The organism is Gardnerella swidsinskii (assembly GCF_003397705.1).
Classification (GTDB): Bacteria; Actinomycetota; Actinomycetes; order Actinomycetales; family Bifidobacteriaceae; genus Bifidobacterium; species Bifidobacterium swidsinskii.
In genome coordinates this window covers 1-97,683 of record NZ_QJVB01000005.1, presented here as the reverse complement: position 1 = coordinate 97,683, position 97,683 = coordinate 1, and the positions used below count along the sequence as shown (strand labels likewise).

Genomic DNA, 97,683 nt, shown 5'->3' with positions numbered 1-97,683 from the left:
TCACCACCATTTAACCATCTCTCAGGCACCCTGCAATCTGCAAGGCAGGCAATGAACTGGCAATAATTAACTAATAAGTAGTACAGACACGCTCTTGAGTTCTCAAACCACCACCACACCAGCCGGCTCATCAACCTCAACCGAGGAGAACCAGCCGCGCTGAGCAGCAAGAGATAAACTTACACCAACCCACGCTAAAACGCAAACCCACCAAAAACAAACACCCCAAAACCATTGAAAACAAGCCAAAACACCGGCGTGTCGAAAACCACGAAAAAACACCAAAAAAGCATGCTATCTGATATTGAATCTATAAAAACTTTTTAAAAAATAATAGATTTCTTAAAAAATACACAAAAATAGGATAAAAATACGCAAAAAATCAATAACGCTCACGCATCAACACGCATATTAAAGATTTCTGCCAGACCTGCAATATCTGGCTCACCATATTTCGCAACCAATTGCATCCAACGATTAGCATTGTCTTCACCAAATCGCGCAGCCTTGCGACGATAAGAATCGACTGTCAAAAAACGAGGAGGTATCGATTTGCTGTTATATTTATCCGCAACCATAACAATTTCTTGCTCAACTGTTTGCGGAATATAGTCTTCAGCAGGAAGAGACAAATTTTGCGCAATAACTTGCTCTCGAGTTAAGCCAACTCCAGTATGATTGCGCGCAAATTGCGCAGCATCCTCACTAAAACCATTATCAATTAAATATTTATATCCACGCAAACCATGCAAAATATAATTCGGTCCATCAAAGCGTAATATGCCACCAGCGTTGCTACTGCCATCACTTTCAAGCACAAAATACGTGCCAATATCGTGCAACAATCCACCTATTAAAGCTGCGTATTCATCAATATACTGTTTTGGAGCTAAGCCACCACTAAGCGCAGGTAATATTGCATAACTATCTCCGACAAGCTCCTGAAGGCAATTTTTTGCTATTTCAGCACGCTTACGCAAAGTTTCACTCATTTGAGCAGCACGATTTTCAGCGGACAAAAGCATATTGCAATGATGAGCAATTTGCCAAGCAATTGTTGAGATTACAACACAATGACCGTGAATAAGCTCATAAGCAGCAGAAGATGGTGCAGTTGCACTATGCAATTTCTCTACTTCACCAAAATCAGGTAAATCAGCGAGTTTTATCGAGTTGCAATTAAGTATACTTTCTGCACCATTTTCCATTTTAAGGCTCTTCCTTAAGATTCTTACTTAAGATTATTTTTTGCACTCTTTTCAGTTGCTGCACTCTTTTCAGATTTCACACTATTCGCATCATTGGCACGAGCAGCATCCTCCACAGCCTGCACAACAGCATGCGTTACATTCGCTGCATCGATATTTGCTCCATCTTTATTAGGCTTCTTCACGCTAACTTTTTTTGTCTCTTTAATTGGAACTGGGCTAATTTTCCCAGTATTGGCAAGTTTTTCGTTAGCAAACATCACATTAGCAGCAGCAATATCTCGTGCGTTCATAACAGCAGTCTGCTCCGCATCAGTAGGTCTGATATCTTTCACAACGTGAATATTAGTTTCAAGCGCTGAGGCACCTTGCAAAGATTGAACTGCTCGCTGAGAACAGTCTTCACGCTTCAAACGCGGAGGTCTGCGAGTAGAAATAAACAACGGCTGCACTTCAACAACTGGATTGTAAGGAGCCAAACCAAACCATTTAACAGGCGTACCAGCAACATGTCTAATTGCATATTTCATCTTTAAAGATAACGCTCCACGCACAGAAATATTAGATTCCGGCATCAACGCTTTGTGCAACAGAACATATCGAATTGGTCCAATATCTGGATCTGCATCAACCTTCGGATACACGGATTTTTGCTGAGGAAGTTCGCCCGTGTGCGACAAGTCATGCATAATTTGGTGAAGATACGCTGGTATAGAAGGCGACACTTTAAATCCGAGTTTAATTTTTACGCGGAATAAGTAGTCCGTACCGAAATTCTCTACACAATACTCACGAGTAAACGGAGCGTCATCTGTTTCTACAGAAACAGCCCACCAAGCTCTAGCACGCTTTGGATGGTCGGCAAAAATAGAGAAGAAGATTCCAGTATCGAGACGCTTCATTTCACAATCGGAAGTCAAATACACAATATTGTCAGCGAAATACGGAATACGGAAATCTCCGTGCAACTTATCTAGCACAGGTAGGAAATCTTTCGGTTTCATGTGCAAACGTTGCGAACGCTCAATTTTAGTTCCATCTTTCCAAGTGACCATAATGATCAAAATTGAAACACCGAGCAGCATAGTAAACCAGCCACCGTGCATGAATTTCGCCATGGAAGCCACAAAGAACATCATCTCAATCATGAGGAATACGATTGCAAATATGAAGGCACCAAATCGCTTCTTCTGATACCACATGTGCACTGTAAGCAAAATAGTCGTAGCAAGCATAGTTAGAGTTAAAGCTAAACCGTATGCGCCAGAGATATGTTCAGAATCGCGGAATACTGCAAGAACCGTAATAGTGGCAACACACAGCACAACATTCACAACTGGAATATACAGCTGTCCACGAGTTCTAGCAGGATATCGCACTTGCAAATGTGGCATCCAATTTAGGCTTGTTGCCTCAGAAACCATTGTGTATGCGCCTGTAATCAGTGCTTGAGAAGCAATAATGCCAGCAGTAACCGAAAGAATAACGGCAACATATCGCACATTCGGTTCAAGCATTTGGAAGAACGGGTTCAAACCTTCTATTGACCATAATGCTTTATCGTTTTGATTTTTCAACATCCAAGCGCCTTGCCCAAAGTAATTCAGCAGCAAAGCAATTTTAATAAACGGCCAGGTTGCGTACACATTGCCTCTACCAACATGACCCATATCAGAATATAACGCTTCAGCACCGGTAGTAGAAAGGAAGATCACACCCATAACCGCTAATCCCTGCACATTATGCGTGCTAAACAGGAATTTTATGCCATAAATCGGGTTAAGTGCTTCAAAAATAGTCCAATCTTGGCCAATGTTCATGACACCAACCAGCGCAAGGAAAGCAAACCAAAGCATCACAACAATGCCAAATACTTTGCCAATTCGCTCGGTTCCGCGTTGCTGTACAGAGAAAAGTATGACGATTATAATAACCGTAATCATCATCGACAAATTCTCATTTTCTAAGAATATTGGCTTAAACACTGCAATAGTGCGCAAACCTTCAACTGCTGAAGAGATGGAAACTGCAGGAGTCAGCACAGAATCTGCCAAAAACGCGGCTCCACCAATCATTGCCGGTATTGCAAGCCACGCGCCTTTTTTACGTAGAAGCGAATATAAAGCAAAAATGCCACCTTCGCCTTTGTTGTCTGTTCTCATTGCAACAAATACGTATTTTACGGTTGTAATTAATGTGATTGACCAGAACAGTAGCGAAAGCATTCCGTAGATAGTCGCGCGATTTATGTTTTGCAAGCCGCCTTGACCTGCTAAAAATGTTTGCGCAGTATAAAGCGGAGAAGTACCAATATCGCCATAAACAACGCCAAGAGCAACAATTGCCATTCCCAATGTAAAACGATCGGAACTGGTTTGCAATTTTGCCCACCATCTACCTAACGGACCTCGTACTGCACTAGCAACAAGCTTTTCTGCTTCTTTTACCTCTTGCGCTTGCTGCTGAGCTATTACTTTGCGCTCTTCGCGTGTTGTCGTTTTTTTTGACACCTGAGGAGCCTTAGTAAACGAGGCAGCTCGCAATATAGCATCCTTAGTACCTTTTAAGGATTTAGTGCTTTTCTCGGAATCTTTCGCGCCGTTGCGAGGATCCTTTGTACTATCGTTTGATGGTACAGCAGTGCGTGACTTAGTCATGCTTAATTGTTCCTCCATATATGAGGTTTCTTCTTGATGCCAACAAGAAGTCGCATAAACCTCACACCTCACAGTTTTATTTCCGTACTTGGATATTGTATACAACAATAGTGCATCGCGCAAAAAATATTAAAAAATCCTTGAAAATTAAGGATTTTATATTCCTAAAATTCGTAAATTTTTCGCGTATTTTCGCGTGTAACTTTCGCTGCTTGCAATAACGATATATTTAGAACTTCAGAAAGTGTTTCTAGCGTATAAGGAACCATATAAGGCGCGTTTGGCCGTCCACGATACGGCATTGGCGTTAAATAAGGCGCATCCGTTTCAACAGTTATATGGTCTTCGCCAATAATTCGCGCAGATTCGCGTAATTCATCATTGCCTTTGTAACTTATCGTTCCAGAAAAACTTGCGTACCAACCGTGCTCTTTCAATATTTCGGCTAAATCCACACCACCAGCATAACTGTGAAATACTGTTCGCTCAGGAGCGCCATCTTTTAGTAAGACTTTTACTACGTCTTCATGCGCATCACGATCGTGAATTTGTAAAGGTAAATTCAGCTCTTTTGCGAGCGCAATATGGTCGCGGAAAGCTTCTATTTGCGTAAGTCGCGCAGGCTCTCCCGTACGAAAGTAGTCTAAGCCAGTTTCGCCTATTGCCACTACTTCTTTTGGATGAGCAATTACTAGCGAGCGCAAATGTTGCATAGCTTCGTCAAATGGAATATCGTGATACGGCTTGTAAACTATCGGCAGTCCGTCAGGGCCTTTAGCTCCTTTGTGACCATGTAATACTGCTTCGTTTGGGTGTATTGCTATTGCTGCGCGAACTGAATTTTCATGCGTTTGAGCAAACTTAATCGTCGGCTCCCAATCTGGATATTCACATCCGACTTCTAGCATGTGCGAAACGCCTGATGATTTTGCTTGAACAACTAAATCGTCTGCAGTAGGTTCCGCTATTACATCGCGGCCTTTTTCTGCTAATTCTTGATTCAAATTATGTGCAAAATCCACAACGCTAATCATGTGCGTGTGATCGTCTGCAATTGTTATGCCTTCTTGTAGCAGATTTTCCCATACTGCAGATTGCGTTGCTAAAGCCGGCGCCCAATTATGTTCGCGATGATGTTTACTCATATTTTTAAGTCTACTCGCAAACTCAACTGTCAATTTTTATTGAATGATAAGTATTTATAAAACTGCTTTGCGAATTGCATCATATTGCGATTTTACAAGACGATAATACGCTCCTCTTGCCTCCATAAGCTCGTTATGAGTGCCTTTTTCAACAATTTCTCCATGATCGATTACACAAATCAAATCCGCATTCTCAATCGTCGAAAGCCTATGCGCTATTACAAAAGATGTGCGATTTTTAAGTAATTGAGCTAATCCTGCTTGTAATGCTTCTTCTGTACGAGTATCAATATTACTTGTTGCCTCATCTAGAATAAGAATTCGCGGATTCGCAAGCAATACTCGCGCAAACGATATAAGCTGACGCTGACCTGCAGAAAGAGTGGCTCCGCGCTCTTCAATTTCAGTATCGTATCCGTTCGGTAATCCTTCAATAAATTCGTGAGCATGAACTGCGCGCGCTGCATTCTCAATTTCTTCATCAGTGGCATTGAGCTTCCCATAACGGATGTTCTCGCGTACGGTTCCACTGAAAATAAAGCTATCTTGCAACATTACGCCCATTTGTTTTCTAAGAGATGTGAGCGTTACTGAACGTACATCGTACCCGTCTATAGTAATCGAGCCTTCTGAAACGTCGTAGAATCTAGAAAGAAGACTTACAAGAGTTGTTTTTCCTGCACCAGTAGGTCCCACAAGAGCTACAGTAGTGCCAGGATTAACATGCAAATCAACCAAGTTTAATATTGGCCTTCCATCTTCTTCGTAACGGAAAACAACGTCGTTTACGTCTACTTTTCCTTCGATTTGAGGCAATTGAATAGCATCTGGCTTATCTACAATATTTGGCTTAATTCGTAGAGTTTCAAAAATTCGTTCCAAATAAACTGAGCACGTTACAAGTTGCGTATAGAAGTTTCCAATATTTACTACTGGATCCCAGAAAGTAGTCGAATACCAAACAAATGCTATAAGTGTTCCCGTGCTCACGTTCATTGCACCTAAGTTTGCTATGCCAGCGTAATACAAAAGCGCTATTGCTGCAGTCTCAATAATTGAAGCACCAGGCCAAAGTAACATTTGCACTCTAACGTTTCGCATCCAAGCACTTCTTACTTCTGCTTGTTGCTCTTGGAAAGTAGCGTATGCTGTAGCTTCTCGCGCAAAAGTTTGCGTTGTTTTTACTCCTGCGATTGATTCGTGCAAATACGCATTTAAATTACTTTGTTTATTTGATAACTTTTTAGACGCTTTTCTTTGCAAAATTTGTAAAGTTCGCGTCCAAATTATAAATATTGGGAATAGCACCAAGCTCCACAAAGCCATTCGCCAATCTATAATAAACATTGTTATTAATGTAATAATAAGCACAAAAACGTCAGAAAATACGTTAATTAAACCGGATGAAAGCGTGTCAGAAAGCGTATTGATGTAGTTTACGATGCGAATCAGAATTTTCCCATGCGGACGCGAATCAAAATAGTCAAAAGATAATGATTGCACGTGCGTAAAGATATCGCGGCGCATGTCTTTGATTATCATCTGGCCGATGCGTGTAATTGCTAAAGTTCTGTACGCTAAACCAAGCTCATACAATATAATGAGCAGTGCGAATACGGCAATAATTGTATATAAATAATTGACATTTTTCTGAGGTAATACAACGTCGATTAGCGTTTTCGTAATCATTGGCATCGCTGTCATAATTATGCTGCCGCTAATAACTACCATAATTACGAATAGAAGTTTAGTAGCATACGGCTTCATATATTTTCTAACGCGCATAAGTTCGTGCACGTTTATGTGTTCTTCTTGACCTTCGTCTTCACGATAAGTATTACGTTGTGCCATTTCTACTCCCCCTTCGTTTCGAATCCTGCAGACCTGCCAGTTTTAAAGCCAAGTTGCTTTCTATAGATCTCCCAATACCTCCCGTGCGCTGCAACAAGCTGAGCATGCGTGCCGCGTTCAATAATTTTCCCGTGATCTAGCACAACAATCATGTCTGCATCTTTAACGGATGAGATTCTGTGCGCAATAGTGATTATTGTGCGCGTGCCATCAAGCTTTTTCAGCTCCTGCTGAATATGCTCTTCCGTTTCCATATCTACAGCAGAAGTTGTATCGTCCATAATCAAGATTGCAGGATTATTTGCCAACGCTCTAGCTAAGCTCAAACGCTGCTTTTGCCCACCAGAAAGACCTACCCCACGCTCGCCTACTACTGTTTCATAGCCTTCTGGCATATCCATAATAAAATCGTCTGCTGCAGCAATTGTTGCCATCGTGCGAATGGTATTATCTAATTCCTTACAATTTTCTTTAGTTTGAGGTAATCCAAAACTAATATTTCCTGCAATAGTGTCCGAAAATAGGAATGTTTCCTGCGCAACTATGCTAACTTGGTTACGAACAGTTTCTAACGGCCATTCGCGCACGTCTTTTCCGTCAATTAAAACACGACCACGCGTAGGATCATAGAATCTTGCTATAAGACTTACGAGAGTTGATTTGCCGGAACCAGTTTCACCAAGAATACCCAGTTTGCTTCCAGCAGGAACGTCTAAATCAATATCTTTTAAGATTGGAGAGTCTTGATCGTCTGGGAATGAAAAATCAACATGCTCAAAAGTAATTTTACCTCTAATTTTAACGGTTTCGTCCGCTTCTTTTGGATGTCTAATATGCGATTCTTGCGTAAGAAGTTTGCGAATATTCACGCATCCTGCGTTAAAACGCTGCCAATCATTAATAAGCCAGCCCACCATTCGTACAGGCATGTGTAGCATCCAAAGGAAGCTATTAAAAGTGACGAATGCACCTAAAGTCATGTTGCCATTCAAAACAAGCCATCCGCCGAAACCAACTGTTATAAGCTCAAGCACAAAACCCATGCCATCGAGCCAAGGCATGTATTTTTGAGTATTTTTTGCAAGCGTAATATTGCAATTAAAGTAGTCTTCGTTGCACTTATCGAATTTCTTAGTTTCGTAATCCTCACGCACGAAAGCTTTTACTACGCGATTCCCCTCGATATTTTCTTCCACCATTGAATTCATGCGCGCAAAGGATTCACGAATTGCAAGGAATTTCGGTCTAGCTTTTTTGCCCATAATTTTTGCGAGCAGAAACAAAAATGGCGTAATTGACATAAGTGCTAAAGCGAGCTTCCACTGAATTGAAAACATTATAACCAGCGCTAGCACGAACATTACTACACAATCTAACGCCATATACGAAACCCAACTTAAAATATGACGAATCGCGTCAGTATCCGATGTCATACGACTCATAATGTCGCCTGTGCGCGTGTGATTAAAGTACGTAAAATCGAGAGAATGAAGCTTTTCGTACTCGTCGCTCACCAGGCGATACACGGCATTTTGACCAAACTTTTCCATTAAAAGCTGGTAAATATACCTTGAGCCAACGCGAACAATCATCATTGCTACCATCAAAACGCATACGCTTATAAGCAAATTATGCTGTTTGCCAATAATGATTTTGTCTACAATAAAGCCCGAAAGCAACGGCATTGTCATTGCCATCGTGTCATTGATAATAAATAGAAAAATAGCAAGCCAAACTTTCCACATGTCCGGCTTACAGTATTGCAATACCCAGCGCACGTTACTCGCATCTTTGCGTTTATTCGGATTGACGTACATGCGCCAGCTTCTCCTTTGTTTCCGATTTTGCTTTTTGAGACTTAATTTTAAATTTATACTATTTTCTCACATTAGCATACACAAAAAGATGTGGCGTGTAGCCAAAAGACTACACGCCACATGCTATAAGTTAAGCAATCAGCTTAGTAAACTTGCGCGAATTATCGCTACAAATTTACTTACTTCTGCCAGCCCATATCCTCTGGGTAGGTGCTTGCGTAACCAGCAGGGCCGTTGTTAGCAAAGCCCTTCTTGAACACCTGGTAAATAGGAGGAGCAGAAACTGGAAGAGTTCCGTAGAGTGCGAGAGCTGCAGACTCTGCCTTGTTTGCATAATCAGTCTGTTCCTTGTAATCGTAGGTCTTGCCAATCTTGTTGAGCATAGCATCAATCTTCTTATTGCCAACGAGACCGAGGTTGGAATCGCTATCAGACTTGTAAACCTGGCTTGCTGCAGACAAGAAGCTCAATGGAGATGTGGACTGCCATGCCAATGGAAGCACCTGGTACTCGTGCGAAGCAACAACCTCGGAGAACTTAGCAACAGCATGGTTCACAGTCTTGCACTTAATTCCAGCCTTCTTCATCATGGCCTGGAATGCGTTAGCAAGAGCTGCCTGAGTAGAATCATCGCCGAAGAAGGTGAAGGAAATCTCAAGAGTCTTGCCATTCTTGGCGTAGTAGCCATCCTTGCCCATCTTGTAACCAGCAGCTTCAAGGGTCTTCTTAGCGTTTTCGGTGTTGTACTTGCCGTCAGCAGGAAGATTGTTCTTGTAGCCAGCCTGGAACATGGAGAGAAGCTCAGAACCTGGCTGCTCGCTCTTCCAGTTCATGCCCTGGAACTGAATCTTGTTGTAGGTAGCAACGTCGAATGCCTGAACAACAGCCTTACGAACTGCAAGCTCGTTAAGTGGCTTGGACTTAGCGTTGAAGTTAAGCACGCGAACCTTGGTGCTGTAGCCGTAACGCAGCTGAGCACCCTTAACGCTACGAGCAGACTTGATTGCGTCCTTAGAAGAAATGGTATCGGTTACAGCATCGATTTCACCGTTCTGGAAAGCGTTCAAAGCTGCAGTATCTTCCATACGCTTTACAACGACCTTATCGAGCTTTGCCTTCTTACCCCACCACTTTGGATTGCGGGTGAAAACAACCTGATTTTCGGTTGCGGATTCAATCTGGAATGGACCTGCACCCCACTCGTTGTGAGGATTGTTTACCCAACCCTGGTTGAAGGTCTTAACGTCACCGGCCTTTGGATGAACCAGTGGAGCGAAAAGCATTTCCCATGTTGCGCATGGCTTCTCATAAGTCACTATAACCTGCTTTGGAGTGGAACCTTGTTCAACACTCTTGATGCAGTCATAGCCTTCAGTACTTGGGACGGAGTAATCCTTGTTCTTTCCGTTCAAAGCCTGCCAAGTAGCCTTAAATGCGGTGTAATCAATATCAGTGCCGTCATTCCACTTGGCCTTTGGGTTCAAGTTGTACTGAACAACGAGTGGCTTATCGCTAACCTTCTTGACGGAAGTGATGTAGTCAGGGTTGTACTTAAGCTTTTCACCCTTAACGGTGTCATAAGCCATAAGATCTGGCTGGTAGAAGCCCCACAAAGTATTCATGTAACCAGTGTTACCGTCGTTAGAAGCGTAATTCCAGTTTGGACCGAGAACAGGAAGAGCAACGGTGTAAGTGCCGCCGTCCTTAACGTTGTCACGTGACTGTGGATTATCGTAACGCTTGTTGACATCTGGCATTGGAAGTTCGCCAGTGTAAGAAGTGTCAACACCAGCAGCTGGCTCTTCAGTCATACCTGCTTTACCAGCATTGTTAGTAGCACCGCCGCAAGCGCCGAGCAGCATTGCAACAGAAAGTGCAGCTGCGGCAAATACAGTCAGTTTACCTGCATTTGTATTTTTCATGATTCCTCTCATTCCCCGGATGATGTCCGTCTTCCGGTATGTTGTATGAGTATATACAACTCTATGACATTCGACAAATCGTTTTCACAAAATATTGATTTTTTTCTTTTCAACTTTATGAAAATTAGGCAAAAAAGAATAATTTATTATCTATAATGAGCAAAACAGAAAATTTTTTAGTTTATTTTGGCTAAAAAACAAAATATATTACGTTTTTTAAATTTATGTTACACAATAAAAAATCGCGCATGTTGTAATAAACATGCGCGACTAAGTAATTTATTCAGATTGATGAAGATTAACTAAAATCAACAAGTCATGAATTACCTAACATCGTCAAAATTATCTTCTTCAGAAAGAATAATACGCCTACGGTTCTTCTCAATTGTAGGATCCGGAATTGGCACAGCGCTAATCAAAGCCTGAGTGTAAGGGTGCTTTGGATTATCAAACACCTCATCCGTTTCACCAGATTCAACAATTCGACCGTGATACATAACAGCAATACGGCTAGAAATGTGACGAACCACAGCCATGTTGTGAGCCACGAACAAGTAAGCAACACCCAACTTGTCTTGCAAATCTTCAAGCAAGTTAATAATTCCAGCCTGAATAGAAACATCCAAAGCCGAAACTGGCTCATCAAGAAGCAAAAGCTTAGGATTCACAGCCAAAGCGCGAGCAATAGCGATACGCTGACGCTGACCGCCGGAGAACTGCGTTGGGAAGCGATCAACTTGATCAGGATTCAACTCAACCAATTGCATAAGCTCAGCAATACGCTGGCGAATTTCTTCCTTCGACTTCTTTTGCACGAGCAAAGGCTCGGCCAAAATATCGTAAACAAGCATACGAGGATCAAGCGAGCTCATTGGGTCCTGGAACACGTACTGAATCTTAGAACGAAGTTCGCGACGCTGCTCACGAGTCAACTTATCGTTCAACTCAGTACCAAAAACTGTAATAGAACCAGACTCAGGCTTCTTCAAGCCCATAATCTCCATCAAAGTCGTGGACTTACCAGAACCAGACTCGCCAACCAAAGCCACAGTTTCGCCTTCACGAACCTCAATACTCACACCATCAACCGCGCGAACTTCGCCAACCTTGCGTCGCAAGAAGCCACCGCTAGTAATTGGGAATGTTTTAACCAAGTTCTTAACATCCAAAACAACTTTTCGTTGTTCACGAGGAATGCCTTCAAACATTGGCTTAATTGGCTTTTCGGTTTCCGCATGAAGCAACGAGCGAACAGTTTCGCTTTCAGCTTCAAGACCCATCATTGTGCTGTCGTCGCCGCTTTCTTCTTCAGCCATAAGCATATCCATAGTCGGCTTAGAAATTGGAGTCAAACGACGAGTGCGCTTTTGATCAACGCGAGGAACAGCACCCAACAAGCCAATAGTGTACGGCTGAGTTGGGTGAGCAAAAATCTCTTCAACGCTATTATGCTCAACCAAATGACCCGCATACATAACAATAACTTCGTCTGCAACGCCAGCAATTACGCCCAAATCGTGAGTAATAAAAATCATTGCAGCGCCGGTTTCGCGCTGAGCTTTCTTCAAAACTTCCAAAACCTGAGCCTGAATAGTCACATCCAAAGCGGTAGTAGGCTCGTCGGCAATAATAATGTCAGGATTATTGGCAATAGCCATAGCAATCATCACGCGCTGGCGCATACCACCAGAAAACTCGTGAGGGAAAGCCTTCAAACGCTCAGCCGGCTTAGTAATACCAACCAAATCAAGCAATTCAATAGAACGCTCGCGAATCTGCTCTTCAGTCATGTCAGGATTATGAATAACCAAAGCTTCCTTAAGCTGATCACCAATAGAGAAAACAGGGGTTAAAGCAGAAAGAGGATCCTGGAACACCATAGCAATATTCTTGCCACGAATCTTACTCATTTCTGCATCAGACTTAGTTAAAAGCTCCTCGCCCTTATACTTTACAGAGCCTTTAACGCTAGCGTTTTTATCCAGCAAGCCCATAACAGCCAAGGACGTAACCGACTTACCAGAACCAGATTCGCCAACGATACCAATAGTCTTTCCGCGGTACAAATCAAAATTCATTCCGCGCACAGCATGCACAGTACCAGCTTCAGAAGCGAAGCTAATTTGCAAGTCGCGTACTGAAAGCAACGGTTCGTTGTTTTGATCTTCCATCGTGGTTTCTTCCTTAATAGCGTTATTTGCAATATCAGTCATGTTTATCACTCCAAACGCTCGTTAGTCGGCCTTACCAACAGACCTAGAATATGGATCAATGGCATCACGCAAACCGTCACCAATAAGCTGCACGGAGAAGGTTAGCAAAACAAGCACTGCAGACGGCACCAAAAGCACCCACGGAGAAGTCTGCACAACGCTTTGGCCAGCATTAAGCAAAGTACCAAGAGAAGTATCCGGAGCCTTAATACCAAGGCCCAAGAAGCTCAAAGCAGTTTCGCCGTTAATCGCACCAATAACACCAAGAACCGTGTTAATAATCAATACAGAACCCAAGTTTGGAACCAAGTGGCGCACAATAATGCGGAACGAAGAAACGCCCTCGAACTTAGCTGCACGAACATACTCACGTTCGCGCAAGCTCAAAGTCAACGTACGAAGAGTACGAGCGTAACCAATCCAACCAAAAGCTGTTAAGCCAAATGCCAACCACAGCCAATCGCTACCACCACTAGAAGCACTAATGATCAAAGCAATCAGCAGGAAGGAAGGAACAATCAGCAGCATGTCCAAAAGCCACATACCAACCTGCTCAAACCATCCTTCGAAGTAAGAAATAGCAGTACCAACCAAAGCAGCAATAACTGTAATGGTAATAGAGCTAACAATACCAATGGAAAGTGAACGACCAAGTCCGCGCACAACCATTGCGTACATGTCTGAACCGCCTGGCGTAGTTCCCAGCCAATGCTCTGCAGAAGGAGGAGTTGCTAGAGAAGAAAAGTCTGGTTCGTCGTAGCTCCACTTTGAAATCTTTGAGCCAAACAAAGCAAAAAGAATCAAAATTACGAACATAACCAAGCCCACAACTGCAGACGGGCGACGGAAGAATCGACGCGTATAAAGCGTCATCTTACCAGTGCGCTTAAAGTTGCCCCAGGCACCAGCAGTAGCTTTTCTATCTGCAGCAGATTCTTGAGGTTTTGAAGATACATCTTTTTTATTCATATCAAATTCACCTACACTGTTCTGCTAGTTCAAACGAATACGTGGGTCGAGCCAAGCAGAGAAGATATCTGCAAGCAGAGCACCAACTAAGGTACATACAGCACCAAACGCTGCAATAGCAACAGAACCGTTAATATCGTTCTGCATAATGGTCTGAACGAAGTAGCTACCAAGGCCGTTAATAGCAAACACGGTTTCAGTAATCACAGCACCCGTAAACACGCCTGCAATAGAGAAGGCGACGTCAACAGCTGTTGGAATCAAAGAAGTACGCAAAGCGTGGCGGCGAATAGCCAAATTCAAAGGTAAGCCCTTAGCGCGAGCCGTACGAACGTAATCAGCATTCATAGTATCGAGAAGATACGTGCGCTGCGTTAAATGATACCCAACCATGCCAGGAATTGTCATAACAATCGTCGGCAAAATCAAATGCTGAAGGAAGTCAAGAAGGAACATGAACGGGTCAGAACCTTGGTAAGAGTGCAAACCAGTAACGTAGAAAAGTCGCACGCCTGTTGCGTGGTTAATGCTAATAGCAGCAAGCACAACCATCAAACCCAAAACTGCTGCAGGAACAACCAACAGGAAGGTTGCGGTGGAATTAAGAACTCTATCTTGCCACTTGTACTGACGGATAGCAGTGTAAACACCAACGCTAACACCGAGAACAATGCCAAGAATTGTAGCGCCAGTAACCAGCTGAACAGATGCGCCAATACGAGACATAATTGCCGGGCCAACTGGAGCCTGATCTGGGCTCAATCCCCAATCCCACTTAGTAAAAATGTTGTAAATCCAACGGCAATAACGAGTAAACACTGGAGTCTGGTCGTTAATATTTGCCAAATCCAAAGAACGGTTGATTGATGCAATAGGTGGATGCGGATGCCTAGACATGTAGTTCGAACGCGGTCTCATAAAAGCACTTGTCAAGAAATATGTCATGGATACGGCGACGAACAACATCACCACATAATTCAGGCATCGTTTAACGATGTATCGTATCATTGTGACTCTTTTCTACGACTAGCCATTTTTTACCTCCATTCGGCATCCATAAATCTTGTGATTTACAGTATTGCCGATCTAACACTCGACCTTGAAAAGGGCGTGTTTGAATCGACCCTTGTCAATCCGGGACACATAATTAGTATATTTTTAGCCAAGCTATGTACAAAGAGACAAACAGAAAATATTTTTACACAACACTTTTCTCAATACCCAAGGGAAAAATTTCGTACATATAAGTTACATTATACATATCTAAACATGCAAAAAAGCGCAAAATATCAATGATTTCTAGCTATATTTTTACACAAAGATATGTATTTTAAAATCAAAAAAGTATTTTTATACATACAAAATACGTTTTATAAGCAAATATAATAAATTCAAAATTTAATTACAAAAACTGAATATTTACCGAAAAAATTGTAGTTTTACTAAAATAATTAATAGTATTCAAGCAAATGCCGAAAATAGGCATAGACAAGAAACACACGCGAGACATTGAGCAGTATACAATATTTTTTATTCGTACTTTCAACTCTAAAAGGAGAATGAATAAGCTCATGGCTGAAAACATCAAAGCCGTAACTCTGGAACATGTAAAAAATTATTCCAAACATTTCAACGAACAGCGCGCAAATCTTCTCGCAGCAAATGCAGCAGTAACAAATGGTGTGCTTAAAGCCGCAACAAGCTACCAAGGCAAGCGTGCTCTTCCTCGCGAATTCTCAATAGAATTAAAACAAGGCAGCATTACCAATCAGAAGCGCTCCGGACGCTGCTGGATGTTCGCCTCACTTAATACTTTGCGATACGAAGTAATGCATAAGTGGAATTTAGACGACTTTGAGTTTTCAGAAAGCTACCTATTCTTCTGGGACAAGATTGAAAAAGCAAACGCTTATTTGGAAAATGTGCTTTCAACACTTGATGAAGATGTTAATAGCCGACTTTTTGAGAGCATTAACTATGGTCCAATCGATGACGGCGGCTGGTGGCAAATGTTCGTCAACTTGGTAAACAAGTACGGACTTGTGCCAAAGAGTGCATATCCAGATTCACAGAACTCAGTCGACTCTGATGCATTCGTACAATACATCAATACCAAGTTGCGCGAGTTTGCATACGAATTGCGTGAAGCTCATAAGAACGGAACTTCTTTGGAAGAATTGCGCGAAATGAAAGTTCGCGATTTGGAAACCGTTTATCGCATGACAACTATTGCCCTGGGTGAACCACCTGCACAGTTTGACTTCTTCGCACGAACTAAAGATGACGATGACGATAAGAAGGACGGCGAAAAAGACGAAACCAAGAAAGATGGCGAGAAAACCGGCAAAGCTGACAAGCCAAAAACCGGCAAAGATGAGCGTCCAATGATTTGTGAATACGGAATTACTCCACTTGAGTTCGCAAAGAAGTACGTTCCAGTTGACGTAAACGACTTCGTAACAATATGCAACGCGCCTATGGAACGCACACCATTCAACAAGCTCTACCAATTTAAGTACAGCACCAACGTAGCTGAAACAAAGGAAATGGAATTTGTTAATGTGCCTCTCGATGTATTCAAAAAAGCAGCTGTAGACCAATTAAAAGATGGTCATCCAATCTGGTTTGCATGCGATTGCACGCAGTTCTCCTTGCGTGACAGTGGCTTCTTCGATCCTGCAGTTGTGCGCGTAGATGAATTGTTTGATGTGAAGTTTACATTCGATAAAGCTCACGGCTTGGAATATATGGATTGCCCAGGAAATCACGCAATGACATTCACTGGCGTGAATCTTAACAAAGATGGCGAGCCAGATCGCTGGAAGATTGAGAACAGCTGGGGCAAGGATGCTGGCGAAGACGGCTATTATGTTGGCTCAGCAGAGTGGTTCGATCGTTATGTGAACGAAATAATCATCAACAAAAAGTACCTTGACAAAGAAACTTTAGCTGTATTGGATCAAGAACCAGTAATGCTTGAACCGTGGGCGCCACTTTCGAAGCGTTGCCGTTAAATCGTTACCATTAAAATTAAGTTTGGTAACTATGTGAGCGCAGATTGCTTTTGCAGTTTGCGCTTTTATTTTTTGTTTTACTTTTTTTCACAAATTAAAAAGAAGCCCGGCGGGAAGAGAAACCCGCCGGGGCAGAGAGAAAGAGAGAAGAAGGTTTCAATTATGGGGTTCGAAAACGAACCTCGCTAATGGCGAACCATTAACATATGTTAGTATAGCTAAACATTCGTCCAAAGAAAAGAGTTTTTCCTTAAAATTTCCTTAAAATATTTTCTTTTAGAGAACCATTTGCTATGTTCTTTAATTTTACAATTTATTTATTGAGAATTTCAACCTATTTCTCACTATTTTCCAAAGATTTTTTTGCTGCAGCAAGTCTTTCCGCTTCGACACGCTGACGCTCGGACAAAGCAGATGCAAAACGCTCAAGCTCCTCCTCAACTGCTTCTTTTGGAATCTTGGCAAAAATAGGACTTGGCTTAGGCACAGGCGTACCTGCTACCAACTCCTCACTCTCCCAAGGATGAACAGTTTCCCCCAAGCGATAATCGCCCGTAATAATCGGATACTTGAAGTCTGGATTATCCAAATCTTCAACTTCTTCAATATGAGGCAAAGGCGAGAATACGCCAGTGCCACCAAGTGCTTCCCAAACTTTTTGAGCTGCATGAGGCAAGAATGGCGCAAGCAGATGATTAGCATCCGAAACAGCCTGAGCTGCAACATGCAACACAGTACCAAGGCGATCCTCATCATCTTTAATTTTCCAAGGCTCAGTTGCAGAAATATATTTATTAATATCCGCAACTACTCGCATTGCTTCAGTAAGAGCATTCTTCTGACGATGACGCTCAATCAAACTACCAACCAAAGCAAAAGCATCAGAAGTTTGATCGAGAAGAGCGCGATCCATTGCAGTCATAGAATCTTCATCAAGAGGAGGAATTGCACCAAAGTTCTTATTAATAAGATTTGCCACACGATTGACAAGATTACCCCAGCTTGCAGCAAGTTCTTCGTTATTGTGACGAGCAAACTCAGCCCAAGTAAAATCAGCATCAGAATTTTCTGGACCCGCAATAGAAATGTAGTAACGCACAGCATCTACAGGGTAACGTGCCAAAATATCCTTCACATAAATCACGATTCCGCGCGAAGAGCTGAACTTCTTGCCTTCCATAGTCATGAACTCAGAAGCAACAACCTGTTCAGGCATGTTCAATGGGCCATAAATGCCAGCCTCACCACCTTTAGAACCAGCACCGTTGTAGGCAAGCATTTCCGAAGGCCAAATCTGAGAATGGAAAGTAATGTTATCTTTGCCCATGAAGTAGTATCCAGGAGACTTAGGATCACACCACCAATCACGCCAAGCCTCTGGCTTGCCTTGTCGACGAGCCCATTCAATAGATGCAGACAAGTAGCCAATAACAGCATCAAACCAAACATATAAACGCTTATTTGGATTATCAATCCATCCTTCAACAGGAACAGGAATGCCCCAATCAATATCGCGCGTAATAGCTCGCGGCTTTACTTCATTAAATAATCCAAGCGAGAAATTAATAACATTCGTGCGCCAACCTTCGCGAGAATGAAGCCAGTTAACATTCGCTTCAGCCAAAGCAGGCAAATCTAGGAAATAATGTTCAGTTTCTTCAAAGCGCGGAGTTTCACCATTAATTTTAGAAACTGGATTAATAAGCTCATCCGGATCAAGCTCGTTTCCACAAGCATCACATTGATCGCCACGAGCACCATCTGCGCCACACAATGGGCATGTGCCTTCAATATAACGATCTGGCAAAGTACGACCAGTGGAAGGAGAAATAGCAACCTTCTGAGTGCCCTTGTAAATATAGCCGTTCTTTAAGCACTGACGGAACATTTCTTGCACAACATGCTCGTGATTTGCAGTGGTAGTACGCGTGAACAAATCGTAGCTCAAACCTAAATCGCACAAATCCTTAGTAATCACACGATTATAACGATTAGCAAGCTCTTGTGCAGAAACACCTTCCTTATCTGCTTCAACCAAAATAGGTGTACCGTGCTCATCCGTGCCAGACACCATTAATACGTCATTACCTTTCATGCGCTCGTAACGCGCATATACGTCTGATGGGACCCCGAAGCCTGCGACGTGACCAATATGACGAGGGCCGTTAGCATACGGCCAAGCAACATTCACCAAAATATGACTCATAGACAATTATTATCTTGTTCAACGCGGACAGTACATAAGAACATTGCAAAAAGAATCCCAAATATACGAGAAAAACACGCTGGATAACAAGCCTCACACGAGTTCATCCACATATCCACAAGTTATAAAACCAGCCTGGAATTGAAGCAAATATAAACATAATCTCAACTTATGCACTACGAAACTAATGCACTAGAAAACATGCACTAAAAAAACAACAATATGCACAATACGAATCGTAAATAATCGCGCTGAAAAATAAATATGCAAAAAGAAAGGATTAAAGAAAATTGAAAAACCAACAAAATATGCGCAATTTATTGGATATTTGCGAAGAAACACAAACGCAATTCCCAGAATTACTTGACGACAACCATTTACCAGGTCCAATGTGCATGAAAAAACTTTCTCAAATTGGTGTATTCAATAGGCTTGATTTAAATGCAGGATATTCAAATAAGGCAGCTATTTCCACTCAAGGAAGAAGCAATATTGTGAGCAATCTTATGCCTACAGAAAGCATAGCCTGTTTATTTACTGCAGCATGGGTTTGGATAGGAGGTCATTTTCCTGAAAATATAGATGTTATTGATTATGGGCACAGAAGAAAAAAGCCGCACGGTCATGCGATTCGCGCATTTCGAAGACACTTAAACAATGAAGAATACGTAATACTTGGAAAAATTAGAATAACAACGCCAGAACGAACAATTTGCGATTTAGCGTACACTCCAAGCGAAAACGAAGAGCACGAACCTTATAGAAAAGATATTGCTCACCTATTGATATCTAAATACAGCATTGACTTGCGAAAATGCAAACGTATTATTGACGGAAACCCATATTTCCCAGGCTCAATACATGCAAGAAATTGGATACGAAACATTGCGAAAGAAGCAAACAAACCATGGAAATGAAGAACTCTTATGCAACTAAAACAAACAGCCCCCCAAAACCACCTATAATACTCACGCCATCTGTTGCTATCGACCCTGCAACAAAAACGGAAGTGCTATGGTACATCGCGCAAAAAATACCGGAACTTCGAAAATGGATTATTGCAAACCCCTCAGCAGACGCGCAAATTTTAGAATATATTTCTCAACAAGGTGGACCTGACGTTCGTTACAGTTTTGAAGTGCTATTTTCTGCGTATAACAGCAATGAATAGAAAGCAAAAAATAGTAGCAAAAGCAGAAATCTTACTTTTGATCAGGTTTATGCTCAAGACAAGACGCATAAACTTGCTTACGATTAGCAAAAGATCCGTCAGCAAACGGATGCTCTTTTACTACTTTTGTAATTGCTTCTTTTATGCGCAAACCTTCGGATTCTGCACATTCAAGCGAAAGCTTTGCAAGAGCATCAATGCTTAAATCTGTGCTTTCAGACTGCACTTCTTCATCACTTGCACCACCGATAACTAAAACTATTTCACCTCGAGGAGGATCCGCTAAAACACCATCGTGAATACTTTGCACAGTTCCACGACGAATTTCCTCAAAATCTTTTGTAAGTTCACGGCATAACGCCATTGGACGATTAGAACCAAGTACTGCCAATATGTCTTCCATTGCTTCTGCAATACGATGTGGAGTCTCATAAAATACTATTGTTCGTCGCTCGGCTTTAAGTGAGCGCAAATGCTGTTGACGCTCACCAGATTTACGAGGCAAAAAGCCTTCATAACAGAAGCGATCGGTTGGCAATCCAGAAAGAGCAAGCGCATCTAAAACTGCACTAGGACCAGGCGCACAAGTAACAGGCAAATCTCGCTCTATTGCACGTCGAACAACAGCAAGACCCGGGTCGTTAATGGTAGGCATACCTGCGTCTGAAACAACAAGAACAGTGCTACCTTGCTCAACTTTGTCTAGCAAGCCATCTGCCTTATTCCGCTCATTATGATCGTGATATGCGATTACGCTACCAGAAACATGCACACCAAGGCGATTCGCTAAATCATAAAGCCTACGCGTGTCTTCAGCAGCAACAATATCAGCAGTTTCAAGAAGATTAATTAATCGTGCAGAAGCGTCTGCCATATTCCCAATAGGCGTAGCAGCTAAAACAACTTTACCTAAACTATCTTCTTCGTTACACATCTTGAATCTCCTTATAAAACTTCTTAAAACTCTACACGAATTTATAAAAGAACGCACTTACAAAGCGAGGTATTTGATTAGAATTATGCTTAGTGTAATTGCAATATAAGCGAAACGAAAAGAGACACTATGAAGATTATAAATCAGAAAATAAAAAGTATAGATGGAAGCGATGCGCAGCTTATTGGGTATATTTTAGACGATAATTTAGATAGCAAAGGCTTGCAAAACCGTCCTGCAATTCTAATTTTGCCAGGCGGTGGCTTCTTGCGCGTATCGAATCGTGAGGCAGAGCCTGTTGCCATGAAGTTTGCTGCAGAAGGATTCCACACTTTTGTGTTGCGATACTCGCTTACTCCAAGCACATACCCAACTCAGCTTTTAGAAGCAGCAGAAGCGATGAGCTTAATTCGCAAAAACGCAAAAGAATGGCACGTAGATGCGCAAAAAGTTGCAATTATTGGATTCTCCGCTGGAGGGCATGTGGCTGCAAACCTTGCAACTAGCGTTAGCGACGAAGTTGAGGAAGCAAACGGGTATGCTGCTGATGACGTGCGACCAAATGCTCTTATGCTCGCATATCCTGTTATTTCTGCTGGGAAATATGCGCATAAGCCAACGTTCGATCGTCTATTTGGAGAAGTTAGCAACGAAGAGCGAACTGAACTTGTCAATAAACTTTCGCTGGAAAATCACGTGGATCGTAAAACTCCACCTGTATTTGTATGGCAAACCATTACTGATCAAACAGTTCCAGTAGAAAATTCAATAATGTTTGTGAACGCTTGCGTTGAAGCTGGAGTAAGTGTTGAAGCGCACCTGTTCCCTAAAGGACCTCACGGCTTAGCTTTGGCAGTTAAAGAAACAGCAAAACGCGACGAAAACGGAAATGTGCTTACTGAATTTGTGCAGCCAGAAGTTCAGCAGTGGGTTAAGCTTGCTTGCGATTGGTTGCATCGCACTTTTGCGTAATTTAACTTCAACTCTCCCGCGTTTGTTCCCTTTTTAACCCATTTGGTAAACAAAGCAAAAACAAAACGTCGCCCACACACCATGATTGATATGTCGACGACGTTTTGTTACTTGCTATTAATAAGTAATTTTAATTAATCTCAATATTTAAGAGAAAATCACACTATTAATATTTCACACTATTTTTGGCATTGGAGTAGTTAGTGAAGATGTGAGATTTACTTGCACAACTCCAGCTCCAGCGTGAACTTCCACTTTCTTCAATGTCACAGTGCGAGAATCTTCAGGTGCATGATCATCGTCAGTCATAGTTGCTGGCGACTTTACAGCAACAAGCGCGAGGCCATCGAAAACAACTCCAGAATTTGCACACAAATTCTGCGCTTCTTTCAATGAATCAGCAAAACCTGCTTTATCGATCACACGCTCAGTAGGAACACCGTAAGCTTCTGCGCACAGCAAGTTAATTCGCTCCCTAAGCGTCTTTCCACGCCTACTTTCTGGAACTTTCGTTTCAACATCATCAGTTATTGCAGACACAAAATCGTCCAGCTGATTTGCCAAACCATCGCCACCATCGCGGAATAAATTGCCAACAATCGGCTTTCTGAATCCTAAAGACTTAGCTTGTTCCAACAATTCAGGAACTTGATTATCTTCACCTTCCCACAAATTAATCAACGGGAACGTAGGGATATTAAGAGATTCCAAACGAGAAACATGGAATGGGTAACGCCAAGCCAAAGTTTCGTCATCTCGCCAAGTAGTTGCGCGAGTAACTACAACTGCAGCAGCAGGCCACTTTGCACCAAACTCGCGAGCAGCAATATCTAACCACTTTTGAGCACCAGCATCCGTACCATAACCTGCTTCTACAACCACAACATCATGCTCAGCGCAAGCCATTTCAACACTTACAAGGCTTGGAATACCAAGCGAAACGTTCGCAAACGGGCCACAATGAACGTAAATTGGAGAACCATTAATCGTCTCAGTTTTAGCAGGCTTTACAGCGTCGACAAGAATATTGGTGATTCGCCACAAATCCACAAACTCGCCAAACTGAACAGGCTTACCGTCTTTTGTGCCAGCAATCATTGAAGAAACACGATGAGAAATCTCGTCCATACTGCGCGACAACACTACGATTTGCATGAGCTCGCAAGTTGGCGTCAAAACGACGCGCTCAGGAACAGTCCCCTTGCCAAAATCAACAGCAATGCTTCGCAAAGATCGCGAAGGAACTTCGCTAACTCGAGGAACTAAAATAGTATCAAGGGCACCCTCGTCGACTGCTTTTTCCGCAAACGACACAAGCAAATTCTGCGCGCAAGCAATAGCAGCCATTTCACCACACAAACCCCAGTCAATCAACTCAGGGTGAGAAAGCGAAGACTTACCGCCACCACTTGCACCACCTTTAGAACCAGCAGCTGTAATGCCCATGCTTGGCTGACGAAGAACTGCAGCTGCGTCCACACCTCGCTCACGCAAAGCATCAACCAACGCAATAGTTGTAGTCGTTTTACCTTCTCCGCGAGAAGCTTTCAAAGGAGTATCAGCAGTAACAAGCAGAACTTTACCGCGCTTCCTAGGCTCCTCTGGATGTTGCTTTAAATAATCCAAGTACCCAAAGGCATCAATTTTTTTAACCAAACCGAATGTTGTAGTGTATGAATCAAGAATGCTCATGTACCCCTCTTTCATAGGCATATTGGCACAACTATGCATGCGGATAATGTTAATTACATGATTCATACTATACGATTGTTTGTTCGCAGCATAGGCACCACACGCAATATCTATACGCGCTATTAGCAACGTCTATAGCAAAATAACAAAAGATAACAAAAATGCCTTCCACATGAAATAAAAAGTTCATTTCTTAGGAAGGCATCTGAGTTATTAAATTATTTTCGTAAGTTTTTCCATATCAATTACGAGAAAACTTATTTAATTGCATTTCAGTGATCGGAACGATTAAAACCATTCTTCATACGCATGCTAGTGATGTACAGAACTGTGTCAAGCAAAGAATCGGTTTCTTTCTTCAACTTTGCTGCCATGTCGTCATTTGCTTCAGCCAAAGCCTCACGCACTTTGTCGTTACGGAGCTCTGCAATAATAGCTTCAGGATCGCGAACTAAATCATCGTAATCTTCACCTTCATCACCTTCACGCTCTGGCTCGTAATCAGCCAAATCAACGCCAAGAAGATCTGCCACGGCAGCATCCGTAGACTTGACCATTGCGTGACCAAGGGAACCGACAACTTCCTGGTAGCGCTCAATCGAATTTGCAGTATCGTTAAATGCGGCATCCGCAAGAGCAGCAATAATGCGATTCTCCCAATAGAAGTTTTCGCTTGTTACGCGAGTAGTCGTATCTTCCAAATACTTTGGAGTGCGATTTACGTTTGGATAGAACGGAATCAAAGAATTGAAAGGATTAGAACCGTAAGTAATCCACTGAATTGCACGCATTGCTTCCGGCATGTAAGGGCGGATTTGCATTACAGCAAGCTCGCTTTGACGGTTAATGCCGATTGGACGCAACATGTGACGAGTATGCTCATCTCCAAGCTTGCCGTAAGGATCATACTCAGTGCCCTGATAGTGAGAGCTCAAAACGTACTTAACGTCTTCAATTGTTACCTTGCGCTCAGGCTGGCGAGCCCAAGGAATATCGTTGCTGTCCGGACGATGATCAGCGTCTTTACCATCCCACACTTCGTCATACGGATTCAAGAAGCGCTCCATGAACCATGCACGAGGAGTGTTGTAAACGTGGTCGGCATCCGAATGAGAGCCGAAAGCGTCGCGAGGATTGAAAGGAGAAGCGTTTTCAACCGACAAATCCAAGTAATTTTCTTCAATAAACTCAAGCAAATCAGCCGAGCACATATGCTCCTCTTGAGTGTCAAAAGCATCATCTAAATCGAACTCGTCAATTCCAAGCTGGTTTGGCATAACAACATAAGCTTCATCCGGCACACGCTTAGCAATCCAATGATGACCACCGACAGTTTCAAACCACCAAATCTCGTTCACATCCGAAAATGCAACGCCATTCATCTCATAAGTGCCGTACTTTTCAAGCAATGCGCCCAAACGCTCAACACCTTCGCGAGCGCTACGAATATAAGGCAAAACAAGCGTTAAGAAGTCTTCTTCACCAATTCCACCCGGCACTTCCGGCTTATAGTCAGCATCCCCAACTTTGCCTTGCGCTTTTTGAAGCTCAACCATTGGATCTGCGCCTAACACACGCTCGTTGGATGTAAGCGTTTCAGTTGCGCTCATTGCAACGTTTGCTTCGTTAACGCCAGCTTCTCCCCAAATTCCTTCGCGCAAGTCTGCGTTTGGCACGCTTGTGTATTGCATTGGATTATCCGGCAACTCAACTGTTACGTGGCTAAGAACAGACTTATAAACGCGAGGTTGATCTTCCGGCTTTACTACCACTAAGCGCTTTGGATTAAATTCGCCATTTGCGGAGTCTTCGTTACGCGCAATAAGCGTAGATCCGTCGTAGCTTGCTTTTCGACCAACAAGAATTGTTGTGCATGCCATATTTGCATCCTCTGTTTTTAGATTTTATATTTTATTTTTAGATTTATTACTGTTTGATTCTAACGCTTAGGCGTTAACTGCTGACCTAATTGGTTGCCCTCGTGCTTGCGTTTAGGCTTTACCAGTAAGGAACATGCCATCAGCATCTACACCTGAAGTTACGTTTCTTACTTCACGCAACAATTCATTCATATAGAATCCCGGTTTAAGGTTTGGCAAAGGCTTTTCTGTACCAAAAACTTCAAACATGTATTCGTGATCTTTATCAGGAGGCTGCGGGCCGTTGTAACGCATAGTAATTGCTGGATCAGTGCAACCAATAAATCTGCTAGCTTGCGAGTTACGTCCTTGAAGCGCTTCTGGAATCATAGAAGTCATCGTGCGAGAAAAATCTTCCGGTATTTGCAAAGCGTGAGAATCGTTAAAATCAAACATTAACGCTTCAACAGGCACGTTTGCAGCAGTCCAGTGAATCCACTCAAAACCGCATACCGGTATTGCGTCGTCGTCAACAAAACGCCAATGCAAATAATGCACGAAAGATGGCAATTTATCTATATAAAATGGAAACGAAACTACTGGAATTCCATTGATTTTATTCTGCTCCGGCGCAGCTTTAGAATAATCGTCTGGAACAGTAGTGAAATCTGTAGAAATATTCATAATTTAAGTATCTACCATTACACAACACTAATCAACTGCGCGAGTAACAAATAAACGCAAACGTTCACGTAATTTAATTGTTCAAGCAGATTGTGACGCTCAAGCAAAAAACACTACAGAAACAACGCTAACTGCATAATTTGACGGTCAATATAAAACGTGCGCCCAGAAAAATCTAAACTGGGCGCATTAACTAAAATGTAATTTTTTACCGTACTCTATTTATTTTGTAACAGCCTCCTCATGAGTTTCAGCAGCCTTAGCTGCCATAGCTGCTTTCTTAGCAGCACGCTCTTGCTTCTTAATTTCTTCAATGAACTCAGCATGCTTTACTGCAGGAAGCCAGCCAGTGTTAACAACCTTAACCTGCCATACCCAAGCCAAGGCAAACAGAATAACAGCAACAATAATCAAGCTTATAGCACCAACGCCAGCACCGAGGTGAGCGAAGTTACCCACAACAGTACCAATCCAACCAAAGTCAGCATCGCCGAAGGTGGAGTTTGCCAAGCCGAAGGAACCCATAACAGTAAGCAATACTGCTGGAAGGAATGTAATAATTAAACCGTTAATAAAACCACCGAGAATAGCACCACGACGACCACCGGTTGCATTACCAAACACGCCTGCACCACCACCATCGAAGAAGTGAGGCACCATTCCTGGGAGAATTAATGCCAATCCCCAAGCTGGACCCATCCAAATTGCAATAAGTCCGAGAGCTACAAGACCTCCAACGAAGGAAGACAAGAAGCCAATAAGAGAAGCATTAGCACCGTATGGGAATACGATTGGAATATCCAATGCTGGACGAGCGCCTGGAACGACCTTGTTAGCAATACCCTGGAATGCAGGAACCAATTCACCTAAAATAATACGAACGCCGTAGAGGATGACACTAACACCAATTCCAAATTGCAAAGCCTGAGCAAAAGCCGCCATGTAGAAGGCACTATAGTCCGTAGGATGAGACGCGAAAATCTTGAAGAGTTCCTTTACTGGCAACACAACCGAAGCCCACACTGCGAATACCAAATACAGCACAACCATCAACAAAGTCGTGGAGACCATTGAATCACGCAAGAAGCTCAATCCCTTAGGGAAGTTGATATCTTCAGTAGACTTAGACTTCTTACCAACAGCAGCACCAACAGCACCAGAAACAATGTAACTTAAGGAGTTAAAGTGACCAATCGAGAGCTTATCGCTACCAGTAATACGGTTCATAAAAGGCTGCGCAAAAGCTGGCAGAACAACCATAACCGTTGCCATAATGACAGAGCCGACAATAACAATAAGCAACTGGTTGCTTGCGCCAAAACCAACGGAAAGAACTAGAGCCAAAAGCATAGACATGAACACCATGTGGTGACCAGTCAAGAATATGTACTTCAGAGGAGTAAAGCGTGCAGCAAGAAGCATAAGAACGAAGCTGAGCACAATAATGTACGCAGAAGTAGCACCGTACTGACCTGCAGCCTGAGCAGTAATAACCTCATTTGTAGGTACAACACCATGAGCACCAGTAGACTTCAAAACCAAGTCACCAAATGGAGCAAGAGCGCCAACAACAACGCCAGCACCTGCACCCAAAATGAGGTAACCCATAGCAGCTTTTAAGCCACCTGCAATCACCTGTCCTGCACTACGCTTGAGTGCGATAAGACCGATTGCTGCAATAATACCAATCAAATAAGCCGGCACATTCAAAATCTGCTGACTTATGAAATTTAAAACCTGAACTACAATGTTCATCTTATTTCCTTCTTTTTATTTAGAAAAAGCGAATAGCGCATGAAATAACAGTATGACTATGCCAAAGCAGTAAGCACGCAATCAGCATAATCAAACGTTTATTTGTTACACATAATTTATGCGTAACGCTCAAGCACACCCTTCACCTCTTCAACATCCATGAAATTTTCAATTGTTTCTACAGGAGTGGTAGTGCCCTCAAGCTCTGGAGCAAGCTGAGGAGAAGTGAGCACAAGATCATTCATATTGGCAGTACCTTTTGCACTTCCAGCATCGGAAGTAGTAACTGTAACATCAAGACCTAAGTCTGCTGCCGCAGCCTCAACATTGATTTTTAAAAGTACAGACGTGCCAATGCCGTTTCCGCATACACATAGAATATTCATAGATAACCTCTTTCGTTGAGTTGTATTTTTTTAATTTTGCAAAATTAGCTAATTCTTTAGTATTTAACTTTTAAGAATTGCGCGAATTTCTTTAGCGTTTTTTGCTTGCGCAAGTTCTCTAGTCTTCACAGGATTAGACAAAGCTGCAGCAACCGCGGACATAACGCCAATATGCTCATTTTCATCGTGACCTGCAAGACCAATTACTAAAGAGACCGGATCGTTGGCAGTGTTACCAAATTTAACGGGCGTACTTAAACGAATCCAGCTCAAACCACTTTTTAACACTGCTTCCGACGGGCGCGAATGCGCCAAAGCCAAGCCTGGGGCAATAACAATATACGGACCCATTTTTTCAACTGTTTCAATCATCTGATCCGTATATTCATCAGTAGTAAAGCCAGACTCCTTCAAAGCATTGCCCGCAAGACAAATAGCATCACGCCAATCTTTCGCTGCAATATCAAGGTTTACTGCAGAATCCGGGAGAAGCTCATCAATATCAGCACTCATATTTTCTCTTTTCTAAGCATGTTAATTATTCTTGATTATTTCTGATTGGTAATCGAATTTTTAATGTTCTTCGTAACGATCATATTTTGAATTACTCCCTTGGCTTATTCTTGCATGATTGAGTGGTAGAACTTTCCAGCTAAAGCCTCATGAGCTTTAGCTTTAGCTTCATCAAATGTAGTTTGAGCAAGTTCTGCTCGAACATCGTCCAAAGCAACTGGCGTCATAGAAAGCGAGTTAATACCGAGACCTGTAAGAACAATCGCTAAGTCTGGATCTGCTGCAGCTTCTCCACACACTCCGACTGGCATACCATGTGCGTTACCAGCGTCTGCAATCATTTTGATCGCGCGCAACACTGCAGGGTGCCAAGCAGTTTGATAATTAGAAACAGACCCAAGGGTTCTATCTGCTGCAAGAGTGTATTGCGTCAAATCATTCGTTCCGATAGATACAAAATCAGCAACTTGAGCAACCTCCTCGGCAACAAGAGCGATAGAAGGCACCTCTGCCATAATGCCAACCTTTTTAAGACCTTTAGATTTACCAAGTTTTACAAAATATGCTGCTTCATGTTCGTCTGAAACCATTGGAGCCATCACCCATAAGTCAGCATTCGTCACAGCATCAGCACGAGATAATGCCTCCAGCTGACCATCTAGAACATCCATATGCTGTCTTAGAGTACGCAAACCTCGAAGTCCGAGGGCAGGATTTGGTTCATCTTCAGGAGTCAAGAATGGTAACGGTTTATCTGCTCCAGCATCAAGCAATCGAATAACAACTTTCTTGCCTTCAAACTGAGATAGTAACTCTGTATAAGATTCTGTTTGTTCTTCTATACTAGGCGGTTGCTCGTTACCAATAAACAGAAATTCCGTTCGGAATAGACCTACTCCTTCTGCTCCATACTCATGAGCAGTTACGGCATCTGAGGGCTTTCCTACATTTGCCAAAAGAGGAATCAAATGACCATCTTTTGTACTTCCAGGCAATCCACGCAATTCACGAGCGCGGCTTAAACGCTCACGAGACTCTTTAACATGCGCGATCTCTTCTTCACTAGGACTGCTTATAACATGACCATTAACGGCATCTACTACAACAATTTGATGATTCTTCAGCTGAGAGGCATCGTGTGCTCCAACAACAGCAACAATTCCACGAGCACGAGCAAGAATAGCAGTGTGACTTGTAGGACCACCATCAAGAGTGACAATTGCCTGAACCTTGCTTAAATCAAGTGAAGCTGTATCAGCAGGTGAAAGATCCCTAGCAACCAGCACAAAAGGCGAATCACTTTCCGGCACCCCAGGAGCTTCAACACCAATCAAAGATGCAATAACACGCTGGCCAACATCATGCAAATCTCCTGCACGCTCAGCCATGTAACCACCAAGATTACGCAACATGTCTTCAAATTGTGCGAACCCTTCCCAAGTGGCACGTTCCGCTGTTTTCCCCTTATCAATACCAGATTCAATTGCACTTATTAACGCTGGATCCGATGCCATCTGTGCAAGAGCTTGCATAATTGGTGCTGCTTTTCGAGTCCCCTCATCCTTTGCTTCAAGAGCCTCACTTGCACGATGGTTTAGGTCTTTATTTACTTCATCTAAAGCATTTTTAACAGCCTTTTTTGCATCCTCAGCCAACACACTAACAGCACGAGGAGAATCCTCTGGCTCATGCAAAGCAGGTGCCATACACAATACTTCACCATATGCCATCGAGCGCCCAATGCCAACACCAGTGATTACCATACTTAAAACCCTCCTTTAGGTTTAGAAACTTTATTACGGCCGCAACGCCGCATAAGCATTTCTTGTAGGTAAACGTTTCTTACTAATGAAACTATACACCATTAAAAACGTTGTTACAACAAGTGAAAACGTTTTCTGTATTTTTCAATTAATTATGCTACACTTAATGTTGAAAATAGCAAACAAAAAAACCTTAAGAAAAAATATGGTTTGCTTTTATATGAAAAATAAAAATAAAAGCAGAATTTGTTAATTATTATTCAAAGGAGAAAAAATGGCAATTGCAACTCGTACTGTTACTATTGAAGACCCAGTTGGAATACATGCTCGCCCAGCGTCAGAATTTTCTCAAGCCGCGATGTCCTCAAATTGCATTGTAACGATTGCGAAAGGCGAAGGTACCCCTGTAAGTGCGAATAGCATTCTTTCAATTATGGGATTGGGTATTACTAAAGGAGATTCAATCACAATTACCGTTGATGGTGAAGACGCTGAAAATGTAGCTAACAATCTTGTCGATGTAGTCACGAAAGGCGAATAATATAAATAAATAAGTGTACATAAACTGACAAATAAATAATATTCAATTTGCGGTGCTGTTTACCAATAATTACAGCACCGCACTTATTCGGGGGCAAATATGACAAATCAAACTAATCAAAACGCCTCCATAACTCATGTAGCAGCTCTTGCAAAAGTTTCAATTGCAACAGTATCTCGTGTACTTTCTGGTAGACGAGCCAAAGATGACGATATTGCAAAACGCGTAAGAAAAGCTGCAGAGCAGCTTAATTATTCAGTAAATTATGCAGCAAGCGCATTAAGAAGTGACACAACTAATACAATCGGCGTAGTAATAGGCACAAGCAACGTAGATGATTCATTCAGTGTAAATATGCTTTCTGCATTGGATGAAGCAGCTCATGAAATAGATAAAATACTTCTTGTTGGAACTGGAAAAGACGCAGAAGCTCAAGAAGAACGCATAGAAGAGCTTATCGGTCATAATGTTGACAGTCTTATTGTCATGCCATCTAACAATAGTGATTTAACAAAAACACTTGAAAACTACGTTGACAATCTTCCCATTGTGCAAATTGGTGGCACTGCTACTTCATTCCACGTCAATTGGGTTGGCATGGATCAAGAATCAATGATGGAAGCTGCTTTAATACATCTTTCGCATCACGATGCCCATAATATTGCTTATTTAAGTGGAAATGTTGACTCCACACAAAGCGCAAACCTATTTGCCAATTTTCAGACTGCTGCAAGCCGATTAAGTTTACTTTCTGAGCCAGATTGGACAACTTTTGGAGAACTTACTTATCAACGTGGATTCAAGGATACAATGCGGCTTTTTTCTGATTCTACTGCTAAGCAATCTCGCAAACCAGACGCTGTTATTTGCGCAAATGACGCTGTCGCACTTGGAGCACTTCTAGCTTTAGATGAGCTTTCTTTGCAAGTTCCGCAGGATGTTCTCGTAATAGGTTACGGAGATAGCAGACAGGCAGAAATATCTGAACCAAAGCTTTCTTCAATCCGTCCTCCGTACCAGCAAATTGCACGCGAAGCAATCCGCCTAACCGCTGTCAACAAATCAGAGCAACATTGGTTACCTGCACATATGGAGTTTAGACCAGAAATCATGCGACGCGAATCAACAAATTCACCAAGAATAGGCACAAGCGATATGTCACTTCCGTGGAGGATATGATACTTTTGCATTTTATTGACTTTGCAAAAGTGAGCAAAATAGCGCTTCAAAAACAAGAGTTGCGTTACCATTTCTCGAAAGCCGACGACGAGCAGTAGCAATACTGTCAACGCAATCCAAGGCTCTACTTGCTGTCATGCTTTGTGCCAACTGGACAATTCTAGACTTGTATTCCTGATTTATAATTGGCGAAGACTTTTGCGCGTCGTTAATAACAACTAAAACGTCTCTATACACGCTATCGATTGCGTCAAGAGAACGGCATAACACGTCACGGCTTACACGAGTTACTTTACGTTTTACATCATCCTTTTTTCCAATTGCATTGTAGTTTGCGCGCAATTTGGGCGGAATGCGATCCTCATCGCCTAATCCGTTAATTCTGCGAAATTCTTTTTGTTGATCCTCAACATTTCGCTGAACCTCATCTTCTGCTTGTGCCTTTGCATCGTCAATAAGCATTGCAGCAAGCATAATTGCGTCGGCAGCATCATGCATACGAAGCAATCCTGCAACAAGCTCATCTCGCCTACTTAAAGCACGCTCATCGCTTGCGTAAATAAAAGCAGTTGCTATATTTCCTTGAGAAAGCCTGGCTGCACGACTCGCTAGCTTATTATCCGCATCCGTTTTTTTAGTAAGATATTCTGCTATAGACTGCTCGTTTGGAGTAGCTAATTGCACAAGTTGTGTACGCGAACGAATTGTTGGAAGCACATCCATAACACTTGAAGCGCATAAAAGCCAAATCGTATGCTCACTTGGCTCTTCAATCTCTTTAAGAAGAACGTTCGTGCTACGTTCCAACATTCGGTCAACATCTTCAATAATTATGATTCGCCAAGGAGCAGTGCTAGGCATCTGCTCAGAAATCCCAATTGCCTCACGCACATCGTCAATGCTAAGAGTTACGCCTTTTGTTGCAAGCGTATGCACATCAGGATGCGATCCTGCTAAAACTTCTTTGGCAGTTTTACTAAGCTCACCTTCGCCACTAATTCCATCACTGCCTTCTCCATGATCCGGACTTTCGAGAGCTGCAGCGAAAGCGCGCGCAACTTGCGCACTACCGAAGCCAGCAGATCCGCAAATCAGCCAAGATTGCGCTATTTTGCTAGCGTCCGCACAAGCAATGTTTCGCAATCGCGAAACTACCTGTTCTTGCCCAATAACGCTATCCCACACACTCATCGCTTCACCCCCTGCATAGCTTCTCTACTTCTTCACTTTATAAAGTTCGCCATTTTATTTAGTTTCAATTTCTTCAATTAAGTTATGTACGTCTTGCACAATAAGTTCAAATAATGATTTCGCCGAGAACGTTGCGTCTAATACGCGATAACGATCTGCAGACTCCTGCGCTAAATCTAAAAATGCTTCTCTAGTGCGACGAGCGAAATCTATTCCAGCTGATTCCATGCGATCTTGCTCGCGATGCAAACGCTTAAAAGCATCTTCCGGTTGCATATCTAGCAAATAAGTGCGATTAGGCCATAGCGAATCCGTTGCCCACTCACTTAAAGTTCGCACATCATCCATAGTCAATTCGCGACCGCCTGCTTGGTAAGCAAGCGAAGAATCAATATAACGATCCGTTATTACTACTGCACCACGGCTAAGTGCCGGGCGAATCACTTGCGCAACATGCTGTGCACGATCCGCAGCAAAAAGCAAAGCTTCTGTTCTGGCAGATACACTCGTGCCATGCAACAGTATTTCGCGCAAAGTTTTACCCAACTGCGTACCGCCAGGCTCACGCGTCACTACAACTTCTCGCCCCAAAGATTGCAAATAATCCTTAAGAGCCTCAACTTGCGTAGTTTTACCAACGCCATCAATGCCCTCGAAAGAAATAAATAAGCCTTTATTTGCATAAGATTGCTCACTTCTGCAGCCGCAGTTTCCTCCGCAAGCGCAGCCACCAGAAAAATCGTCATTTTTAGATGCCATATTTTTGACTCCATATGCAAGGTTTATTTAATCTTTAGATTTCATTCCTATGCTTTTTTAGCGGTAGATTTCTTTGAAGTAGTCTTCTTTGTAGAAGTTTTCTTTGCGGTAGATTTTTTCGCAGTAGACTTCTTTTCAGAAGATTTTGCAGTGCTCTTAGTCGCGCGCTTTTTGCGTTTTACGGGACCTGCGGCACGCTTTTGCGCCAAAAGTGCAAACGCATCCTGCGGATCAATCGATTCAGGCGTATACTGCTTTGGCAAAGTGCGATTCGTTTCACCATCAGTAATATAAGCTCCGTAGAAACCATCCTTAATCACTACTGGCTTTCCAGTTTCAGGATCTGCGCCAAGCTCACGAAGAGGCGGCTTGGCGGCACCACGAGTACGCTTAACGTACTTTGGTTGCGCAAATAAATCTTTCGCTTCTTGCAAAGTAACAGTAAAAATAGCATCTTCACTAGAAAGGGATCGCGTATCCGGCTTAGATTCCACAGTTTCTCCAGCAGAAGTATCTACAGCAGAATATGTTTTAGTTAAATATGGACCGTAACGACCATTATTTGCTTCGATACGAGCTAGTTTTACAACGCCTTCGGCATCAACTTCTTCATACTCACCAACCAAACGTGGCAAATTCAAGAGTTGCAACGCTTCTTGCAAAGTCAAAGTCGCTGGATCCATGGTTTTAAACAAAGAAGCCATTTTTGGACGAGCTTTAGAAGCCTTAGAAGACTTAGAATCTTCCGCGTTATCCTGCTCTTCTACCAGTGCCACGTACGGACCAAAACGACCATTGCGCACTTCTACGTTCCCACCCGTTTCTGGATCTACTCCAAGCACACGTGGACCTTCAGCATTATTCTCAAGCAATTCTCGAGCAGCATCAACAGTTAACTCATCTGGAGCTAAAGTTTCTGGCAAAGAAGCATGACGAGGGTTGCCTTCAGCATCAAGATTCTTAATGTCTTCCAAGTACGGACCATAGCGTCCAATACGCACATGCAAACCATCGCCAATGTCTATGGTATTTATTTCACGCGCATCAATTTCACCAAGCTCTGCAACCTGCTGTTGCAAACCAATATGAGCTTCATCAGCAGAATTAGCAGCACCCTCACCGGAACCGAAATAGAATCTAGTTAGCCAATCGCGACCGGTTTCTTCACCGTGCGCAATTCTGTCCAAACCATTTTCCATATCAGCAGTAAACGCGTAATCAACATACTTTGGGAAATTCGCTTCCAAAAGTTTAATTACAGCAAAAGCAAGCCAAGAAGGAATTAACGCACGTCCACGCTCATACACGTATCCGCGATCAATAATTGTAGAAATAATCGTTGCGTAAGTAGAAGGGCGTCCTATTTCCTTAGCTTCCAAAGTTTTAACTAAAGAAGCTTCAGTATATCTTGCAGGAGACTGAGTTTCGTGAGAATCCGCACTAACACTTTTAGCTTCAAGAACATCCCCAGCTTGCATTTGAGGAAGTGCCTTATCGCTTTCACCTTCAGTTGCATGAGCATTGCCAAAAACCTTCATAAAACCAGCAAAAGTAATTACTGTTCCAGAAGCTTGGAACAAAGCTTCTCCATATTCTCCAGCAGAAGCATTTAACTTAACAGTTGCTGTAAAACCTGTAGCATCAGCCATTTGTGACGCAAGGGTTCGTTGCCAAATAAGCGTATACAATTTTAGCTGATCCGCAGGTAATTTATCTGCAAGCTCGTCCGGGCTTAAGAAACGCGCTCCAGCAGGGCGAATACATTCATGAGCTTCCTGCGCTCCTGCAGACGTAGTTGCGTACTGCTTAGGAGATTGCGAAACATATTCGTCGCCAAATGCTGCACGAGCAGCACTACGCGCAGCTTCGATAGCTTCTTTGGAAAGCGTTACGGAATCCGTACGCATGTAAGTGATATAGCCGTTTTCGTATAGAGATTGTGCAGCTCGCATAGTTTGGCGAGAGCTCATTGAAAGTCGGTTTCCAGCAGTTTGCTGCAAAGTTGATGTAGTAAAAGGTGGCAAAGGACGACGACGATACGGCTTCGTTTCCATAGAGTCAACTACAAAATCTGAATTCTCAAGAGCTTTAGAAAGCTTAGATGCAAAATCAGCATCAACATGCAAAGCTTTTTGTGATTCATCTTTTGTAGAGACCAACTCACCTTTTGAATTGAAATCTTTAGAACCAGCCAAACGACGACCAGAAAGCTCGCTCATGCGCGCTTCAAAATCAACATTTTCGCCATCTGAGCCTTTAGAACTTAAAACCGCGCTAATATCCCAGTAAGACGCCTTAGTAAACGCCATACGCTCGCGTTCGCGCTCGACAATCAACCTAGTAGCAACAGACTGCACGCGTCCAGCAGAAAGACCAGGACCAACTTTCCTCCACAAAACAGGAGAAAGCTCATATCCATACAAACGGTCTAACACACGACGAGTTTCTTGCGCATCAACCATATTGTCGTCAACATTTCGAGTATTACTAAGCGAGGCTTGAATTGCATCCTTAGTAATCTCATGAAACACCATACGCTTTACTGGCACAGTTGGCTTCAACGCTTCTACCAAGTGCCACGCAATAGCTTCACCTTCGCGATCCTCATCAGTTGCCAGATATAATTCGTCAGCTTTTGCGAGCGCAGACTTTAAATCGGAAACAGTTTTCTTTTTATCTGAGCCAACTACGTAATATGGCGCAAAACCATGATCGACATCTACACCAAACTTGCCAAACGCTGCTTTGCGTGAGGCTGGAACTTGGCTTGGCTGAGCGAGATCGCGAATATGCCCAACTGAAGCCATGACGGTGTAGCCATTTCCTAAATACCCGCCAATTTTTCGCGCTTTCGTGGGAGACTCCACAATGACTAGCTTATTCTGTGCTGCCATATTCGCTCCTTTCCTAACACAATCGAACATATAATTCCGAACTATATGTTTCACGCTAACTGTATCGCAACTTAAGTTATACGTCTATTACATTCCACCTCGGTGGATAAAAGCAGATAGAGTAGACAATATTACTTAGAAGCAGATGGCGGCGTCGGCGGAGCGCCTACTAATCCAAGCCTACTCAACGGCGAAGCTGTAGAGTGACGCATTACCATAATTACGCCAAAAACAAGCAAAGACACGCCTATAATCAGCCAATAAGTTGCTACATAAGATACGCTTGCAGCCCATTGAGCAAAAATATCAACACCAGGAAGAATTTGCCATATTAAATAAAGTGCATACAAACACGCCAACACACCAATCGTAATCATAGAGCTTCCTACAATTTGAACGCTAATTGAGGAACGTCGATAAGCTGGCATATCCATTCCACTACTGCGAGTGCATGCGAGCATAATAAGCGTTACAGCACCAACGATAAGTAATGACATAAGAACGTCAGAAACTCTATGCCAATGCGCTGCAACCAACGAAAGTTCCACAAGAACGCTTATAAAAGCTGCAGCTACCGCTGCCCATGCGCGCCAAACACGCGAAACTGCGCAAATAAGCAACGCACATGATGCAGTAATAAGTAAGGTATGACCTGAAGGTGCTGAATTTGCAGACAAATATTCAATACTTATAAGCATTGGGCGCGGAAGAATTTTTTTCAATGGTTCAGCAGCAGCCGAAAGAATAATAATTCCAGCACATTGACCAAGAAGCCACCAACGTTTACGAATACAAACTACTATGAGTGAAACAAGAGCAATTATTATGCTAGTAACTATAACAACCATAGAAACGCTTATAGGTCGCAAGCAAAATGCAAGCCAAGATGGCGTACCATGAGAACCAAATCCATCAATTACCATTTCTTCATAGCTTTGACCAAGTACTGTTTGCACACTAATAAACCATATGAACGCAGCAGAAGCCAAGAAAACAATTGCAATAGCAACACACCACAATATGGTAGATATTCTAGGACGCTTTATAAGCTGACCAAGCTGATCAATATCATCTGCATCTGATAGAGAATCTTTAGAAGATAACTGATTAGTCGAATACGACAAATCGGACGAGCCAGACAAATCAGACAAATCAGACAAATCAGACAAATCAGATTGACGCTTAGTTTGTTTCACAAACTGTTTTACAGACTGTTTAGAAGATTTTTCTTCATTATTTTCTGGAAATAAAGGCGATATTTTTTCGTCATTATCTTCAGATGAGATTGGAGAAAATGGCGTAATAGTATTAATCGAATCCAAAGGATGCGAATAGTCACCACCTTCACTGTTGCGATTAACATCTTGCGAAGTTCCACCTACCGGCAGCGCATCATTTTTCTCAGCAGAATCATCATGCTGATTGTCAATGCTATTGGATTGAATTCCTGCAAATTCTTCACTCATACTTTAGACTTTACGACAGTATTTACGACCGCGCTAGTTTTACGCATAATAAAACCTCCGCGCACCCACCAGAGGCCACTTACCCTTGCTGCATTTCTGCCCTGGGGGGATTGGGTGACTTAGTGCCACACGGAGGCTCTATCTATATTACACGATTTTCGCTACATGTCGAGTAGTAATAAATTATGCGCGCCACACGCTCTTGCCGTGCTCTTTTGCAAATTCAGTATCTTCATCAAGCTGAGACTCGTTAGCTTCAACATCACCAGCAATATAGCGTTCAACTAATTGACGAGCTTCACTATCTTCATGCTGAACTGCAGGAGACTTCATAAAATATGAACTTGGAGCCAAAACCGGACCAGAAAGCTTGCGATCCAAAGCAATTTTTGCGGCTCGAACAGCATCGATAACAATTCCGGCAGAATTTGGAGAATCCCAAACCTCAAGCTTGTACTCCAAATTCAAAGGAACATCACCAAAAGTAGTACCTTCCAAACGCACGAAAGCAAACTTGCGATCATCCAACCAAGCTACGTAGTCAGAAGGCCCAATATGAACATTATGCTCATCCATTTCATGAGGCACGATTGAAGTTACTGCACGAGTCTTAGAAATCTTTTTAGACTCAAGTCTTGAACGCTGAAGCATGTTCATAAAGTCCATGTTTCCACCAACATTCAGCTGATACGTGCGATCCAAACGCACACCGCGATCCTCAAAAAGTCGAGCCATAACGCGGTGAGTAATAGTTGCACCTACCTGACTTTTAATGTCATCGCCAATAATAGGAACTCCAGCATCACGGAATTTTTGCGCCCACTCAGGATCAGAAGCAATGAAGACTGGCAGGCAGTTTACAAATGCGCATCCAGCTTCCATTGCAGCAGTTGCATAAGCTTTATCGGCTTGCTCAGATCCGACTGGCAAATAAGAAACAAGCACATCAACATGCTTATCTCGCAAAACTTGAGCTACGTCAACAGGCTCAGCCTCGGACTCGTCAATCATCTCGCGATAATAATCACCTAAGCCGTCATAAGTTGGACCACGCAATACTTCTACACCCAAATTTGGTACATCAGCAAAACGAATTGTGTTATTTTGTGAAGCGCCAATTGCTTCACTTAAATCATGCCCAACCTTTAGAGAATCAACATCAAACGCCGTAACAAACTCAATATCGCGCACACGATACTGACCAAATACAGCGTGCATCAACCCTGGAATTTTCTCACCGTCATCAGCGTTTTTGTAATATTCAACGCCCTGAACCAGCGACGAAGCACAATTGCCGACACCGGCAATGGCAACGCGGATGCTCATATAGACTCCTTGCCCTGCAAAATAAGCGACATTACATTATGCCGCACCATACACATTTCATAATACTATTGCTTTAACAAATATGTACTAATATTCAATATTTTTAATCTTTTCTAAACAAAAACATGCTGTTTTGTAGAAAAATTCAACACCGGACGCTACGGTGGAATGTATGGTTGCACGTAAAGATGGAAGACGAGCGTCTACTTCGCATGAGAAAGCTACTCGAAGCGTATCGTCACAATCACAAAAAAATACGAATATGCCTTCATCTGTCCCACCACGCGGACAAGAATCATATCGTCCAAATTCGTATTCTTTTGAATCAAACAAAAGCAGCCGTAATTCAAGATTCGAACGTTCTCGCGCAGCAACACGCAGAAGGCGTCGTAGAACTTGGCGAGGCAGACATCCTATTATTTTTTGGGCGCTTATCGTTATTTTTGTGCCAATTTTGCTAGGCACAATTGTTTTTGCTTATCTGTATGCAACTACAGACATACCGGCACCAGACAAAGTTGCTATGGCAGATAAGACGAAAGTGTATTATTCAGATGGCAAAACTGAATTAGGTTCGTTCGCTGAGCAAAATCGCGAAATTATCAATTGTTCAGTACTACCTAAATATGTTGGTAAAGCAATAGTTGCTTCAGAAAATCGTTCCTTCTACCACGATGGCGGAATAGATTTTAAAGGAATTGGACGCGCACTACTTCATAACATCACAAAGCACGGGCGTTGGGGCGGCTCAACTATTACGCAACAATATGCGGAAAGATATTATCTCGGTGAAACAAAAACTTATTTTGGAAAACTAAAAGAAGCTATTTTAGCTTTGAAAATTGCGCAAACTCAAGATAAAGATACAGTACTTTGCAATTATATGAATACTATTTACTTGGGTAGAGGAGCATACGGAATTCAAGCTGCAGCCAAAGCATATTTCGGCATAGAAGCAAAAGATTTGTCACTTTCGCAAGCTGCACTTTTAGCAGGTATTATTCCAGCACCAAGTAGCTGGGATCCTGCAATTGGTCCAAAAGAAGCAGGCATTCGTTTTAAGCGCGTGTTACGCATTATGAAAGAAGATGGCTACATTACAGCCTCTCAGGCAGCGCAAGCAAAAATGCCTAAAACTATTACTCAGACGACTCAAAACATTTACGCAGGTCAACAAGGTTACTTATTGCATATGGTTCGCGATGAGTTAACTAGGAATGGTGCTTTTACACAGGAAGATCTCGACAGTGGTGGATATCGCATTATTACTACTATCGATAAAGCTAAGCAAGATTTAATGTTCAAAGTTGCAAGTCCTTCTCAAGATGGACGAGGAATTGTGCCAGAAGGACTGCAAGTTGGCGGAATTTCAATAAATGCAAAAGATGGTTCAATCATTTCCGTTTACGCAGGAGACGATTATCTAAAGAAACAGCTTAATAACGCCACACAAGCGCTTTATGAGCCAGGCTCTACTATGAAGCCTTTTGCGCTTATGGGAGCAATTCAGGCTGGCACTAGCTTGGATACGATGTTCAATGGCAATTCTCCACGCAAGTTTGATGGAATCGATAAACCTGTTGGAAACTTTGCAAACATGAGCTATGGCACCATTAACTTATACAATGCAACTGCAAATTCTGTGAACACAGTGTATATGGATTTGCAAAGTAAACTTGGCGCTAAAAAAGTTGCTCATACCGCAGTTATGGCAGGCTTAAATCCTGAACGAGTCAATGGTGAGAATCCGTTTACTGTGCTCGGAAACGATTCTGTACATGTAAGCGAAATTGCGCGCGCATATGCAACATTTGCAAACCAAGGAAGACGCCCAGATTTGCATATTGTTGCCAGCGTAAAAAATCCCGACGGTAAAGAGTTCTACCGTGCACCAACAGCTGGAAAGCAAGTATTCTCACCAGCCGATGCCGCTTTAGCTACAAAAGCAATGATTGGCGTAGTGCAACATGGTACAGCAACTGAAGCTCGCGCTGTAGGTAGAGAAATTGCAGGAAAGTCTGGAACAGCAAACGATGAAACTGCTGGTAGCTTTGTAGGATTTACGCCAAATATTGTTACCGCATTTGCCATATGGAATCCAGACGCAAAAGGTAGCCCACAAGTAATTAAACCGTTCCACGGATATCTTGGCGGAAGCGACTACCCTGTACACTTGTTTACAAGATACATGCGTCAAGCGGTAATAGGAACCCCGAATACTAAATTCCCTGAAGCAAAAGACACAGGCAAAATTGGCGGACCTGATGGAAAATGGGGATTAGGCGAACAACACACATTCACGCACGCAAAAACTGAGAATGAAGATAAGGATAAAAACAAGGACAAAGATAAAGACAAGGACAACGACAACGATTTAGACCTTGATAGCCAGCTGTATGGTCGTGACGATTCATCATCGGGCGGCGTTGGCAGTTACGATAATAATTCTGGCGGTCATGGTTATGACAATAACTATGACACAACTGGAGGAAACTAGTAAATCAACTGTAGCTAATTTACAAACAGATATGCGAATAGCTATCTAAATAAATAACTAAATAGTTTATTAATTAGTTTTGCTTGTTTGTTAATTAGTTTCGACTCAAAACAATGTTCTCAAGCATTTTAGCAGTCACATTTTCATAACCGTTAAGTTCTGCGTGATGCTTGCTTTCAGATATGTTTGCGCGCGAAAAACCTGTTTGTGCAATTACAGTTGCTCCGGAATTAATTGCGGCAGTAAGACCAGATAGAGAATCTTCTATGGCAATGCAATTAGCCATCTGCTTTGCAACTTCCTCGTCCGTACCCTCAATGCCAACCATTTTTCCTGCAGCAAGATATGGCTCAGCACTAGGCTTCGGTTTAAATCCATCATCTCCACACACATACCCAGCGAAAGCGCCTTCTGGAGCGTGATTCACAATATTTTCAACCAAACAACGCGGCGAATTACTCACCAAAATTGAAGGAATGCCAGCATCCGTAAGGCTTTTAAGTACGTCTAAAACTCCTGGAACCCATGGCACGGATTCAGCTTCACGAGCAGCAACGTAATCAACCATACCTTTGCCGATTTCTTCTACAGTAAGTTTTGTACCGCTTGGAATCATTTTATTGGCAACAGTTTCAAGGGATCCGCCGGAACATTCCCAAGCTAAATCTTCATCCCAGTAACCACCGTATTTTTTTACTAAATAAAATTCCGACTCATGCCAATACGGCTCGGAATCTATAAGAGTGCCATCCATGTCCCAAAAAACTGCACGCAACACATGTTTTTCTTCACTAGAGTTAAGAGTACTTACACACACATTCGTCGTCTGTTCAGCCATTCACAATCCTTTATATTGCATATATTTGCTTTAGCTTTTGTAGCGCATTATTTCGCACTAATTTTGTATTACTTTTCGCACTATTAATTCTTCTCGCTAATTTCTCACTTAAGCACAATAAGTAGCCATGCCTACGTTACTATATGCTCCACGCTCTCCACAACACCACAGATTTTTCATCCAAAGACTTTCGATTTTTATAATTACTGTTATAGCTTTCTGAAGAATACGACGAAGGTAACGCTCGTCTCTCTGCAAGAATATCCCGCCTCCAGCGACGCGCATTGCGAGAACGCTGCATTTCCACAATGTCACCATCTGCATTTGCAGCAAAAATATTGCGCTCTGAAGACTCTGCAGAATCAAGCAAATGCCTTACTTGTCTTTTCAGCTGTCGATTTTCTTCTTGCAAATCAAGTATTTGCATGATGCCAGCAAGATTAATGCCTTCATTTTGGCTTAAATGCTGAGTTTGCACAATCCTGTCTATATCTCGCAAAGAATAACGGCGAGCGCCACCTTCAGTTCTATGCGGCATTATTAAATGAAGCCGATCATACTGTCGTAAAGTTTGCGGGTGCGTATTGGTTAGGCGTGCCACATGGCTTACGGTAAATATTGGCAAATCAAGAACGAATCCTACTTCATCTGCCCCGTCAAGCGTTGCAGTACCACGCACTAAAGCAACTGCACACATTTCATACAGTGCTTTAGTTTCACGCGTTATTGGTGTCATAGCACGCCTTCCTTTGCCTTTTTTAGTATGTTTAAAGCACTGTTACAAGCAATTCAACAGTGTTTAACCTACTAAATTATCGTTAACTTAGTTTTGTCTTAATTTTTTAATTTCTTCAGCATAAGTTTCGCCAGCAGTTTTATCAAATTCTTTTGCAACGCGTCTAAGAGACATGCTCGAACGCTTTGGCAAACGAATCTGCACAACGCCAACAAAATCGCCATTTTTCCCCGGCACTCCAGCACCTTCTATACGAACTTCATCGCCGCTTGAAACACAAGCTGGAACTTTGAAAGTAACAGGGTTGCCGTCTAGGTCGTTTATACTAACTTTTGCACCATGCACTGCTTCACTTAACGTTAGCGGCAATGTAGAAATCAAATCGTCGCCTCGCAAAGTAAATTTATCTGATGCTTCTACTTGAACATGCAAGTACAAGTCACCTGCAGCACCACCGAACTTGCCTGGCTTGCCTTTTCCTTTCAAACGAATTTTCTGTCCGGTTTTTACACCAGCTGGAATATGCGTTTTAAAAGTTTCACCAGCCGCACGCAACGATACTGTAGCGCCTTTAAAAGCTTGCTTAAATGTGAGCTTTATATCGGTTGTTATATCTTCGCCAACTTCAGGCACATCAGCTTCCTGCGGTTGAGAATACCTCTCACCACCAAAGCCACTCATACCTTGGAATCCTGCTGAATTTTGAGAGCGCTGACCTCCACCAAACATGGAGAAAATGTCGCTCATATTTGGTCCAGCACCGTTGGATGTAAAGCGAATGCGCGAACCGTTTCCACCCATGCCACCCATGCTGCCCATGCCATAGCCGCCGTTGAACATAGAGAAAATGTCCGAGAAGCTCGACGCATCGAAACCACCAGCACCACCTGCTCCTCCAGCGAAACGAGCACCACCAGCACCAAATTGGCGGATAGCATCATAACGTTGACGAGTTTGACTATCTTTTAGTACGTCATAAGCTTCAGAAACATCCTTAAATTTTTCTTCAGCTTCTTTTGTTTTGTTTAAATCAGGGTGATATTTACGAGCAAGTTTGCGATACGCTTTGGTAATCGTTGCCTCATCTGCGTCTTTGGAGACACCGAGAACCTTATAAAAATCCTTAGCTAACCATTCATTTTCAGCCATTTGTGCCTCCTTTCTTCACAAGCACATTGGCTATTTCGCTTTTGACCAAATATAGTCTGCTCGTGCCAACTCTTATGAGTCAGCACGAGCAAGTTATGCAATAAAGTCACGACTAAGAGTTTCGTTAGTCATTACTTGGCGAAGAGACGACCACACGAGCGGCGCGAATAACGCGATCTCCTATTCGATATCCTGCTTCAACTACAGCATCAACAGTTTCTTTTGTAGCGTCTGGATCTGGCCTGTGCAAAATTGCATCATGCTTGGTCGGGTCAAAATCTTCGCCCTTCTCACCAAACTTTTCCACACCAAACTTTTCAAAAGCTTTATCTATCTTAGTTGCAACAGCCTTGAATGAATCATCCATTTCGCTATGCTCGCGAATGCGGTCAATGTCATCCAATGCCGGAAGCAATGCTGTCAGCACGTCAATAATTCCATGCTGTCTGAAACGATCCTGCTCTTTGGCAGAACGATTTCTGAAGTTTATAAACTCAGCACGCTCTCGCTGTAACGCTTCCAAGTACTCTGCAGCTTCTTTCTTAGCTTTACCTAAGGGAGTTAAACTGCCGCTATCCGCGTCTTGGCTGTCTTTCGATTCTGAGGATTCAGTGGAATTCGCTGTATCCTCAGAATTTGCGGAATCCGCAGAAACGTTAGCATCAGCTTGTGCATCAGCTTTCGTTTCTGCAGGATTTGCATCTTCAGCAGCTTTCGATGAAGATTGCGCAGACGATTTCGCAGAATCACCTGTAGCTTTTACATCCAGCGAGTCAGCATCTTCCATATCTTGCAAATATTCGTTGGCGTTAAAGTCGGACATTACTTGTTGTCCTTATCGCCCTTGTCGTCGTCCACCACTTCGGCGTCAACTACATCATCATCCTTAGCTGCAGAGCCAGCCTGAGCGCCAGCAGCAGACTGAGTACCAGCCTCGGCGCCAGCAGCACCTTGAGCACCAGCGGCACCTTGCTGAGCGTAAAGCTGCTGACCAATCTTCTGAGCAGAAGTCATTAATTCGCTTTGAGCAGACTTAATCTTCTCAACGTCGTCACCCTTCAAAGCTTCCTTCAAAGCATTAACCTTTTCGGTAACTTCCTTGGAGATTTCGTCGGAAAGCTTGTCTTTATTGTCGTTCACAAGCTTTTCAGTCTGGTAAGCAAAGGCTTCTGCTTGGTTGCGAACTTCAGCTTCTTCCTTACGCTTCTTATCTTCAGCTTCGTGAGCTTCAGCTTCCTTCACCATGCGGTCAATTTCGTCCTTTGGCAAACCGGAACCACCAGTAATAGTCATAGACTGTTCCTTACCAGTGCCCTTATCCTTAGCGGAAACATGCACAATGCCGTTAGCGTCAATATCGAAAGTGACTTCAATCTGAGGAACGCCACGAGGAGCTGGAGCAATACCAGTCAACTCAAAAGTGCCAAGAGGCTTGTTATCGCGAGCAAACTCACGCTCACCCTGGTAAACCTGAATCAACACGGATGGCTGATTGTCTTCAGCAGTGGAGAATACTTCCGAGCGCTTCGTCGGAATTGCAGTGTTGCGGTCAATAAGCTTTGTCATAATTCCACCCTTGGTTTCAATACCCAAGGAAAGTGGAGTTACATCAATAAGCAGAACGTCTTTGCGGTCTCCCTTAATAACGCCCGACTGCACGGCTGCACCAACGGCCACGACTTCATCTGGGTTCACGGACTGGTTAGCTTCCTTACCGCCAGTAAGTTCCTTCACCAAATCCTTCACAGCTGGCATACGAGTAGAGCCACCAACAAGAACCACGTGATCGATCTGGCTTACTGAAATTCCAGCGTCAGAAAGAACGTTGTTAAATGGCGTACGGCAGCGGCCAAGCAAGTCGGAAGTCATTTCCTCAAAGTGAGCACGAGTCAAAGTCTCATCCAAATGCACTGGAGTGCCGTCAGGAGTCATTGCCAAGTACTGCATAGAAATTGAGGTGGAAGTAGAAGAGCTAAGTTCCTTCTTTGCCTGCTCAGCAGCTTCCTTCAAGCGCTGCAAAGCAATCTTATCCTTGCTCAAATCAACACCATACTTGTTCTTAACTTCGCCAACAAGCCAGTCGATAATCTTCTGATCCCAGTCGTCGCCACCCAAGTGGTTATCGCCATTAGTTGCTTGCACCTGAATTGTGGAGAATCCGTCATCATCCTTACCAATTTCAAGCAAGGACACATCGAAAGTACCGCCACCCAAGTCGAATACCAAAATGCGCTCGTCTTCCTTGCCCTTTTCGAGGCCGTAAGCCAAAGCTGCAGCAGTTGGTTCGTTAATAATACGAAGCACGTTCAAGCCTGCAATCTTACCTGCATCCTTAGTTGCCTGACGCTGAGCATCGTTGAAGTAAGCTGGGCATGTAATAACGGCATCGGTTACCGGCTCGCCCAAGTAAGCTTCAGCATCGCGCTTCAACTTCATTAAAACCTGTGCAGAAATCTCTTGTGGAGTCCACTTCTTGCCGTCGATATCAACAGTCCAATCAGTGCCCATATGACGCTTTACTGAGCTAATCGTGCGATCAACGTTTGTTACAGCCTGACGCTTAGCAACTTCACCAACCAAGATTTCGCCGGATTTGCTGAATGCCACAACAGATGGCGTGGTACGTGCGCCTTCAGCGTTCACAATAACGGTTGGGCTGCCACCTTCAAGAGTAGCGATGCAAGAGTTGGTTGTTCCCAAATCAATACCTACTGCGCGTCCCATAATTTCTCCTTAACTAGGTATTGCACCTTTTGTGCAATTACGCTTTCCTTCAAGTTTTGCAGTTACGTGAGCTGAGCTTTATTTAGATTCCTTATTGGAAACTAGGTAAATCACCAGCTTTTTTACTTTCCAAAACTTGAGCCTACTACACTCAACTTGTAAAAGTCAACTTTTATTCCCAAAAATTACAAAAAACTTTATACAACTAGACTCAAGTTTTGCAATTTAAGCAAAATTAAGGGGAAATTCTGCAAAATTCAGTAGCATTCACGCGCTGAACTTAAAACGACGCAAAGAATTATCCAGAGCATTGTAGCGCGCCAAAACACCAATAAGCGGCGTGCCAATACCGGTTATGAGTTTGATTGCTTCAGTTGCCATCATTGCGCCAACAATAGCTGCAGTCGCGCCCAATACTGCCGATTTTGGCACTTTTTCTTTAGGCGGAGGACAAGGGTACAAGTCGCGCAATCCTGGTCCCTCCCCAGGCATAAAAACGCTTACTTGACCTTCATAATAAAGCACCGATCCGTAAACTTCTGGCGTACCAGCACTCCAAGCAGCATCCGCAATCAAAAAGCGAGTAGCAAAATTATCGCAACCATCAATTATTAAGTCGTGACTTTCTACAAGTTGCTTTGCGTTGTCTTCATTAAATCTATCTACAAGGTTGATTTTTAAACCCGGAGATAACGCTTGCAGACGCTTAGCCGCAAGTTGCGCTTTAGATTTGCCACACTGATCGACAGTATATAAAGTCTGCCTTTGCAAATTAGAAAGCTCAACAACATCGTCATCACAAATCGTAATTTCGCCAACTCCTGCTGCAGCAAGCGAAAGCAAGCATGGCGAACCAAGTCCACCTGCTCCGACCATGCAGATTTTCGCATCGCGAAGTAACTGCTGATGTTCATGCGTAAAGCCCGGCAGGAGCAAGTGGCGGCTAGTGCGTTCCACCTCAAGCTCCTGCAGGTTGTCGTAAATTTTATTAATCGTCATGTTGAATAATATGCCGAAAAATTACAGTACAAAATTTACAGTACAGAATCAGCCCAAGCGCGACCTTCAACAGGCGAAGAAGCGAGCGCATGTTCACGCTTAGGAATACGGCCAGCATCGTGAGCAAGCTTTCCAGCAGTTACAGCAGCAGCCATTGCACGACCCATCTTCACTGGGTCTGGACAGCGAGTTACAGCGCTTGCAAGAAGCACACCAGAGCAGCCAATTTCGAAAGCTTTAACAACATCGGAAGCAGTGCCAACGCCGGCATCCAAAATCACAGGAACGCCAGCTTCCTTGCATTCTTGGACAATCAGCTCAATATTTCGAGGATTCAAAATACCAAGACCAGTTCCAATTGGAGCACCACCAGGCATAACAGCCTTCACACCAAGCGAAACCAAGCGACGAGCCACAATCGGGTCGTCATTCGTGTAGCAAAGAACGCTAAAGCCTTCTTCAATAAGCTTTTCTGCAGCAAGTAATACTTCACGAGTATCTGGAAGTAAAGTATCGTCGTCTGCAATCACTTCGAGCTTAATCCAATCAGTTCCAAGCGATTCACGAGCCATTTTTGCTGTAAGCACAGCGTCATGCGCAGTTTTGCAACCAGCAGTATTTGGCAAAACGTTAATATTGTGACGCTGCAACATGCCGTAAATATCCACGCCTGTTTTTGCGTGACGGCGCATTGCAACCGTAGCCACTTCCGCACCTGAAGCTACAAGTGACTTTTCCATAATGTCAATGCTCGTCATGCCGCCAGTGCCAAGCAAAAGCCTTGAATGTAAAGTCTTACCGCAAAGCTGCCAAGTATCGGCACTTTCTTCTGTATTATTTTCTGTCATTTTAAGCCTTTTATTTAATATTTATATTTAAACCTAATTAAAATTAAATAATTAAGCGCACTAATTTCACGCTTAATTTTGTGGTGTTTCAGCCGCCTTGAACTGCGCTAAGAATTTCGACTTGATTCCCATCACATATGACTGCTGATTCCCATTGCGCGCGAGAAAGCACATCGTCGCCAATTGCGACCGCTATACCAGGTCCTGCATCCGAACCATAACGTTGCGCAATAAGCTGAGCAACAGTCAATCCGTCTTGCACTTCAACAGTTTCACCATTGACTACGATTTGCATAATCTAACCTTTACTAACTAAAAGCTGAATTACTAAAAGTACTTTCTGCATCACACTTACGTCTATATTGGAACACTTCACACAATTCGCGGCGAAATCTAGCGAATTCACTGAAATTAGCGATTAGAAGCGTGCAGGATTGCAGCTCTCCAAGAAGCCCTTTTCCTTCTCAGTCAACTCTTGCTCAAGCACAAGTTTTGTAGTCAAAGAAGAGCCTAAAGCGGTGAGCAAAATGCCGTGACGGAAGTAACCGGTGGAAATCGTGGTGTGCGTCTTAGGATCAATGCCAATGAATGGCAAATCATCTGGAGTTCCAGGACGACCGCCAGCAGTAACCTCAGTAATCGAGCATTCCTGAATGCCAGGAAGCACGCTTGCGGCATCGCGAAGCAAGTCAAGCACGCCACCGACCTTTGGAATATCGCGGTCATCTTCGCGAGAAGTAGCACCGAGCACAAGCTCGCCTGTTTCCTTAGCGCGAGGAACCAAATAAACTGGACGATCATGCACAAATCCACGAACCACAGAGCTCAAAATTGGGCGCAAAGGCTCTGGAATAGTCATACGAATCATATCGCCCCACACAGCGCGAAGCTTAAGCTGAGGAAGCATATCCTTAGCACCCAAGCCGGATGCCAAAACTGTGTCTGGACCCAAATCGTCTGGAGTGCTTGCGCGACGCTCAATAACAACACCGCGCTTTTCGAGTGCATCAATCATTGCTGCAGTGAAAAGACGAGGGTTGATTTGATGGTCGTCCGGCACGCTTACAGCGCCAGCAATAGTTGGCGAAAGAGCAGGCTCAATCTCACGAAGCTTACTCACAGAAATATGCTCAGCTCTACGGCCGTAACGATGCTGCAAGTTTAGCAACTCGTTTACGTGCTCGTTATCTGCAGCGTCACCGCCAATTACGTAAGAGCCGCACTCTAAGTAGCCAGTTGGCTTATCGGTGTACTTTGCAACCGAATCAACCAATTCCTTATACATAGTTGCAGACTCAAACATAAGAGGATACAACGCTTCTTGCTGATATTGCATTTCTGCGGTAGGAGCTAACATGCCAGCAGCATGGTGAGAAGCGCCCGAGACTGGATCTGGATCAATTATGCTAACTTTTACGCCAGCTTCCGTAAGTCTCCACGCTGTTGCTAAACCAATAATACCTGCACCAATAATACGAATATTTCGCATAATACTCCTTCCCTACGGCGGCATTACCCGCATCAGGTTTACGGTCGGCTTTCGCCCTCTCAGCCTGTATAGAACAAGCTCCCGCGTTTCGTAGCTTTGACTTTCAAAACTGCGATTGTAAAGCTGTAATATTGCCAACTTTAGCGATATTACAAACGCTACAGATAGACGCAACGAAAATATGTGATTTTCGTCACACTACCGTGTAGTATTCTAGCACTTCTGTGAAAAATTGGTTAATTGAGATGGCATGTCAAATCGCAAAACTAAGCAATTTCGCTACTGACGCAGTACGGTTTCTGCGCGAGTAACGTATAACTCCGTTTTTTCGTTACTGGCGCAGACAGCGCTCGCGCGGATTACGCTCGCGCGCGAAACTCGCGTTGGAAGTCCACTGGACTTCCAACTTAAGCGAGTTTCCGCTCCGAGTTGCCTTCGCGCGCTACGCTCTATGCGCTCAGGCAGGTCGTCGCGCTCGCGCTGACGGAATTACTCAACCGAGCGCAGCAAAATCTCCTCAAGCGCATGCTTTACCGAAACCGGCAGTGCGCAACGCCATTGCGCCCACTTCACTACGGAAGGCTGATCAGTTGCGTAAGCGTTAAGCATATCAACGCTGTTGCGATACTTTTCTGCTTCCGATTCGTTTTCGTATTCAAGAGTTGAGATTGCAGCAATAGCGCTTGCACTTCCGCCAGCATCTCGCACTGCATCAAAAGCCATTTCCTTGCCTCTGTACGGCACTTGCGCTTGAAGCAGGAATCGGTAAGCGTCGCCAACTTTAGGGTCGGCAGCGATTTGCAATCCACCGTCAACAATTACGCAAACTTCCGAACGAGCTGGCACGTCTTTCACAGAAACCGACAAGCTCAAAGTCGCCTCTTCGCCTTCGTAAGAAACCGCAAACTCGCTTGTGTTAAGCTCTCGGCTCCCAACAAACACGCGCGCGTGAGCAAAATCTATGCAAGCAACTCCTCTAAATACAACGTTCCAGTTGCGTTTTTGCGGCACAGATTCTACGGCAGCATCACATCCTGCAACACCGGAAATAATAAATTGCGAAGAACCATTGCCGTCTCGCCACACAAAATTCATACGTGTATTAGCAGTATTTCCAGCAGACGCGGCAGCAAAATCGCCGTTATCTTCTCGCATCACAAATTCGCCGTCAGCTCCAGGGAATGCAAGAACTCGCAAAGCCCGCGGATTTTCAATGCTATTAACAGATTCAGCGGTCTCAGCACTACGCTCGCAATCTGCAACTTCCGGCAAAACTTGCAGAGGCACAATCGCTCCAGCGCGCGCAAAAGCCGGCACGCGGTCAAGTGAGCGCCACGCTTCAAATCTGCGGCCATTCCAGCCGCGAGACACATACCTGCGTCCGTCAAACAAATCGTACCAATCGCCTTCCGGCAACCAAACTCCAGCACATCCGCGCAAAGCAGCCGCGTCGTTAGGCGAAACAATCGGCGATACTATAAGCTCGCTTCCAAAACGGTACTCGTTAGGAATTTCGTAAGCCATTCCAACTTCCGGCGACTGCCAGTACATTGGCTCAATAATCGGCCTGCCATCAAAAGCCGCGCGATAATTCATCGTATAAACGTATGGCAAAAGTTCCGCGCGCAAACGAAGCATTTTCACCATTGCTTCGCGAGTCTCCCGAGGGAAATTCCACGGCTCTTTTCCAGCGAATGGCGAGCAAGTAGAGTGCAAACGATTAATAGGACTAAACGCGCCGAAAGCGTACCATCGCGCTTCCAACTCGTTATTTCTAACGCCAAGCATGTGTCCGCCAATATCGTGACTCCACCATCCGTAGCCAATATTGGAAGCTGTAGAAGTGAAGTAAGTTTGGAAAGCAAGCGAATCCCAAGTAGTAACGGTATCTCCCGAGAATCCAACTGGGTAGCGATGCGAACCAGGGCCAGCATAACGAGAGAACGTAATAGGCCATCGACCTTCGCGCGCAGCGTCCTCATAATGCATGTGGTTCAGCATCCAAAGAGGATCCAAGCCAGGCTCGCGCGTAACTCCCCCCTGCTGCCAGTCAATCCACCAAAATCGCACGCCTTCATCTTCCATACGATGATGCATGTTGAAGTAAGCCTTCACAAACTGCGGATTCGTTAAATCAAATTCCACAGCTTTGCCGCTTGCCGGATCAATGCCAGCATCTTGCGCAACTTGCGGATAATCTTTTTCAAACGCACGCACGCCGTCGCGCGGATGCAAGTTCAAAGTTGGAGACAATCCAGCAGCGTTAAGTTTACGCAAAAAAGCACGATGATCCGGGAAAAGTTCCTCGTTCCACGTATAGCCCGTCCAACCGGATCCATACTTCGGATCAACATCAGTAACATGCCAATCCATGTCAATAACAGCCGTGCTAAAAGGTATGCCTTCGCGCTTAAAACGATTATGCAATTGCAAATATTCGTCTTGACGGTAGCGATAGTAGCGGCTCCACCAATTGCTTAGCGCAAAACGTGGCAGCAGCGGCTGAGCGCCCGTAAGCTTATAAAAGTCTTGAATTGCTTGAATATAGCGGTGTCCGTAACCGAAGAAATACAAGTCCTTGTATCTACCTGATTGCTCGCTAACTTTTTGCGCACGCGACTTAACCCAAGCCCCATACGGGTTTGGTTTGCCATTTATTTCCTCAGCCGGAGCAATTTCGCAAGTTGCAGAATCGTCTAAAATAGACCATCCGTCGCGCGAAAGTATTCCTTTACCAAGTTTTACCGGGCCATTCGCCTGATCCAAAGTTCTAAAAGTTCCAAGAAGATTTCCCGGGCACGCGTCGCCGTAATGCCACGTATTAAACTGCGTGCACGGCACTCCGCGCACAACAATACTTAAACCTTCTTTGCTAAAAGCTTCGCAATTATAAGTAAGATGCAGCTTTTCAGTTTCGACTTCCAGCCATTCATTTTCGTTTGTGCGCGCACTAAATTGCGGCTGAGCGTCCGCGCTTTTGTGAGCAAAATTGCGGCAGATTACAGTTTGCGTAGGATTGTCAACAAACTTTCCATCATCGCTCCATTCAAGACGAATAAGCGAATCTGTAATAACCGTAATTCGCCACTTTTCGCCCTTAATTACCTGACTATCCTGCGCCTTTGCATTTGAATCAGTTGCGTACTTATAAAAAATTCCCAACTTGGAAGAGTCCATACTACTGCACATCTCTGCTGTTACCTTGCAACTTTGCTTATTAACAATTTTATGTATTATTTTATGTATTATTTTGTTTGCTTACAACTTATAACTTTAATGAATGTATACTGCAAACACTGACGCAATGATCAACATCAGCGGATACCACGCATACATAACACAACGGAACGTCGTCGAGTTTTTAGGACCATCACCATAAGGGCTACGATAATGCAACACAGCTACACCAATACCAGGTGTAAGCATCGACATAGCGCCGAACATTCCTGCAGTCATCTCCATAGTAATTTCGCGCTTTTTTAATAATTCAAAAAGAAGTACGAAAATAAGCAAAGTTACGCCGCCGAAGAAAATTCCATGCTGCACAAAAACTTTTCCTATCAAATTCCAAAGAAGACCCGCAATGATAAGCACGGTAATAGCAAAACCTTTACTAAATCCGCTTAAACGTTCCCTAATTGTATCTATACTCGAAAGTACGAATAGGGAAATAACCATTGCAAATACAGGATTTTGCGAACGCATGTCGAACAAACATTTTGAATTCACCAAATCGTATGGAACTTCGCAAACCACTGCTAAAATCAGCAATCTCAACATGTAAAGATTCAAATTATGCGTGTTATGGTATCCGCGTACTAGTATCCACGCATACCATGGCACTGCAGTCCAGCTTATAAATTCACAAACTAATATGACTGTCAATGCAAACATATTATTGGTTACTGTTCCGCCGAACATTCGTGCAATTACTGTGTTACTAAATGCACCTAGCATAAGCATAAAAGCGCCGAGCATTTTGAGTTTATTGAGCGTGATTCCAGTTTTTATGTTACGGTCAGCACGAATTGGTTTGCCGTTTGCATCAAGCATTTCCTTATTCGCGTTACCGCTATCACGCATTATTGCTTTACCACTATTAATACTCATTGCACGTCCTTGTTTATTTGCGCATACCTAGTTTATATAAACTTTATCCGTAGTCGCGTATCTACCTAACCTGTAATTTACATTCCAAACACTGCAAAACTTTGAGCGCCGAGTGTTAAGCAATCACCATCAACTGATATTTCTCCAATTTTCAGTAATGGATTGTAAGCAGATTCTTGCGTAAGATTCGCTAATGCTTCTAATGAAACTGTTTCACTATTTACACCTGGGTTCATAACCACAATGCTTCGTTCCACAGCTGATTCTCCTGCGTCACCTTTTGCGCAACGCTCGTAAGCAAAGCCGCGCCCGTCAACAGGAGCATACAGCACTCTCCAAGAAGCGTCAGCTTGCAAAGATTTGCGGCTATGACGAAGCGCAATAAGCGAGCGCACCCACGAAAGGAAGGAATCTTCGCAATTAATTTGCGCAGAAACAGTTGGAATTTCACCACTCCCCACTGCTTGTTTTCGAGAATTTGCGCAAGTTCTTCCGTCTGCTCGCGCTTCAACAGGCAAGTATAATTTAGATTTTGCAGCCATTGAGAAGCCAAAATTCTTTGCATCGTCCCATTGCATTGGCGTACGAGTGCCCGTACGAGCGTAGCCGCCTTCTTTTGTTGGGATATCGCGATATTTCATGCCAATTTCGTCGCCATAATACACGAATGGCACGCCTGGCATAGTGAGTATCATGCCGAAAGCCACGCGACGCTCACGATCGTCAAGACGCGGAGCAAGACGCGGCGTATCGTGATTGCATGTGATGAAACTAAAGTAGCCTTGATTACAGGTTGATTCATACTGCGGGCAGTAGTCGTCCAAGAATGGGCAAATGCTTCCGCCACCGTGCGCATTAAAGTAGCTGTGATCGCGCTCAGAATTGTTATCTAAAGCGTTATCAACGTCACGAAGTAAACGCGCATAACCATTAGGATTGCCATCCCAGCGCCAATTCAAATAGAAGTCCATGTCGAATCCGGCAGCAAGAGCCTGACGCGGTCTGCCCCATTCGGACACAAAAGCAGCCTGCGGATACTCTTCTTTTACAGTGCCAAGCATTTCCTGCCATGCGCGAATTGTATTGTCTTTTCCAAGACTTCCTTCGCCATTATTGTCATCGTTTTTTACAAGCGAATCAGCCATATCAACTCGGAATCCATCCGCACCAAGCGAAAGCCAAAATCGCATAATATCAACCATTGCAGCGCGAGTTTCTGCCGCTTCTTTGGAATCTGGAGCGGATTGCCAAGCTCGATCCCTATGTGCAAAACCGTAGTTTAATGCAGGCTGACATTTGAAGAAGTTTAGAATATAAGTGGCGTCACGCTCAGTTTCACCGCCAATAAACGGCATAGAATAGCCGCTAAACGCACTGTCTGTCCAAATATATCGCTTGCTAAACTCGTTTTCTTCAGCTTTCGAACTTTCCTTAAACCACTCGTGTTCTTCACTCGTATGACCCGGCACTAAGTCAAGCAACATGCGGATTCCTTGATTGTGAGCTTCACTAAAAAGCTGCTGCAAGTCTTCGTTAGTGCCATAGCGAGCAGCTACTTTTTTGTAGTCGCGCACGTCATAGCCCGCATCTTTAAAAGGCGAGTCATAGCAAGGATTAAGCCAAATTGCGTTGCAGCCAAGCGATTTTACATAGTCTAACTTTTTGATAATTCCTTGAATGTCACCTATGCCATCGCCATTGGAATCACAAAAACTTTGCGGATAGATTTCGTAAAAAACCGCGTCTTTAAGCCACTGAGCATGATCGTATAATGCCATTATTTCACCCTTCTAGCGTTGTGCTATTTAGTTTACACGCAACCACTTGAAAAAATTTATAGGGCGAAATATACAGATTAACCCGCCACTCATTTGCAAACGACACGATATCCGTGTATACTACACAGTGCTTACGAACGGATTTGTGAGACTTGTGACGCTGCTCTACGCAGCAATCGCGATGTTGCGCCACAACGGAGTCCGTTACTACGCCACCAAATGATATGCCAGTTTTTGGCATGATATAGGAGGTCAAGGATGACGAATATTAAGAAGATGCTGGGTGCAGGTCTTGCAGTTGCTACTTTGTTTGGATTTGCAGCTTGCGGTTCAAGCACTAACAATAGCGCTAAGAAGGCTGCTGATTCAGCACCTGTTCAGCTCACCGTTTGGGGTTCTGCTGACGATCAGAAAGATGGCGGCTGGATTAAGACTGTTGAAGCAGAATTCAAGAAGGAAAATCCAAACGTTACTTTCAAGAACGCTGTTGTTGAGCCACCAGACGCTGCTAAGGCTGTTAAGCAGGATGCTAAGGCTGCTGCTGATGTGTTCCTCTTCCCTAACGATCAGCTCGGCGACTTGGTAAAGGCTGGAGCAATCGGCGAATTAAGCGATGACGCCACAAAGCAAGTTAAGGAACAGAACGAAGATACTTTGATCAAGTCTGTTACCGCTCAGGACGGTAAACTTTACGGCGTTCCTTACACCGGCAACACTTGGTTCATGTACTACAACAAGTCCAAGTTCTCCGCTGATGACGTTAAGTCCCTCGACAAGATGCTTGAAAAGGGCAAGGTTTCATTCGATCTTGCTAATGCTTGGTATCTCCCAGGCTTCTACCTCGATGGCAATATGACGCTCTTCGGCGAAAATGGAAACGATGCTAAGGCTGGCATGAAGCTCAGTGATAAGGCTGCTGAAGTTACCAAGTACATTGCAACAAAGCTCGTTGGAAACGAAAAGCACTTCGTACTTGATGGAAATGGTCGCGGCTTGGCTGGCTTGAAGGACGGCTCCGTTGATGCAATGTTCTCCGGTTCTTGGGATGCAGCCAAGGTTAAGGACGCCTTGAAGGATAACTATGCTGCAGCTGCTCTTCCAACCTTCAAGACTGAGTCTGGCGAGCACCAGATGAAGTCCTTCGCTGGTTCTAAGGCTGTTGCTTACAACACCAACACCAAGTCTCCAGAGATGGCTGCTAAGTTCGCTGCATTCTTGGGCTCCAAGAAGTCCCAGCAGATTGCTTTCGAAAAGGAAGGTGCAATTCCTTCTGACAAGTCCCTTGCTGACAGCGTAAAGGCAGAGCCAGCTGCTGTTGCTCAGATGGAAACCATTGCTAAGACTTCTGTCTTGCAGCCAGCAATTCCTGAAATGGGTAAGTTCTGGGATCCAGTTCAAGCATTCGGCACTTCTATCTCCACCGGTAAGATTACTGGCGATAATGCTGCCGCGCAGACCGCAGAATTTGCTAAGGGCTTAGAGAAGTAAGTAAACAAAACTTACTCTAGCCAACAAATCTAAATAGATGCATAAGCAGTGTTTTATGCACTTTGAGTAAAACAATGCGCCCCAGCCCCCGCTCCGGCAAGGGGTGGGGCGCATTGTTTATCTTCTACAAAATAATTTTGTTTACATGAAAGGCATGTCATGACTGGCACGACATCCACAAAGCGAGAAAGACGCCAGAAGAAGACGTCAACTGCAGAACGCTTTGCTCCTTCACCTTATTCACTGAAAGAGGCTGCAAAACATGCGGACATTCTTTCATGGATTTCTGTTGTCATATTTGGCTTTGGCAATTTTGTCCGCAAGCAATACATCAAAGGCGTTATATTCTTAGCGTGCGAAGCAACTTTATTCGTATTCTTATTTACAATTGGATTGGATTATCTTCCAAAACTCAACACTCTTGGCACAGTAGAACAGGGCAGAGTTAAAGTCAACGGATTCTGGCGATACAGTGCAGGCGATAATTCTGTAGAAATTTTACTGTATGGAGTTATGTCGATATTAGCGATTGTATTGCTTGTATATCTGGCAACTCTCGCTCTTCGCAGCGCGTACAAAGCGCAATCTGTAATGGCAGACGGCAAGAAGCCACTTAATTTCATTGATGATGCGAAGACTCTTCTTGACGAAAAAGCACACGTCGGTTTTATGACTCTTCCAACTGCTGGCATTGTGTTATTCACAATTTTGCCATTGTTCTTCATGATTTCTATGGCTTTCACAAGCTATGACGAGAATCATCAACAAAAATTCAGTTGGATTGGGTTAGACGTTTTTTCTCAATTCTTAACCGGAAAAAGTGATTTAATTAAAGCTGACGTATTCTTTGACGTATTAATCTGGACTCTTGTTTGGGCATTCCTTGCAACCTTCCTGAACTTCTTCCTCGGCATGTTCATTGCAATGATAATCAATAGAAAGTCCACTCGTCTTAAGGGATTGTGGCGAACTTGCTTCTCCCTTACAATTGCAGTTCCACAGTTTGTTTCATTGCTTATTATGAACAATATGCTTAGCCAGAACGGTGTTATTAACATTGTCTTTAAGCAAAACGGTTGGATACATCAGGAGCTTCCTTTCCTTACGGATGTAACTTGGGCTCGAGTGACGGTAATTCTTATCAATCTTTGGGTTGGTATTCCATTCACCATCATGCAGATTACAGGTATCTTGCAAAACGTTCCTGCAGAACTTTACGAAGCTGCAGAGCTCGATGGCGCAGGTTGGTGGCAACGTTTCATGAACGTCACAATGCCGTACATCATCTTTGTTATGACTCCATATTTGATTACTACCTTTACTGGCAACATCAATAACTTCAACGTTATTTACCTCTTAACAAAAGGTGGTCCAGCAAGTAGCAAAGTCAACAGTGCAGGCGGCACCGACTTGCTTATCACATGGCTCTACAAGTTGACTGTTGACCAGCAAAACTACAACGCAGGTGCAGTAATTGGTATTTTGACGTTCATTGTGCTTGCTGTCGTAGCACTGATTACGTATCGCAACTCTGGATCTTACAAGAATGAGGAGGGATTCCGGTGAGTGATAAAACTACAACTAAGAACGAAGAAGCTGTTGTAAAGAGCACTCGTAGTGTTTCTTTCCTTAAAGATCAACATGTCAGAAGAGTAATTGGAGATACTTTCTCACATTTGTTCTTGCTGGTGTTGTCAGTTATTTGGCTGATTCCAATCTTGTGGGTTTTGTTAGAAAGCTTCAACAAGAACACTGGTTCCTATCAGAAAACCTTCTTCCCAACTGAATACTCACTAAATAACTATATAAAGTTATTTACCGATACCGATGACATTAATTTCCCACGAATGTTCCTCAACACTTTGATTGTGTCAATTTTCGTGTGCATTATTTCTTTGGTGTTTGTGTTAGCGGTGTCCTTCTGCATGTCTCGTCTCCGTTTCAAAGGACGTAAGACATTCATGAATCTTGCTCTGATTCTTGGTATGTTCCCAGGTATCATGGCTGTTATTGCTATCTACTTCATTTTGAAGGCTCTTGGTTTAACAAAAGGTTCGATTGTATTAATCGCACTTATTATCGTTTATTCTGCAGGTAGCGGTGCCGGCTTCTACATTATGAAGGGCTACATGGATACTATTCCAAAGTCTTTGGATGAAGCTGCATACTTGGATGGATGCACAAAGTGGCAAGTATTCTGGAAGATTATTGTTCCAATCTGCAAGCCTATGATTGTGTTCCAAGCAATTACTGGATTCTTGGGACCATGGCTAGACTTCGTTATGGTGAAGACAGTAGTGAGAGACAATAAGGAAAACTACACAGTTGCTTACGGATTAATGGAGATGCTTACCAAAAAGTATCTACCTGATTGGTACGCTGCATTCGCGGCAGGCGCTGTGTGCATTTCCATACCAATCGTAATCCTGTTCATTATTATGCAGCGCTTCTACGAAGAGTCCATGTCTGGCTCCGTTAAAGGCTGATAATTTACAGGATATAAATCTACTGAAGGCTGAGACGCTTTCGAGCGTTTCAGCCTTCTCTTTCGCTAGACAACACGAACACGTAAAAATAAAAAATAACTTAACACACTCGCCGTTTGACTTAATACGATAATGGCTATCGCATAAACCCTACCGTGTTTAGCCAAATAGTGCCGCAAAACATAAAAAAACTTGATAACAGAACAATAAGTAAATAATAAAATTTAAAAACTGTATAATTACTAATACGATTAAATAATTTAGAAAATTTAGACAATTCGCAAAATAGCGAAGGAAGAAGGATACCCTATATGACGACTCCATCTTCGGCAACATGGCCTGTATACGAAGGACCTCTTGGATTTACTTTAAACGCTAAATCTACAACATTTACTGTATGGGCACCAACTGCACAGAATGTGACGTTAAGACTTTTTGAAACCGGAAACAACAGTGAGCCAATTCAAACACACGAATTGAAACCGTTGCATGACGGAGCTTGGCGGATTAATTTCCGTAAGCGTTTAGACGGCATATACTACGATTATCTTGTTACTTTCCAAGATGGCACAGTAAATCGAACTAGTGACCCTTGGGGTGTAGCGAGCGGTGTAAATGGTGAGCGCAGCCTTGTCATAGACGATGAGCGAGTGTCTCCTGCCAATTGGCATAAAGATAAGTCTCCTAAGTTTGTGCGTCATGCAATGGTTGTGTGGGAAACGCATGTTGCAGATTTCAGCAGCAATCCTAATGGCGGCTTTAAGCCAGAGCATAGAGGCCAATATCTCGCTTTTACTGATGAACATACATCTTTGCAAAATCCAGATTCTTCTGAATGCAACTTCCCTACTGGCTTGGATTATTTAAAGCAGCTTGGCATTACTCATGTGCAACTCGAACCTATTTACGATTTTGCAACAGTTGACGAATCCGCAATCGACAATGCGCGCAAAAACGGTGCTTCAGCAGAAGAATTAGATTCTCTATACAACTGGGGTTATGATCCTCACGCTTACAACGTTCCTGAAGGTGCTTATTCTAGCAATCCTTACGACGGCACTGCGCGAATTCGCGAATGCAAAGCAATGATTGCGGCATTACATGCTAATGGCCAACGCGTAATTATGGATGTTGTTTATAATCACATGTACAAGTCTGCAGAAAACGCTTTCGAATGCATGGCTCCTGGGTATTTCTGCAGGCGAGACTCTGACGGATCTTTTGCTAACGGCTCTGGCTGTGGAAATGAAATGGCTTCTGAACATCCTATGTTCCGCAGGTTTATTATTGAATCTTTGCTGCATTGGGCACGCTGCTATCACATTGATGGTTTCCGTTTTGATCTTATGGGATTGACTGATACTGAAACCTTAAATCAGGCACGAGCTGCATTAGATGAGCTTCCTGGCGGTAAAGATATTGTTATGTATGGAGAACCGTGGAGTGCTTCGGATCCTGCTGTTGATGAAAAAGTTCCGATGGGAGATAAAGACGGCAGAAGCACTCTTAACGAGCGCATAGGCTGGTTTAGTGACGAGTCTCGCGATTCCCTCAAAGGCAACGTCATGAACCATCTCGACCGCGGGTATGTAAATGGCAATGAGCTCTGGTGCTCAGATGCGGCTCGCCAAACTCTTAATGCATGGCGTGATACTCCTTCTGCAGGTAAAGAAGTTGGACAGATTGTTCAATATACTTCTGCTCACGACGATTTGACTTTCTGGGATAAGCTTTGTATCTCTATGCGCGAGAATGCTAGCGATTTTGAGTTTGACGCTCAAGATGCACAACAAGTTGCGGATATTTTGAACGCTAATATGTTTGCAGCTGGAATTGTTTTGTGCTCTGCAGGCACGCCGTTTATGCTAAGCGGAGAAGAGTTTGGACGTACTAAGCACGGTTGCGATAATTCTTATAATCGCGGTGTACTAATGAACCAGCTTGACTGGGCGCGCGCTGAACGTTTCAATCCGCTTGTTCAATGGTATCGTGCACTTATAAAGCTTCGCGCTGAATATAGCTCATTGTATGATGGCAAACGCAAACAACTTGAAACGTCTAACCATACTGTTTTGGCTACGCGCATTGGCAATAATTTAATTGTTTGCGCAAATCCTATGTATCATGAAGATGCAACTATTCAGCTACCTGCTATTCATAGCGCAAAGGCTCAAGAGTGGCATTGCGTACTTAATTCAAGTGATTATTTTGCTAAGTGGACTGGAAAACAACCTGACACCGCGGTAAATATTACAACTGAAAAAAGCGCTGCTACCCTACACTTGCCTATCAGAACTTTTGTTGTGCTTAGCAACAAGTAATTGCGTTTTAGTAAGTAAAAAAAAAATAATAAACTGTCAGACGATTGCAACTAAACATGAGTAATCACAACACTTGTGTTTAGTTGCAATTACTTATAAAAACTAGCAAATATGTCGCAACGCTAATTTGCAAACGATGTCAGGTATTTATATAATTGACAGGCAGGGTGTATTTCAATCCAGAGATGTATTGATTTACACGCTATCGCCATAGTTGCACATTTGGCACGCTTACGACGATGTTAGGAATGTGCCAAATCATAAAGTAGAAGGAGCACCATGACAACAACAGCTACTGGCAAAGCTGATGCTGATAAGCCTATGGAAGAAAGCGCAGAACGTCTTGCACGTCCACTTATTAAGCTTGCTAAGGCGTGCGGCGTTGCCACTTTTTATATTGATCAGCAAGGAAGCTACACCGAAATTACAGATGAAGCATTAGTTGGAGTACTTGATGCATTAGGCATGCCTGCCGACACTCAAGACAATATTGCAATTTCATACGAGAAGGTTCAGCGCAAACGCTCTAGCGAGTTATTGCCACCAACTGTCGTTTCGTTTAATGGCGCAAAAACTTGCGTACCAATTCACGCAGGAGATGCCAAAAAAGAGCAAATTCATATTTCTCTTACACTCGAAGATGGAACAGATTATGAAGGCTCGTTAGGCGATATTCAATCCGAAGACAATGGAGATTTGTTCATTGAGCTTCCGGATGATTTGCCAATGGGCTACCACACTTTGCATGCCAAAGTAATCAGCGCGAATGGCGAGACGGCTCAACATGCTGATGTCACATTGATTGCCGCACCTGCGCGTATTCCATTGCCTGAAAGCGTTAAGCAAAAGCACCGTTGGGGATTCATGACGCAAATGTATTCTGTGCGTTCAAAAGATTCTTGGGGAATTGGCGATTATGGCGATTTGCGTCGCCTACTTAAGGATGCTGGAGAAATCGGCAAGGCTGATTTTATGCTGATTAATCCAATTCATGCGTGCGCTCCAGTAACACCTCTTGAGCCTTCACCGTACTTGCCTGAGTCTCGTAGGTTCTTGAATGTCACTTATATTCGTCCGCAAGATATTCCGGAATATGCTGAATTAAGTGGCGAAGATCTTGCTAAAGTAGAGCAATTACATGAGTCTATTGCTCCTCAAAACAATAATCCAAATCCTATAGATATCAACGCTGCATGGGATGCCAAGCTTCCTGCGTTGCGTATTATTTTCAAGCAACCTCGTTCTACCGAGCGCGAGCGCGAGTTTAGTGAGTTTAAGCATCGTTCTGGTGAAGATCTTGACGCTTTTGCAACTTGGTGTGTTGCGTTTGAGGTTTGGGGTGCTCCTTGGGGCGAGAATTTGTGGTTTGACACTACAGGCAAAGGCACTCCGCAAATTGAGCGACTTAAGCGCGAACATGCTGACTTGTTTGAGTTCCATCGTTGGCTTCAGTGGATTGCTGATGAGCAAGTTGCTGCAGCTCACGCTGAAGCTAAAGCTGCTGGTATGGCAATTGGTCTTATGCAAGACATGGCAGTTGGCGTACACGGCTACGGTGCTGACGTTTGGTGGAGTCCGGAACGATTTGCTAATGGTGTAAGCGTCGGTGCTCCTCCTGATTTCTACAACCAGCAAGGTCAGGATTGGGGTCAACCTCCATTCGATCCAAATTATTTGGATGAAACTGGCTATATTGCTTACCGAGACATGGTTCATAACGTGTTCTTGCATGCAGGAGCTGCTCGTATTGATCACGTTCTTGGATTGTTCCGCTTATGGTGGATTCCACAAGGACAGGGTGCTAGAAACGGCGCGTATGTGTACTACAACGTAGATGCAATGCTCGCAGTTCTCACTATTGAAGCAACTCGCGCAGGCGGTGTTGTTATTGGCGAAGATTTGGGCACTGTGCCGAAGTATGTTTCTAAGGTTCTTGCATCTCATGGCGTGCTTGGCACTGTTGTTGAGTGGTTCACCCACGACGACGAAGCTGAAGCCACTACTAAGAAGGCTGGAAAGAAGCAAATTATTTTTGCTAATCCGTCTACATATCGAGAGTATGCTCTTGCTTCCGTTACTACGCACGATATGCCACCTACAGCTGGTTATCTTGCCTTTGAGCATGTCAAGCTTCGCGAGCAACTTCATCTGCTTACAGACTCCGTAGAAACGTTCCAGGAGGCTGCTCAAGCTGAACGCGATGCAATGATGAAGATGCTTCTTGAGAACGGTTGGATTAGCAAAGATGCTGCTGAGGATGTTGAAGGTCATGTACAAGAGATTGTGGAAGCTATGCATGCAATTATGCTCACTTCCCCATCTTTGCTTTTGCAAGTAGCTTTGGTTGATGCTGTCGGCGAGAGGCGTTCACAGAATCAGCCTGGAACTAGTACAGAGTATCCAAACTGGCGTATTCCACTTGCTGATGCTGATGGTCGTGTAGTTCACACCGATGAAGTATTTAAGTCACCACGAGTGCTATCTATGACGGCAGTTATGCGCGGCGAAAATACACGGAAGCATGTATAATTTAATAGTTGGTTTACCGATGAACTGACTCTATTCCCCCCCTCTCGTAAGGAATATGATTTGCATAGTAGCAAATCAAAATATTTCTTACATGATGTCCTATGTGAGGCGAGCATCTATAATAGTGCTCGCCTCATTAATTATGGGGTTATGGGGGTTATGGAGTAAGAAGCAAACCCCCTGCCTCAACACCGTTACTCGCGCAGTACGTAATCTGCGTCAATAACACAAATAAGCAGCAACACTCGCGCGCTAAATCGCAGCGCTCAAGCAGGTCATCAGCGCACACCAGTCACAACCTAATTTCTAAAGCACAGCCACACAAACCTGCCCTGCCTTCGTCTTTATTGACGAAGGCAGACCCCGCTTGCGTTGAAAGCACACCGTGCTTTCAACCCTAAGCAAGCTCGGCATTCCGAGTTGCTTTCGCGCGCACAATGCTGCGCTCAAGCAGGTCGTCACGCCATAACGCAGAAATTACTTCTTAATATACTTTGCAAATACACGCTCTAAAATCGGAGTATGCAGCATAATAAGCGATCCCCAACCAATGAATACCAACAAAGGCAAACCCTGCGGCAAATATACGATTGATGCAAATATTAACACAATAAACACTATATCTAGCAGTGTCATTATAAGAGTTTCTTTCCAATACGAAATACCAAAAATAAGAGAATTAGCCACTGTTTTATCAATTGAATTTTTAAAACGCGCTTGTAATGCAAACACCCATTCGGCAACAATAACCCACAATATGCTCAGAATAAATTTAATAATTAAAAGTGGAGTAAACCACACGCAAAGCCATAGCCAAATAATAGCAAGCAAAACTGGTCCCATTACAGCCCAAATAATAGTAGATTCCAAAAAATTGCTAGCAAACGCGCGAAAATAAGCTGCAGTAATATGTCCTTCACCTTGCTCTGTACGTCTTGCAGCATCATGACCGGCACAAAGAGAAGCACCGATAGTAATTAAAGGAATGCTTGTTAAAATCATCAATATTGTAAGCCACACGGCATCAGCAAATGTTTCCATGCTTTGCGCAAACTTTGAATCTGGGCTTCCAAACGAGAAAATCATTCTATACTATCTCCTGGTTTTATGACGCAATTCCTATGCTTTACTATCTATAGATACTCTAATAACGAACTCTACCACCTAATTACAAACTAACGTAACTATTAAAAATAATGACGGTGTGCACAAACGTAATAGTATGCACACACCGCCGCTTTCACTGCCACTTGAATTTTGGAGGAGAATTAATTTATCCCTTTACTGCACCAGACATAACACCTTTAATAATGTACTTCTGGCAGATGAGGTAGAAGATTATGATTGGAACAATTGCCATAACCAAGCAGCCCATCATTGCGCCCATCTCGACAGATCCATAGCCGCCCTTCAAATACTGAACAGCTATAGAAATAGTCTTATACTTGTTGAGATCGAGCGTCAAGAATGGAAGCAGGAAGTCATTCCAAATCCACATTGCCTGCAAGATTGAAACCGAAATAATAGCAGGTCGCATAATCGGCACAATAATCTGGAAGAATATACGTGGCACAGAAGCACCATCAATCATTGCAGACTCTTCGAGTTCTTGCGGAATACCCTTAATCACACCAGTGAAAATAAACACTGCAAGTCCTGCACCAAAGCCTAAGTAAATAATCCACAATCCCCATGGAGTATTCAACTTCAAAGTGTTCGTAATGTAAGCAAGGGTGTACATAACCATCTGGAATGGCACAATCATGTTAAACAGGAACAAAACGTATAGAAGTTTTGCTGCCCAATTGTTCACACGAACAATCCACCATGCACACATTGACGTGCACAGAAGAATGAGAATCACAGAACCAACAGTTACAACAATGGTCCAGAGGAAACTCATCGGAAAATCAGTACGATTTGAACCTAATACGTAGTTAGACATTCCAACAAACGATTTTGAACTAAAAGTAAAAGGATTGCTTGCAATATCAACCTTAGACTTGAAAGAATTCAGTACCACTAAAGCTATAGGGAAAATCCATAACAAGCTTATAAGAGTGAACAGCACAGTCCATAACGCAGGATGCTTTGTTTTCTCGTTCATGCCGCTACCTCCTTCGACCTAGTGAGCATATTCTGAACCATAGCAATAACAGCCACGACAATGAAGAACATGACTGCCTGAGCCTGGCCAACGCCTTCACATCTTGGAGTAGTGAAAGTTCTATAAATATTAAGAGCTAACATCTCTGTTTTCCTTGACGGACCACCGTTAGTTAATGCGAAGTTCTGATCGAAAAGCTTGAAGCCGTTGGTAATTGTTAAGAATGTGCAAACAGTAATAGAAGGCATCATCAATGGAATAGTAATCTTGAATAAAGTCTGCCTTGGGCTTGCACCATCGACAGCAGCTGCTTCCATAACATCTCCTGGAAGAGCCTGCATTCCTGCGATATAAATAATCATCATATAGCCAATTTGCTGCCAGCAAACAACAATCACAAGGCCCCAGAAACCGAATACTTCAGAGAACGTAATCGTACGATTGAAGTAGCCGAGTATACCATTTAACAAGAGCTGCCAAATATAGCTTAAAACGATACCGCCAATAAGATTTGGCATAAAGAACACGGCTCTGAATATCGTCGTGCCCTTGAACTTCTTAGTAAGCATGTACGCAATTGCAAAAGCAATAACATTAATAATTATTGTTGTAATAACTGCAAAAAGCGTTGTGAACAAAAACGAATAAACAAGATGCGGATCTTTTAAAGCTCTATAGTAGTTACGAAAACCCACAAACTTACCATCAGTCACAGTAGTGAATTTTCTAAAGCTCAAGTACACACCCATAATAAATGGCACTAAGAAGCCAACAATAAACGCAGCAAACGTTGGCAGCGCAAATAACCACCACCATTTACGTATTGCTTTTCCGCTCATACTAATCATGACTCGTCACTTTCTCCTCCTTGAGCGCGACATCCACGTAGACATCGCTGTCCCGAACCAATAACTTCATTCTACTACATGAATTAGCTATGTCAAACGTTGTCATTTTCGATATGTCACTTCAAACAAATATCAGAATTTAGTTTTAAAAAAATTGCTTATTATCGTTGGCATTCCAGCAAAATTTGCTAAAATAGAAATGTCTGCAAACGTTTGTTTGTTTCGAACTATAAAAGTTCGCACTAAACAATTAAACACAAGGCTGTGCTACACGTTTGTTATACGCGAATAAAGGAGTTCACATGTCGGCAAATATTCAAGATGTAGCGAATAAAGCTCATGTGTCAGTTTCTACTGTGTCGCGTTCATTTACACGACCAAACTTAGTATCTGCATCCACTCGCAATAAAGTATTGGCCATTGCCGAACAATTGAATTTTTCTATTTCGAAATCTGCAGCAGCACTAAAATCTGGTAAAACCTTGCGCATCGCTTTATTGATTAGCGATCAAATTCGTCTATGGTTTTCTGCATCTATTATTCAAGGATTGAATCAAGTATTCCACACAGCTGGATATGATTTGTCTATTTTTCAGATTTCCAGCAGTAAAGAGCGTAGTGAATTTTTCACAATGCTCCCAACTAGACGTAATGCTGACGCCGTTGTTGTGTGCTCCTTTGACGTAAATACCAACGAAATCGCACAACTTAAATCAACAGGCGTGCCAATTGTTGGCATAAACTGCTTATATCCACAAAAATGCGATTTTGACGCGACTATCAATATTGACGATGACCAAGGTGCAAGACTTATGGCACGCCACTTAATCGGTTTAGGGCATCGCAATATTGCATATGTGCGCACAACTCGTGACGTTTCACTACATTTCAGCGTATTGCAACGTTACCATTCTTTTATTGATGAATGCCAAAATAGCGGGATCACACCTACAGAAATTGTGGCACCTGCTAATTCTGATCGCATAAGTGCCATAGTTTCTATGCTTCTTGGAAGTTCAATTATGCCAACAGCAATTGCATGCCAAGAAGATGGTATTGCAATACCGCTTATGTTTCAGCTTGCACGCAGCGGGTATTCTACTCCAAAAGATGTGTCAATTATTGGTTTTGACGATAGTTTTTACGCGCATGAAACTGGCTTAACTACTATTAGACAGGATCCAGTTGATATTGCTTCTACTGCGGCAAATATCACGCTTGCGCTTATAAACGCAGAGAAAGTTGAAGATCAGTATCGCATTGTTCCAGCGCAACTTATTGTGCGTTCAAGCACAGCTGCATTATTAAAAGAATAGACCTTTTATAGTTTTCTAGAAAATATCGAAATAACAAAATATCGAAATAACAAAATCCGCTAGGACTTAGCACTGTGATGTGCCAGTATCCTAGCGGATTTTCTTACGTCACCTTTGCTTGCTTACGTCAGCAGGTGTAACGTCTGTTTGTTTATTAGTCATCTTCGTGAGCTTGAGAATATTCTTTAGCCCAACCATCCACAAACGCTGTCTTAACCTTATCCCACTTGCCAGTGCCCTGAGCGTACTCAAGCAAAGCAGAGCCGAGGTCGTTCTTCCAGTTATCAGATGGCATTACGGTGAAGTTCCAGCTTACTGGAGTCTTACCAGACTTAGCATCTTCAACAGCTGCCTGAGTCAATGGGTTGTCAGACTTGATATCTGCGAAGCTCTTGAATGGAGTAGTGAAGCCCATCTTCTTAGACAAAGCATCCTTACCAGCATCGGAAGTAAGCAACCACTTCAAGAAGTCCTTAGTTGCCTTCTTGTTAGCGTCAGACGTCTTCTCGTTGATGCACCAATAGTTCTCAGAACCAGTTGCCAAGCCTTGCTTCTCTTCGCCCTTAGCACCAATATAAATTGGAAGCATACCAAGGTCTTCAGCCTTCATACCAGCCTTGGAGAGGTCACCCCAAGCCCAAGTACCATTCTGGTAGAACACAGCTTTACCCTGGGAGAACTCAGCATTAGCATCTTCACCAGTCTTGGAACCAATTTTTGTTGCTGGTGTAGTGGAATCAGTAATGTAAAGATCGAAAATCTTCTTATAACCGTCAAGGAAGCTACCCTTTACCTTTGCAGGCTGCTTGGTAACATGATCTTCCTTGAACTCATAGTACAAAGGAAGATTTGCAAGGTGGGTCTTAAAACGCCAATCAGAGCTGGAATCAAAACCAGCAGAAGTAAAGGCGCCTTCAACGCCAAGATCTGACTTGTGCTTTTGAATATCATCTGCAACAGCCTTCAACTTATCGAAGGAGTTGATTTCTTCAGCAGACTTTACCTTAGCATCCTTAAGCTCGGTGTACTTCTTAAGCAAAGCCTTGTTGTAAATCAAGCCGTAGGTTTCCATTGCATATGGAATACCAACAACCTTATCTCCATCCTTCAAAGCAATATCCTTGTTCTGAAGTTGGCTATAAAGCTCAGTATCCTTCAAATCAGCAGTGTAATCCTTCCAGCTTGCGTAACCAACTGGACCGTTGATCTGGAAGAGTGTAGGAGCTTCATTACCCTTGCTGATTTCACTCTTCAAAGACTGCTCATAAGTTCCGGAAGCAGCAGTTTGAACCTTAACCTCAACACCTGTTTTCTTGGTGTATGCCTTAGCTACTTCCTTCCACTGATCTGCAGCTTCTGGCTTAAAGTTCAAGAAGTAAACCTTACCTTTAGCAGAGCTGTCACTTGAGGAGGATCCGCAAGCTGCAAGCGCGCCAAAAGCCATTGCCGAGCAAGCTACCAGTGCAATTGTTGATTTAATTGTACGATTCATCATCGAACCTTTCTCCTATGCCGACAATCCCGTCATTGGACTGCCACACCTCTCGGTGTCCTTATCGACAATATTTATTATGCCTCAACTGCTGCAATATTGCAAACGATAGCATAAGTAAATTGACGCGTGTCATTATAAAAACACCACCCACTAATATATTCGATAAAATTAGCACGTATTTTTGGCAATAATTAAAGGGATTGCACAACAATTTAGCAAACGATTGTGCAACCCCTTGAGGATTATAGTTCAAAACAAATTATTTAATTAAACTAACTCTGCCCATGAGCAATCTTATATTCCTTAGCCCAGCCATCAACAAACGCGGATTTAAGAGTAGCCCATGCCTTATTAGCGCCAATAGAAGTCATACCGTCTTTTGTTGCTTGAGCGTATGTAAGCAAATCAGAGCCAACATCGTCTTTCCAACCGTTAGATGGCATAGTAACAAACACCCACTTAACAGGCAATTTGCCAGGCTTAGCAGTGTAATCAACAGCAGCCTGAACTAGAGGATTTTCTGCTTTAGGGAAACCTTTGAAAGGAGCAGCAAAGCCCATTTTATTAGCTAAAGCATCCTTACCATAATTTGTAGTAAGTAACCAATTAAGGAAGGCATTAGTTGCTTCCTGATTCCGCCTTGAAGTCTTTTTATTAATGCACCAATAATTTTCCGAACCGGTAGCCATGCCTTGTTTCTCTTCGCCCTTAGCACCAATATAAATTGGTAGCATGCCAACATCGTCAGGCTTTATGCCAGCTTTTGAAAGATCACCCCAAGCCCAAGTACCATTCTGGTAGAACACAGCTTTACCAAGAGCAAACTCATAAACAGCATCCTCGCCAGTTTTAGTACTTAACTGGCTTACAGGAGTTGTGGAATCAGAAATATAAAGGTCAAAAATCTTCCTGAAATTATCAACATAGTCGTAATTAATTGACTGAGGCTGACCATTAACGTTATTCTTAACGAATTGATAATACAAAGGCATATTTGCAAGATGCGTCTTAAAACGCCAGTCGGAGCTTAAATCAAAACCTGCGGACGCAAAAGCACCGTCAATACCAAGCTCATCCTTGCGCTTTTGCAAATCGTCTGCAACAGCCTTCAACGCAGCGAAATTAGTTATTTGATCTTCAAAAGATTTGCCGTTTTCTTCTGGCTGCAACTTTGCATCTTTAAGATCCGCATACCTAGCAAGCAAAGCCTTGTTGTAAATCAAGCCGTAATTTTCAGTAACATATGGCACAGCAACCGGCTTACCGTTATCCATAAAAGCAAGATTTTTATTGCTAAGTTGCGTATAAAGAGGGGAATTAGTTAAATCAGCAGTGTAATCCTTCCAGTTAGCGTAGCCAACAGGACCGTTAATCTGGAATAACGTAGGCATGCTATCTGGATTATCTTTATATTTCTCAACTTCGGTTTTAAGTCTCTTTTCATACTGACCGCCAGTTGGCGTAACTATGCTTACTGTAACACCAGTCTGTTTTGTGTATTCTTTAGCAACTTCTTCCCACATAGCAGTAGCTTCAGGCTTCAAGTTGAAGAAAATAACCTTCCCATTAGCAGACCTATCGGCATTTGCGCCAAAAGACTGAGAAAAACCAAAAGCAGTAAACGCACAAGCCGCCAAAACAGCGCAAACCACTAGCGCAATAATCGACTTAACCGAACGACTCATCATCGAACCTTTCCATATACTGCTAATCTCTTACGAACTAACTAATTACTGCTATTGAATACTATTTAAATCACCGTAGTGAACTAATATTACAGCAAACGCAAGACTCAAATATATAAATATCTTTGCAAAAAATTTGCGCAAATCGCACTAAAATATATGGAAATATCTGAAATTTTAAACCGTATTTCAACAATTCCAATGCACAATTACATTGTCGCCTTTATACGTGCCCAACACAGAATAATGCGCGGTATCCATACGAAGAAGTCGCGCAAAATCTGGGTTTACTCCAAGCCAGCGCGCAGTAAGAATACGCAACACATGAGCATGCGCAACAACAAGCACGTCCTTACCTAATTTCAATTTAGGCATTGCCATATCAATAATCTTTTGAGTACGATCCGAAACCTCTTGCAAGCTTTCTCCAGAAGTCCTGTGCACATCCACTGTCTCTCCACTAGGAAGCACTTCTTTAGCATCACTAACCATGTGAGAAGGAAGAACTTTAGGACCATGTTTCCACACATCCCACGCCTCAACTCCACTTAGTTTAGAAATATCAGCGCGCGTGCGACCCTCAGCAGCACCATAATCCCACTCCAGCGCGCTATCACAAATTGTATACGAAGCAAATCCAGCAAACTGAGCTGTTTGCTGCGCGCGACGAAGCGGGCTTACAAGCACACAATCCTCATCAAAACCTTTTGTGAACACACACTGCAATCTAGCACCAGCCTCTTTTGCTTGCTCAACACCAACTTCAGTAAGAGACAAATCCGTGCGCCCAGTATGCTGACCAGACACACTCCAAGCGGTTTGACCGTGACGAAGTAACACCAAGCAACCCTGCTTCGAGCATTCTTTCTGAGAGGATTCTTTAGTGCCGTTATTTTGCATAGTCTTCACATTCCTCACCAGCGCCATGTACACACATCGCACTGGACGCCTAGCAGCACGATTGCTTTACGTAAGCATTTCTTAACTTGCAGCCACTTTGCCGCAAATCAAGATTACTGTTCCATGGTACCGCCAAAATTGGTATTTCGTTACCACTAACATAGAAAATATGACGCAATTATCATCGGCTAATACTAAAACTCAACGAAACCATCGTGCGACTCAAGCTACCGTACAACGACTGAATGCAGCGAATCGTAAGATTGATGCGCTTCGCGAGCGCCGATTAAAAAATCCAAATACTTTAGGAGATTCGTTGCTTAAAGCCGCACTTCCGTCTTTTGCAACGTTTATAGCTGGGCAGATTGCGCACTTAATATGGGAAAAACATGTTGATACTAGAAAAATCAATTTAAACTCTAATAATCGTCCTAACAATCTTTCTAAAGAAAAAATCACACAAAAGCAACGTGTTAAGCAAGAAGAACCATTGCTAATGTCTCTTGGGTTTGCAGTATTTTCTGCGATTCTTACTACGCTTGTTGGTCGCTTAGTAAGTCACGGAACCTTGTCTTATGTTGCGCGAAGGCAAAGAAAGCGACAGTTTCGAAAAAATAAATTCTAATTTTGAACAAATGAAACTAAATGCAGAAATAATCGAAGAATAAGGAAAGTAAGGAATAAGAATAACGTGCAAAACTTACGTCACAACGAAACTATTGATACTCTACTGAACCGCCGATCTATTCGCGCTTTTTGCAACGAAGCAATTGACGAAGATACAGTCGCGACTCTTGAAACCGTGGCTCAACGCGCTGCTTGCAGCCAGTTTTTGAACGACTGGTCAGCGATTAAAATTACGAATAGCTCAATTAAGCAGAAGCTTTCCGAAATTGGCAATCAAACATATATTGCTACAGCTCCGCTGTTGTACGTTTTTATTATTGACCAGCACAGAAACGCTGCAATTGCACAAAAAAATGGCATCGATACAGGCAGCGACGAATTTATGCTTAAAACTCGTTACCGCTTTACTCAAGCTCAAAACGACGTCATTTTGGCACTTCACACCATGGAAACTGCCGCGGAATCTTTGGGTCTTGGTTGCGTAATCCTCGGTTCAATTTTGAACAGTAGAACTCAGCTTATTGATATTTTGAATTTGCCTGAATACACGTATCCCGTGCTCGGCTTGGCAATTGGTAAGCCTGCACAAAATCCGGAATTAAAGCCGCGCATGAGTACTAGCATGCAGATTTTTGAAAACACTTACCCTGCTGACGATGCTGAATTACTAGAGAATCTTGCCGATTTCGACAATCGCGTGCATCAATATTACGATTTGCGAAATACTAGCAGACCGGTTGACGCTTTCAGCGCGCAAATTCTTGCTATAGCAGCAGACGATATTGCCAAAAAACACGAAGCAGAAGATGTTGAGCAGGTTGCAAGGCAAGGTTTTAATGTCGCATAAGATTTAACACCGTTTTAATTTAGTGCCGTTTTAACTTAACGCCGTCTTGGCTTGTACCCGCGCTTTCTAGATTTAGGCTTCGTGCTTGCGGATGGCGAGCGCATATCGGAATACATGCGATTTACCGGGTTTTTATGTGTCAAATGCCAGCAACCACAATATTCACAAGCATAAACCCATAACTGTGTTCCACGCTCTCGCAAACTTTGCTCCGCTGCCATAAGAGCCTGCCCTTTATTCTTGTACATGATTTTTTGGGTAGATTCGCAGCGCCTCGGAGTAAAGAAATACATAGCTTTTATGGTAGCAAACCGCTTAACAGTTTATGATACGTCCAATAATTACATATCCACGTTAGCATCAACGTTCATAACGTACACGTTATTGCGCAATTGCCGCTCTTGCATTCGCGTAATATCCCCATCTTCGTACATGTCATGAATTATACGTAACTCTATTGCGTAACTTTCACGCTTTACTTCTTCAATATTTTCGATTAAACGCACGCTCAAGCTCACATTAGGTCTAGAACGCAACAATCGTTCAACACTCCTGTACTCGCGCAAAAGTGCAGAACAGTACTCAGCTGCGTATTCCTGATTGCTCATGACATTATATAGTCGTTCAATAACGTGCTGAATAACTTCAATATGCAACTGACGAATATGCACAAAAATAACGTCTTCTTGTAAGAGTGGAGCTGTTCTGCGAATCATATTACTTACTCGCATTATGACTGTTCCAATACGACGCTGTAATGCTCTTAACCTTCCGCGAACATGCCACATGAGGGTTCCCAACTGCCTATCAGTGTGAATGTGACGTAAAGAATTCATAATTTGATCCAACAGACGCTCACAAGCTTCAACCTCCAGCAATTCCTGTTTCGATAAAGAACAAGCTTGCTTCAGCTTACGCAAACGCTGCTTAATATAATCTTTTTCCCAGTTAAGAGTTTCAATGCGCAAATCCAAATATTCTTTGGAGTCTCTATGCCCAATATTTTGCTTTAAACGTTCAATTCGTTCGGTATAAGAGTCAACAACAGACAATACTGCACGACGATTTTCGTTAGTAATACTAGAGGTTAATTCTTCAACCGTACGTCTAAGCACTTCAATGGCAATAGGAGTAACTTCCTCAAGTTCAGTATCGTTCTTTTTGGGAGAAATCATGGGTAACAAGAAGTTCGCCATAAGTAGCGTAACCACGATCACTACTCCCGATATAAAAATAAGTTCATTCCTAAGTGGAAACTTCACCGGTAATGTGAACATTAACGCTAAAGTTAAGGTTCCTTTTGCTCCACCTAAAGTCATAATTACAGCAGATTTTAATCCGCCTGTTAATTGGAATTGAGAAGATCTTGCGATGCGAACCATGGTGACCATCCATAAGAACCTCATGCCAACAACCGCAAGCAACGTTACAGCAATAATAGCCACAAGCAACAGGTTATTAACACCATAATCATTCCAACTTGAACTTACAACTTTTGGCAAAGCAATGCCAAGAAGAACAAAAACTGCACCATTCAGCCCAAACGAAAGAACACTCCACACGCTATTGGCAACAATATTAGTGCGCGAAACATTCGGACCTACTCCAGAACGATCAAATCTTGCTAGTAATCCTGCGGTAACTAACGCTAGCATTCCAGAAGCGCCAACACCTTCAGCACCCATGTAGAGCAGGAACGGCAAAAATAGTTCCATTAATATTCTTGTTTTTGTAGTTTCCCAACCTAAAGATCTAATCTTTTCAAAAAGCCAGTTTGCAGCTAATCCTACAAATACGCCAATTGCAATTCCACCAAAGAATTTTGATGCAAAACTGCTTAGTGCTGGCGTGATATCGAAAACACCAGACGCAGCAACAAGAACTGCAAACTGGAAGCCTACGATTCCGGACGCATCATTAAACAGTGATTCACCCTGTAGTACGCTAAATTGTTTGTCAGTAAGCGATACTTCATGACTTAACGCACTTACTGCCACAGCGTCAGTCGGTCCCAAAGCTGCCCCTAACACAGCTGCAGCGGCAATCGGTATAAATGACCATATTGCAGGTAAAAGCACAGCAACTGCGACCATAGTTGCCAGTACTAAACCAACAGCAAGAGTTGCTGAGTATTTAAATGAAGACAATAACGCTAACTTATTTATCTCACGCGATTCAAAATAAATTAAAGGCGCAACAATTACGATCATAAAAAGCTCTGGATCGAGAGTAACGTTTGGGAAGAAAGGCAGTTCTGAAGCTATAACACCCATGGTTATCTGCACAAGCGGCACTGAAACTCTCGGTATAAAACGTTCCAAGAATGATGACAGCACTACAACCGCCATGATGTACAGAATTAGCTCAAAAACTGGCATACTATTATAACTTCCTCTATTTATTTACCTTATTTTTCAGCTTATCGAAACATGGCAACTAATATAAAATCTATTGAAATGCAAAATAATTTAAAAATAAAGAGGAACTTGTTCAAAAGTTCAATATAAATTCAAAATAAATTCAATTTTTACTTTGCAAAATACAAATTTGCGCGTAAAATCATCACTAAAAATATAAATAGTTCAATTTAATACTTATATTTTGAACTTTGCTATAAACTTGTTCAATTTATAAATGCCGATTTTACAAGAAAGACAGATTATGGCACAGAATTTTGCTGATGAGCTTAAAAAAGCTATGAAGCGTAAGGGGTACAAGCAGATTGACGTAATCGAGCTTGCAGCAAAAAACGGTCATAAGCTTGGCAAAAGCCAGTTAAGCCAGTATTTAAGCGGCAAAACCGAGCCTCGCAAAGACGTACGTAACATGCTAGCTGAAATTCTTGGAATCAGCGGCGACGGAATCAAAGGCGGTCATTCTTGTGCAAAAATCGAGCAGAACTGCCAGTCTGCAGAAGAACCACAATTAAATCAGCCACAGCTTACGGAAGCTGAACTTTCCCAAACACTCAAACATAGAACCTTCAACAAATCAACCAAACTCGAGCACGTGCTTTATGACGTTCGCGGCCCAGTTGTTGAAGAAGCAAACCGCATGGAAGCGAACGGAACGCATATTCTAAAGCTCAACATTGGAAATCCTGCGCCTTTTGGATTCCGCGCTCCAGACGAAGTGATTTACGACATGCAACAGCAGCTTATTGACTGCGAAGGCTACTCGGATAGTCGTGGGCTTTTCTCCGCTCGCAAGGCGATTATGCAATACGATCAGCTTAAGGGCATTCCAGGCGTGCAAATGGAAGATATTTACACTGGAAACGGAGTTTCCGAGCTGATTAATCTTTCTATGCAAGCGCTGCTTGATTGCGGCGACGAGATTCTTATCCCAAGCCCGGACTATCCTCTGTGGACTGCGTGCGCGAGCCTGGCCGGCGGTACTCCTGTGCACTACATGTGTGACGAAAAGTCGCATTGGTACCCAGATATTGCCGATATTCGCTCTAAAATCACGTCTCGCACTAAAGCAATCGTGATTATTAACCCAAATAATCCTACGGGTGTGCTGTATAGTCGCGAAGTTTTGGAAGAGATTGTTAAGATTGCGCGCGAGTTTAATTTGATTATTTTTGCAGACGAGATTTACGACCGTCTTGTTATGGATGGCAAGAAGCATATTTCGATTGCTTCTCTTGCTCCAGACATATTCTGCGTAACTTTCAGCGGACTTTCTAAGTCGCATATGATTGCTGGCTTCCGTATTGGTTGGATGAGTCTTTCGGGAGATAAATCCAAGGCTCGCGACTACATTATGGGTCTTAATATGCTGTCTAATATGCGCTTGTGCTCGAACGTTCCTGCGCAGTCGATTATTCAGACTGCTTTGGGCGGATACCAGAGCGTTGAAAAGTATTTGGAGCCAGGCGGACGCGTGTATGAGCAGCGCGAGTATTGCTATAACGCGCTTCAAGAGATGGATGGCGTAAGCGTTGAGCGGCCAGACGCTGCTTTCTACATGTTTGTAAAGCTCGATCCAAGTCGATACAACATTCACGACGATGAACAGTTTGCTCTTGATTTGCTACGCGATCAGAAGTTGCTGATTGTGCACGGCAAAGGCTTTAATTGGCAGACTCCAGGCTACTTCCGCGTAGTCTACTTGCCGCGCTTGCAAACGCTTCGCGACGCAATGAGCAAACTCTCTAACTTCCTCTCCTACTATCGCCAGTAGAAAAAATAATTTTATATAAACAAAAAAATTATGCATATAGTGCCACGCTAAAAAAAACTTAACGTGGCACTATATTTTTCATAGGAGGAAGGAATCAAAGTATTTACTACGCAGCCTATTCTCTTATAGATGCTGCTGGGCCAATTGACTCACGCAGCAGCACAGTAATAGGTAGACATACGTGACGGGATGATGCTCGTTCATACCCAGCATTCAAAGTCTCTACTATATATTCAGCAGCTAAACGTCCTTTAGTTGTAACAGGCTGTTTAACTGTTGTCAACGGTGGATTACTACATGCAGACTCATCTAGATCATCAAAACCTGTAACAGAAATATCACGTGGGATTTGCAAACCAAACTGTCTAGCAGCATCCATTACTCCAAACGCAATAACATCACTAAAGCAGATGAACGCAGTTGGGAATGCAGAATTATTTTGTTTAGTTATTTGTGCAAAAGCTTCTTTTCCTCCAGCACGAGTGCATGGCACTTCAATAACATTTTTCTTATCGACCAGTGGGGCTATTCCATTCTCTTCTAAAGCAGAAATCACACCATCAATACGGCGACGAATTGTTCCATGCCAAGAAAGATACCCATCATCATTGCCTGATTCTGGAGAAATCACCACAAAATTGCGATGGCCCAATGAAATAAGATGCTCAGTTAATTCCTTCATAGCGCGCGTCTCATCAATATTGATACTTGGAGCCTGACTATGCACCTCACTGTCAACAATAACAAATGGCTTTCCTTGCTGCATAAGAGCTTCAACTTCACCACGATCTTCTTCTAAACCAGTTACTATAAAACCGTCAACTGCAGCATAAGGAATTGCTTTTAACATAGAATTACGAAGTGGAGGCACTAAAAGAAGCGTCAGTCCCTCTCGCTCACAGATTTGCCCAATACCTTGAATAAATTCCGAATAGTATGGATTTTCTAGCACTCGCCCTAATTGCTGTGGTAGTAACAATCCCAAACTATTTGTCTTTTGAGTTCGCAGCATATAAGCAACAGGATTACGCACATATCCTAGTTCCTTTGCAACTGAAAATATGTGTTCTACAGTTTCTGATGATAAGCGATCAGGAGTATTATACGCAAAGGAGACAGCAGATTTAGAGACACGCGCTGCATCAGCAATATCCTGCATTGTAATTTTCTTTCCCATGTCTCACACTTCTTACTTCTACATTATTTTTACTGTTGAGCTTGCAATACAATCATAGAATTATCTTTATTGGGGCGCCAACTATTTCCAACAGTTACACCATTTATAATTCGCCAATTATGATTTTGCAATTGTTGAGGTAGCTTCGATGAATTATATTCTACCAAATTATTACGTGAAATAATCATCAAAAGAGATTCTTCCTTATGCTCTCGAGAAATAATGACAGTATCTTCGTCAACAGCGTAACAACTTTGCGTGCCTCTTCGCAACGCAATATGATCACGCCGCAATGCATTTAATTGAACAATTGTACGGAATATTTCAGCATTTGCATCAAGACTATCCCACTGCATACCAGAACGGCACCCTGGATCATTATCGCCAACCATACCAAGCTCATCACCGTAATAAATCATTGGAGCACCTTCGCAGGCAAACATGCAATAGTACGCGGTTATGCAATCCTCAGTATTATTTTGATGCGCAGTTAAAACACGCTCAGTATCGTGGCTACCCAACAAATTCATCATTCCATGGTGATATCCATACGGTATGCGCTCCTGCAAACGGTTAATACCGTTAACAAAATCGTATGCATTGAATCGCTTTGTCGCAGTAAAACCTAAAACTAAATCACGCAGAGTATAATTCATTGTGCTATCAGTAGTGTCTCCTTGCAACCATTGAGCAGGGTCTCTCCACTCTTCAGCTATCAAACATAATTCCGAATTTTTTGCTTTAACAACTTGCCTAAAGTCCTGCCAAAATTCTGGATAAATAAAATATGGAACGTCAAGACGATAACCATCGATACCTTGATCAATCCAATATCTTGCAACATTAAAATGATGCTCACGCACCTTTGGATTAAACACATTCCACTTCGGTAGATATTCACAACCAGAACAGGTTTTATAATTAGGCACAGGCAATGACTTAACTGGAAAGTTTTTCACTGAAAAATAATTCACATATTCTGAATTCTCTTCATTTTTAACAACATCTTGAAACATCCAATGAGTTTTACCACAATGATTTAAAACTGCATCTAGTACTATACGTATATTCCGCTTATGCGCTTCATCTACTAATGTATGGAAATCTTCAAGAGTTCCTAAAAGTGGATCGATTTTAAAATAATCGTTTGCATCATAACGATGATTTGTTGCAGCAGAAAAAATTGGATTCAAATAGAGCGCATTGCAACCTAAATCATGAATATAATCAAGTTTTTCTGTAATTCCAGCAATATTACCGCCTAAGAAATTCTCACGCGTAGGCTCAGCATCCCATGGATCAAGCGGCACATGACCTTCAGTTAGCATACCGTAGCCTTCACAACGATGGAAACGATCAGGAAAAATCTGATAAAATCTTGCATCAGGCAACCACTGTGGTATAGACATAATAAACCCCATCCTTAATATTTCTACAATTTCTAATCTTTCATACCCGTATTTGCAATTCCTCTAACGAGCGCACGTTGGAAGAAAAGGAACACAATGATACTTGGTATTGTTGCAGTCAAAGTTCCTGCCATCAAATAATTCCAAGAGGTTCCATAACGCCCTACGAAGGATGCTAAACCAATCTGGATTGTACGAGTTTCATCCGTATTCGTAACCAATAACGGCCAAAGGAAATCATTCCACGCAAAGAGAAAACTGAAAATACCAAGCGTCGCAAACGCTGGATATGACAATGGAACAATCAGTTTGAAGAATATTCCAAACCTGCCACAACCGTCAATGCGCGCTGCCTCATCAAGCTCTCGAGGAATTGTTGCAAAATATTGGCGAAGTAAAATAATGCCAAACACATCTGCAAGTCTAGGAACAACCAAAGCATACAGCGTATCAACCCACCCCAAATTAGCGACTATCTCATAGGACGGAATAACAATCACAAAATTAGGAATCATCAATGCAGAAAGCAGCAGAATGAATATTGTTTTCTTCAAAGGAAATTCTAAGCGCGCAAAAGCGTAGGCAGCAAAGGCATCAAATATTAAATGTCCTACAACAATTCCTACCGTCATCAATAGCGTATTCCAGTAATATTGTGCAAACGGCGCAGCTTGCCAAGCGTGAATATAGTTTTCCCAATGCCATGATGTAGGAAAAATTGAAGTATTCGTGTATGTTTCAGCACGCATTTGCAAAGAAGTAGTGAACATCCACAAAAATGGAATGATTACTGTTGCTGAACCTAAAATCAGAATCGCATGACGCGCCAAACGCGACCATAATGATGATTTCATTATTCTTCTCCTTGTGCTCCAGAAACTTTCCATTGAACCATCGTCACGCCTAGCACTAGCGCAAGTGTAATAAACGCTATTGCTGTTCCATAGCCAAAATCACCAAGCTTGAACGCATCCCGATACATCATCATGCCAAGCACTTCCGTGCCTCCGCGAGGCCCACCACCCGTGAGCATGTATGCAAGGTCGAAGGATTGGAAGCTCGTCACCAATGCCTGAACTACTACAAAAAACGTCATTGGAGACAGCAATGGGAAAGTAATCTTCCATAATTTTTGCCACCCAGTAGCTCCATCTAATGCAGCCGCTTCATACACACTTTTTGGCAATGCTTGTAACGCAGTTAAATACAAAATAGCGTTAAAACCAATATTTTTCCACACGGTCAAAAGAATTAATGCAATAAGCGCAAGCCAGCGATTTTGTAACCAATCTGGTCCGTGTATATTGAATTTCATCAACACACTGTTCACGAATCCAGAAGGATCGAGCATATATTTCCACACAATGGCTGCAGCCACAGAAGATGTAACCACTGGAAGGAAGTAAATACTACGATAAATACTCCTACCTCGTATAGGTGCATCAAGCAAAAGCGCGAGCAACAATCCAGTCAGCACACTTAATACACATACACCAGCAGCATAAATAATTGTTACCATTAAGCTGTTGAAAAACTCAGGATCTTGGAAAAGACGAGCATAGTTTTCCAAGCCAATAAATTTCTTTTCTGGAGAGAATCCATCCCACGATGTTAGTGAAATATATACAGCAGACAACACAGGGTACAGCACGAAACCACCAATAATAAGCACTGCTGGCAACAAGAATACCGCAGCACAAATTACCTGATCTTTCTGGTAGTGCCTGTGCGCAGACTTGAGAAAATGACGTTTTTTCATTACATACTCCTTGATGCAAAGAACTCCGATAGCTGAGCCAACTTTATTTCATTCGACCCAGCTATCGGCACAGTATTTATGCAATCAGCCTTTGGCAATCACGTCGTTTACTGCCTTTTCAGCATTCGCAAGCGCTTCGTCAACACTCTGCTCTCCAGCGAAAGCCTTCTCCACAGCCTTTGCAAATTCGAAGGAAATCTTTGGATACAATGGCGTATTTGGACGTGTATGAGCAATCTCCATTTGTTCCACAAACGGAATTAAACGAGGCTGTTCCTTCTTAACCCAATCCAAATACTTATCAGACTTTGCAACACTCTTCGTTACAGGAAGCATGCCAGTCTTTTGCGACCACTTGATCACCTGTTCTGGCTGCAAGAACCAATTCAAGAACTCGCCAGCAGCCTTGGCACGAGCGTCAGAATTGTGGAAGACGATTGCTTGTTCACCACCGAGATTGGTTGCCTCCTTACCATCCTTTGGATGAGGGGCTTTTGCTACACCGAAATCAAATGGTGGATCTGGCGCCCAGATGCCAACCATCCAGCTACCTTCCTGAGCAGAACCACCCTTGCCCTTTTCAAATTCGCCCCACTTAGCATATGGGCTCACGCCGCTCTTGATAAGATCCATCCAGAAGTTCATAGCCTTCTTGCCTTCTGGCGTATTGAATGCAGCCTTAGAATTATCCTTCGTCAAGAATTCGCCACCAGCTTGCCACAAGTTGACCTGGAAGTTCCAAGTTAAACCTTCGCCGTTATCTCCTGCTTGAGTAAGCAAATCATACCCTGGCTTGCCCGTCTTTTCCTTGATTGTCTTGGCAACTTTCTTCAACTCATCCCATGTTTGCGGTGGCTTGTTAGGATCTAACCCAGCTTCTTTATAAACATCCTTGTTGTACATGTACGCAAGATTATTGGCAGTCACTGGCACAGAAACTTGTTTGCCGTCAATATGACCATAGTCAATCAATGCAGGAGTCACATCATCGAGCGTTTTCGAGCTGATAACCTTAGAAAGATCAGTCAAATTGCCCATTTTTGCAATCTGTGGCACCCATACCAAATCACTTATAGAAATATCTGGCAAGCTCTTCGACGAAGCCGATGCACGAAGCTTCGTCATAAAATCAGAATTCGGGACGCTCGCAGTCTTAATCTTAATATTTTTATGCGAAGCATTAAAATCCTTCACCATTGCATCAAAGGTATCGGCGTTAGCGCCATCCCAATAATGCCAAATGGTAAGCGATGTTGCACCATTAGCGTCGGACGATTTCGTACTACCGCACGCACTTACGCTAACAATCATTGCAGCAGCACCAATCAGTGCACATATTTTTGTAAGTTTCTTCATTGTAACCTTCTTTTTATATTCATACGTTAACTTGCACTCATTTTGCATTTAGAAAATGGATGACGAACGATTCTCTAAAGCATCAGAAAACAAACTAATAATTTTTTTATTCTTTGTTGTATGACTACATAACAAGCAAACAGTTTTTTAATTGCCACAAACACTGGCTCATATAAATCTACATGTCATGTTCATACAAACACCAAAATCAAAAATGCATGCTTGTTTCTACCTCCTCCCCTCCAACTCCGAAGGCATTATCTTTAGACACCCACTGTTTGTCATCAAGCAATGCCTTAAATTGGAACTTTTTACCTTTAGGTATTCTTTCCATTTCAAATTCCCATATGTCGTTACCCAAATAATGACATGCACGACCATAATTCCAAGAAAGTGGATAAGTATCTCCTCTTACAGTTAGCGAATGACCTAAAGGAACATTCGCATGAACCATAATCTTCGTAAGATTCCGACGAACTGGGTGATACTCAGAAGTAGACGTCTCTGCGTCAAAAATAGCGACATCATGCGAAGATAATAGCACCTTAATCTGTTTACCGGTTACCCCTCCTGGCACAACAGTTGCTTTACGATTCGTATTCATCATATCTGTCAAAACAGTTCCTACAGAGATATGACTTTCTGCTCTAAGAGGTATAGTAACCATCTTTTCACCCCAAGTATTATGAGCAACTGTAATAACCTCATCGCTATTATCCTTGGCCATACGAGAGAAAGCATACACATCTTTGGCAGACCACATCTCAAGTTGACGACCTGTCCTCAATGAAGTGTGCTTACGACGAATCTCTGTTAATCGTTTAATATGCTGGTATAACGGAGATTTAGTGTTAAACGATTTCATATCTTTACGATTATCCTTATTTGCAATAGGGACTTCTGAACCATTGCCATTACCGTCATCAGCCTGTTCAGTGCCATAATAAATAATTGGCAAACCACGGGTAGTCATCATAAACGACAAGGCAGAACGTAAACGTTGATAATCATCATTTGCCCAAGTCAAAAACCTTGCTCTGTCATGATTATCAATAAATGTCTCTAATTGGTTTGGATTCCTATATTTCGTATCCTGCGAAAATAGCTTCCCTAAGTCACGCATATCCGTGTCTGCTGAAAAAGTTCTACGCACAGTGAAGAAATAAGGAAAATCTAATGCACCCCATTCGTAGTTTTGGTAATCAGCAACATAATCAACATCACCAACAAATATTTCTCCAAATGATGGAACCCCAACTTCTTTCTCAAATTTCTTTAACCAAGGTTTCGGGATAGAACGAGCAGCATCTACTCTCATTCCATCAAAGCCCATATCAATCCAATCTTTATATGTCTTAATAAGATATTTAGAGACTTGCGGATTAGACTGATCAAGATCATCTAAACCACCAAGATCACATTGCTCTATATCAGACTGCGATTCAGTATTATCGAATTTACAATCACCAAAATGATGATAAAATGCTGGATTATTCAAAAACCCTTCTGGATGATATGCCCCATTATATTTACGAGCATAAGCATCAAGATAGTCTGACGTGTGATTTGGCACAACATCGAGAATCATCTTTAATCCACGATTATGAGCTTCATTAATAAGCCTTTGCAAATCAGCTCTACTACCAAAATGTTTATTTGGTGTTGCAAAATCTTTAGTGAAATAACCATGATAGCTTGCTTCTTTACCGTCTTTTGACAACGGTTCTTGTTCAGACACAGGAGAAATCCAAATTGCAGTAACACCCAACCCTGCTATATAGTCCAAATGATTAGTTAGACCTTTCCAGTCGCCACCATGATAAAAACCTAAATCATTAGGGTTATATTCACCATGACCAAAATCATTGTTGGATGAATCACCATCCGCAAATCTATCAACTAAGACTTGATAAATAACATCACCTTCTTCCAATGGTCGCACACTATGAGCAGTGTTCGCAAAAGCAGAAGTAGATGAATTAAAAAGTAACATTACACTAATAAAAAATGAAACTATAAAAAATAAAATCCTACGCATAAATGCGCTAAACTTCATCGCTCGAGAGTTCATTTCAGTCTCCTTTGAACCGTAATGTTAAACTCTTGTAAATCAATTTACTACATTGTTAAACAAACGTCAATCCCTTAAAATAATTACATGTTATCTACTTGCCACGCTTGCAAACTCGCGACGCAATGAGCAAACTCTCTAACTTCCTCTCCTACTATCGCCAGTAGTTATATATATCTTGTTTGCAAACCGCAGCGATGCGAGTCACGACACAAACAACAAAGCGCAAAAGTACGTACATTCCGGAGTAGTTAAGGGTAGTTCGAAGTAGTTAAGAGTAAAACACCGCAACAAAACACTCATTTCGCTCACCGTCCATAAAAAGGTGTAAATAAAGGTGTACATATCAAAAGACACATATCATTCTTAATATGAAAGAAAGAAAAGTAAGAAGAGTAAGCAATGAGCGCTGTAGCACGAGTACGATCGGGTTTGATTATATACGTTTTATCGCTTAATGCTTTTCTTTTAACAAGCTGTAGATTTGGCGTGAGTCTATATCTTTTAATGCATGTTGACTTATCTCACGCAGCACTTAACGCAGTGTCCGTAGCACTTATGACCTGCATAGCAGCACCACTTGGCGGCATTATCGCAGATAAATATCCACCAACTAGATTGTTTATAGCTCTAACGTTCTGCTTTGCCTTGCTGTGCACTGGATATGGTTTCGCTTTAGTAGCACAGCATAACCTTATTGCTATTATGGTTACGCTACTCGGCATAATATTCGGGTTCTTTACTGCATTTTCTTCACCTAATCAAAAAGTATTGATGGCGTATAGTGTACCAACTGGCGAAAAAACCAAATTTTTAGCAAGCATGCGCATGTGGATTAATCTCAGCAGGCTTGCTGCACCTGCAATCACTGGCATATTTGTTGATATATGCAATCCTCTCATTTTCTTTACGAGCATTGCTATTGTGATGATATTAGCGGCGCTACCTCTACTGTTAGTTAATCTAAACCAGCAAGCACAAAATAGCGCAAACAATACGAAAACAGGAAGCAATAAAACTGCTGGTTTTGCAGCCTCTCTACACTATATGAAATCTACACCATGGTTAATAGTCTTAGGAGCAGTATCAGCATTACAATCTGGATCATGGCTTGCTGCATTTAGACTAATGGGAGCACACCATTGTCTCACGCTTTTTCATTCGGCATCCACATGGGGATCAATAGTCAGCATATTTAACATTGGCATGATTGTAGGTTCAGTATTATGCAAATATATTGTGCTACATTATGAGATTTTATACTCCATTTTATTACCTGGATTCCTTTCTATTCCTTTACTTATTTTCGCACTTAATAATTGGATTGCTCTTTTTCTTTGCTCTGCTTTCATTGCAGGTATTATTTTTGACGCCACTATTGTCTATGGGCAAACAGCTCTTCTCGACGGCATACCAACACGCATTCTCGGCGCAACTACTACTTTTACTTCTATTATGGAGCAATGCGGCATTATCGTAGGGTATGCAAGCGTACTAGCATGGGGAAATCTAAATTCATCATTATTCATAATGATTGCTTCTGGCGTAATACTTATTTCAACAGGTATAGCCTTATGGATTATTCAAGCTCGTAAACAAACATACCCATCAATGCTTACCAAAGATTATTGGACACCATCAACATGGGTAAAAAGAAGCATATAACAAGCCATTTAGTGCGAAAGCACAATAAAGCTATACAAATGCAATTACATCACAGGGCAATTAGTTTGCACATCCTGTTGGAATCCTGATGGATCTCCAAGTTTTGCTTTACGCATGTGCTCTTTGAAAAAGTTTCGCGTTGCATCATCACAACGATCTGGACCCATAAACGGCATGCTAGGCACTTTTTCAAGCTCATGCAAAGCTTTACTTGCCGCTTGTTCATCACTAGCATACGTGTCTAACCATTGCCGTTCCCAAGCACACTGATAATAATTAGATGCTTGCGTATCGCCATATCCACTCTGGAACTGACTGTCTTTTTCTTCTCCAACCAAGTTTGCAGGAGCTTTATATTTTTCAGGCCAACTAAGCTTTGCCACAGATTCCTGATATTCCTTCTCTATATGAGCAAAATCAACAATCTCTCTAGGCGAACTATTTTGCGAGCGCGCGCCACCCATACCACTCGTATTATTGTTACCTACTCCTCCACACGCATTAAACATAAGAAGCGCACTAAGCACACCAATAATAAGAGTTGTTTTACTAATAGTATGATTATTCATTATTCCTTCTTTCTTATTTTTTGAAAATTATCGCAATGCTAATGCTGGTTGTAAACGCGATGCTTTTATTGCCGGCACCACACTTCCAGCAAGTGCTGTGATAAAAGCCGCAATAACAGCTCCAATAGCGGCTTCATATGGGTAAACTGGCGGACTAACTGGGCTTGATGCATCCCAAAAACTTGATGCTATAGACACAAGACCAAAAGAAACAGCGACGGCAGCAATCGAGACTATTAGTGCTAAAATAATCGCACTGCCTAACACGAGTGAAGCAATCGACCATCTAGTAGCACCCAAAGCTCTGCGTATAAGAAGTTCATGTGTGCGCTGCTCCAACGATGCTAAACCAATATTGATTAAACCTAGCGCGGAAACAAAAAGCAATAATGCTGCTACGATAGCAAAACTTAATTGCAATACTGTTATCACATTCTCGTAATCATCACTATTATCATGTCTTCTAATTTCGTTTACTTGCCCACCACAACAGTCATAAAGAGCATCTGAAACATAAGATTTAATTGATTTTTGAGAACGATTTTCTTTATTTAACCAGTAGATTGAGCCGTGAGTTTCTTTTTCAGAATATTCCCAAAGAGTTGGAGCGTAACGTAACAAGCCTAGAATATTCACGTATGCTTTTGCTGAGTCTACGCCATCGTTCACAACTCCAACAATCCTTATAGGACTCATTTGTGTTGTTTTGCGAGAAGTAATAAATGCTACTTCACCAATCTTGTATCTTTTGCTAGCAGATTGGTTTACTACCATTTCTAATGCGTTGCTTTTAGCGCTATTACTAAACCATCTTCCACTTACAATAGGTAAGTTATAAACTTTATTGTATCCTGACGTAGTGTAAACAGCATCAACATATTGAAGATTGCTAGTTTTATATTCTTCGCTTATTTTTACGCTCTTCAAAGCTGGCATAGAAGCGCTAAACAGTAGCCCAGTGTTTGGTTGTAGCATAACGTTAGCGTTACGATTTGCGGATTCAATGCGATTTAAGAATTTGTTAAATACTGAATATTCGTCAAAATTTTGTGCTGAAAAAGTAATCTCGTATGTTGGTCTACGACCGTTTAGCTGTTCGTTAGTTGCAATAAGATAGTCCTTACCAACCGTGCCAATAAGCACTGACGCAATAACGGCAATGATGCCGATAAACATTGAAAAACCTGTAAGGAAGGATCTCATAGGAGACAGGCGCAAATCTTTAAGCAGCATGATCATAAAGAACACCGCCTTCCATAGTAAAAATGTGAGAGCAAGAACGAGCCACTTTCATATCATGAGTGACTAATAGTAATGTTGTTCCAGATTCTTGAACACGATCATGCAACACTTGAAGCACTTTTTCTCCCGTGCTACTATCGAGCGCACCAGTTGGCTCATCGCAAATAAGTAATTCGGGATTAGTGACGAGAGCACGCGCTATCGCGACTCTCTGCTGTTCACCGCCTGATAGCCTTCCAGGGTATTCATTTAGTTTATCTTGCAATCCAACAGCACATAATGCTTCTTCTATCGTTTTTCTTCTTGTCTGCTTGCTTTGTTGTAGTCCTGCGTATAAAAGCGGCAACTCAACATTTTCTCTAATGCTTAAATGCTTAATAAGCGAATAGTTTTGAAAAACAAAACCAATATTTCGAGCGCGCATATGCGATACTGTAGCATCACTACACTTTTGGATTGATTTGCCAGAATAATAGTATTTTCCAGTAAAATTTTTATTCAAAAATCCAATAATAGAAATAAGACTTGTTTTGCCGGAGCCAGACCTGCCAACTACCGCGTATGTTTCACCTTGATTAAGTAACATAGAAGCAGAGTTGACAGTGGTAAGCCATTCGCCATTGCCTAGTTTTACACGCGCTGACACGTCTTGTAGTTCAACCAGTGGAACAGGATTGTTCTCCATAATCATTGCACTCCTGGAATGAGATCAGGAGAAACACCTGCTACAACATCACCCTCATGCAAACCAGACGTAATTTCAATATTAGCGCCGTCACTGATTCCAAGACCAACTTCTTTACGCTCCCAATTATCGCCTTTCTTGTATGAGACTAATCCTTTTTGGACTCTTCCAGCAACTGCACTAACAGGCAGAGTTAGAACCGATTGTTTATGCTTGCCATTAAAAACAAGCGTCGCATTTTGGCCTGATTCTACTTCTGTGCTTTTATCTATTAAACACGTTAAAACTTTTGACGATACACTAGGCGTACTTTGCGCACTCGACTCATCTGTTTGAGTTGAATCAGCATTATCATTCTTGCTACTACCCGAAGCTGCAACATCTGTAGAAGTTCCACCGCTTTGTACTATTTGCAAACAATTGGTTGGCCCAACACCATCTTCAACTTGGAAGCGACCTTTAATATCTGCAATATCCGCAGAACGAAGTAAAGCTTTTGCGTTAAGGCTTATTGAAAAACCTTCATATTTAAGAGTAAATAGCGGGAAAGATTTAGGCACGTCCGCAGATGATTCAGCCACTGACACAACTTTAGCGTCTACTGGAGCAATAACTTTGTTATCAGCATTGTAGCCTAAAATACTTCCAGCTTTTACAGCACTTCCTGCTTTTACCGATGGAGAAAAATTCCCTCTACTTACAGCAGTGATAACAAAGGTAGACGATTGTTCTATTGTTGCTTTACCCGACACAACTTGTGTTAAAGGCTGTTTTTTGACTGAAATAAGTGGAACTGAATCATGCGATGCCTGCTGTTGACTATCATCAACTACTCTACCAGCGCATGCAGTAAGCAAACACGCTGGCAGAGCAGCTAACAAGAATACTTTCGTAAACTTACGCATAACACAAAGTTCCTTACTCTCCAAACTCGTAGACACATAGGATGCGTCGAAACAAGCCTCTCAAACTGATCCAAAATAAATAAAAGGCTCGGCAATGCTGCAATTAACGCTTTTATGATTACCACTTCATTTAGAATTTCAGCTCTTGGTTAATAGCTTATAATCGCCGTAAAGAGTTTGCATCATACTAAATGATGATTTTATTTATGATTATTGGAGCTTGCGTAATACCAGAGAATGATTTATTTTGCATAGAGTTTATACACTACTGAGCAACTTGCTTGCGCATAGACGCAACCACATTGTGATTAAATCACTAAGCTTTAATCGAACTTATTCGCTGCGGAGTAACCCCCCGTAAGCTCCAGTAACTACCTTTATACAATCTGCTTTGTAAAGGTTTTCCTAGACAAGATATTCATCATACAAATTCAAGTACTATTATTACTTAAATAATGCTTTTCTAAAGGAGCAATATGATAGCAAAGCATATTACTGTTGGCATTGTTGATGATGATTGTTTTTGTCTACACGGCCTAAAAACATATATTGAGCAGGTTGTTCCGTCCTGCAGTATTTGCTGGTTATCCGCGTACGCCAATCAAGCAATTCAATTTTGTCAAAATCAATGCCCAGACGTGCTGCTAATTGACATGTATATGTCTGGGGTTTCGGGAATTAAAATATTATACGAATTGCGAAGAAGATACTCACTCCCAATAATAATTGCTATAACTTCATTCCCTATAAACGATTATGCTTTAAAAGCATCAACAGCAGGCGCACAAGGCATTGTTGGAAAGAACCACCCAGAAACTATTTGCGCCATGCTTAGCAGTATTGCCCATGGCACATTCAAGCCACAAATAATAGGCAATCTTCATTTTGACGACACGACGACAGCATTTCAACGTTTGCAAAATAAGCCAAAAAATGGACGCCTTGCTTTAACGGATCATGAGACTGAAATTGTAAAGTTGTGCAGTAGAGGAATGACTAATGCGCAAATCGCTAAACGTTTATTTGTTGAAACTTGTACTGTGGAAACTATCCTTCGTCGCGTGTTCAAAAAACTGAATGTGACGAATCGTTCACAACTTATTACTACATGGCTGCATGATGAATATTTAGGAAATGATACACAATGATTATTTTCTTAATGCGTCGTTTACGAGAAAAGCTTATTGACAATAAAACATTTTTACTATTGGGATGTTTGTCGAGCGCAATGGATGCGTATATTTACTCGAATAGCGACAATAGCACAATACAACTTGTTATAGTTTACATGATTCTTGCTGCTATAAATCTGTTCCTTTGCTTGCTTCCGCATTTTATGAGCATGTGCTATATTTTTGTGCATCTCAGCATTCTTGCTATTCCTAGTCTGAATCTTCCACCAGTAACTTTCGGGCTCATCATATCATTTGTTTTTATTTCGTATTTATATCCGATTCAATTTACACTACCTTTATTCTTAGTAATAGACGCATTACACTACGTTGCATACCGATACCTATCAACTTTATCTTTCAAGTATCTTATTGCTTACCTTTTAATAAATATATTTTGCGTTTGCACTGGTATTATTTTGCGTATTTCTCACCAAAAAATGGTTCTTTATGAAAAAGATAAGCAAACAATTAATAATCTTCATCTGGCTGTGCGAATGCACGATAGATTAACTAATAAGATTGCAGATATTGCACTACAAAGTAAAATAGCATTACTTGACAAGTCTATTTCTAAAAAACAGCGAAGTGCTATTGAGGCAATAAATGATTTGGCAGATCAGGCTTTTGAAGAAGGACATAATATTATCGACATTCTACGTGGAAATACTGCTAAGCAAGATGCTCGAAGCGAGTTCATTCAGCACATTGAAGATACACTACAAATGAACGACTCAATCAATACATCTTGTGGATTAAAAGGAAGATCCATATGCAATATATCTAGTAACGATATTCCTGAAGACATTAGCGATGAAATCATCTGTGAAGTTATTGAATTAATCGAAGAACTATATTTGAACATGCGAAAATATGCTTCTTTAGTTTATTACATCAGAATTTCGATACGTAAAAAACAAATTGTTATAAAACAGTTCAATGTTCGATTTTTGGGCGGAAAAAGTAAAGATGCAATTCGCTCAGTATCTCAAAAAGGACTTCTGCTTCATCGCGATACCATAAAGCATTTAGGCGGTTCACTCTATTTTCGAGCCTTTGGTAAGTATTGGGAATGTAATGCAGTTATACCTTTAAAAAATAAACATAACTATATAGATAGTATGCCTTACTGATTCAGTTTAAAAGATTAATGAATCTTAAACAGTTTTAGATAGTAATTATTTGTAAAGGTTTTCATATACAAGATATTGTTTACCTTTTAGCACGCCATTAATTTATAAATTGTCAAGATTTTTGGCATAAACAGTTACTTCTCGTACAGAAAGGCATATTATGAAGAAGTTAGCTATAGCATGCGTATTATCTGCTTCATTAATTTTTAGCAGTATTGTTGTTCCTTCTTCTACTGCACTCGCTCTTGAGCCAACAGATAGCACCGTTGAAAAAAACATAGCATGCGAACACATCACAACAAAAGATGGTTACCGCGTGTATGTAGTTAATGGATATCTCATTAAAATTCCAGCATCTAACGCAGAACCAACGCAAGCAGAGCTTCGTAACATATTACAAGAACGTGGAAAAATTAGTCTTGTAGTTAAAACAATTAAAACTATTTATCATAAACTACCTAAGCAAGTTAAACAATTCATTAAAAGTCATTTAGGATTAAATGAGCTTATAAAATTTTTGGAGCATTGGACTGGAAAGATTGAAGACGGAATTTATAATGCCTGCAAATCAGCAGGGATGCCAGATTGGATGGCTTGGGTTGTAACAAAAGCAATTATGATGCTGCTATAGTAGGAAAAATATGAGTAATTCAGAATATACAAAAGCACAAATTCCATCCGTATTTTGGACAATAGCCAATGGCGTATTTCTTGCTAGCGGAATTGCGCTGATTGTAATGCGTAATGATTATCTATGGGGAGTGCCTCAAATTATCGCTGGATTATTTGGACTTGCAACCATGTTTCTCATTAAAAAACCGTGGTGCGCGCAGCTATATTTTATAGTATCTTCACTAGTCGTAATAGCAAATGGGCTTATGGAAATATTCGGCATAATCCACGGATCTGGATACGGTTATGTTCCGCTGATTATTGGCATAATCGTGCTTTTATTTATAGGCCTTGACAAGGATGAAAGTTCAAAAGCTCTTGGAATTGCCAAGAATAAATAAAAGCATTAGACTACGATTTTAACTTAAAAACATATCGCAATTTTCAAAGGTCAAGTTGTAGCCACACATCCTACAGCTTGACCTTTACTTATTTATCCGCTATTGATTTGTTCTGCATAGAGTTTATACACTACTGAGCAACTTACTTGCGCATAGTCTCAACCACATTGATTTGAATCACTAAGCTTTAAGCGAACTTATTCGCTGCGGAGTAACCCCCGTAAGCTCTGCAACATCACGAACCGTCAAGCCCTGATTCCTTAGTATGCGAACCGTTTCACGCATAAGCATAGATGCCTCTTGCTGAGTTTTTATAGCTGCAGATTTTGCATCTAGCATGCGCTGAAGCATAGGCTCATCTTGCTCACTAAGTTTCGGAGTTACTTTCACGCCATTGACTTTAACATTTAAAGTTGCAGCAGCGTCTTTTACCATTGCTGCAACCTGATCAAGTCTACGTACTTGAGTAAACAATCCTGGTATTTCCGGCACTTCTATCTGATATTTTCCAAAGTACTTTGGATTTTGCAAAATAGATTGGTTTGTGCGAAGTTACTTTTCCTGCGCAAGCTCGATTGGCGGATGCTCCGCGCGGAAAGCATTTACGTGCGCTTCAGACGCATACCCTAACGCAAAACCAGTAATCAGCGCATACTCCGGCGGAATGTCGAATACTTCGTCAAGCGGCGAACGCCATGTAGCAAGAACGCCAAGCGGGCATGAATCTACGCCTTGCTCTTTGGCAGCCAACAGTAACGTTTGCAGCATAATTCCAGCATCCAGCGCAGCAAATGGTAGAAAATCACGGCGTACAAGCACAAATCCCATAACTGGCGCACCAAACGCCTGGAAGTTGCGCAAAGTGTGAGCATTTCGAGCAGGAAAATCTTTACGATCAATATTTAAATGTTTATACAACGCCAACCCTAAACGCGCACTGCGCTCTTTAAGCGATTGCGGATACGGAGCCATTACAGGAAAATCTCCATCCGGCTGGCTCATTTTCTGGGCTATCATGCGCTCGTCTTCGCTAAGGGTAGCGTCTTTAGTACGAAACATTGCTTTGCATTTTTGCGTATAAGCATCAATAAGCTGCTGCTTGCGTTCTCCTTGAGCAATAGCGAGCATGTAGCCACGAGTGTTAGACCAGCTCGGCGATTGTGCAGCTGTTTGCAAAATAGTTTCAAGTATTTTAGAATCGACTGGCTTATTTAGAAAATCACGTGCAGAAAATCGCGACTTTGCGAGTACTTCAAAAGTTTGTGTAGTCATGCTTTTAGTATATCGCACCAAATACGCACGCAGTACTTTCCTCGCGTTTGCGCGACGACCTGCTTGAGCGCAGCATTGCGCGCGCGAAAGCAATTCGGAGCGTGAGCTTGCTCAGACGGAAAGTCCAGTGGACTTTCCGTGCAAGCTCAGCAGTGAGCGCTTA

76 protein-coding genes, 1 other RNA gene and 1 pseudogene are annotated in these 97,683 nt (G+C 42.4%); 21 read left to right on the top strand and 57 right to left on the bottom strand.

Annotation, left to right across the window (positions count from 1 at the left end):
* Positions 1-102 precede the first annotated feature (102 nt).
* The 10 genes from D0T18_RS06810 to D0T18_RS06350 all read right to left on the bottom strand — a co-directional run bounded on the left by D0T18_RS06810 (position 103) and on the right by D0T18_RS06350 (position 14,790).
* Entirely contained in the window at positions 103-249 is a 147-nt protein-coding gene (locus D0T18_RS06810; protein ID WP_162861153.1) for a hypothetical protein, read from the bottom strand.
* A 143-nt stretch (positions 250-392) separates the two neighbouring features.
* Positions 393-1,208, bottom strand: coding sequence for an HD domain-containing protein (locus D0T18_RS06390; RefSeq protein ID WP_004107986.1), 816 nt, complete (start codon positions 1,206-1,208; stop codon positions 393-395).
* A gap of 23 nt (positions 1,209-1,231) precedes the next feature.
* On the bottom strand, positions 1,232-3,865 hold the full coding sequence (locus D0T18_RS06385) for a KUP/HAK/KT family potassium transporter (protein ID WP_102155833.1): 2,634 nt from the start codon (positions 3,863-3,865) through the stop codon (positions 1,232-1,234).
* Between the two features lie 164 nt (positions 3,866-4,029).
* A complete protein-coding gene (locus D0T18_RS06380) occupies positions 4,030-5,010 on the bottom strand; it encodes a TatD family hydrolase (RefSeq protein WP_116432088.1) in 981 nt (326 codons plus the stop codon).
* A gap of 54 nt (positions 5,011-5,064) precedes the next feature.
* Entirely contained in the window at positions 5,065-6,861 is a 1,797-nt protein-coding gene (locus tag D0T18_RS06375) for an ABC transporter ATP-binding protein (protein WP_116432087.1), read from the bottom strand.
* Between the two features lie 2 nt (positions 6,862-6,863).
* Positions 6,864-8,678: an ABC transporter ATP-binding protein gene (locus tag D0T18_RS06370; protein ID WP_033888404.1), complete on the bottom strand. Its 1,815-nt coding sequence runs from the start codon at positions 8,676-8,678 to the stop codon at positions 6,864-6,866.
* A gap of 179 nt (positions 8,679-8,857) precedes the next feature.
* A complete protein-coding gene (locus D0T18_RS06365) occupies positions 8,858-10,600 on the bottom strand; it encodes an ABC transporter family substrate-binding protein (RefSeq protein ID WP_162861152.1) in 1,743 nt (580 codons plus the stop codon).
* A 323-nt stretch (positions 10,601-10,923) separates the two neighbouring features.
* Positions 10,924-12,813, bottom strand: a complete 1,890-nt coding sequence (locus tag D0T18_RS06360) for an ABC transporter ATP-binding protein (RefSeq protein ID WP_116432085.1) — start codon at positions 12,811-12,813, stop codon at positions 10,924-10,926.
* 21 nt (positions 12,814-12,834) lie between these two features.
* The gene (locus D0T18_RS06355) at positions 12,835-13,782 is read right to left on the bottom strand and encodes an ABC transporter permease (RefSeq protein WP_064621662.1); all 948 of its coding nucleotides are present in this window, start codon (positions 13,780-13,782) and stop codon (positions 12,835-12,837) included.
* Positions 13,783-13,806: 24 nt separating this feature from the next.
* Positions 13,807-14,790, bottom strand: coding sequence for an ABC transporter permease (locus tag D0T18_RS06350; RefSeq protein WP_033888405.1), 984 nt, complete (start codon positions 14,788-14,790; stop codon positions 13,807-13,809).
* A 563-nt stretch (positions 14,791-15,353) separates the two neighbouring features.
* Between D0T18_RS06350 and D0T18_RS06345 the strand changes: the two genes are divergently transcribed.
* A complete protein-coding gene (locus D0T18_RS06345) occupies positions 15,354-16,796 on the top strand; it encodes a C1 family peptidase (RefSeq protein WP_116440696.1) in 1,443 nt (480 codons plus the stop codon).
* A gap of 334 nt (positions 16,797-17,130) precedes the next feature.
* On the opposite strand, the gene metG is transcribed toward D0T18_RS06345, so the two are convergent.
* A complete protein-coding gene (gene metG / locus D0T18_RS06340) occupies positions 17,131-19,002 on the bottom strand; it encodes a methionine--tRNA ligase (RefSeq protein WP_162861151.1) in 1,872 nt (623 codons plus the stop codon).
* A 290-nt stretch (positions 19,003-19,292) separates the two neighbouring features.
* Here metG and D0T18_RS06330 point away from each other — a divergent pair, with 290 nt between their 5' ends.
* Together D0T18_RS06330 and D0T18_RS06325 are read left to right on the top strand one after the other, a co-directional pair.
* On the top strand, positions 19,293-19,919 hold the full coding sequence (locus tag D0T18_RS06330; RefSeq protein WP_416090747.1) for a hypothetical protein: 627 nt from the start codon (positions 19,293-19,295) through the stop codon (positions 19,917-19,919).
* Positions 19,910-20,173 carry a variant leucine-rich repeat-containing protein gene (locus D0T18_RS06325; RefSeq protein WP_116440694.1) on the top strand — a complete coding sequence of 88 codons (264 nt, stop codon included), beginning with the start codon at positions 19,910-19,912 and terminating at the stop codon, positions 20,171-20,173. Before D0T18_RS06330 ends, D0T18_RS06325 begins: the two co-directional genes overlap by 10 nt.
* 31 nt (positions 20,174-20,204) lie before the next feature.
* On the opposite strand, the gene rsmI is transcribed toward D0T18_RS06325, so the two are convergent.
* Entirely contained in the window at positions 20,205-21,107 is a 903-nt protein-coding gene (gene rsmI, locus D0T18_RS06320) for a 16S rRNA (cytidine(1402)-2'-O)-methyltransferase (RefSeq protein WP_116440693.1), read from the bottom strand.
* 129 nt (positions 21,108-21,236) lie between these two features.
* Between rsmI and D0T18_RS06315 the strand changes: the two genes are divergently transcribed.
* The gene (locus D0T18_RS06315) at positions 21,237-22,079 is read left to right on the top strand and encodes an alpha/beta hydrolase (protein WP_004108020.1); all 843 of its coding nucleotides are present in this window, start codon (positions 21,237-21,239) and stop codon (positions 22,077-22,079) included.
* 174 nt (positions 22,080-22,253) lie between these two features.
* Here D0T18_RS06315 and D0T18_RS06310 read toward each other — a convergent pair whose 3' ends face one another.
* The 7 genes from D0T18_RS06310 to ptsP form a co-directional block, all read right to left on the bottom strand.
* On the bottom strand, positions 22,254-23,771 hold the full coding sequence (locus D0T18_RS06310) for a formate--tetrahydrofolate ligase (protein WP_162861154.1): 1,518 nt from the start codon (positions 23,769-23,771) through the stop codon (positions 22,254-22,256).
* 272 nt (positions 23,772-24,043) lie between these two features.
* The gene (locus D0T18_RS06305) at positions 24,044-25,651 is read right to left on the bottom strand and encodes a C69 family dipeptidase (RefSeq protein WP_116440692.1); all 1,608 of its coding nucleotides are present in this window, start codon (positions 25,649-25,651) and stop codon (positions 24,044-24,046) included.
* 111 nt (positions 25,652-25,762) lie between these two features.
* Complete coding sequence (locus tag D0T18_RS06300; RefSeq protein ID WP_004108030.1) at positions 25,763-26,314, bottom strand: YbhB/YbcL family Raf kinase inhibitor-like protein; 552 nt, start codon at positions 26,312-26,314, stop codon at positions 25,763-25,765.
* A gap of 222 nt (positions 26,315-26,536) precedes the next feature.
* Positions 26,537-28,069 (bottom strand): PTS ascorbate transporter subunit IIC, encoded by a 1,533-nt coding sequence (locus D0T18_RS06295; RefSeq protein WP_012914509.1) that lies wholly within the window; start codon positions 28,067-28,069, stop codon positions 26,537-26,539.
* Between the two features lie 116 nt (positions 28,070-28,185).
* A complete protein-coding gene (locus tag D0T18_RS06290) occupies positions 28,186-28,455 on the bottom strand; it encodes a PTS sugar transporter subunit IIB (RefSeq protein WP_004104746.1) in 270 nt (89 codons plus the stop codon).
* Between the two features lie 63 nt (positions 28,456-28,518).
* The gene (locus D0T18_RS06285; protein ID WP_004108034.1) at positions 28,519-28,968 is read right to left on the bottom strand and encodes a PTS sugar transporter subunit IIA; all 450 of its coding nucleotides are present in this window, start codon (positions 28,966-28,968) and stop codon (positions 28,519-28,521) included.
* A gap of 104 nt (positions 28,969-29,072) precedes the next feature.
* Positions 29,073-30,731, bottom strand: coding sequence for a phosphoenolpyruvate--protein phosphotransferase (gene ptsP, locus D0T18_RS06280; protein WP_116440691.1), 1,659 nt, complete (start codon positions 30,729-30,731; stop codon positions 29,073-29,075).
* Positions 30,732-31,005: 274 nt separating this feature from the next.
* On the opposite strand from ptsP, the gene D0T18_RS06275 reads away from it, so the two are divergent.
* Entirely contained in the window at positions 31,006-31,272 is a 267-nt protein-coding gene (locus D0T18_RS06275; protein ID WP_004108039.1) for an HPr family phosphocarrier protein, read from the top strand.
* 99 nt (positions 31,273-31,371) lie between these two features.
* Entirely contained in the window at positions 31,372-32,451 is a 1,080-nt protein-coding gene (locus D0T18_RS06270; RefSeq protein ID WP_004108041.1) for a LacI family DNA-binding transcriptional regulator, read from the top strand.
* 12 nt (positions 32,452-32,463) lie between these two features.
* Here the strand turns inward: D0T18_RS06270 and D0T18_RS06265 are convergent, their stop codons facing one another.
* The 6 genes from D0T18_RS06265 to D0T18_RS06240 all read right to left on the bottom strand — a co-directional run bounded on the left by D0T18_RS06265 (position 32,464) and on the right by D0T18_RS06240 (position 40,087).
* Positions 32,464-33,642 carry a DNA polymerase III subunit delta' gene (locus D0T18_RS06265; protein WP_064621982.1) on the bottom strand — a complete coding sequence of 393 codons (1,179 nt, stop codon included), beginning with the start codon at positions 33,640-33,642 and terminating at the stop codon, positions 32,464-32,466.
* 54 nt (positions 33,643-33,696) lie between these two features.
* Positions 33,697-34,401, bottom strand: a complete 705-nt coding sequence (gene tmk / locus D0T18_RS06260) for a dTMP kinase (RefSeq protein ID WP_162861150.1) — start codon at positions 34,399-34,401, stop codon at positions 33,697-33,699.
* 47 nt (positions 34,402-34,448) lie between these two features.
* Positions 34,449-37,295: a type I DNA topoisomerase gene (topA, locus tag D0T18_RS06255; protein WP_116432079.1), complete on the bottom strand. Its 2,847-nt coding sequence runs from the start codon at positions 37,293-37,295 to the stop codon at positions 34,449-34,451.
* A gap of 131 nt (positions 37,296-37,426) precedes the next feature.
* The gene (locus D0T18_RS06250) at positions 37,427-38,761 is read right to left on the bottom strand and encodes a phosphatase PAP2 family protein (RefSeq protein ID WP_004108062.1); all 1,335 of its coding nucleotides are present in this window, start codon (positions 38,759-38,761) and stop codon (positions 37,427-37,429) included.
* Between the two features lie 45 nt (positions 38,762-38,806).
* An RNA gene (gene ffs / locus D0T18_RS06245) (signal recognition particle sRNA small type) lies at positions 38,807-38,903 on the bottom strand.
* Positions 38,904-38,944: 41 nt separating this feature from the next.
* Positions 38,945-40,087, bottom strand: coding sequence for an inositol-3-phosphate synthase (locus D0T18_RS06240; protein WP_033888408.1), 1,143 nt, complete (start codon positions 40,085-40,087; stop codon positions 38,945-38,947).
* A gap of 172 nt (positions 40,088-40,259) precedes the next feature.
* Between D0T18_RS06240 and D0T18_RS06235 the strand changes: the two genes are divergently transcribed.
* A complete protein-coding gene (locus D0T18_RS06235; RefSeq protein ID WP_116440690.1) occupies positions 40,260-42,584 on the top strand; it encodes a transglycosylase domain-containing protein in 2,325 nt (774 codons plus the stop codon).
* A gap of 94 nt (positions 42,585-42,678) precedes the next feature.
* On the opposite strand, the gene D0T18_RS06230 is transcribed toward D0T18_RS06235, so the two are convergent.
* The 12 genes from D0T18_RS06230 to D0T18_RS06175 all read right to left on the bottom strand — a co-directional run bounded on the left by D0T18_RS06230 (position 42,679) and on the right by D0T18_RS06175 (position 57,255).
* Positions 42,679-43,422, bottom strand: a complete 744-nt coding sequence (locus D0T18_RS06230; protein WP_004108086.1) for an HAD family hydrolase — start codon at positions 43,420-43,422, stop codon at positions 42,679-42,681.
* Positions 43,423-43,561: 139 nt separating this feature from the next.
* Positions 43,562-44,158 (bottom strand): heat shock protein transcriptional repressor HspR, encoded by a 597-nt coding sequence (locus D0T18_RS06225; protein ID WP_004108108.1) that lies wholly within the window; start codon positions 44,156-44,158, stop codon positions 43,562-43,564.
* An 87-nt stretch (positions 44,159-44,245) separates the two neighbouring features.
* The gene (locus D0T18_RS06220; RefSeq protein WP_116440689.1) at positions 44,246-45,307 is read right to left on the bottom strand and encodes a DnaJ C-terminal domain-containing protein; all 1,062 of its coding nucleotides are present in this window, start codon (positions 45,305-45,307) and stop codon (positions 44,246-44,248) included.
* Positions 45,308-45,431: 124 nt separating this feature from the next.
* Complete coding sequence (grpE, locus tag D0T18_RS06215) at positions 45,432-46,130, bottom strand: nucleotide exchange factor GrpE (protein ID WP_004108116.1); 699 nt, start codon at positions 46,128-46,130, stop codon at positions 45,432-45,434.
* The gene (gene dnaK / locus D0T18_RS06210; protein WP_116440688.1) at positions 46,130-48,031 is read right to left on the bottom strand and encodes a molecular chaperone DnaK; all 1,902 of its coding nucleotides are present in this window, start codon (positions 48,029-48,031) and stop codon (positions 46,130-46,132) included. Before dnaK ends, grpE begins: the two co-directional genes overlap by 1 nt.
* A gap of 267 nt (positions 48,032-48,298) precedes the next feature.
* Positions 48,299-49,030 carry a HesA/MoeB/ThiF family protein gene (locus tag D0T18_RS06205; RefSeq protein WP_033888410.1) on the bottom strand — a complete coding sequence of 244 codons (732 nt, stop codon included), beginning with the start codon at positions 49,028-49,030 and terminating at the stop codon, positions 48,299-48,301.
* A 35-nt stretch (positions 49,031-49,065) separates the two neighbouring features.
* The gene (locus tag D0T18_RS06200) at positions 49,066-49,878 is read right to left on the bottom strand and encodes a thiazole synthase (RefSeq protein ID WP_004104776.1); all 813 of its coding nucleotides are present in this window, start codon (positions 49,876-49,878) and stop codon (positions 49,066-49,068) included.
* Positions 49,879-49,966: 88 nt separating this feature from the next.
* A complete protein-coding gene (gene thiS, locus D0T18_RS06195) occupies positions 49,967-50,173 on the bottom strand; it encodes a sulfur carrier protein ThiS (RefSeq protein WP_004104778.1) in 207 nt (68 codons plus the stop codon).
* Positions 50,174-50,296: 123 nt separating this feature from the next.
* On the bottom strand, positions 50,297-51,367 hold the full coding sequence (gene thiO, locus D0T18_RS06190) for a glycine oxidase ThiO (protein ID WP_004104781.1): 1,071 nt from the start codon (positions 51,365-51,367) through the stop codon (positions 50,297-50,299).
* A 489-nt stretch (positions 51,368-51,856) separates the two neighbouring features.
* Entirely contained in the window at positions 51,857-54,544 is a 2,688-nt protein-coding gene (locus D0T18_RS06185; protein WP_116440687.1) for a glycoside hydrolase family 31 protein, read from the bottom strand.
* A 96-nt stretch (positions 54,545-54,640) separates the two neighbouring features.
* Positions 54,641-55,477 carry a TraX family protein gene (locus D0T18_RS06180; RefSeq protein WP_004108130.1) on the bottom strand — a complete coding sequence of 279 codons (837 nt, stop codon included), beginning with the start codon at positions 55,475-55,477 and terminating at the stop codon, positions 54,641-54,643.
* Positions 55,478-55,554: 77 nt separating this feature from the next.
* Positions 55,555-57,255, bottom strand: coding sequence for an alpha-amylase family glycosyl hydrolase (locus D0T18_RS06175; protein ID WP_116440686.1), 1,701 nt, complete (start codon positions 57,253-57,255; stop codon positions 55,555-55,557).
* Between the two features lie 258 nt (positions 57,256-57,513).
* On the opposite strand from D0T18_RS06175, the gene D0T18_RS06170 reads away from it, so the two are divergent.
* The 5 genes from D0T18_RS06170 (at position 57,514) to malQ (ending at position 66,079) form a co-directional block, all read left to right on the top strand.
* Positions 57,514-58,743, top strand: a complete 1,230-nt coding sequence (locus D0T18_RS06170) for an extracellular solute-binding protein (protein ID WP_004108134.1) — start codon at positions 57,514-57,516, stop codon at positions 58,741-58,743.
* Between the two features lie 159 nt (positions 58,744-58,902).
* Positions 58,903-60,309 (top strand): carbohydrate ABC transporter permease, encoded by a 1,407-nt coding sequence (locus tag D0T18_RS06165; protein WP_116440685.1) that lies wholly within the window; start codon positions 58,903-58,905, stop codon positions 60,307-60,309.
* Positions 60,306-61,229, top strand: coding sequence for a sugar ABC transporter permease (locus tag D0T18_RS06160; protein ID WP_004104797.1), 924 nt, complete (start codon positions 60,306-60,308; stop codon positions 61,227-61,229). Before D0T18_RS06165 ends, D0T18_RS06160 begins: the two co-directional genes overlap by 4 nt.
* A 311-nt stretch (positions 61,230-61,540) precedes the next feature.
* Positions 61,541-63,550, top strand: coding sequence for a type I pullulanase (gene pulA, locus D0T18_RS06155; protein ID WP_004108138.1), 2,010 nt, complete (start codon positions 61,541-61,543; stop codon positions 63,548-63,550).
* Between the two features lie 279 nt (positions 63,551-63,829).
* Positions 63,830-66,079 carry a 4-alpha-glucanotransferase gene (malQ, locus tag D0T18_RS06150; protein WP_116440684.1) on the top strand — a complete coding sequence of 750 codons (2,250 nt, stop codon included), beginning with the start codon at positions 63,830-63,832 and terminating at the stop codon, positions 66,077-66,079.
* Between the two features lie 477 nt (positions 66,080-66,556).
* On the opposite strand, the gene D0T18_RS06145 is transcribed toward malQ, so the two are convergent.
* The 3 genes from D0T18_RS06145 to D0T18_RS06135 all read right to left on the bottom strand — a co-directional run bounded on the left by D0T18_RS06145 (position 66,557) and on the right by D0T18_RS06135 (position 69,034).
* Complete coding sequence (locus D0T18_RS06145) at positions 66,557-67,165, bottom strand: YesL family protein (RefSeq protein WP_102703477.1); 609 nt, start codon at positions 67,163-67,165, stop codon at positions 66,557-66,559.
* Positions 67,166-67,352: 187 nt separating this feature from the next.
* The gene (locus D0T18_RS06140; RefSeq protein WP_004104804.1) at positions 67,353-68,186 is read right to left on the bottom strand and encodes a carbohydrate ABC transporter permease; all 834 of its coding nucleotides are present in this window, start codon (positions 68,184-68,186) and stop codon (positions 67,353-67,355) included.
* A complete protein-coding gene (locus tag D0T18_RS06135) occupies positions 68,183-69,034 on the bottom strand; it encodes a carbohydrate ABC transporter permease (RefSeq protein ID WP_004108156.1) in 852 nt (283 codons plus the stop codon). Before D0T18_RS06135 ends, D0T18_RS06140 begins: the two co-directional genes overlap by 4 nt.
* 302 nt (positions 69,035-69,336) lie before the next feature.
* Here D0T18_RS06135 and D0T18_RS06130 point away from each other — a divergent pair, with 302 nt between their 5' ends.
* Positions 69,337-70,350 carry a LacI family DNA-binding transcriptional regulator gene (locus D0T18_RS06130; RefSeq protein ID WP_033888411.1) on the top strand — a complete coding sequence of 338 codons (1,014 nt, stop codon included), beginning with the start codon at positions 69,337-69,339 and terminating at the stop codon, positions 70,348-70,350.
* A gap of 154 nt (positions 70,351-70,504) precedes the next feature.
* Here the strand turns inward: D0T18_RS06130 and D0T18_RS06125 are convergent, their stop codons facing one another.
* The 3 genes from D0T18_RS06125 to D0T18_RS06115 all read right to left on the bottom strand — a co-directional run bounded on the left by D0T18_RS06125 (position 70,505) and on the right by D0T18_RS06115 (position 74,430).
* The gene (locus tag D0T18_RS06125) at positions 70,505-71,845 is read right to left on the bottom strand and encodes an ABC transporter substrate-binding protein (RefSeq protein WP_004108164.1); all 1,341 of its coding nucleotides are present in this window, start codon (positions 71,843-71,845) and stop codon (positions 70,505-70,507) included.
* Positions 71,846-72,117: 272 nt separating this feature from the next.
* The gene (locus D0T18_RS06120; RefSeq protein WP_116440683.1) at positions 72,118-73,533 is read right to left on the bottom strand and encodes an ABC transporter substrate-binding protein; all 1,416 of its coding nucleotides are present in this window, start codon (positions 73,531-73,533) and stop codon (positions 72,118-72,120) included.
* Positions 73,534-73,719: 186 nt separating this feature from the next.
* Positions 73,720-74,430, bottom strand: coding sequence for a histidine phosphatase family protein (locus tag D0T18_RS06115; protein WP_033888412.1), 711 nt, complete (start codon positions 74,428-74,430; stop codon positions 73,720-73,722).
* A gap of 169 nt (positions 74,431-74,599) precedes the next feature.
* Between D0T18_RS06115 and D0T18_RS06110 the strand changes: the two genes are divergently transcribed.
* Complete coding sequence (locus D0T18_RS06110) at positions 74,600-75,055, top strand: DUF4235 domain-containing protein (RefSeq protein ID WP_004108175.1); 456 nt, start codon at positions 74,600-74,602, stop codon at positions 75,053-75,055.
* 66 nt (positions 75,056-75,121) lie between these two features.
* Positions 75,122-75,904 carry a nitroreductase family protein gene (locus tag D0T18_RS06105; RefSeq protein WP_004108178.1) on the top strand — a complete coding sequence of 261 codons (783 nt, stop codon included), beginning with the start codon at positions 75,122-75,124 and terminating at the stop codon, positions 75,902-75,904.
* Positions 75,905-75,939: 35 nt separating this feature from the next.
* Here D0T18_RS06105 and D0T18_RS06100 read toward each other — a convergent pair whose 3' ends face one another.
* Together D0T18_RS06100 and D0T18_RS06095 are read right to left on the bottom strand one after the other, a co-directional pair.
* Positions 75,940-76,197 (bottom strand): hypothetical protein, encoded by a 258-nt coding sequence (locus tag D0T18_RS06100; protein ID WP_076003106.1) that lies wholly within the window; start codon positions 76,195-76,197, stop codon positions 75,940-75,942.
* Positions 76,198-76,245: 48 nt separating this feature from the next.
* Positions 76,246-78,282, bottom strand: coding sequence for a cation:proton antiporter (locus D0T18_RS06095; RefSeq protein WP_033888413.1), 2,037 nt, complete (start codon positions 78,280-78,282; stop codon positions 76,246-76,248).
* Between the two features lie 283 nt (positions 78,283-78,565).
* Between D0T18_RS06095 and D0T18_RS06090 the strand changes: the two genes are divergently transcribed.
* Positions 78,566-80,092, top strand: a complete 1,527-nt coding sequence (locus D0T18_RS06090; RefSeq protein WP_004108189.1) for an aminotransferase class I/II-fold pyridoxal phosphate-dependent enzyme — start codon at positions 78,566-78,568, stop codon at positions 80,090-80,092.
* A 115-nt stretch (positions 80,093-80,207) separates the two neighbouring features.
* On the opposite strand, the gene D0T18_RS06085 is transcribed toward D0T18_RS06090, so the two are convergent.
* From D0T18_RS06085 to D0T18_RS07000, 6 genes and pseudogenes are all read right to left on the bottom strand, one after another.
* Complete coding sequence (locus D0T18_RS06085; RefSeq protein ID WP_004108190.1) at positions 80,208-81,269, bottom strand: LacI family DNA-binding transcriptional regulator; 1,062 nt, start codon at positions 81,267-81,269, stop codon at positions 80,208-80,210.
* Between the two features lie 29 nt (positions 81,270-81,298).
* Entirely contained in the window at positions 81,299-82,678 is a 1,380-nt protein-coding gene (locus D0T18_RS06080) for a glycoside hydrolase family 13 protein (RefSeq protein WP_004108193.1), read from the bottom strand.
* Between the two features lie 32 nt (positions 82,679-82,710).
* Positions 82,711-83,532: a carbohydrate ABC transporter permease gene (locus D0T18_RS06075; protein WP_004108195.1), complete on the bottom strand. Its 822-nt coding sequence runs from the start codon at positions 83,530-83,532 to the stop codon at positions 82,711-82,713.
* Entirely contained in the window at positions 83,532-84,437 is a 906-nt protein-coding gene (locus tag D0T18_RS06070; protein WP_012914542.1) for a carbohydrate ABC transporter permease, read from the bottom strand. The genes D0T18_RS06075 and D0T18_RS06070 overlap by 1 nt, the downstream gene beginning before the upstream one ends.
* An 84-nt stretch (positions 84,438-84,521) precedes the next feature.
* Positions 84,522-85,793 (bottom strand): ABC transporter substrate-binding protein, encoded by a 1,272-nt coding sequence (locus tag D0T18_RS06065; RefSeq protein ID WP_033888414.1) that lies wholly within the window; start codon positions 85,791-85,793, stop codon positions 84,522-84,524.
* A gap of 874 nt (positions 85,794-86,667) precedes the next feature.
* A pseudogene (locus tag D0T18_RS07000) lies at positions 86,668-87,786 on the bottom strand (alpha-amylase family glycosyl hydrolase); the annotation flags it as partial.
* A gap of 480 nt (positions 87,787-88,266) precedes the next feature.
* Here D0T18_RS07000 and D0T18_RS06055 point away from each other — a divergent pair.
* Positions 88,267-89,529 (top strand): MFS transporter, encoded by a 1,263-nt coding sequence (locus D0T18_RS06055; protein WP_116440681.1) that lies wholly within the window; start codon positions 88,267-88,269, stop codon positions 89,527-89,529.
* 44 nt (positions 89,530-89,573) lie between these two features.
* Here the strand turns inward: D0T18_RS06055 and D0T18_RS06050 are convergent, their stop codons facing one another.
* From D0T18_RS06050 to D0T18_RS06035, 4 genes are read right to left on the bottom strand one after another with little or no spacing between them, the layout of a single operon-like run.
* Entirely contained in the window at positions 89,574-90,098 is a 525-nt protein-coding gene (locus D0T18_RS06050; protein ID WP_004108207.1) for a hypothetical protein, read from the bottom strand.
* Between the two features lie 27 nt (positions 90,099-90,125).
* Positions 90,126-91,337 (bottom strand): ABC transporter permease, encoded by a 1,212-nt coding sequence (locus D0T18_RS06045; protein WP_103014047.1) that lies wholly within the window; start codon positions 91,335-91,337, stop codon positions 90,126-90,128.
* Positions 91,321-92,031, bottom strand: coding sequence for an ABC transporter ATP-binding protein (locus D0T18_RS06040; RefSeq protein ID WP_102703485.1), 711 nt, complete (start codon positions 92,029-92,031; stop codon positions 91,321-91,323). The genes D0T18_RS06045 and D0T18_RS06040 overlap by 17 nt, the downstream gene beginning before the upstream one ends.
* Complete coding sequence (locus D0T18_RS06035; protein ID WP_116440680.1) at positions 92,028-92,930, bottom strand: efflux RND transporter periplasmic adaptor subunit; 903 nt, start codon at positions 92,928-92,930, stop codon at positions 92,028-92,030. The genes D0T18_RS06040 and D0T18_RS06035 overlap by 4 nt, the downstream gene beginning before the upstream one ends.
* A 476-nt stretch (positions 92,931-93,406) precedes the next feature.
* Here D0T18_RS06035 and D0T18_RS06030 point away from each other — a divergent pair, with 476 nt between their 5' ends.
* From D0T18_RS06030 to D0T18_RS06015, 4 genes are all read left to right on the top strand, one after another.
* Positions 93,407-94,078 (top strand): response regulator, encoded by a 672-nt coding sequence (locus tag D0T18_RS06030; protein WP_004108214.1) that lies wholly within the window; start codon positions 93,407-93,409, stop codon positions 94,076-94,078.
* Positions 94,075-95,235, top strand: coding sequence for a hypothetical protein (locus D0T18_RS06025; RefSeq protein WP_004108215.1), 1,161 nt, complete (start codon positions 94,075-94,077; stop codon positions 95,233-95,235). Before D0T18_RS06030 ends, D0T18_RS06025 begins: the two co-directional genes overlap by 4 nt.
* Before the next feature lie 160 nt (positions 95,236-95,395).
* Positions 95,396-95,866 carry a hypothetical protein gene (locus tag D0T18_RS06020; protein ID WP_004108217.1) on the top strand — a complete coding sequence of 157 codons (471 nt, stop codon included), beginning with the start codon at positions 95,396-95,398 and terminating at the stop codon, positions 95,864-95,866.
* A 10-nt stretch (positions 95,867-95,876) separates the two neighbouring features.
* The gene (locus D0T18_RS06015) at positions 95,877-96,248 is read left to right on the top strand and encodes a hypothetical protein (protein ID WP_004108219.1); all 372 of its coding nucleotides are present in this window, start codon (positions 95,877-95,879) and stop codon (positions 96,246-96,248) included.
* A gap of 180 nt (positions 96,249-96,428) precedes the next feature.
* Here D0T18_RS06015 and D0T18_RS06010 read toward each other — a convergent pair whose 3' ends face one another.
* On the bottom strand, positions 96,429-96,779 hold the full coding sequence (locus tag D0T18_RS06010; protein WP_240318298.1) for an XRE family transcriptional regulator: 351 nt from the start codon (positions 96,777-96,779) through the stop codon (positions 96,429-96,431).
* A 21-nt stretch (positions 96,780-96,800) separates the two neighbouring features.
* Positions 96,801-97,520: a nitroreductase family protein gene (locus tag D0T18_RS06005; protein WP_004108224.1), complete on the bottom strand. Its 720-nt coding sequence runs from the start codon at positions 97,518-97,520 to the stop codon at positions 96,801-96,803.
* Positions 97,521-97,683 lie beyond the last annotated feature (163 nt).

What these genes read in the sequence shown, in the direction of transcription:
- D0T18_RS06055 (WP_116440681.1), top strand. Translation starts at nt 88,267, where the DNA reads ATGAGCGCTGTAGCACGAGTACGATCGGGTTTGATTATATACGTTTTA.
- D0T18_RS06070 (WP_012914542.1), bottom strand. Translation starts at nt 84,437, where the DNA reads ATGAAAAAACGTCATTTTCTCAAGTCTGCGCACAGGCACTACCAGAAA.
- D0T18_RS06310 (WP_162861154.1), bottom strand. Translation starts at nt 23,771, where the DNA reads ATGAGCATTCTTGATTCATACACTACAACATTCGGTTTGGTTAAAAAA.
- ptsP (WP_116440691.1), bottom strand. Translation starts at nt 30,731, where the DNA reads ATGGTAATCACTGGTGTTGGCATTGGGCGCTCGATGGCATATGGTGAA.
- D0T18_RS06065 (WP_033888414.1), bottom strand. Translation starts at nt 85,793, where the DNA reads ATGAAGAAACTTACAAAAATATGTGCACTGATTGGTGCTGCTGCAATG.
- D0T18_RS06085 (WP_004108190.1), bottom strand. Translation starts at nt 81,269, where the DNA reads ATGGGAAAGAAAATTACAATGCAGGATATTGCTGATGCAGCGCGTGTC.
- D0T18_RS06040 (WP_102703485.1), bottom strand. Translation starts at nt 92,031, where the DNA reads ATGATTATGGAGAACAATCCTGTTCCACTGGTTGAACTACAAGACGTG.
- D0T18_RS06325 (WP_116440694.1), top strand. Translation starts at nt 19,910, where the DNA reads ATGGAAATGAAGAACTCTTATGCAACTAAAACAAACAGCCCCCCAAAA.
- D0T18_RS06250 (WP_004108062.1), bottom strand. Translation starts at nt 38,761, where the DNA reads ATGAGTGAAGAATTTGCAGGAATTCAATCCAATAGCATTGACAATCAG.
- malQ (WP_116440684.1), top strand. Translation starts at nt 63,830, where the DNA reads ATGACAACAACAGCTACTGGCAAAGCTGATGCTGATAAGCCTATGGAA.
- D0T18_RS06180 (WP_004108130.1), bottom strand. Translation starts at nt 55,477, where the DNA reads ATGAGTATTAATAGTGGTAAAGCAATAATGCGTGATAGCGGTAACGCG.
- D0T18_RS06290 (WP_004104746.1), bottom strand. Translation starts at nt 28,455, where the DNA reads ATGAATATTCTATGTGTATGCGGAAACGGCATTGGCACGTCTGTACTT.
- tmk (WP_162861150.1), bottom strand. Translation starts at nt 34,401, where the DNA reads ATGGCATCTAAAAATGACGATTTTTCTGGTGGCTGCGCTTGCGGAGGA.
- pulA (WP_004108138.1), top strand. Translation starts at nt 61,541, where the DNA reads ATGACGACTCCATCTTCGGCAACATGGCCTGTATACGAAGGACCTCTT.
- D0T18_RS06365 (WP_162861152.1), bottom strand. Translation starts at nt 10,600, where the DNA reads ATGAAAAATACAAATGCAGGTAAACTGACTGTATTTGCCGCAGCTGCA.
- D0T18_RS06050 (WP_004108207.1), bottom strand. Translation starts at nt 90,098, where the DNA reads ATGAATAATCATACTATTAGTAAAACAACTCTTATTATTGGTGTGCTT.
- dnaK (WP_116440688.1), bottom strand. Translation starts at nt 48,031, where the DNA reads ATGGGACGCGCAGTAGGTATTGATTTGGGAACAACCAACTCTTGCATC.
- D0T18_RS06235 (WP_116440690.1), top strand. Translation starts at nt 40,260, where the DNA reads ATGGTTGCACGTAAAGATGGAAGACGAGCGTCTACTTCGCATGAGAAA.
- D0T18_RS06300 (WP_004108030.1), bottom strand. Translation starts at nt 26,314, where the DNA reads ATGAATATTTCTACAGATTTCACTACTGTTCCAGACGATTATTCTAAA.
- D0T18_RS06140 (WP_004104804.1), bottom strand. Translation starts at nt 68,186, where the DNA reads ATGAACGAGAAAACAAAGCATCCTGCGTTATGGACTGTGCTGTTCACT.
- D0T18_RS06145 (WP_102703477.1), bottom strand. Translation starts at nt 67,165, where the DNA reads ATGATTTTCTCGTTTGGAAGCCCAGATTCAAAGTTTGCGCAAAGCATG.
- grpE (WP_004108116.1), bottom strand. Translation starts at nt 46,130, where the DNA reads ATGTCCGACTTTAACGCCAACGAATATTTGCAAGATATGGAAGATGCT.
- D0T18_RS06165 (WP_116440685.1), top strand. Translation starts at nt 58,903, where the DNA reads ATGACTGGCACGACATCCACAAAGCGAGAAAGACGCCAGAAGAAGACG.
- thiO (WP_004104781.1), bottom strand. Translation starts at nt 51,367, where the DNA reads ATGCGAAATATTCGTATTATTGGTGCAGGTATTATTGGTTTAGCAACA.
- D0T18_RS06370 (WP_033888404.1), bottom strand. Translation starts at nt 8,678, where the DNA reads ATGTACGTCAATCCGAATAAACGCAAAGATGCGAGTAACGTGCGCTGG.
- D0T18_RS06080 (WP_004108193.1), bottom strand. Translation starts at nt 82,678, where the DNA reads ATGTCTATACCACAGTGGTTGCCTGATGCAAGATTTTATCAGATTTTT.
- D0T18_RS06270 (WP_004108041.1), top strand. Translation starts at nt 31,372, where the DNA reads ATGACAAATCAAACTAATCAAAACGCCTCCATAACTCATGTAGCAGCT.
- D0T18_RS06135 (WP_004108156.1), bottom strand. Translation starts at nt 69,034, where the DNA reads ATGATTAGTATGAGCGGAAAAGCAATACGTAAATGGTGGTGGTTATTT.
- D0T18_RS06380 (WP_116432088.1), bottom strand. Translation starts at nt 5,010, where the DNA reads ATGAGTAAACATCATCGCGAACATAATTGGGCGCCGGCTTTAGCAACG.
- D0T18_RS06115 (WP_033888412.1), bottom strand. Translation starts at nt 74,430, where the DNA reads ATGCAAAATAACGGCACTAAAGAATCCTCTCAGAAAGAATGCTCGAAG.
- D0T18_RS06175 (WP_116440686.1), bottom strand. Translation starts at nt 57,255, where the DNA reads ATGGCATTATACGATCATGCTCAGTGGCTTAAAGACGCGGTTTTTTAC.
- D0T18_RS06355 (WP_064621662.1), bottom strand. Translation starts at nt 13,782, where the DNA reads ATGAATAAAAAAGATGTATCTTCAAAACCTCAAGAATCTGCTGCAGAT.
- D0T18_RS06095 (WP_033888413.1), bottom strand. Translation starts at nt 78,282, where the DNA reads ATGCCAGTTTTTGAGCTAATTCTGTACATCATGGCGGTTGTAGTGCTG.
- D0T18_RS06200 (WP_004104776.1), bottom strand. Translation starts at nt 49,878, where the DNA reads ATGACAGAAAATAATACAGAAGAAAGTGCCGATACTTGGCAGCTTTGC.
- D0T18_RS06035 (WP_116440680.1), bottom strand. Translation starts at nt 92,930, where the DNA reads ATGCGTAAGTTTACGAAAGTATTCTTGTTAGCTGCTCTGCCAGCGTGT.
- metG (WP_162861151.1), bottom strand. Translation starts at nt 19,002, where the DNA reads ATGAGTCATATTTTGGTGAATGTTGCTTGGCCGTATGCTAACGGCCCT.
- D0T18_RS06110 (WP_004108175.1), top strand. Translation starts at nt 74,600, where the DNA reads ATGACGCAATTATCATCGGCTAATACTAAAACTCAACGAAACCATCGT.
- D0T18_RS06295 (WP_012914509.1), bottom strand. Translation starts at nt 28,069, where the DNA reads ATGAACATTGTAGTTCAGGTTTTAAATTTCATAAGTCAGCAGATTTTG.
- D0T18_RS06005 (WP_004108224.1), bottom strand. Translation starts at nt 97,520, where the DNA reads ATGACTACACAAACTTTTGAAGTACTCGCAAAGTCGCGATTTTCTGCA.
- D0T18_RS06360 (WP_116432085.1), bottom strand. Translation starts at nt 12,813, where the DNA reads ATGACTGATATTGCAAATAACGCTATTAAGGAAGAAACCACGATGGAA.
- D0T18_RS06350 (WP_033888405.1), bottom strand. Translation starts at nt 14,790, where the DNA reads ATGATACGATACATCGTTAAACGATGCCTGAATTATGTGGTGATGTTG.
- D0T18_RS06240 (WP_033888408.1), bottom strand. Translation starts at nt 40,087, where the DNA reads ATGAGCATCCGCGTTGCCATTGCCGGTGTCGGCAATTGTGCTTCGTCG.
- D0T18_RS06225 (WP_004108108.1), bottom strand. Translation starts at nt 44,158, where the DNA reads ATGACACCAATAACGCGTGAAACTAAAGCACTGTATGAAATGTGTGCA.
- rsmI (WP_116440693.1), bottom strand. Translation starts at nt 21,107, where the DNA reads ATGTGTAACGAAGAAGATAGTTTAGGTAAAGTTGTTTTAGCTGCTACG.
- D0T18_RS06285 (WP_004108034.1), bottom strand. Translation starts at nt 28,968, where the DNA reads ATGAGTGCTGATATTGATGAGCTTCTCCCGGATTCTGCAGTAAACCTT.
- D0T18_RS06130 (WP_033888411.1), top strand. Translation starts at nt 69,337, where the DNA reads ATGTCGGCAAATATTCAAGATGTAGCGAATAAAGCTCATGTGTCAGTT.
- D0T18_RS06170 (WP_004108134.1), top strand. Translation starts at nt 57,514, where the DNA reads ATGACGAATATTAAGAAGATGCTGGGTGCAGGTCTTGCAGTTGCTACT.
- thiS (WP_004104778.1), bottom strand. Translation starts at nt 50,173, where the DNA reads ATGCAAATCGTAGTCAATGGTGAAACTGTTGAAGTGCAAGACGGATTG.
- D0T18_RS06090 (WP_004108189.1), top strand. Translation starts at nt 78,566, where the DNA reads ATGGCACAGAATTTTGCTGATGAGCTTAAAAAAGCTATGAAGCGTAAG.
- D0T18_RS06120 (WP_116440683.1), bottom strand. Translation starts at nt 73,533, where the DNA reads ATGATGAGTCGTTCGGTTAAGTCGATTATTGCGCTAGTGGTTTGCGCT.
- D0T18_RS06185 (WP_116440687.1), bottom strand. Translation starts at nt 54,544, where the DNA reads ATGGACTCTTCCAAGTTGGGAATTTTTTATAAGTACGCAACTGATTCA.
- D0T18_RS06025 (WP_004108215.1), top strand. Translation starts at nt 94,075, where the DNA reads ATGATTATTTTCTTAATGCGTCGTTTACGAGAAAAGCTTATTGACAAT.
- D0T18_RS06375 (WP_116432087.1), bottom strand. Translation starts at nt 6,861, where the DNA reads ATGGCACAACGTAATACTTATCGTGAAGACGAAGGTCAAGAAGAACAC.
- D0T18_RS06125 (WP_004108164.1), bottom strand. Translation starts at nt 71,845, where the DNA reads ATGATGAATCGTACAATTAAATCAACAATTGCACTGGTAGCTTGCTCG.
- D0T18_RS06385 (WP_102155833.1), bottom strand. Translation starts at nt 3,865, where the DNA reads ATGACTAAGTCACGCACTGCTGTACCATCAAACGATAGTACAAAGGAT.
- D0T18_RS06305 (WP_116440692.1), bottom strand. Translation starts at nt 25,651, where the DNA reads ATGGCATGCACAACAATTCTTGTTGGTCGAAAAGCAAGCTACGACGGA.
- D0T18_RS06075 (WP_004108195.1), bottom strand. Translation starts at nt 83,532, where the DNA reads ATGAAATCATCATTATGGTCGCGTTTGGCGCGTCATGCGATTCTGATT.
- D0T18_RS06275 (WP_004108039.1), top strand. Translation starts at nt 31,006, where the DNA reads ATGGCAATTGCAACTCGTACTGTTACTATTGAAGACCCAGTTGGAATA.
- D0T18_RS06265 (WP_064621982.1), bottom strand. Translation starts at nt 33,642, where the DNA reads ATGAGTGTGTGGGATAGCGTTATTGGGCAAGAACAGGTAGTTTCGCGA.
- D0T18_RS06100 (WP_076003106.1), bottom strand. Translation starts at nt 76,197, where the DNA reads ATGTATTTCTTTACTCCGAGGCGCTGCGAATCTACCCAAAAAATCATG.
- D0T18_RS06345 (WP_116440696.1), top strand. Translation starts at nt 15,354, where the DNA reads ATGGCTGAAAACATCAAAGCCGTAACTCTGGAACATGTAAAAAATTAT.
- D0T18_RS06230 (WP_004108086.1), bottom strand. Translation starts at nt 43,422, where the DNA reads ATGGCTGAACAGACGACGAATGTGTGTGTAAGTACTCTTAACTCTAGT.
- D0T18_RS06220 (WP_116440689.1), bottom strand. Translation starts at nt 45,307, where the DNA reads ATGGCTGAAAATGAATGGTTAGCTAAGGATTTTTATAAGGTTCTCGGT.
- D0T18_RS06045 (WP_103014047.1), bottom strand. Translation starts at nt 91,337, where the DNA reads ATGATCATGCTGCTTAAAGATTTGCGCCTGTCTCCTATGAGATCCTTC.
- D0T18_RS06030 (WP_004108214.1), top strand. Translation starts at nt 93,407, where the DNA reads ATGATAGCAAAGCATATTACTGTTGGCATTGTTGATGATGATTGTTTT.
- D0T18_RS06205 (WP_033888410.1), bottom strand. Translation starts at nt 49,030, where the DNA reads ATGACGATTAATAAAATTTACGACAACCTGCAGGAGCTTGAGGTGGAA.
- D0T18_RS06015 (WP_004108219.1), top strand. Translation starts at nt 95,877, where the DNA reads ATGAGTAATTCAGAATATACAAAAGCACAAATTCCATCCGTATTTTGG.
- D0T18_RS06390 (WP_004107986.1), bottom strand. Translation starts at nt 1,208, where the DNA reads ATGGAAAATGGTGCAGAAAGTATACTTAATTGCAACTCGATAAAACTC.
- topA (WP_116432079.1), bottom strand. Translation starts at nt 37,295, where the DNA reads ATGGCAGCACAGAATAAGCTAGTCATTGTGGAGTCTCCCACGAAAGCG.
- D0T18_RS06020 (WP_004108217.1), top strand. Translation starts at nt 95,396, where the DNA reads ATGAAGAAGTTAGCTATAGCATGCGTATTATCTGCTTCATTAATTTTT.
- D0T18_RS06315 (WP_004108020.1), top strand. Translation starts at nt 21,237, where the DNA reads ATGAAGATTATAAATCAGAAAATAAAAAGTATAGATGGAAGCGATGCG.